This is a genomic window from Paenibacillus dendrobii (assembly GCF_009807035.1).
GTDB lineage: Bacteria > Bacillota > Bacilli > Paenibacillales > Paenibacillaceae > Paenibacillus_AQ > Paenibacillus_AQ dendrobii.
Genome location: NZ_WUBI01000002.1, coordinates 172685 through 281083, shown reverse-complemented (window position 1 = coordinate 281083; position 108399 = coordinate 172685). Strand labels below are relative to the sequence as shown.

Annotated in this window: 183 protein-coding genes (3 of these 183 cut by a window edge); 155 read left to right on the top strand and 28 right to left on the bottom strand. The window is 34.8% G+C overall.

Annotation, left to right across the window (positions count from 1 at the left end; all coding sequences use genetic code 11):
• The 17 genes from GRF59_RS15250 to GRF59_RS15170 all read right to left on the bottom strand — a co-directional run.
• Window positions 1–72, bottom strand: partial view of a hypothetical protein gene (locus GRF59_RS15250; protein ID WP_160498576.1) — the beginning only. It extends 642 nt beyond the left edge of the window; 72 of the gene's 714 nt are visible here — the first part of the coding sequence; the start codon lies at window positions 70–72; its stop codon lies beyond the left edge, outside the window.
• A 3-nt stretch (window positions 73–75) separates the two neighbouring features.
• Entirely contained in the window at window positions 76–543 is a 468-nt protein-coding gene (locus GRF59_RS15245; RefSeq protein ID WP_160498575.1) for a hypothetical protein, read from the bottom strand.
• Between the two features lie 13 nt (window positions 544–556).
• The gene (locus tag GRF59_RS15240; protein WP_160498574.1) at window positions 557–1747 is read right to left on the bottom strand and encodes an Ig-like domain-containing protein; all 1191 of its coding nucleotides are present in this window, start codon (window positions 1745–1747) and stop codon (window positions 557–559) included.
• Window positions 1744–2160, bottom strand: a complete 417-nt coding sequence (locus GRF59_RS15235) for a hypothetical protein (protein ID WP_160498573.1) — start codon at window positions 2158–2160, stop codon at window positions 1744–1746. The genes GRF59_RS15240 and GRF59_RS15235 overlap by 4 nt, the downstream gene beginning before the upstream one ends.
• Window positions 2161–2174: 14 nt before the next feature.
• Window positions 2175–2693, bottom strand: coding sequence for a hypothetical protein (locus tag GRF59_RS15230; RefSeq protein WP_160498572.1), 519 nt, complete (start codon window positions 2691–2693; stop codon window positions 2175–2177).
• Between the two features lie 62 nt (window positions 2694–2755).
• A complete protein-coding gene (locus GRF59_RS15225; RefSeq protein ID WP_160498571.1) occupies window positions 2756–3739 on the bottom strand; it encodes a hypothetical protein in 984 nt (327 codons plus the stop codon).
• A gap of 36 nt (window positions 3740–3775) precedes the next feature.
• Window positions 3776–4246 (bottom strand): hypothetical protein, encoded by a 471-nt coding sequence (locus GRF59_RS15220; protein ID WP_160498570.1) that lies wholly within the window; start codon window positions 4244–4246, stop codon window positions 3776–3778.
• Window positions 4247–4331: 85 nt separating this feature from the next.
• Window positions 4332–5942, bottom strand: a complete 1611-nt coding sequence (locus GRF59_RS15215; RefSeq protein WP_160498569.1) for a hypothetical protein — start codon at window positions 5940–5942, stop codon at window positions 4332–4334.
• 14 nt (window positions 5943–5956) lie between these two features.
• The gene (locus tag GRF59_RS15210; RefSeq protein ID WP_160498568.1) at window positions 5957–7432 is read right to left on the bottom strand and encodes a hypothetical protein; all 1476 of its coding nucleotides are present in this window, start codon (window positions 7430–7432) and stop codon (window positions 5957–5959) included.
• Between the two features lie 12 nt (window positions 7433–7444).
• On the bottom strand, window positions 7445–9208 hold the full coding sequence (locus GRF59_RS15205) for a hypothetical protein (RefSeq protein ID WP_160498567.1): 1764 nt from the start codon (window positions 9206–9208) through the stop codon (window positions 7445–7447).
• Window positions 9186–10085, bottom strand: a complete 900-nt coding sequence (locus tag GRF59_RS15200) for a hypothetical protein (RefSeq protein WP_160498566.1) — start codon at window positions 10083–10085, stop codon at window positions 9186–9188. Before GRF59_RS15200 ends, GRF59_RS15205 begins: the two co-directional genes overlap by 23 nt.
• Window positions 10086–10241: 156 nt before the next feature.
• A complete protein-coding gene (locus GRF59_RS15195) occupies window positions 10242–10592 on the bottom strand; it encodes a hypothetical protein (protein WP_160498565.1) in 351 nt (116 codons plus the stop codon).
• A 12-nt stretch (window positions 10593–10604) separates the two neighbouring features.
• Entirely contained in the window at window positions 10605–11813 is a 1209-nt protein-coding gene (locus tag GRF59_RS15190) for a metallophosphoesterase family protein (protein WP_160498564.1), read from the bottom strand.
• Window positions 11814–11817: 4 nt separating this feature from the next.
• Window positions 11818–12000, bottom strand: a complete 183-nt coding sequence (locus GRF59_RS15185; RefSeq protein ID WP_160498563.1) for a YonK family protein — start codon at window positions 11998–12000, stop codon at window positions 11818–11820.
• 110 nt (window positions 12001–12110) lie between these two features.
• Window positions 12111–12434 carry an HU family DNA-binding protein gene (locus tag GRF59_RS15180; protein WP_160498562.1) on the bottom strand — a complete coding sequence of 108 codons (324 nt, stop codon included), beginning with the start codon at window positions 12432–12434 and terminating at the stop codon, window positions 12111–12113.
• A 128-nt stretch (window positions 12435–12562) separates the two neighbouring features.
• On the bottom strand, window positions 12563–15133 hold the full coding sequence (locus GRF59_RS15175; protein ID WP_237391848.1) for an RNA dependent RNA polymerase: 2571 nt from the start codon (window positions 15131–15133) through the stop codon (window positions 12563–12565).
• Between the two features lie 36 nt (window positions 15134–15169).
• Entirely contained in the window at window positions 15170–15400 is a 231-nt protein-coding gene (locus GRF59_RS15170) for a hypothetical protein (protein WP_160498561.1), read from the bottom strand.
• Between the two features lie 208 nt (window positions 15401–15608).
• Between GRF59_RS15170 and GRF59_RS15165 the strand changes: the two genes are divergently transcribed.
• The 34 genes from GRF59_RS15165 to GRF59_RS15005 all read left to right on the top strand — a co-directional run bounded on the left by GRF59_RS15165 (window position 15609) and on the right by GRF59_RS15005 (window position 35854).
• Window positions 15609–16649 carry a tyrosine-type recombinase/integrase gene (locus GRF59_RS15165; protein ID WP_160498560.1) on the top strand — a complete coding sequence of 347 codons (1041 nt, stop codon included), beginning with the start codon at window positions 15609–15611 and terminating at the stop codon, window positions 16647–16649.
• Window positions 16646–18904, top strand: coding sequence for an ATP-dependent DNA helicase (locus tag GRF59_RS15160; protein ID WP_160498559.1), 2259 nt, complete (start codon window positions 16646–16648; stop codon window positions 18902–18904). The genes GRF59_RS15165 and GRF59_RS15160 overlap by 4 nt, the downstream gene beginning before the upstream one ends.
• Window positions 18897–19514: a hypothetical protein gene (locus GRF59_RS15155; protein WP_160498558.1), complete on the top strand. Its 618-nt coding sequence runs from the start codon at window positions 18897–18899 to the stop codon at window positions 19512–19514. Before GRF59_RS15160 ends, GRF59_RS15155 begins: the two co-directional genes overlap by 8 nt.
• A 1653-nt stretch (window positions 19515–21167) precedes the next feature.
• Window positions 21168–22223 carry a hypothetical protein gene (locus GRF59_RS15150; RefSeq protein ID WP_160498557.1) on the top strand — a complete coding sequence of 352 codons (1056 nt, stop codon included), beginning with the start codon at window positions 21168–21170 and terminating at the stop codon, window positions 22221–22223.
• A gap of 356 nt (window positions 22224–22579) precedes the next feature.
• Window positions 22580–22861 carry a DUF4258 domain-containing protein gene (locus GRF59_RS15145; RefSeq protein ID WP_160498556.1) on the top strand — a complete coding sequence of 94 codons (282 nt, stop codon included), beginning with the start codon at window positions 22580–22582 and terminating at the stop codon, window positions 22859–22861.
• A 37-nt stretch (window positions 22862–22898) separates the two neighbouring features.
• Window positions 22899–23330 carry a helix-turn-helix domain-containing protein gene (locus GRF59_RS15140; protein WP_160498555.1) on the top strand — a complete coding sequence of 144 codons (432 nt, stop codon included), beginning with the start codon at window positions 22899–22901 and terminating at the stop codon, window positions 23328–23330.
• Between the two features lie 271 nt (window positions 23331–23601).
• Window positions 23602–24126, top strand: coding sequence for a hypothetical protein (locus tag GRF59_RS15135; RefSeq protein WP_160498554.1), 525 nt, complete (start codon window positions 23602–23604; stop codon window positions 24124–24126).
• A 526-nt stretch (window positions 24127–24652) separates the two neighbouring features.
• Window positions 24653–24910, top strand: coding sequence for a hypothetical protein (locus tag GRF59_RS15130; protein WP_160498553.1), 258 nt, complete (start codon window positions 24653–24655; stop codon window positions 24908–24910).
• Between the two features lie 165 nt (window positions 24911–25075).
• Entirely contained in the window at window positions 25076–25543 is a 468-nt protein-coding gene (locus GRF59_RS15125; protein WP_160498552.1) for a hypothetical protein, read from the top strand.
• Window positions 25544–25663: 120 nt separating this feature from the next.
• Window positions 25664–26143: a hypothetical protein gene (locus tag GRF59_RS15120; RefSeq protein WP_160498551.1), complete on the top strand. Its 480-nt coding sequence runs from the start codon at window positions 25664–25666 to the stop codon at window positions 26141–26143.
• A 61-nt stretch (window positions 26144–26204) separates the two neighbouring features.
• Window positions 26205–26516 carry a hypothetical protein gene (locus tag GRF59_RS15115; protein ID WP_160498550.1) on the top strand — a complete coding sequence of 104 codons (312 nt, stop codon included), beginning with the start codon at window positions 26205–26207 and terminating at the stop codon, window positions 26514–26516.
• Window positions 26517–26728: 212 nt separating this feature from the next.
• The gene (locus GRF59_RS15110; protein ID WP_160498549.1) at window positions 26729–26959 is read left to right on the top strand and encodes a hypothetical protein; all 231 of its coding nucleotides are present in this window, start codon (window positions 26729–26731) and stop codon (window positions 26957–26959) included.
• A 58-nt stretch (window positions 26960–27017) separates the two neighbouring features.
• Entirely contained in the window at window positions 27018–27164 is a 147-nt protein-coding gene (locus tag GRF59_RS15105) for a hypothetical protein (protein WP_160498548.1), read from the top strand.
• Between the two features lie 24 nt (window positions 27165–27188).
• Window positions 27189–27410, top strand: coding sequence for a hypothetical protein (locus GRF59_RS15100; protein ID WP_160498547.1), 222 nt, complete (start codon window positions 27189–27191; stop codon window positions 27408–27410).
• Window positions 27411–27770: 360 nt separating this feature from the next.
• Window positions 27771–28271, top strand: a complete 501-nt coding sequence (locus GRF59_RS15095) for a hypothetical protein (RefSeq protein ID WP_160498546.1) — start codon at window positions 27771–27773, stop codon at window positions 28269–28271.
• Between the two features lie 88 nt (window positions 28272–28359).
• On the top strand, window positions 28360–28599 hold the full coding sequence (locus tag GRF59_RS15090; protein ID WP_160498545.1) for a hypothetical protein: 240 nt from the start codon (window positions 28360–28362) through the stop codon (window positions 28597–28599).
• Between the two features lie 403 nt (window positions 28600–29002).
• Window positions 29003–29284, top strand: coding sequence for a hypothetical protein (locus tag GRF59_RS15085; RefSeq protein WP_160498544.1), 282 nt, complete (start codon window positions 29003–29005; stop codon window positions 29282–29284).
• A gap of 28 nt (window positions 29285–29312) precedes the next feature.
• Complete coding sequence (locus GRF59_RS15080; RefSeq protein WP_160498543.1) at window positions 29313–29591, top strand: hypothetical protein; 279 nt, start codon at window positions 29313–29315, stop codon at window positions 29589–29591.
• Window positions 29592–29623: 32 nt separating this feature from the next.
• Entirely contained in the window at window positions 29624–29926 is a 303-nt protein-coding gene (locus GRF59_RS15075; RefSeq protein WP_160498542.1) for a hypothetical protein, read from the top strand.
• A gap of 60 nt (window positions 29927–29986) precedes the next feature.
• On the top strand, window positions 29987–30172 hold the full coding sequence (locus GRF59_RS15070; RefSeq protein ID WP_160498541.1) for a hypothetical protein: 186 nt from the start codon (window positions 29987–29989) through the stop codon (window positions 30170–30172).
• A gap of 136 nt (window positions 30173–30308) precedes the next feature.
• A complete protein-coding gene (locus tag GRF59_RS15065; protein WP_160498540.1) occupies window positions 30309–30803 on the top strand; it encodes a hypothetical protein in 495 nt (164 codons plus the stop codon).
• A 100-nt stretch (window positions 30804–30903) separates the two neighbouring features.
• Window positions 30904–31089, top strand: a complete 186-nt coding sequence (locus tag GRF59_RS15060) for a hypothetical protein (protein WP_160498539.1) — start codon at window positions 30904–30906, stop codon at window positions 31087–31089.
• Window positions 31090–31302: 213 nt separating this feature from the next.
• Window positions 31303–31704, top strand: coding sequence for a hypothetical protein (locus GRF59_RS15055; RefSeq protein WP_160498538.1), 402 nt, complete (start codon window positions 31303–31305; stop codon window positions 31702–31704).
• Between the two features lie 160 nt (window positions 31705–31864).
• Window positions 31865–32119 carry a hypothetical protein gene (locus GRF59_RS15050; protein ID WP_341480075.1) on the top strand — a complete coding sequence of 85 codons (255 nt, stop codon included), beginning with the start codon at window positions 31865–31867 and terminating at the stop codon, window positions 32117–32119.
• Window positions 32120–32324: 205 nt separating this feature from the next.
• Window positions 32325–32960 carry an AP2 domain-containing protein gene (locus GRF59_RS15045; RefSeq protein ID WP_237391847.1) on the top strand — a complete coding sequence of 212 codons (636 nt, stop codon included), beginning with the start codon at window positions 32325–32327 and terminating at the stop codon, window positions 32958–32960.
• A 93-nt stretch (window positions 32961–33053) separates the two neighbouring features.
• Window positions 33054–33221 (top strand): hypothetical protein, encoded by a 168-nt coding sequence (locus GRF59_RS15040; protein ID WP_160498537.1) that lies wholly within the window; start codon window positions 33054–33056, stop codon window positions 33219–33221.
• A 37-nt stretch (window positions 33222–33258) separates the two neighbouring features.
• On the top strand, window positions 33259–33504 hold the full coding sequence (locus GRF59_RS15035; protein ID WP_160498536.1) for a hypothetical protein: 246 nt from the start codon (window positions 33259–33261) through the stop codon (window positions 33502–33504).
• Window positions 33505–33605: 101 nt separating this feature from the next.
• The gene (locus tag GRF59_RS15030) at window positions 33606–33845 is read left to right on the top strand and encodes a hypothetical protein (RefSeq protein WP_160498535.1); all 240 of its coding nucleotides are present in this window, start codon (window positions 33606–33608) and stop codon (window positions 33843–33845) included.
• A 59-nt stretch (window positions 33846–33904) separates the two neighbouring features.
• Window positions 33905–34273 (top strand): hypothetical protein, encoded by a 369-nt coding sequence (locus GRF59_RS15025; RefSeq protein ID WP_160498534.1) that lies wholly within the window; start codon window positions 33905–33907, stop codon window positions 34271–34273.
• A 32-nt stretch (window positions 34274–34305) separates the two neighbouring features.
• A complete protein-coding gene (locus GRF59_RS15020; RefSeq protein ID WP_160498533.1) occupies window positions 34306–34539 on the top strand; it encodes a hypothetical protein in 234 nt (77 codons plus the stop codon).
• A 45-nt stretch (window positions 34540–34584) separates the two neighbouring features.
• Window positions 34585–34800: a hypothetical protein gene (locus tag GRF59_RS15015; protein WP_160498532.1), complete on the top strand. Its 216-nt coding sequence runs from the start codon at window positions 34585–34587 to the stop codon at window positions 34798–34800.
• Between the two features lie 134 nt (window positions 34801–34934).
• Window positions 34935–35138 (top strand): hypothetical protein, encoded by a 204-nt coding sequence (locus GRF59_RS29440; protein WP_202128698.1) that lies wholly within the window; start codon window positions 34935–34937, stop codon window positions 35136–35138.
• A 61-nt stretch (window positions 35139–35199) separates the two neighbouring features.
• Window positions 35200–35496 carry a hypothetical protein gene (locus GRF59_RS15010; RefSeq protein WP_341480103.1) on the top strand — a complete coding sequence of 99 codons (297 nt, stop codon included), beginning with the start codon at window positions 35200–35202 and terminating at the stop codon, window positions 35494–35496.
• Between the two features lie 73 nt (window positions 35497–35569).
• Entirely contained in the window at window positions 35570–35854 is a 285-nt protein-coding gene (locus GRF59_RS15005) for a hypothetical protein (protein WP_160498530.1), read from the top strand.
• A 54-nt stretch (window positions 35855–35908) separates the two neighbouring features.
• Here the strand turns inward: GRF59_RS15005 and GRF59_RS15000 are convergent, their stop codons facing one another.
• Window positions 35909–36406: a PH domain-containing protein gene (locus tag GRF59_RS15000; protein ID WP_160498529.1), complete on the bottom strand. Its 498-nt coding sequence runs from the start codon at window positions 36404–36406 to the stop codon at window positions 35909–35911.
• Window positions 36407–36540: 134 nt separating this feature from the next.
• Between GRF59_RS15000 and GRF59_RS14995 the strand changes: the two genes are divergently transcribed.
• From GRF59_RS14995 to GRF59_RS14930, 14 genes are all read left to right on the top strand, one after another.
• On the top strand, window positions 36541–36684 hold the full coding sequence (locus GRF59_RS14995) for a hypothetical protein (RefSeq protein ID WP_160498528.1): 144 nt from the start codon (window positions 36541–36543) through the stop codon (window positions 36682–36684).
• 31 nt (window positions 36685–36715) lie between these two features.
• Window positions 36716–36904, top strand: a complete 189-nt coding sequence (locus GRF59_RS14990) for a hypothetical protein (RefSeq protein ID WP_160498527.1) — start codon at window positions 36716–36718, stop codon at window positions 36902–36904.
• Between the two features lie 433 nt (window positions 36905–37337).
• Window positions 37338–37688 (top strand): LytTR family transcriptional regulator DNA-binding domain-containing protein, encoded by a 351-nt coding sequence (locus GRF59_RS14985; RefSeq protein WP_160498526.1) that lies wholly within the window; start codon window positions 37338–37340, stop codon window positions 37686–37688.
• 84 nt (window positions 37689–37772) lie between these two features.
• A complete protein-coding gene (locus tag GRF59_RS14980; protein WP_160498525.1) occupies window positions 37773–38024 on the top strand; it encodes a YolD-like family protein in 252 nt (83 codons plus the stop codon).
• A gap of 73 nt (window positions 38025–38097) precedes the next feature.
• Window positions 38098–39090, top strand: coding sequence for a WG repeat-containing protein (locus GRF59_RS14975; RefSeq protein WP_160498524.1), 993 nt, complete (start codon window positions 38098–38100; stop codon window positions 39088–39090).
• A gap of 22 nt (window positions 39091–39112) precedes the next feature.
• The gene (locus GRF59_RS14970; protein ID WP_160498523.1) at window positions 39113–39412 is read left to right on the top strand and encodes a hypothetical protein; all 300 of its coding nucleotides are present in this window, start codon (window positions 39113–39115) and stop codon (window positions 39410–39412) included.
• Between the two features lie 52 nt (window positions 39413–39464).
• Window positions 39465–39674 (top strand): hypothetical protein, encoded by a 210-nt coding sequence (locus GRF59_RS14965; protein ID WP_160498522.1) that lies wholly within the window; start codon window positions 39465–39467, stop codon window positions 39672–39674.
• 19 nt (window positions 39675–39693) lie between these two features.
• Window positions 39694–40053: a hypothetical protein gene (locus GRF59_RS14960; RefSeq protein WP_160498521.1), complete on the top strand. Its 360-nt coding sequence runs from the start codon at window positions 39694–39696 to the stop codon at window positions 40051–40053.
• A gap of 42 nt (window positions 40054–40095) precedes the next feature.
• A complete protein-coding gene (locus GRF59_RS14955) occupies window positions 40096–40296 on the top strand; it encodes a hypothetical protein (RefSeq protein WP_160498520.1) in 201 nt (66 codons plus the stop codon).
• Between the two features lie 20 nt (window positions 40297–40316).
• A complete protein-coding gene (locus tag GRF59_RS14950; RefSeq protein WP_160498519.1) occupies window positions 40317–40835 on the top strand; it encodes a DUF262 domain-containing protein in 519 nt (172 codons plus the stop codon).
• Between the two features lie 46 nt (window positions 40836–40881).
• Window positions 40882–41316: a hypothetical protein gene (locus GRF59_RS14945; protein WP_160498518.1), complete on the top strand. Its 435-nt coding sequence runs from the start codon at window positions 40882–40884 to the stop codon at window positions 41314–41316.
• Window positions 41317–41359: 43 nt separating this feature from the next.
• On the top strand, window positions 41360–41626 hold the full coding sequence (locus GRF59_RS14940; RefSeq protein WP_160498517.1) for a hypothetical protein: 267 nt from the start codon (window positions 41360–41362) through the stop codon (window positions 41624–41626).
• A gap of 35 nt (window positions 41627–41661) precedes the next feature.
• The gene (locus GRF59_RS14935) at window positions 41662–42021 is read left to right on the top strand and encodes a cyclic-phosphate processing receiver domain-containing protein (protein ID WP_160499098.1); all 360 of its coding nucleotides are present in this window, start codon (window positions 41662–41664) and stop codon (window positions 42019–42021) included.
• A gap of 68 nt (window positions 42022–42089) precedes the next feature.
• Complete coding sequence (locus GRF59_RS14930) at window positions 42090–42248, top strand: hypothetical protein (protein WP_160498516.1); 159 nt, start codon at window positions 42090–42092, stop codon at window positions 42246–42248.
• Between the two features lie 148 nt (window positions 42249–42396).
• On the opposite strand, the gene GRF59_RS14925 is transcribed toward GRF59_RS14930, so the two are convergent.
• Window positions 42397–42903: a hypothetical protein gene (locus GRF59_RS14925; protein WP_160498515.1), complete on the bottom strand. Its 507-nt coding sequence runs from the start codon at window positions 42901–42903 to the stop codon at window positions 42397–42399.
• A 247-nt stretch (window positions 42904–43150) separates the two neighbouring features.
• On the opposite strand from GRF59_RS14925, the gene GRF59_RS14920 reads away from it, so the two are divergent.
• Window positions 43151–43546 (top strand): type II toxin-antitoxin system PemK/MazF family toxin, encoded by a 396-nt coding sequence (locus GRF59_RS14920; RefSeq protein WP_160498514.1) that lies wholly within the window; start codon window positions 43151–43153, stop codon window positions 43544–43546.
• A 97-nt stretch (window positions 43547–43643) separates the two neighbouring features.
• Here the strand turns inward: GRF59_RS14920 and GRF59_RS14915 are convergent, their stop codons facing one another.
• On the bottom strand, window positions 43644–43850 hold the full coding sequence (locus GRF59_RS14915) for a helix-turn-helix domain-containing protein (RefSeq protein WP_160498513.1): 207 nt from the start codon (window positions 43848–43850) through the stop codon (window positions 43644–43646).
• Window positions 43851–44392: 542 nt separating this feature from the next.
• Between GRF59_RS14915 and GRF59_RS14910 the strand changes: the two genes are divergently transcribed.
• The 40 genes from GRF59_RS14910 (at window position 44393) to GRF59_RS14725 (ending at window position 64849) form a co-directional block, all read left to right on the top strand.
• On the top strand, window positions 44393–44857 hold the full coding sequence (locus GRF59_RS14910; protein ID WP_160499097.1) for a hypothetical protein: 465 nt from the start codon (window positions 44393–44395) through the stop codon (window positions 44855–44857).
• A gap of 100 nt (window positions 44858–44957) precedes the next feature.
• Window positions 44958–46256 carry a DNA sulfur modification protein DndB gene (locus GRF59_RS14905; protein WP_160498512.1) on the top strand — a complete coding sequence of 433 codons (1299 nt, stop codon included), beginning with the start codon at window positions 44958–44960 and terminating at the stop codon, window positions 46254–46256.
• 35 nt (window positions 46257–46291) lie between these two features.
• Window positions 46292–47293, top strand: coding sequence for a tyrosine-type recombinase/integrase (locus GRF59_RS14900; RefSeq protein ID WP_160498511.1), 1002 nt, complete (start codon window positions 46292–46294; stop codon window positions 47291–47293).
• Between the two features lie 108 nt (window positions 47294–47401).
• The gene (locus GRF59_RS14895; RefSeq protein ID WP_160498510.1) at window positions 47402–48052 is read left to right on the top strand and encodes a hypothetical protein; all 651 of its coding nucleotides are present in this window, start codon (window positions 47402–47404) and stop codon (window positions 48050–48052) included.
• The gene (locus GRF59_RS14890; RefSeq protein ID WP_160498509.1) at window positions 48045–48599 is read left to right on the top strand and encodes an accessory gene regulator ArgB-like protein; all 555 of its coding nucleotides are present in this window, start codon (window positions 48045–48047) and stop codon (window positions 48597–48599) included. The genes GRF59_RS14895 and GRF59_RS14890 overlap by 8 nt, the downstream gene beginning before the upstream one ends.
• A complete protein-coding gene (locus GRF59_RS14885; protein WP_160498508.1) occupies window positions 48583–48708 on the top strand; it encodes a cyclic lactone autoinducer peptide in 126 nt (41 codons plus the stop codon). The genes GRF59_RS14890 and GRF59_RS14885 overlap by 17 nt, the downstream gene beginning before the upstream one ends.
• A 77-nt stretch (window positions 48709–48785) precedes the next feature.
• Window positions 48786–49157, top strand: a complete 372-nt coding sequence (locus GRF59_RS14880; protein WP_160498507.1) for a LytTR family transcriptional regulator DNA-binding domain-containing protein — start codon at window positions 48786–48788, stop codon at window positions 49155–49157.
• 303 nt (window positions 49158–49460) lie between these two features.
• On the top strand, window positions 49461–49841 hold the full coding sequence (locus tag GRF59_RS14875; RefSeq protein WP_160498506.1) for a hypothetical protein: 381 nt from the start codon (window positions 49461–49463) through the stop codon (window positions 49839–49841).
• A 219-nt stretch (window positions 49842–50060) separates the two neighbouring features.
• The gene (locus GRF59_RS14870) at window positions 50061–50963 is read left to right on the top strand and encodes a hypothetical protein (protein ID WP_160498505.1); all 903 of its coding nucleotides are present in this window, start codon (window positions 50061–50063) and stop codon (window positions 50961–50963) included.
• A 115-nt stretch (window positions 50964–51078) separates the two neighbouring features.
• On the top strand, window positions 51079–52020 hold the full coding sequence (locus GRF59_RS14865; protein WP_160498504.1) for a hypothetical protein: 942 nt from the start codon (window positions 51079–51081) through the stop codon (window positions 52018–52020).
• 82 nt (window positions 52021–52102) lie between these two features.
• Window positions 52103–53101, top strand: coding sequence for an ATP-binding protein (locus GRF59_RS14860; protein ID WP_160498503.1), 999 nt, complete (start codon window positions 52103–52105; stop codon window positions 53099–53101).
• A 106-nt stretch (window positions 53102–53207) separates the two neighbouring features.
• Complete coding sequence (locus GRF59_RS14855) at window positions 53208–53735, top strand: 3D domain-containing protein (protein ID WP_160498502.1); 528 nt, start codon at window positions 53208–53210, stop codon at window positions 53733–53735.
• The gene (locus GRF59_RS14850) at window positions 53732–54256 is read left to right on the top strand and encodes an AAA family ATPase (RefSeq protein WP_160498501.1); all 525 of its coding nucleotides are present in this window, start codon (window positions 53732–53734) and stop codon (window positions 54254–54256) included. The genes GRF59_RS14855 and GRF59_RS14850 overlap by 4 nt, the downstream gene beginning before the upstream one ends.
• Before the next feature lie 15 nt (window positions 54257–54271).
• Window positions 54272–54412, top strand: coding sequence for a hypothetical protein (locus GRF59_RS29435; RefSeq protein ID WP_202128759.1), 141 nt, complete (start codon window positions 54272–54274; stop codon window positions 54410–54412).
• Complete coding sequence (locus GRF59_RS14845; protein ID WP_160498500.1) at window positions 54412–54585, top strand: hypothetical protein; 174 nt, start codon at window positions 54412–54414, stop codon at window positions 54583–54585. The genes GRF59_RS29435 and GRF59_RS14845 overlap by 1 nt, the downstream gene beginning before the upstream one ends.
• Before the next feature lie 196 nt (window positions 54586–54781).
• Window positions 54782–55093, top strand: coding sequence for a hypothetical protein (locus GRF59_RS14840; protein WP_160498499.1), 312 nt, complete (start codon window positions 54782–54784; stop codon window positions 55091–55093).
• Between the two features lie 31 nt (window positions 55094–55124).
• Window positions 55125–55322, top strand: coding sequence for a hypothetical protein (locus tag GRF59_RS14835; protein WP_160498498.1), 198 nt, complete (start codon window positions 55125–55127; stop codon window positions 55320–55322).
• Window positions 55312–55611, top strand: a complete 300-nt coding sequence (locus GRF59_RS14830; protein ID WP_160498497.1) for a hypothetical protein — start codon at window positions 55312–55314, stop codon at window positions 55609–55611. The genes GRF59_RS14835 and GRF59_RS14830 overlap by 11 nt, the downstream gene beginning before the upstream one ends.
• Before the next feature lie 49 nt (window positions 55612–55660).
• Window positions 55661–56194 carry a hypothetical protein gene (locus GRF59_RS14825; protein ID WP_160498496.1) on the top strand — a complete coding sequence of 178 codons (534 nt, stop codon included), beginning with the start codon at window positions 55661–55663 and terminating at the stop codon, window positions 56192–56194.
• A gap of 3 nt (window positions 56195–56197) precedes the next feature.
• The gene (locus GRF59_RS14820) at window positions 56198–56374 is read left to right on the top strand and encodes a hypothetical protein (RefSeq protein WP_160498495.1); all 177 of its coding nucleotides are present in this window, start codon (window positions 56198–56200) and stop codon (window positions 56372–56374) included.
• Window positions 56375–56419: 45 nt separating this feature from the next.
• A complete protein-coding gene (locus GRF59_RS14815) occupies window positions 56420–56581 on the top strand; it encodes a hypothetical protein (protein WP_160498494.1) in 162 nt (53 codons plus the stop codon).
• 13 nt (window positions 56582–56594) lie between these two features.
• Window positions 56595–56831 carry a hypothetical protein gene (locus GRF59_RS14810; RefSeq protein ID WP_160498493.1) on the top strand — a complete coding sequence of 79 codons (237 nt, stop codon included), beginning with the start codon at window positions 56595–56597 and terminating at the stop codon, window positions 56829–56831.
• Between the two features lie 174 nt (window positions 56832–57005).
• Window positions 57006–57170, top strand: coding sequence for a hypothetical protein (locus GRF59_RS14805; RefSeq protein ID WP_160498492.1), 165 nt, complete (start codon window positions 57006–57008; stop codon window positions 57168–57170).
• A gap of 30 nt (window positions 57171–57200) precedes the next feature.
• Complete coding sequence (locus tag GRF59_RS14800) at window positions 57201–57389, top strand: hypothetical protein (RefSeq protein ID WP_160498491.1); 189 nt, start codon at window positions 57201–57203, stop codon at window positions 57387–57389.
• 168 nt (window positions 57390–57557) lie between these two features.
• Complete coding sequence (locus tag GRF59_RS14795) at window positions 57558–57824, top strand: hypothetical protein (RefSeq protein ID WP_160498490.1); 267 nt, start codon at window positions 57558–57560, stop codon at window positions 57822–57824.
• A 287-nt stretch (window positions 57825–58111) separates the two neighbouring features.
• Window positions 58112–58435 (top strand): hypothetical protein, encoded by a 324-nt coding sequence (locus GRF59_RS14790; RefSeq protein WP_237391845.1) that lies wholly within the window; start codon window positions 58112–58114, stop codon window positions 58433–58435.
• Window positions 58436–58483: 48 nt separating this feature from the next.
• Window positions 58484–58678 carry a hypothetical protein gene (locus GRF59_RS14785; RefSeq protein ID WP_160498489.1) on the top strand — a complete coding sequence of 65 codons (195 nt, stop codon included), beginning with the start codon at window positions 58484–58486 and terminating at the stop codon, window positions 58676–58678.
• A gap of 11 nt (window positions 58679–58689) precedes the next feature.
• Window positions 58690–58926 (top strand): hypothetical protein, encoded by a 237-nt coding sequence (locus GRF59_RS14780; RefSeq protein WP_160498488.1) that lies wholly within the window; start codon window positions 58690–58692, stop codon window positions 58924–58926.
• Between the two features lie 35 nt (window positions 58927–58961).
• Window positions 58962–59168, top strand: a complete 207-nt coding sequence (locus GRF59_RS14775; protein ID WP_160498487.1) for a hypothetical protein — start codon at window positions 58962–58964, stop codon at window positions 59166–59168.
• 38 nt (window positions 59169–59206) lie between these two features.
• Complete coding sequence (locus GRF59_RS14770) at window positions 59207–59713, top strand: hypothetical protein (RefSeq protein ID WP_160498486.1); 507 nt, start codon at window positions 59207–59209, stop codon at window positions 59711–59713.
• A 44-nt stretch (window positions 59714–59757) separates the two neighbouring features.
• The gene (locus GRF59_RS14765; protein ID WP_160498485.1) at window positions 59758–60660 is read left to right on the top strand and encodes a hypothetical protein; all 903 of its coding nucleotides are present in this window, start codon (window positions 59758–59760) and stop codon (window positions 60658–60660) included.
• Window positions 60650–60913, top strand: a complete 264-nt coding sequence (locus GRF59_RS14760) for a hypothetical protein (protein WP_160498484.1) — start codon at window positions 60650–60652, stop codon at window positions 60911–60913. The genes GRF59_RS14765 and GRF59_RS14760 overlap by 11 nt, the downstream gene beginning before the upstream one ends.
• The gene (locus GRF59_RS14755; RefSeq protein WP_160498483.1) at window positions 60892–61509 is read left to right on the top strand and encodes a hypothetical protein; all 618 of its coding nucleotides are present in this window, start codon (window positions 60892–60894) and stop codon (window positions 61507–61509) included. Before GRF59_RS14760 ends, GRF59_RS14755 begins: the two co-directional genes overlap by 22 nt.
• A 36-nt stretch (window positions 61510–61545) precedes the next feature.
• Entirely contained in the window at window positions 61546–62214 is a 669-nt protein-coding gene (locus GRF59_RS14750; protein WP_160498482.1) for a hypothetical protein, read from the top strand.
• A gap of 353 nt (window positions 62215–62567) precedes the next feature.
• Window positions 62568–62711, top strand: a complete 144-nt coding sequence (locus GRF59_RS29430; protein WP_202128697.1) for a hypothetical protein — start codon at window positions 62568–62570, stop codon at window positions 62709–62711.
• Window positions 62712–62754: 43 nt separating this feature from the next.
• Window positions 62755–63432 (top strand): SLOG family protein, encoded by a 678-nt coding sequence (locus GRF59_RS14745; RefSeq protein ID WP_160498481.1) that lies wholly within the window; start codon window positions 62755–62757, stop codon window positions 63430–63432.
• A 33-nt stretch (window positions 63433–63465) separates the two neighbouring features.
• The gene (locus GRF59_RS14740; RefSeq protein WP_237391844.1) at window positions 63466–63744 is read left to right on the top strand and encodes a hypothetical protein; all 279 of its coding nucleotides are present in this window, start codon (window positions 63466–63468) and stop codon (window positions 63742–63744) included.
• Window positions 63745–63792: 48 nt separating this feature from the next.
• Window positions 63793–64137 (top strand): hypothetical protein, encoded by a 345-nt coding sequence (locus GRF59_RS14735; protein ID WP_237391843.1) that lies wholly within the window; start codon window positions 63793–63795, stop codon window positions 64135–64137.
• Window positions 64138–64150: 13 nt separating this feature from the next.
• Window positions 64151–64597, top strand: coding sequence for a macro domain-containing protein (locus GRF59_RS14730; protein WP_160498478.1), 447 nt, complete (start codon window positions 64151–64153; stop codon window positions 64595–64597).
• A 39-nt stretch (window positions 64598–64636) separates the two neighbouring features.
• Window positions 64637–64849 carry a hypothetical protein gene (locus GRF59_RS14725; RefSeq protein WP_160498477.1) on the top strand — a complete coding sequence of 71 codons (213 nt, stop codon included), beginning with the start codon at window positions 64637–64639 and terminating at the stop codon, window positions 64847–64849.
• 56 nt (window positions 64850–64905) lie between these two features.
• On the opposite strand, the gene GRF59_RS14720 is transcribed toward GRF59_RS14725, so the two are convergent.
• Together GRF59_RS14720 and GRF59_RS14715 are read right to left on the bottom strand one after the other, a co-directional pair.
• The gene (locus GRF59_RS14720; protein WP_237391842.1) at window positions 64906–65589 is read right to left on the bottom strand and encodes a hypothetical protein; all 684 of its coding nucleotides are present in this window, start codon (window positions 65587–65589) and stop codon (window positions 64906–64908) included.
• 107 nt (window positions 65590–65696) lie between these two features.
• Window positions 65697–66185, bottom strand: coding sequence for a stalk domain-containing protein (locus tag GRF59_RS14715; protein WP_160498475.1), 489 nt, complete (start codon window positions 66183–66185; stop codon window positions 65697–65699).
• 158 nt (window positions 66186–66343) lie between these two features.
• Between GRF59_RS14715 and GRF59_RS14710 the strand changes: the two genes are divergently transcribed.
• From GRF59_RS14710 to GRF59_RS14700, 3 genes are read left to right on the top strand one after another with little or no spacing between them, the layout of a single operon-like run.
• Complete coding sequence (locus GRF59_RS14710) at window positions 66344–67588, top strand: DNA polymerase IV (protein WP_160498474.1); 1245 nt, start codon at window positions 66344–66346, stop codon at window positions 67586–67588.
• A complete protein-coding gene (locus tag GRF59_RS14705) occupies window positions 67585–67920 on the top strand; it encodes a YolD-like family protein (RefSeq protein ID WP_160498473.1) in 336 nt (111 codons plus the stop codon). The genes GRF59_RS14710 and GRF59_RS14705 overlap by 4 nt, the downstream gene beginning before the upstream one ends.
• A 13-nt stretch (window positions 67921–67933) precedes the next feature.
• Entirely contained in the window at window positions 67934–68305 is a 372-nt protein-coding gene (locus tag GRF59_RS14700) for a YhjD family protein (RefSeq protein WP_160498472.1), read from the top strand.
• A 5-nt stretch (window positions 68306–68310) separates the two neighbouring features.
• On the opposite strand, the gene GRF59_RS14695 is transcribed toward GRF59_RS14700, so the two are convergent.
• From GRF59_RS14695 to GRF59_RS14670, 6 genes are all read right to left on the bottom strand, one after another.
• The gene (locus GRF59_RS14695) at window positions 68311–70695 is read right to left on the bottom strand and encodes a type IV secretory system conjugative DNA transfer family protein (protein WP_160498471.1); all 2385 of its coding nucleotides are present in this window, start codon (window positions 70693–70695) and stop codon (window positions 68311–68313) included.
• Window positions 70685–70987: a hypothetical protein gene (locus tag GRF59_RS14690; protein ID WP_160498470.1), complete on the bottom strand. Its 303-nt coding sequence runs from the start codon at window positions 70985–70987 to the stop codon at window positions 70685–70687. Before GRF59_RS14690 ends, GRF59_RS14695 begins: the two co-directional genes overlap by 11 nt.
• Window positions 70988–71005: 18 nt before the next feature.
• The gene (locus GRF59_RS14685) at window positions 71006–71407 is read right to left on the bottom strand and encodes a hypothetical protein (protein WP_160498469.1); all 402 of its coding nucleotides are present in this window, start codon (window positions 71405–71407) and stop codon (window positions 71006–71008) included.
• A 165-nt stretch (window positions 71408–71572) separates the two neighbouring features.
• A complete protein-coding gene (locus GRF59_RS14680; RefSeq protein ID WP_160498468.1) occupies window positions 71573–71740 on the bottom strand; it encodes a hypothetical protein in 168 nt (55 codons plus the stop codon).
• 15 nt (window positions 71741–71755) lie between these two features.
• Window positions 71756–72838, bottom strand: coding sequence for an FtsZ/tubulin family protein (locus GRF59_RS14675; RefSeq protein WP_160498467.1), 1083 nt, complete (start codon window positions 72836–72838; stop codon window positions 71756–71758).
• Window positions 72838–73122 carry a hypothetical protein gene (locus tag GRF59_RS14670; RefSeq protein ID WP_160498466.1) on the bottom strand — a complete coding sequence of 95 codons (285 nt, stop codon included), beginning with the start codon at window positions 73120–73122 and terminating at the stop codon, window positions 72838–72840. Before GRF59_RS14670 ends, GRF59_RS14675 begins: the two co-directional genes overlap by 1 nt.
• Before the next feature lie 597 nt (window positions 73123–73719).
• Between GRF59_RS14670 and GRF59_RS14665 the strand changes: the two genes are divergently transcribed.
• Window positions 73720–73953 (top strand): hypothetical protein, encoded by a 234-nt coding sequence (locus GRF59_RS14665; RefSeq protein WP_160498465.1) that lies wholly within the window; start codon window positions 73720–73722, stop codon window positions 73951–73953.
• Between the two features lie 43 nt (window positions 73954–73996).
• A complete protein-coding gene (locus GRF59_RS14660) occupies window positions 73997–74563 on the top strand; it encodes a hypothetical protein (RefSeq protein ID WP_160498464.1) in 567 nt (188 codons plus the stop codon).
• Between the two features lie 32 nt (window positions 74564–74595).
• The gene (locus GRF59_RS14655; protein WP_160498463.1) at window positions 74596–75018 is read left to right on the top strand and encodes a hypothetical protein; all 423 of its coding nucleotides are present in this window, start codon (window positions 74596–74598) and stop codon (window positions 75016–75018) included.
• 109 nt (window positions 75019–75127) lie between these two features.
• A complete protein-coding gene (locus GRF59_RS29425; protein WP_202128696.1) occupies window positions 75128–75292 on the top strand; it encodes a YggL 50S ribosome-binding family protein in 165 nt (54 codons plus the stop codon).
• A 52-nt stretch (window positions 75293–75344) separates the two neighbouring features.
• A complete protein-coding gene (locus GRF59_RS14650; protein ID WP_160498462.1) occupies window positions 75345–75605 on the top strand; it encodes a hypothetical protein in 261 nt (86 codons plus the stop codon).
• 65 nt (window positions 75606–75670) lie between these two features.
• Window positions 75671–76228 carry a hypothetical protein gene (locus GRF59_RS14645; protein WP_160498461.1) on the top strand — a complete coding sequence of 186 codons (558 nt, stop codon included), beginning with the start codon at window positions 75671–75673 and terminating at the stop codon, window positions 76226–76228.
• Between the two features lie 182 nt (window positions 76229–76410).
• Window positions 76411–76617 (top strand): hypothetical protein, encoded by a 207-nt coding sequence (locus tag GRF59_RS14640; RefSeq protein ID WP_237391841.1) that lies wholly within the window; start codon window positions 76411–76413, stop codon window positions 76615–76617.
• Window positions 76618–77050: 433 nt separating this feature from the next.
• A complete protein-coding gene (locus GRF59_RS14630; RefSeq protein ID WP_160498458.1) occupies window positions 77051–77386 on the top strand; it encodes a hypothetical protein in 336 nt (111 codons plus the stop codon).
• A gap of 27 nt (window positions 77387–77413) precedes the next feature.
• Window positions 77414–78343: a DUF4046 domain-containing protein gene (locus tag GRF59_RS14625; RefSeq protein ID WP_160498457.1), complete on the top strand. Its 930-nt coding sequence runs from the start codon at window positions 77414–77416 to the stop codon at window positions 78341–78343.
• 51 nt (window positions 78344–78394) lie between these two features.
• A complete protein-coding gene (locus GRF59_RS14620; RefSeq protein ID WP_160498456.1) occupies window positions 78395–78937 on the top strand; it encodes a hypothetical protein in 543 nt (180 codons plus the stop codon).
• A 43-nt stretch (window positions 78938–78980) separates the two neighbouring features.
• Window positions 78981–79748 carry a CPBP family intramembrane glutamic endopeptidase gene (locus tag GRF59_RS30300; protein WP_423802958.1) on the top strand — a complete coding sequence of 256 codons (768 nt, stop codon included), beginning with the start codon at window positions 78981–78983 and terminating at the stop codon, window positions 79746–79748.
• A 72-nt stretch (window positions 79749–79820) separates the two neighbouring features.
• The gene (locus GRF59_RS14610) at window positions 79821–80114 is read left to right on the top strand and encodes a hypothetical protein (RefSeq protein ID WP_160498454.1); all 294 of its coding nucleotides are present in this window, start codon (window positions 79821–79823) and stop codon (window positions 80112–80114) included.
• A gap of 36 nt (window positions 80115–80150) precedes the next feature.
• Complete coding sequence (locus tag GRF59_RS14605; protein WP_160498453.1) at window positions 80151–80426, top strand: hypothetical protein; 276 nt, start codon at window positions 80151–80153, stop codon at window positions 80424–80426.
• Between the two features lie 505 nt (window positions 80427–80931).
• A complete protein-coding gene (locus GRF59_RS14600; protein ID WP_237391840.1) occupies window positions 80932–81744 on the top strand; it encodes an ATP-dependent DNA ligase in 813 nt (270 codons plus the stop codon).
• A 118-nt stretch (window positions 81745–81862) separates the two neighbouring features.
• Window positions 81863–82330, top strand: coding sequence for a hypothetical protein (locus tag GRF59_RS14595; protein ID WP_237391839.1), 468 nt, complete (start codon window positions 81863–81865; stop codon window positions 82328–82330).
• 10 nt (window positions 82331–82340) lie between these two features.
• Complete coding sequence (locus GRF59_RS14590; protein ID WP_160498451.1) at window positions 82341–83840, top strand: replicative DNA helicase; 1500 nt, start codon at window positions 82341–82343, stop codon at window positions 83838–83840.
• Window positions 83841–83855: 15 nt separating this feature from the next.
• A complete protein-coding gene (locus tag GRF59_RS14585) occupies window positions 83856–84923 on the top strand; it encodes a DNA primase (protein ID WP_160498450.1) in 1068 nt (355 codons plus the stop codon).
• Window positions 84924–85027: 104 nt separating this feature from the next.
• The gene (locus tag GRF59_RS14580) at window positions 85028–85270 is read left to right on the top strand and encodes a hypothetical protein (protein WP_160498449.1); all 243 of its coding nucleotides are present in this window, start codon (window positions 85028–85030) and stop codon (window positions 85268–85270) included.
• A 114-nt stretch (window positions 85271–85384) separates the two neighbouring features.
• The gene (locus GRF59_RS29420) at window positions 85385–85534 is read left to right on the top strand and encodes a hypothetical protein (protein ID WP_202128695.1); all 150 of its coding nucleotides are present in this window, start codon (window positions 85385–85387) and stop codon (window positions 85532–85534) included.
• A 316-nt stretch (window positions 85535–85850) separates the two neighbouring features.
• Window positions 85851–86738 (top strand): RNA ligase family protein, encoded by an 888-nt coding sequence (locus GRF59_RS14575; RefSeq protein ID WP_237391838.1) that lies wholly within the window; start codon window positions 85851–85853, stop codon window positions 86736–86738.
• Window positions 86739–86815: 77 nt separating this feature from the next.
• Window positions 86816–87037, top strand: a complete 222-nt coding sequence (locus tag GRF59_RS14570) for a hypothetical protein (RefSeq protein WP_160498448.1) — start codon at window positions 86816–86818, stop codon at window positions 87035–87037.
• Window positions 87038–87084: 47 nt separating this feature from the next.
• On the top strand, window positions 87085–87225 hold the full coding sequence (locus GRF59_RS14565) for a hypothetical protein (RefSeq protein ID WP_160498447.1): 141 nt from the start codon (window positions 87085–87087) through the stop codon (window positions 87223–87225).
• A gap of 76 nt (window positions 87226–87301) precedes the next feature.
• Window positions 87302–88888, top strand: coding sequence for a single-stranded-DNA-specific exonuclease RecJ (locus tag GRF59_RS14560; RefSeq protein ID WP_160498446.1), 1587 nt, complete (start codon window positions 87302–87304; stop codon window positions 88886–88888).
• 397 nt (window positions 88889–89285) lie between these two features.
• Window positions 89286–90014: a DNA-methyltransferase gene (locus GRF59_RS14555; RefSeq protein WP_202128694.1), complete on the top strand. Its 729-nt coding sequence runs from the start codon at window positions 89286–89288 to the stop codon at window positions 90012–90014.
• A 116-nt stretch (window positions 90015–90130) separates the two neighbouring features.
• Window positions 90131–91336 carry a prenyltransferase/squalene oxidase repeat-containing protein gene (locus tag GRF59_RS14550; RefSeq protein WP_237391837.1) on the top strand — a complete coding sequence of 402 codons (1206 nt, stop codon included), beginning with the start codon at window positions 90131–90133 and terminating at the stop codon, window positions 91334–91336.
• A 98-nt stretch (window positions 91337–91434) separates the two neighbouring features.
• Window positions 91435–92193, top strand: a complete 759-nt coding sequence (locus GRF59_RS14545) for a DNA-methyltransferase (protein ID WP_237391836.1) — start codon at window positions 91435–91437, stop codon at window positions 92191–92193.
• A 341-nt stretch (window positions 92194–92534) separates the two neighbouring features.
• Window positions 92535–92708, top strand: a complete 174-nt coding sequence (locus GRF59_RS14540; protein WP_160498444.1) for a hypothetical protein — start codon at window positions 92535–92537, stop codon at window positions 92706–92708.
• A 36-nt stretch (window positions 92709–92744) separates the two neighbouring features.
• Window positions 92745–92927, top strand: coding sequence for a hypothetical protein (locus GRF59_RS14535; RefSeq protein WP_160498443.1), 183 nt, complete (start codon window positions 92745–92747; stop codon window positions 92925–92927).
• Window positions 92928–92957: 30 nt separating this feature from the next.
• Window positions 92958–93362 carry a hypothetical protein gene (locus GRF59_RS14530; protein WP_160498442.1) on the top strand — a complete coding sequence of 135 codons (405 nt, stop codon included), beginning with the start codon at window positions 92958–92960 and terminating at the stop codon, window positions 93360–93362.
• A gap of 42 nt (window positions 93363–93404) precedes the next feature.
• Entirely contained in the window at window positions 93405–93782 is a 378-nt protein-coding gene (locus GRF59_RS14525; RefSeq protein WP_160498441.1) for a hypothetical protein, read from the top strand.
• Window positions 93783–93814: 32 nt separating this feature from the next.
• The gene (locus tag GRF59_RS14520) at window positions 93815–94051 is read left to right on the top strand and encodes a hypothetical protein (RefSeq protein WP_160498440.1); all 237 of its coding nucleotides are present in this window, start codon (window positions 93815–93817) and stop codon (window positions 94049–94051) included.
• The gene (locus GRF59_RS14515) at window positions 94048–94491 is read left to right on the top strand and encodes a hypothetical protein (protein ID WP_237391835.1); all 444 of its coding nucleotides are present in this window, start codon (window positions 94048–94050) and stop codon (window positions 94489–94491) included. The genes GRF59_RS14520 and GRF59_RS14515 overlap by 4 nt, the downstream gene beginning before the upstream one ends.
• Window positions 94492–94863 (top strand): hypothetical protein, encoded by a 372-nt coding sequence (locus GRF59_RS29415; protein ID WP_202128693.1) that lies wholly within the window; start codon window positions 94492–94494, stop codon window positions 94861–94863.
• Window positions 94864–94900: 37 nt separating this feature from the next.
• Complete coding sequence (locus GRF59_RS14510) at window positions 94901–95095, top strand: hypothetical protein (protein WP_160498439.1); 195 nt, start codon at window positions 94901–94903, stop codon at window positions 95093–95095.
• Window positions 95096–95141: 46 nt separating this feature from the next.
• Window positions 95142–95504, top strand: coding sequence for an Acb2/Tad1 domain-containing protein (locus tag GRF59_RS29785; RefSeq protein ID WP_237391834.1), 363 nt, complete (start codon window positions 95142–95144; stop codon window positions 95502–95504).
• Between the two features lie 48 nt (window positions 95505–95552).
• On the top strand, window positions 95553–95759 hold the full coding sequence (locus GRF59_RS14500; protein WP_160498438.1) for a hypothetical protein: 207 nt from the start codon (window positions 95553–95555) through the stop codon (window positions 95757–95759).
• The gene (locus GRF59_RS14495) at window positions 95759–95992 is read left to right on the top strand and encodes a hypothetical protein (RefSeq protein ID WP_160498437.1); all 234 of its coding nucleotides are present in this window, start codon (window positions 95759–95761) and stop codon (window positions 95990–95992) included. The genes GRF59_RS14500 and GRF59_RS14495 overlap by 1 nt, the downstream gene beginning before the upstream one ends.
• A gap of 82 nt (window positions 95993–96074) precedes the next feature.
• Window positions 96075–96305 (top strand): hypothetical protein, encoded by a 231-nt coding sequence (locus GRF59_RS14490; RefSeq protein WP_237391833.1) that lies wholly within the window; start codon window positions 96075–96077, stop codon window positions 96303–96305.
• A gap of 79 nt (window positions 96306–96384) precedes the next feature.
• Window positions 96385–98646, top strand: a complete 2262-nt coding sequence (locus GRF59_RS14485; RefSeq protein ID WP_237391832.1) for a ribonucleoside-diphosphate reductase subunit alpha — start codon at window positions 96385–96387, stop codon at window positions 98644–98646.
• A 22-nt stretch (window positions 98647–98668) separates the two neighbouring features.
• Entirely contained in the window at window positions 98669–99766 is a 1098-nt protein-coding gene (locus GRF59_RS14480) for a ribonucleotide-diphosphate reductase subunit beta (protein ID WP_160498434.1), read from the top strand.
• Complete coding sequence (locus GRF59_RS14475) at window positions 99756–100163, top strand: flavodoxin family protein (RefSeq protein ID WP_160498433.1); 408 nt, start codon at window positions 99756–99758, stop codon at window positions 100161–100163. Before GRF59_RS14480 ends, GRF59_RS14475 begins: the two co-directional genes overlap by 11 nt.
• Window positions 100164–100502: 339 nt before the next feature.
• Window positions 100503–100922 (top strand): dUTP diphosphatase, encoded by a 420-nt coding sequence (locus tag GRF59_RS14470; RefSeq protein ID WP_341480102.1) that lies wholly within the window; start codon window positions 100503–100505, stop codon window positions 100920–100922.
• Window positions 100923–100992: 70 nt separating this feature from the next.
• Complete coding sequence (thyX, locus tag GRF59_RS14465) at window positions 100993–101700, top strand: FAD-dependent thymidylate synthase (protein ID WP_160498432.1); 708 nt, start codon at window positions 100993–100995, stop codon at window positions 101698–101700.
• Window positions 101701–101802: 102 nt separating this feature from the next.
• A complete protein-coding gene (locus tag GRF59_RS30295; protein WP_423802957.1) occupies window positions 101803–102303 on the top strand; it encodes a CPBP family intramembrane glutamic endopeptidase in 501 nt (166 codons plus the stop codon).
• Between the two features lie 83 nt (window positions 102304–102386).
• Window positions 102387–102545 (top strand): hypothetical protein, encoded by a 159-nt coding sequence (locus GRF59_RS29780; protein ID WP_237391831.1) that lies wholly within the window; start codon window positions 102387–102389, stop codon window positions 102543–102545.
• A 166-nt stretch (window positions 102546–102711) separates the two neighbouring features.
• Window positions 102712–102999, top strand: a complete 288-nt coding sequence (locus tag GRF59_RS14455) for a hypothetical protein (RefSeq protein WP_160498430.1) — start codon at window positions 102712–102714, stop codon at window positions 102997–102999.
• 38 nt (window positions 103000–103037) lie between these two features.
• On the top strand, window positions 103038–103418 hold the full coding sequence (locus GRF59_RS14450) for a hypothetical protein (RefSeq protein WP_160498429.1): 381 nt from the start codon (window positions 103038–103040) through the stop codon (window positions 103416–103418).
• A gap of 81 nt (window positions 103419–103499) precedes the next feature.
• Window positions 103500–103790 (top strand): hypothetical protein, encoded by a 291-nt coding sequence (locus GRF59_RS14445; protein WP_160498428.1) that lies wholly within the window; start codon window positions 103500–103502, stop codon window positions 103788–103790.
• Window positions 103791–103877: 87 nt separating this feature from the next.
• Entirely contained in the window at window positions 103878–104045 is a 168-nt protein-coding gene (locus GRF59_RS14440; protein ID WP_160498427.1) for a hypothetical protein, read from the top strand.
• Between the two features lie 52 nt (window positions 104046–104097).
• Window positions 104098–104292 carry a hypothetical protein gene (locus tag GRF59_RS14435; protein ID WP_160498426.1) on the top strand — a complete coding sequence of 65 codons (195 nt, stop codon included), beginning with the start codon at window positions 104098–104100 and terminating at the stop codon, window positions 104290–104292.
• 71 nt (window positions 104293–104363) lie between these two features.
• Window positions 104364–104720: a hypothetical protein gene (locus GRF59_RS14430; RefSeq protein ID WP_160498425.1), complete on the top strand. Its 357-nt coding sequence runs from the start codon at window positions 104364–104366 to the stop codon at window positions 104718–104720.
• Window positions 104721–104753: 33 nt separating this feature from the next.
• Window positions 104754–104960 carry a hypothetical protein gene (locus tag GRF59_RS14425; protein ID WP_160498424.1) on the top strand — a complete coding sequence of 69 codons (207 nt, stop codon included), beginning with the start codon at window positions 104754–104756 and terminating at the stop codon, window positions 104958–104960.
• The gene (locus tag GRF59_RS14420) at window positions 104947–105360 is read left to right on the top strand and encodes a YopX family protein (protein ID WP_160498423.1); all 414 of its coding nucleotides are present in this window, start codon (window positions 104947–104949) and stop codon (window positions 105358–105360) included. Before GRF59_RS14425 ends, GRF59_RS14420 begins: the two co-directional genes overlap by 14 nt.
• Complete coding sequence (locus GRF59_RS14415) at window positions 105353–105709, top strand: hypothetical protein (protein ID WP_160498422.1); 357 nt, start codon at window positions 105353–105355, stop codon at window positions 105707–105709. Before GRF59_RS14420 ends, GRF59_RS14415 begins: the two co-directional genes overlap by 8 nt.
• Window positions 105699–106133: a hypothetical protein gene (locus GRF59_RS14410; protein ID WP_160498421.1), complete on the top strand. Its 435-nt coding sequence runs from the start codon at window positions 105699–105701 to the stop codon at window positions 106131–106133. Before GRF59_RS14415 ends, GRF59_RS14410 begins: the two co-directional genes overlap by 11 nt.
• A complete protein-coding gene (locus GRF59_RS14405) occupies window positions 106130–106309 on the top strand; it encodes a hypothetical protein (RefSeq protein ID WP_160498420.1) in 180 nt (59 codons plus the stop codon). The genes GRF59_RS14410 and GRF59_RS14405 overlap by 4 nt, the downstream gene beginning before the upstream one ends.
• A complete protein-coding gene (locus tag GRF59_RS14400) occupies window positions 106306–106494 on the top strand; it encodes a hypothetical protein (protein WP_160498419.1) in 189 nt (62 codons plus the stop codon). The genes GRF59_RS14405 and GRF59_RS14400 overlap by 4 nt, the downstream gene beginning before the upstream one ends.
• Window positions 106491–106709, top strand: a complete 219-nt coding sequence (locus tag GRF59_RS14395) for a hypothetical protein (protein WP_160498418.1) — start codon at window positions 106491–106493, stop codon at window positions 106707–106709. The genes GRF59_RS14400 and GRF59_RS14395 overlap by 4 nt, the downstream gene beginning before the upstream one ends.
• Window positions 106710–106732: 23 nt before the next feature.
• A complete protein-coding gene (locus GRF59_RS14390) occupies window positions 106733–107005 on the top strand; it encodes a hypothetical protein (protein ID WP_160498417.1) in 273 nt (90 codons plus the stop codon).
• 47 nt (window positions 107006–107052) lie between these two features.
• Entirely contained in the window at window positions 107053–107682 is a 630-nt protein-coding gene (locus GRF59_RS14385; protein ID WP_160498416.1) for a hypothetical protein, read from the top strand.
• A gap of 185 nt (window positions 107683–107867) precedes the next feature.
• Window positions 107868–108029, top strand: a complete 162-nt coding sequence (locus GRF59_RS29775; RefSeq protein WP_237391830.1) for a hypothetical protein — start codon at window positions 107868–107870, stop codon at window positions 108027–108029.
• A gap of 135 nt (window positions 108030–108164) precedes the next feature.
• On the top strand, window positions 108165–108399 hold the 5' portion of the coding sequence (locus tag GRF59_RS14380; RefSeq protein WP_160498415.1) for an aminoacyl-tRNA hydrolase. It continues 29 nt past the right edge of the window; only the first 235 of its 264 coding nucleotides appear in the window; it begins with the start codon at window positions 108165–108167; its stop codon lies beyond the right edge, outside the window.
• On the top strand, window positions 108365–108399 hold the 5' portion of the coding sequence (locus tag GRF59_RS30290; RefSeq protein WP_160499088.1) for a peptidyl-tRNA hydrolase. It continues 100 nt past the right edge of the window; the window shows 35 of its 135 coding nt (coding positions 1–35); the start codon lies at window positions 108365–108367; the stop codon falls past the right edge of the window. The genes GRF59_RS14380 and GRF59_RS30290 overlap by 64 nt, the downstream gene beginning before the upstream one ends.

Genomic DNA, 108399 nt, shown 5'->3' with positions numbered 1-108399 from the left:
TATGATACCTGCGCCTGATAAATAGATAGGGGAATTGGATAGTAATTTAAGTTTCAGATCTTCATGATTCATTTCTTAATCGACCAATTTATAAGAGGTGTAATAACCAGTATAGCTATCATTTACATACATCTCATCCATCTTATAAAACCTCGTCTTACCAATCCCGATTCCGCGCTTTTCGTTCATCAACCTATCTATTTCGTTTAAAATGAAATCATTTCTTAGAAATCCATATTCGGTTCTTAGCAAATCCTTATGGATAATTACGTAGAAATAAACGTATCCTCGCCTAAAGACATTGTTAATGTATCCATAATTTCTAAGGGCCATAGTCACATAGGACATTCTGTCCTTGCTTAATTCAGGAACGGTACTAAACGGATAGATGTTCTTGTACAGTAACTCACTAGTATCCTCAATGTCGGATTGATCCAAAAAATCGCTATTGCGATAGTAAAGTGCCTTACATAAGTCGGGTGAGTCGATAAGTCTCAACATAATGGTTTCTTTGTCTTTACTTAGATTTTCAAGTCTGCTCATCACACTCACCTCCTTAGATAGCAGATTTTATTTGGATTTGTTTTGTCATAGTTACAGATCCATCAGCATTGGATACATGTAACAAAATATAACCGATGGAATCACCACGAATAATACACGAGTTGTTTGATTGAGTTGTGATAGTAGCCAGAGAAGTTGGTTTGTTATTTACATCAGTTAAACTGAAAACTCCATCCATCTGCACAGCTAGTTCGTTATCATAGAATTCACAACTGTAAGCCTTAGTCTTGGACTTTGTAATTGAAACATCGCCATTAATGACAACAGAATAATTGTGTGTTTGAAGTGGAACAACCACAACATCTAAAGTTGTACTTATGTCTTTATAGGAAACATTAATAGTCGCATTACCTTCGGATATAGCGGAAATAAGGCCGTAATCATCAATAGTGCAAATGTTAAAATCAGATGAGGTAAAGGAGAGTAGAGGGGAAGACATAAGTTTATTGTTGTTTGTGACTGACACCGACAATTGAAAAGAGTCATCTGGTTTTAATGAAATGCTTGTTTGATTAAGATTGATGACATAGTTTGGTTTGACATAGTCAGCAATTCTGAGCTCTACATTATCTTTAGAAGGATCGATATTATCAGCATCAAGAACCAGATAAATTAGGTTATCATCGAGCTTGTCTATTGAACTAATTCTCCATGCACGGTCATCAAATATAAATCTTTTACCTTTCTTGAACTCATAGGTATTTTCGTTATTTTGTATGGTCAATTGTCTTCTCTCGTTGTCGAGTGTAACTATCTTACCATTGTCGACTCCGAAGTTACCTAATGCAGTTGTTGTGTAAGTAAAGAAGGTTTCATTAACTTCGCCATTTGATTCTTGCCATTTTATAGTAGATAAGCATTTTCGCAATATCCCACTCTTGTAGATTTCACTATTTTCATCAAAATGAATAACAATCCACTTATCGTTTTTCCAATCGATCGTTATACCTAGTTCGATTAGTGAGCTGAAAGGAGTGATGAATTTTTTCGTATCTGTTGCGTTACTATTATCAGTAATTTGAAGATCGTATTTCTCATTCGAAATAATATCAGCTACTTGATAATAGACTGGCGAATCCTTAAAAATTGAAGATAGATTTAGATTGCTACTATGAACCCTAATGTCTCTAACATTCACTCCATACATTTTATCGCGGACTTTATACTTATCTTTGTAACTCATTTCAAGTTACCAAGGTTGCCGTTGTTGTATGTATAATCCAAGATCAATTTATCTGCTTCTTTACGCTTTATCTCTCTAATGTCTGATAATTGCTTAAGATGCGCTGCTTGAGAAGTCATAGAGAAATCCTTAGATGACATGAATTGTTTAAGATTCTCAATTGAAATGATTAGAGGATTTAAGTATTCAACAACCATTAAAGTCCCTAAAATTAAAATATCTTCATCGTTCAATGCTTCATCAAATGACTCTGAGTCACGCTTAGATAAATCTTGTCTACACTTTTTGAAACGGGGGATGCTGTTTAGCAAATAACGATATTTTAAATTATCATCAGAATCTTTCTCCAAAAAAATCGAGTCTGAAATCTGACTTAGAAATACATCGTAAATATCTTCAAATTGAGTTCCCACTAGCAACACCCCAATTAGTTATTAGGGTCTAGTTTTTGACCTAAACCTTCTTCAATCGCTTTAATAATATGTACATCTCTCAGTTCTCCGAGTACATATTTGTCCCTAGCGAAACCGAAAATTAATGACTTAGTGTTTGTGTTGGCTTCTTTAATTACTTGCTTGATTTGTTCTGGTGATTGTTCAAGAATATGATCAATATCATCTAGATCAACTACATTTTTCTGAAATCTAGCAAGATTCAAGTAGTCAATTGCTTCCTGATCCATAACTTTAAGCCAACCCTTTTCAAGAAAAGCTCGTTGAGAAGAAAGCATAGTTCTGAGTTCACTTAATTCCATAACGTCCTCATCGCCAAAGTCGGTAAATTTCCATACTTGACCGGAACGAGGAGATTTATAAATCAAACCACCTTTAACATTACTGGAAACAGGTACCAAAACATTCTCGTCTAACTTTTGACGTGTTTTTTTCTGTTCTTGAGATTGTTCTTTATTTTCTGATTTATTTATACTCATAGATTGCTTTGCCAATATATTTACTCCCTTCAAAGGTTAATTATTTTAGGAGGGGAGAGCCCTCCTAAAATTGAAAATTAAGCGAGGATATATACTCCGTATTTTGCAGCCGTCTCTACGCCTACGCCATATTTCTTACGCAGTTCATATTCCTTGGAATCATCTTTATTACCGATTGCCTCATCAATCAATGCTACGCCTTCCATAACAAATTTCACGATTTTCTCATTGCCATTTGGAAGAACAAGTAGGAAGTTATTATCAATTGCGAATTCATCAGTGCCAACTTTATGAGCTTGTGGCATAATACCGAATGTAATACCGTCAACCTCTTTAAAGTATCCATCAGCGTTACGAGAATTTTTCATATCTTCAGAAACGTATGCAGGGACTGCTTTTTGTACTGCAAGACGAGTACCAATTACCATTGGGTTCATCCCTGTTTGGGCACGAACATGCTCTACGAGTGTATTAAATTCATCTACATCCCAGGAGCCGGTGTGTTTGTATGGGGCCGTCAAACCGTTGTAAGCCGCTTTGACGGCATTGAAGATTTGTTCAGTAATTTTTGCCTTGAACGAAGTTTCAACTCTGTTCACAAGCTTAACCCAATCAACACGACCAGCAAGGAATCGTTCTAGCTCCTCGTAGATTGCTACTCCATACCAATCGGTATCAATTTGGTAAGGTTGTCCTTCAGCAATACGTTGGCGGCGAAGGTTATTAGTACCACCTGCAATTTTAGCAACTTCAAACAGTTCATCAGATTCAGGTGTAAAGGACAATTTATCGCCAAAAGCAGTCGAACGATAATCAACGAATTGATCGAATTGATCTTTGATACCTTCCTCTACACGAGCGTCAACAACTTCTTCGATAATCTCAAAGATTTCGTTTTTATTTCTACGGAACTTCTTAGCGTCAAACTTTCCATCTGCGGAACCAGTAAGTTTATTCAAAGCTTCACGAAGTTTTTCGTTTGCTTCTTCCTTCGAGTAAGTAGCTACAGAACCTTTTGCAAGGTCAATTGCCAAATCAATAATTGCATTTTGGTTTTCCATTATAATATTATTCCTCCTATATGTATGTTTATGTTATTAGGCTTGTACAACACGGAATGTGGTTGCTGGTTGACCGTAGACTTTACCTTTACCGATAACTACCGCAGCGAAGCGAGTTCCACCAGTAAGATCATTTGCATGGGCAAGTTTAGTTTTACCATTCACAGGAATAAGGAATTTATCAACTACACTAGTGCCATCAATCACATCATCAGTTACTGTTACATTATCACCAACAGTGAAATGATCTGCACGAGCTGGTTTACCTGCCTTATTAACGAAATCAAGAATCCCTTTTCCTGCCTCGTAAACAATTTCAGGAGAGGAGATGATTACAATTTCCTGAGTAACTACATCAGTGGGAGCTACACCATTTACCAGTTCACGCTCTCCTACTACTGGAGAACCCAGAGTAACAACTTGACCATTTTGAGTATCCGCAGCAAGAACTACACTTTCAATATTACCTGCTACAACAGACTGCATTTTATCTTTGCGAATCGCCATAATTTATAAAATCCTCCTTGTTTTTAAAAGAAAATAAAAAACACACCATTTTGGTGTATTTAATAATTGAGTAACGTTTTAAGATTTAGTCTTCAAACAGAACATCATAAGACTTCCCAGACTTTTTGACTTTTTCATTCTTTATTTCAATGTCGATAACTGGTTTAGTCTCGATGCTAAAATTAAGTTTTGCTTTTTTCTTACCAACTAGTGTGAAGAGTTTTTCTTCAATTTGTTCAAGTGTGAACTGTTCCTTTGATTCTTTAACAGGCTTCATCTCTTCTTCGGACAATTCATTTGCGAAAGAAGAGAAAAGGGCATTTTCAACATCCTCGCGTTCCTTTTGGAGTTTTGTGGAATACTCCGAAGAGACTTTAGAGAATTCTTCTTGCAATTGCTTATAGGTCTGGTTCAAAGATTCAATCTCTTGGTCTTTATCAGATAATTGCGATTCGAACCTATTCTTTGTTCTTTCTTCAGAGTGAGACTTAATTTGATTAGCAAAATTCTTAATAGACTCACTGAATAGGGTAGGGGATTCAGTAGATAGATCCATTGGAACATAATTAACTTTGAATCGCTGCATGGATGCTTGATCAATAGATACCTTATCACCTGTTACGGAGTAGGAGAAACCAACGGTATACCATTTTTCATAATCATAAGCAATTACATGGGATTTTTCGGTATCAATATCTACAAGAGCATACTTAGGATACTCGAATCCCCAATATTCATCGACAATGCTGCCGAAATTAGAAATTTCACGACTAACTTCTTCAAACAATTGAGAACCAGTAAGTGTAAAAGTATTAGGCGTTTTATTTTCAGATGGAGATCCTTCATCTGCAACTGTAAATTCAGTCTTTACCTTGTCTTCAAGTTCCTCAAGAGAGAAGTCTTCGTGGTTAATTCCTTTCGCTTGCAAGTCCTCCAATGTCAAACTGTAAGGCTCCAGCATTTTTAGAATTTCTTCCACTTTATTTCCTCCTTGCGAATCATTTATTTTAACCTCAGAAGAGGATGATTCATTTAACGAAAATTTGAGCTCTTTTAACATTCTTTGAAAATCATCTTTAAACTTATCTTTATCTAGTTGATATGCAACAATCGAAGCTGATTCAAAACATGGCTCAACGTGCCCACTGGGATCGGATTCCTTGTCGATGCCTAAAATACACAAAGCGGAGAAGAGGAATTTTTCTACTTCATACGTCTTTTGTCCATTAATATTTGAATAATTTCCTTTTTGGATTTCAATCTCCATTGATTGATTGAACTGCTGCCCGATCAACATTTGTGCTTCTGGGTAGCGACCAGTCCATAAAAACGCATTATCTACAACCAGATATTCATTAATGGAACCATCTTTTTCTTCGACTTCTTCCCAATATATGTTTGCACTTTCAGGAACTAATCCATAAGGAACGGTAGTATTGATCCATTTGGGCTTATCTCCTGACACATCGATTGCACCACCATGCCCACCAAAGTTTTCTGTTTCTTGCTCAAACTCGCCAACAATAGGGATATTAAACATAGATGGCAATGCCTCTTCAATTGATTTGCGAGATAAGTATGAATTATTTCTGTTGAGACCTGCATACAATACGCGGATCTTACATTTAGAAAAGAGAGGATTGATTTTTTCTACATCAGAGATATGAACATCAAAACGCAACATTTTTTCATACATATAATTTCACCTCCTTACCCTGCAGAGTTGCTTTCTAAATCTTTTGTTTGCAACCCTTTATCTGTAAGATCGGTCTCATTCTTTGTTGGAGCACCATTTTTCTTATTTGGATCTCCCGAGGTCGTATGGCTTGATTGCAACGGTACGAGTTTTAAAGGTAATTCTAATACTTCATTCTCAAGATATGTATTCAAATACATTGAACTTGGTTGAGACCCCATAACGGCAATAATCTCATTTTTGACAGGCATACCAAACTGAGCCGCCTTTAGTCTACTATCCAAATATGCATCCTTATTATGTCTGGTTGTTTCAAGAATTCTAACCCTAAACTTATATGCACCTGTTTGAGTTGCCTTTAGATGTTCATTTATCCATCTCTCAATATCCTTGATTAAAATGGAGGAATCGGACTCATCTGCTATGATTGAGGATTTTAATGCTGCGCTTGAGTTTGAATTTGAACTGAAAAGCAACTCGGAAACTCCAGCCTCATTCCAATATTGACTCGTTGCTTGTCCAACTTTGTTTTTATCAATAGAATCGCGATCAAAATTTATCGCCTGTATGTCCATCGGGGAGGTCATCAAACCAACTTGCGGAGGAAGGTTCTCTTCGATATTGTCATGAAAGACTTGTGCAAAGTCTTTATCAATTAAGAATGAGTTTATTTGAGCATCCTTGTCCGTTCTCATAGGTATCTTCTGAAATAGGAGTTTATAGTTGCCGATTTCCTCATTATTTTTATTTAATGCCTTGAAATCTGCTATATCAAGAAGGCCTTCAAACAATGAAACAAAGGGAGGGATAGAATAGATGTCAGAATTAGCTTTTAAACAAATCGCAAATGGAGATTCTATTCTCACTATTTTATCCTTATTACCTTTTTTGTTTTGTAAATCATTATAAATACGCTGGAACTCATCTGGATAAGATTCTATCTTATTGGTTGAGTTAATTGTTGAGAAATCAAACGAATATCCCAACAAGCCTGTGGTAGCATCTATAAATGACAAGCGGCAATAATCAGGATTCAATTCTTGTATATAAAAACCATCTTTAGATACTCTTGCATAGCCAAAAAATACTCCGTCTCGATAAGTAATCAACCTAGCTTTGGTAAATTCATTTTTGATGTTCATACGTTCTACGTAATCAACATTCTTGATATATAAATTTTTATACTTTGCTGGGTCTATCTTTTCTGGATTAGATCCAAACCCCTCAATGACGTAATCAAGATTATAGAGAGTTGCGTAGTAGTTGATTAATCTTCGATATTGTGATGAGGTATAATAGAGCTGCTTGCTGATTTCTCTGAGTTTTTTTTGATTTTCACTATTCGATTTATCTTTTAAGTATTTTTTTATATCCTCTTTGCTGAATGTACCCACTACTCGACTTGAGGCGTTTTCTGTATTTAGATTAATAAGTGCGATTTCCTTGAATGTTGCTAACATTTGTTGTCTTTCAGTAATCTCTTGGGACAATTTATCACCTCCTTAATGCTTTGAATAGATGTTAGGCTTACGCATTAAGAAAAAGTCATGAGGGTTAAGATTCACTTTTTCTCTTGTTTTATCCATAAAGGCTTTTATGTACCATAATCCCATACTTAAAGAACTATATCTATCCTTATCAACCCTTTTAGTTAATTGTTCTACAGTGAACTTACCACCGGGAAGTTGCTTGATTTTTAAGTTTGCTACTTCCTCAAGTAAAAGATCTGTCTGGGTGTGAGGATATATTTTTCGAACATGTTCCTTGTCATTTATATCGTAGTTATTATTAGTATTTTTAACTAATAGCTGCAGTTTCCCACTCTCCACCATATCTATGAAGTTAACAATTATGTCGTGGTTAATTCCTTGGGAGGTAAGAGCATATAATATTTTTTCTGATTCGCTTGACTCAGGATCATCATCGGTGTTAATTGTATTCCAACATCCCAAATTATCACCCGTAATTGGATCTACTGTATCTTTCAGGAGTTCATCCTTTAATCCAACGCCAACACCATTGGTATCTACCACTACTATTTTCGCATCGTATAATAATTTCAATCTTTTTACTTCAATAGCCTGGGCGCTAAAATTAAGACCATTTGGTAGGTTTATTAAGTTTACCAAATAAATTTTCAGAATTTTTCCATCTTTACTTCTTTTGATTTTTAATATCGAAATTGAAGTTTGGTTATTGTTTTGAGAAGATGATCTCGCCACGTCAACAGAAATTACATATTCTGATTTTCCATCACTTTTGAATTCAGGAGAGGACAATGTTCTTAAGTCGATGACCTTATTAATATTTACTATTGCTCCATCAGAGGCACCAACCCATTTACTCTCGTAATTCATAGCAAAGAAGGTAGGAGAGAGCTTGCTTTTTTTATCTAGTAGTGCTGATTTAGGTTCACCTCTACCATAATTAACTGCGAGCTGCCAATCTGAACCAATCACCATTTTACCCTTCAATTCTGCCATTTCATCGAGCATTCTTAAATTTCTTTCGAATTCATCTGAACCTCTAAAACCCGAAGTTGTGAAAAAATTGATTTGACCATTCAATTCCTCAGGATTGATTACTGCTTCTCTCCCGATGGTTCTTCTGGGTACATTGGGTATTGGTTCAAGACAGTCTTCAAATAGTGCATTATTGAGAAGTGCTGATTCTTCGATTTGCAGTCTCTTCCGTCGCTGCCCCTTGCTGCTTTGTGCATTAGCAAGAACATCAATTCTTCCTCCAGAAATAAAATTGACTTCTGCACTATCTTTTGAGAAAGAAGGATTGCCCGCAACTTCATTCTTTAATAATGGGTAAAACCTTATTAACTCTCGCCACTTATCTTCGAAAATACTGCTTGCATTTTGTAGAGTTTGAGCAGTCATAGAGATCTCAATGTCTGGATAAAAAATAGCAGCATGAACCATGCCCATTACTTCAATAAGCGTTTTTCCATATCCTCGTGGAAAAACTCCATAAGTAGAAAGAAATCTTGCTATTGATCGTAAGAACACTCTCTGATCTAAATCAAGTCTTATTCCTCCAGTTTCTGGAGTAATTAAGTCATACCATAGATCTGGATTCCATCTACACCAACTAACAAAATCTTTATATTTACTCAAGTTTCTTGTGAAATTATCAATCTGATTTTCAGTTTTCATTTCAACTGTGTTATTAAAATCGGGATTCCTTACATCTAATCGATTTTTTGTATGTTTAGCGCTATTAGATTGAAAGTTATTATAAGATGTCATCATCTTCACCTTCAGTCAATCTATCATATTCCTTTTTTCTCTGTTCGTAGAATGAATAAATTTCTTTATAGTCTGCAACTGGAAGACCCTTGAGATCACGAACGTAATTTACATAGCACCAAATAGTGAAATCTACGGAATCCTGAGGTCTTTCCTTGAAATAGGGAAGTATCTCAATGACATCGATGGCCTGTTCAACATTTCGCGTTAGTTGCGAGAAGCTATCTAAGCCATCTGAAAGATCAGCTTTGGAAAGTTGTGAGGGATTTATTTTAGCAGCCGTAGCAGCTTCCTTTGCCAGCTTTCCCCAGGCCTCGGCTTCCTTATAGAGACCCTTCGTTGTAGCTAACTCCTCTTTTACTCGATAGCGTACATAGATCTGCAAAGCTTCTGTATGCATAGCTGTTCTTTCAGGATAATTGACTTTAAGTTGTTTGTACTTTTTCTCAAATAAGACAACTTCCTCTGTGGGATAATCTCCCCATTTATCAATCAATTCTTTCAGTGTTTCCTCATTGGTTGTGAAATTTGGGGGTGTAGAGACAATGCACTCAGGTACTTGGTTAACGTATTGTTCACTATCTGAGAATGTTTTACCTTTGTAATTAGGTAAAGACGACAACTGAGGTATATACTTACCCCAATCTCTTTCGCTTCGTTCAAATGTTTCTTCAATAAAAGGTTTATTCATAAGTGCAAGAACTAGCTTAATTCTGTCTAAATAACCAGGTGAATCTTTTAATCCTATATAATCTACAATACAGTTTTTGCATACCGCTAGCTTATCTGATGAGAAGAGGGGATTGGTATTAACATAATAATTATTCAATGCTTTAGCCTTGTCACACTTAAGGCAAACGACCCTTTCAGGCTGTTTAAGTTTCATGATTTCACCTTCCTATAAACTCCCGAATAAAAAAAGTGAAAGGGCAGGAGGGAGTGGCCCGTTTTAGATATCTGCAAAGATAAATCCCTTTCAAAAATACAAACAACAAAAAAGACGATCATTAAAATCGTCTGACGAATTCTTTGTATTTTACTTTTAACCTTCATCTCCATCAATGAACTCTATTTCATAACCAGCCATTGACAGTAGATCGATTTGCAGCATTTCAACGTCATCCTGGAGTTTGTCCAAGCGTTCGGAAATTGCGCCGTGATACGCGGCGTGATTCCAAATTGACGAGAGAGCTTCTTTGAGCTGAACTTTATTTTTAACTTTGATAACCTGATCAACATAGTTGTCTAAAATAAGTTCAATATTTGGTTTATAACTTGGAATGATAACTACGTTTGTATTTGAAGGTAAATCTTCGTCAGATAAAAACGCAGAAGGGAGGTCGTTATCGGGTTCATTTTCTGGCTCGCCCTGAAGATACTCTGCCTCTGTCAATATTAATGCCTCCTATACATTTACATCTAAGCGGATATTGTATGTAGCTAATCGGCCTTCTTCGTTATCGAAGATAATTAGTTTTTGAGCTGGTTTACTTGTTTTTCTTATTTCTTTTGCATAGGCATCCACACCAGACAAACTTGAGTTTACAACAATTTCAATGCCATGCACTTCATTCTCTTCATGATGATGAATATGACCCATAAAGCAAAAATCTGGAATGCGTTTTGTCATCAAGGTAAGATTCTCAACAACATTTCCGACTCTATCCCTATGACCATGCACAGCAAATATAGTTTTACCACAAATTTCGGTTGTAATTATTTCGTCATCGTATGTATTTTGAATAAATTCGATATTAGATAAGTGCGATAGCCTTGCTTTTAGGAACCAAGGTACAATGTCAGCGAAACTCTCTTTTGCAATTTCATCGTTTTTGTTTGGAGTTACACGATCATGATTCCCACGACAGTTATAAAACTTGACCGATTCAAATTCATTGGAAAGAGTATGTAATACTTGCGCCATGGATTCAGACACTTCCATTGTCTGAGTTATTACATCTTCAACGCTATTAATCCGAGTTGTGGTGTGAATCCAACCGTTAATTAGGTCTCCCAATGAAAACACGTGAATAGTTTTTACGTTATGACGTTTAGCATCTTCAATTGTCCTATTTACAACTTTATTAACTCTTTTGTAAAACTCATTGTTATCAAACTTATTCCAGTAACTGTTTGCAAATAATCCTTTATGCCAGTCAGATAGAAGGAGTGCTGCTTCTTTATTTGAATCGTATGTATTCTTGGGTTTATTAGTTACTAACAGAGGATAATTCTCAGATAGTCTGTGGGCAGCCTCTACGACAATACCCCTAATTCCATCGATCTTACCTTGTTCATTAATTAATTTATTGTATTCTCTACGCTGGTCACGAAATTGAACAGTTTTCTTTTGAATTTCTATCTCTTTATCTGTCAATTTCTTATATACTTCATCTTCGAATAGAGTGGAGGAGGCATAATCATAACCCCTTTTAAATGATGAGAAGTCTTTTCTCCACTTCGATTCAGAAAAAGATTCTCCAGATTCTTCGTTCATGAGAATAGTTATTTCATCCCAGGTTACGCCATATGTATCCTTGTTTGAACCAAGACGATACAAATATGATTCAATACTCTCATCAGTATTCTTTTTTGTTTGCGGAGTATTGTTCATTTAATCACTCCTTTGGTTGCACTGGATTCTCTTCAACCAGCTGAAATGACAAATTCTTACCGTCAAAACGTTTTAATGCTTCCTTAATATCATAAATAAATACGCCTTCTTTTGTTTCTTCAGTCAGCTCCATAGTTTCGTATTCGAAAACACCTTTATATGATTCCGTTGTTTTACTTTTAGCCATATTAGATTCTCCCTTTCAGTATTCGATGTTTATTAATGGGGAAGAGGTATAGTCTAAATCGACTACACCACTTAAAAGGAATTGATTTTTCTATGTATATCTTAATGAAATTATAGTTTTACTGAGTCTTTGAGTGCTTTTGCTGGCTTGAAGGTAGGCTTTCTAGATGCGGCAATTGCAACAGCGGCTTGCTGTTTAGCGGTAACTTCATCTACGCCTTGTTCTTTAAGTTCTTTGAATAGTTTTGGATTCATTCCATTTCGAGCTTTCGTTTCACGTGATTCAAACTTACCGAATCCAGCAATATTAACATCCTCGCCATTTTTGAGTGCTTCTGCAATCTGATTAAATACATCAATCACTACATTTTCTACGTCTTTCTTTGCGTAATCGGTATTGTCTGCAACATTATTAATCAAATCTTGCTTATTCATGTAATATTTCTCCCTTAGAATTTATATTTATATGTTTTTTAATAGAGGATTTTTACCCCTATCATATGGAGACCTTTTAGATCTTCAAAAAATCCTTATTAAATATAGGTATTTTACGTATATTCATTTTAAAAGTGTGCAACTTTTGGGCAAAAACGACCTAAAAATAGGTCTTTTTGAGAAGAATACAAGACATTTAGCAGTCTCGAAGCGATCTTGTCTTTTTTGTTTTTTGAAATTTTAACGAGTAGAGAATGCATTGTTGACTCATTAATTTGAATCTTATCAATATAGAATCTATAGTACTTTATTACATCGTCAATCTTCCTGTCGCGTTCTTCTTCAGATAAATTGCTTGAATATGTATTATTTATTTTAGTTACCATTGTTTCTACGTAGCTTAATATCTTATTTTCTTGTCGTCTGTTGCTTTTTTTAATCTCCCCGGGTAATAGTAAATCTATTAACTGAACTTCTTCAATAGGACTTGCATAATTTAACTGAGCCATTTCTTCGAATAGGAAATCCATTGGACAATTATACATTGTCGTCTGAATGTCATTTGATTGACTGACGTATTTCCAAAATAGAGGCTTCTTATTGAGCAGTTCTTTTGTCTTAGATATTCGATCAATCTCTTTATTGATATCAATATCAAACATTTTTTTAGCAAGATCGATACATATACCTGATAGGACAGTAACAACGTCAATCTTTTTTAAGAGTTCCATGATTTCCTCTTCAGACTTCCCTTTATTCAACATATCCCAATAACGAGACATGCAGAGCTGTCCAACATTAACCGTACGCCCAATGTATCTTTGACTATTTGATAACTCATTATCGATAATAGCCATATCTCCATTGTTAACCTTATACTTTTTTTTGCTACTCGACACCTTGTTGATGCATACATTGTATTTCCCAAATACATGCTTTGTTAACTTAAGCAAGCAATCGTCCTTAATGAGAAGTACAGTATCACTATCGTAGTCACTGCCTGATAGAATGTCTTGTAAGGGGAACTTAATTGCATTCACACAGACAATATTGTCTGTAAGATTCAAATATTCGTCTATAAATTTACTTTTAACATTCTTGACCAACAAAACATTATTCGGACTAGTATGCGGATTTCTAAATCCGCTTAGTTCAGTTTCTTCAAAAAGCGTTGTGTGAACTTCGTTTTCGTTTAAATCTACGCATTGCGGTTCACTCGTATCTAACTTTCCAATAGCGTGATACAAAAACTCGATGGGATTGCCCAACATGACACAGTAGTCGCCATTAAGCCTTACTTTGCCGTTTTTAATATGGGTGACATAAGATGAGATGGTCTTCTTTCTAAAGTTCTTGAACAGTTTTGTTTTAACAATATCTTGATTGGTGCTATATAAATCCACAAACATCTTATTGGTATTCATGTCATTTTTGGTTTGTTCTAGGTATGAAATGAAAAATCCATCTTCGTTTTTAAGTCTATTTATGTATTCTTTTTCGAGAAACGTAAAATTCTTAATGTCTTCTCTTGTCATTGGTAGTGAATTAATCATTTGGTAACTAGTCTGCTGTAATACTCTTCCCATATCGTCATATCCGCGCTTAGATTTCTTTTCACTCTTACAAACGCCGAACAAACATTTATCTTTAATTACGATCTTTTTCCAGTACTCCCACATGTTCTTTTCAGATCCCTTGAGGCGGCTGAATTTTAGCGCTTTAAGGCTGCTCGGAGTAGTAATAAAATGAACATCTTTAGCAAAAATCTTCTCTGAATGCATACTTTCTAGTTCCCAATCGTCATAATTGGTTCCAAGTGGACAATGATTCCTTAAGAAGCGTTGTATATTACAGCTAAAGGCAGCACTCTTAAACATGTGATTACGTAACAGCATCATTGACTTTCCTTCTGGAAAGTAAGATGACTCCAACAGAGATTCGCCATCAAATAAACTGTTTGATATTAGCGATTCTTCAAGAAAGCTATCAAGATATCCATCTGAACCTGTTCTAACTACATTAGAAATTCTGTTGAAAGTACTTTTAACGTCGCTAATAATCAGAATGTTGTTTGGATCTACATGTATAGTATCCTCTAGAGATGAACCAACCAGACTTTCATAGGCGAGTAAGGAGGGGAAGTCGATATCAATATTATCATCCCGGAAATCTATGCCCATTCTACTCCATTTGATCATCGGTTCATAAAGCTTTTCTTTGATAAATAGACACTGACCAATTCTTGATTTAGCACTAGAACGTTTATAAACAACATATTTTACTCCGTTTAAGACGAAACCATCACTATAAAGCTTCTTTCTGAGGTCTGACTGAGAAACACCGATCCATTTTGGTTGATCTAGCTCTAATAATATTGATTGAACAAAATCGTTTAATTTTTCTCGGTACTCGGGCTTATCTTTCAGGTTTTCTATTTTAGACTCAATTTTTTTGATTGTCTGCTTACCTGAGTCAACTTTTTGCTTAAACTTCACGTTAATAATATCAGTTGATAATAGCTTTCCATTAGTTTTTTTTGCTGTAGTCTTCAATCCTAAGCTAATTACTTTATTTAACTCTAGACTAGATGGAACCATTCCTATGTATTTTAAATCTAAATCTCTACCCCTGAACATATGGTTGTATATGTCACTACCTTCAATGGAGGGTATGTATACGGGCTTGTGAAGTTCAGTCAATAATAAGTCCTCCTTAATTGTTTAATATTATTATAATTACTTAATAAGAGCAGACACAAATTCCGGATCTGATTTATAAGGTTCACGGTAATATTTCTTTTGTGCTTCTTGTTTTAACCATGTAGCTTCATTATCAATTACTTCTTCTATGTATTTGATACAATCTTTGGTTCCTTGCTTCATTTCTGGTGAAACATCTCTATCATCATAGTAGTCTTTGTCTCCATCGTAGTACATGTCCTGCATTTCTTTAAAGTGTTTTGTCATTAATTATTTATAAATCCTCTCTAATTTTGAATTCAGAGAGTAACATTCAAAAGGTACATTGCCATCTGTATTCCAGAGAATGTTTATCTCTGTGAATCAAATATATCAACAAATAAACTGTGTGTCAATCGATATTAATATTTTTATTTTATTGACTTTGTTTTCATTATAATGATAAAATGTAATTAATCGAAGGGAGGTTGCAAAGATGAATGCAGCTAAAAACAATATAGTAGGATTACATACAGGAACAGTATATGAAGACATAAGAACTTTTGTTTCCAAATTTGAAAGTAAGAACACTCAGAGCAACTATGAAAGAAGCATTAGATCTTTCTTCATGTGGTTTGCTCAGAAATCAATTGAGATGCTTCAGAAAGATGATTTGCATGTTCGAAATGCAGATGTAGTAAAATACCAGGTCTACTTAAGAAATCATGAAGCAGATTATACAAACACGACTATTAATAATATGATGGCTGCTATCCAAAGTTTGTATGAGTTCCTTGAAATAAATGAGTATGAAGTTAATTCTAAGTACTTGAAAGTCGATGTTCTCCCAGACGATTCTGAATCTGCGGGCAGTCTATTTTTTAATGAAGCAGAGCTTATGGCTAACCTGGTTAAGAAACAAACCAAGGGTCAGGAAAAATCATCTCTCATTAGGCTTGCTTACACCACAAGTTTTCGTAAGTCTTCACTCTTGAAACTTGGGTGGACAGATATCAAGAAGAATCCAGAAGCAGATCATTATTTAGTAACTACTATAGGTAAAGGAGGTAAGAAACATACTGTTCCCATATCCTCTGAATTGTATTCTGAATTACTGTTAATAAAAGAACAAAAGTATTATGAGAAATACAGCGATAATAAGATATTCCACTTAAGCAAGACAACGATACAAAGTATGATGGATTCACTTAAGAATGAAATGGGCATATCGGAAGAAAGAAACATTGTATTTCACAGTTTCCGAAACGTTGCTGCAAGCTATGGGTCTCTTGAAGAAGTGAAGGAACATTTGAATCATAGCGACATCAACACTACAAATAAATACTACAGACATAAGTTGAAGGATTACTCACAGAGCATTAGTCTAAGAATGGACGATAGGCTTGATGATGATGTGTTTGAATTGCTCAGTAAAGAAGAACTGATCCAACTCATCAAGCAGCAATCTGTAGGAACCATTATTCAAATGAAGAAAGAAGCGTTAGAAATGATTAGTCAAAAGGAGATGATTGGTTGAGCTTTATTGAACTAAAATTAACGCCTGTACGAATGATGTTTCCAAAAAAGGAAGCAGACAATAAGAACGACTTTCGGATATACGCATGTATTACGAATAGCAGCGAGGTTGAGAAGAATGAGTACGGAAATGTTTCAATAAAAGGCGTTATGCAACGTTTGGAGTTAGATACTGAGTATACAGCACAAATTGTTCTTGATAAAATTGATCCGAAATTTGGAGCAAGTTATAACATCATATCCATATATCAAGATGTACCGGAAACGTTAGATGGACAAAAAGAATTCCTGGCTACAATGATGACGGAAATACAGTTGGCTGAAGTATACCGAACTTATCCTGACGAGGATATTATAGAGCTGATAATGAAGGATAAGTTCGATTATAAAAAAGTAAAACACTTTGGAGAAAAAACATTGATAAAGATTAAAAATCGTATTGAAGAAAACATTGAGTTCAAAGATATTCTTAGTAAATATGCTAGGTTCGGAATTACATATGAGATTATCACAAAGTTGAAAACATTGCTTGGGTCTATCCAATTAGCAACGCAGAAACTCGATGAGTGTCCATACATACTTACCAAGCTAAACGGTTTTGGATTTAAACGCGCAGATAAGATAGCACGAGCAATGGGTGTGCAGTTTAATGATGAAAATAGAATTGAGTATGGAATCAGATATACACTCGAAGATAACGAACAGCAGGGTCATACCTTTATGTATCGTGATGAGTTGTTAAGATCTTCATCGGAAAAGTTAGAGGTTGAAGAATGCTTGGTTGAACAGATTCTTGAAAAAACAGGGGAATTGAAGTTTATTGATGATAAAGTATCACTCATTAAAGCGTATAATGCAGAAAAATACATAGCAAAACGATTGAAGATGATGTTAAGCGAGAGCAATGGTGAGGAGTTAAACTTTAATCCTGATGAGTTTATTAAACAAATTGAAAATAAATATAAGGATATTTTAGTTAATGGTCTAACGCATCAACAGAAAGACTTTTTTAGGATGATTAGACATTCAAAGGCGGGATTGCTTGCAGGATATGCTGGAACGGGAAAAAGCCAATTACAAAAATTCCTTATTGAATTATTAAGCCAGTTGAAATTAACTTATACACTTTTATCCCCTTCTGCACAGGCTGCCAAAGTAACAAAGCAATACACAGGATTTGACGCTCAAACAATACATCGGAAGATTGGCTATGGTGCTGGCAAGGATGAAGAAATGATGTATGAGATTAATGAGGATTTTGTAATAATCGATGAATCGGGTATGACTGACATTTACATCCTTTCCTCACTTTTAGCAAAGATTAAGAACCCTAAAGCGAGAATTCTCTTTGTAGGCGATGACTTTCAGTTCTTGTCAATCCAAGCTGGAAACGTTTTGCATGATTCAATTGAAAGTGGAGTTATACCTATGACTAAGTTAGATATTGTTTTTAGACAAGAAGAGGGTGGACTTCTGGATGTTGCTACAAAGATCCGAAAGGGAGAGTACTTCCTTAAAGACGATTTTGAAGGTAAGAAATTGTTTGGGAAGGATTTGCTGATTCATTGTCTATATCAAGCTGATATGGAGAATGGTTATAAGCATTATTACAATTACCTTCTTAATGAGTATGAGCCCGAAGAAATAATGGTGTTGACTCCAACTAAGAAGAATAAACTTGGTACAGTTCAAATAAATAAATATATTCAATCTATTGTAAATGCTAAGTCAGAAGATAAACTTGAATATGAATACGGTAAGGATAATGAAAATGTGATCCGAGTAGGAGATTATATCCTTAATACAACAAACATGTACAGAGTTAAAAACCTAGAAGAAACTATAGTGGATATTGTAAATGGTGATTCAGGAAAAGTAATTGACCTAAAGTTTGAAGACGCTAAAACAGATTCAGATGAATTGCTGGAACGTGATAAGAAGGGGATAATCATTGAGTTTGATACTGGAGCATTTAGAATTGACTATAAAGATGTATTTCAATTGTTAGCTGCCTGGTGTAGAACTGGACATAAAGCGCAGGGCGATAGTGCACCTGCAGTATTAAGTATTGTTGATCGATCTCATAAGTTCCAGGTATCAGCAAACATGCTTTATACAATGCTTACAAGAGCCAAGAAAAAGGGGATACTAATTACTCAAGCTGAGACAATTAATTTTGCAATCCGCAAAGTGGAGAGTAAACGCAGAAATACGCATCTTTGTGAATTACTAAGACTGGATAGTTTCAATGAGTAATACAGCTTTCATTCAAGTCCCAAACTATATTGTAAGAGATCCGAATATTAACCCACTGGACTTCTGCGTTCTAGCCAGTTTAAAGTATGCTCATTTCTTTTCTGGTAGTAAAAAGGATTTGTTCGAGGTAGACTTCAATGAGGTAAAACGGGTAATAGGAATACATGACAATAGAACCTTAAAGAAATCACTAACAAATCTATATGAGCAGGAATACATAATGGACGAAGTAGTTATACATAGAAAGCAGATGAGCGTTGTACGATTGAATAAAATATTATTCACAAAACCATTTACACAGCTCCCAACCAAACTGTTCACCAGGATAAACAACATAGGTTGCGTTGGGTTTAGGCTGCTATACTATTACGAAAGCTTTATTATTAGAGCTAACACAATAAATCAGTTTTGCTATGCATCTCAAGAGACAATTCAACGTGATACTGGAGTGTCGGTTAGATCAATTATTGAATACAATAAGCGATTAAAGAATGCAAAGTTGTTGAATATTACAGAGCACAAGGTTAGATCTGAATATGATGAAGATGGAATGATGAATTGGAACAGATACAATAACCATTATGATGTGAGACTAGAGAATCTTCTTTAGTCTCTTTTTTCTGTGAATATTACCCCTTGATATGACGCCATTTTTTGCTAAGTGCAAAAATTACCACTAGAGGTGCAAAATTTACTAGTTTGAAGTGCAGAAATTACTAGTTTGAAGTGCAATTTATGCTGCATATTTTGCACCTATATAAAGAGTATATATAGACTATAGAAATATAGACAATTAGAACCAGTATTTAAAGGGGGGCGAAAAACATTTTCCCCCTGTTTGGCAATGATCGCTTGCGCTTGGGTATTATATTTGAATTTGATTATATTTAAATTGTTAAAGGTTGAGTGATTATTATAGTTCTTGAATTAGCTAATAAATTAATCATGAATTTGAAATATAAATGTTCAGGTGAGGTGTTTGTACTTGTTTGGGGAGGTATGTTCTGATTCTATTGATTACTCTTTAGAATTTGAGCTTAAAATCGATGTTAGAGGTTTGACTATATAGAATTTAAACTTGAAGTATGGTGGAGGGAGATTCTTTGATTATTGTTGGAGGATCTTGCTAGTGCCTCATCTTGCTTATTCGCTATTAATTAAATCAATGAAATTGAAATTAATTACACAGGCAAGGTGTTTGTATTGGTGGAGGTAGTTATATGCTGAATTCATGATTAATTAATAAGAGATTAGAGCGTAGAATTGAAGTTGGGGTGTATCCTACGCTCATACATTTTATCGGGTTTGTTGCTACTTCGAGTTTAAAGGTATTTCCTCAATTAGTTCTGGATTTATATTCCTAACATTGCCGACAGACTTAGATACTGGATAAGAAATCATTATATCTGCAGGAAAAGGAACTAATAACTCTTGAAACACCCATCTTTCAATAAATCAAGTATCCCTACTCTAACAATTACCCGAAATGTTATCGCAAATTGAAAATGTGACGATTGACCATTTTATCGTGAGGAGAGAAAAGTGTAGATTTTATAAGGGAATAAGATGAAGAACAGGTCGAAAAGGGCTATATCGTTAACTCGACATCGTAAAACCCTATATAGAATAAGGGGGAAATGGTGATTTTGATGTTTAAAATGGGCAAAGAGAGGATAAGACGTAAAAAAGTAAGGTGAAAAAGTGTATATAAACAAAGGGGAAAATGGGGGTAATACGATTACGAATACGATGTCAAATTTGATGAAAATGACGTAAAACAGTGAGAAGGGAAAATTATGAATGGGTGTGGAAATGGATGTGCTGCCGAATTTTTTTGCATATCTGCCAGTTTTTGGGCTTTTAACTATCCCCCCATACCCTTCCTAGATGGTATATAAGATATATTGTGTACCATCTAGAGATAGGACAATCATTGCATGAGGTGATTTGAAAATGAGATGAAAATTTTCGAAAAATGTGGCCAAACTCAATTTTAAATTAGAAGCCTCATGCCTGGGGGTGCAGTTTTATCGAGCCTTAACATAAAATGGGCAAATTTTGTCTTATCTATGAGTGTACTATCTAACTAGTACACTCTATCTTGTTATATCTATCATTCTTTACACGATCATCTCTTATGTGTCCTATTTAACGGTTCTCATACACCAATAACATTCATCATTTTGGGGGGGAATGAATTATCGATACATCTAAATTAAAAAAAGGTCGACTATTTAAGAACTACAAGGAGTTATGCTTATTCTTGAATGAACCCATTAAGAATGGAACATCAAAAAGGAAGCAGCTCGAAGACTGGACAATGTATTTTGAATATACTAGGCTTGGCAATAAATATAATATTGAAAAGGTTTATAAGAAACCAAGACACAAACTTAGTAGATATGGATACATAAGTGACATAGAGGAGTTATTGCTTGATCTAATTATACAGGAAAGGAATGGGCAAGCCTTTCTTCCTAAGAGTTCATTATTTTTATTATTAAATATGGTTCATGATAATTATAATTTTGGACGTAAACATGTTCCAAAGTTAAGCTTGTTCACCGACATAAGCGAGAAAGAAATATATGAGTTCTATGATCTATCTAGGGATTCATTAACCAGGAGCTTAGAGAATGCACTAAACAGGCTTAAAGAGAAGTCTTTAGTAATGTGGTCTTATGCTATGACTGTGTGTATAATTGATGCTAATGTTGCTATAAATGATTCAGGAAAGATCAAGGCAGTTAAAGATTCATATAAGAAAGATAAGTATGGTAATAGGGTATATAGCTTTGGAATAAGTTCTAGTGTGAGAATGACCCATAGGGAAGCAACTAAGAATGAGGTTCAAATAATACTAGCAGCTGAACGCGATGTAATGGACGAATTAGAATGTCATGATAAACAAGAGGTTGTAAAAAAGGGATTGTGGGACACATTTAAAAGTAGAGTACAAGCTATTACTTTTGACAATCACAATATTTATTTTTACTATAATTCTTATAAGATTATTTTTAATGAAGAACATGCTTTAAACGCATTACAAGACATTCAGGACATTGATAATTTCACACTTACTGACGAAGAGAAAATGAGCAGATTTTTAAATGTAAACAATAATATTAAATCAAAGCTGCTGGAAAATGGGAAAACAAGGCACAATAGAGCTATAAAAAGCAAAGAGAATTATTATAGATCTGTGCTCACATACATAAAAAACAATAAGAAGTTAGTTAACACATTAATTGATCAAAATGCCACAAACATAAGGTCTGATATTGAAAAAATCCATTTAAATAAAGGAGAAAATACTTAAACATGATTAAAAAGTTGGCTATAACAGGCTTATTATATAAGTATATTAATAAGGTTGTTTTGTCCAACTTTTTATTGAAAATATAAGTATTCACAAGGATTTTTTCTTAATTATCGATTGAGTATTAATCTTAGTGCTTCGCACATTAAAGGCACGTCACAAAAATCCGCTGAAGCGTCTGTTTTGCTCCGTACAGCCTTACGGCTGTCGATATCAGATCACCTTTAACCGTCAAAAATAATTGGCGGTTTATTTGTATTTATAACAAAATAAACATACAAATACAGTATAAATATATTGACTAATCTCAAAGTTAAGCGTATAATTGACTTATAGATAAGTGAGGTGATATCATAATGAGTGACCAAGAAATCATATCTCTAATCAAGTCACTAGCTAAACAAGGTAAGTACTTCCTCAGACTTCATGCAAGGCAACGAATGACAGACCGCAATATTACGACTGCTGACATCGAGGACATACTAATCAATGTCAACCGCATCCTAAGAGTAGACACAGACAATCCTGACGGCATCACATCATACAAGGTTGAGGGTGGAATACATAGCCATAGACTGGCAATCAAGTTTGATGAAGAAAATGCAATCATAATCATAACGGTAATGGATAAGCGGTGAGAAATCACCGCAAGTCCATCTAAAAGGAGAATGTTACATGGGTACTTTAATGTCAAAATGTGTAGAGTGTGGCTCAAAAGATTTAACTGATATTCTTCATACAATGGAACACCAGGAATATGGTAAGACGTTTGTTATCGAACATATTCCAGCTATCCAGTGTAATCAATGCAAAGAAATTTACCTCAGTCCAAAAGCAAGTAAATACATTGATAAGCAACTAGCCATATTTAGAAACGAAGGTTTCGAGAATGCAGCGAAGGAAGTAGTTAAAAGCAAGGGAATTACTCAGGAAGAGTTAGGAGCAGCTTTAGGAGTTACTAAGCAAAGAGCTAATCAGATTCTTTCTGATGGCAATTTGGATGCTCAAACAATGATTAGGGTTTCAAATGTTGTGAATGAACCTGTAGAGGTGTTATTTAAGTTTAGACGTATCACAGAGAAGGAAAGCAAATACTATATAGTCTAACCGCTCATATGTAGCGGTTTTATTTTTGACATTCAATTCGAAAAGTAAAGAAATGACTTGACTTTATTAATAAAATCATTATAATTATAAATATAAGGTTAATCATTTAAAGAGGAGTTGTTATCAAGTGAGTCAATCTAAATTAGCAGTTTTAAAAAGTCAGTGGCAACGTAAGCAAGCATTAAAAGGTCAAACTGTATATGGGTCCTTAATCCTTCGCTAATAAAATAAATATAACTATATAAATTGTACTATAAGGAGATGTATTATAATGAACTTCAATCAACTTTCCCAAATGGAACAACTGGATTATCTTTCCGATCTTCTGGCCAACGAAATCTTTAACTTTGGTACTCACCCATACAACGAATTATTACCTGGTCAGCAACTGACAGTTAAACAGGGCTTTCATGAATCACTGAAAGATGAAAACATCCAAGTAACAGACTTTCTTATTCAAGCAGTCGAGAATGAGTTTACTGCATCTCCAATGACTTCATTCCTTCTTGAGTACGTAGCGCTCAATGACACTAATCACGAACGCACAGACGAAACGAAAGCTATAAATGCAGCATTGAAAATTGTGAAATTGTCCAATCAAAAATTTATAGTTCCAGGTGGCTATATCATTCCAAAAGGTTATACACTGTATCACCCTACATTCGGTTACTTTGGCTTCAAAGGGGATGGTAAACCTTATACACCAGCAGGAGGCAAAAAGGCTTTACAATCGATCCTGACCGAAGGCGGGCTGCTTGATTTCACTGACTCAGTCTGGTGGATGGAAAAGATTTAAATTAAACTAATGGAGGTGAAACCAATGAAACAAATCAAAGCGGGTTAAAATAAAAGTAAAACAAACGCTTGACTTTAAACAATAAAATAAATATAATAAAAATATAAAGTCAATACATAGGAGGCGATTGTATGAATAGAACGGGAAAAAGGAAGGCTTTAAAATCTTACAATGAAGAAGTAAAACACAAAAGGCAGTTTTAAAGGATAACGAAGTACAGAAGTTATTCAATCAGGAAAGAGAGGAAGAAGTCCGAAAGCTAATTTCTAAACGCTATCCTGAAGGAAATTACATAAACGTAAATAATAGAGGCTTGGAACTTATTAAAGAGATGACAAAAGGAATATCACAATGGAGAGACATCGATCCAATTGAGGCATATAGCAATCTAATAGTGTTTAATGAAATGTTAACGTTAGCAGCTAAGGTTTAATACTTGAATTAAATCAGATTGAAATCCTCATTTCATTATTACTGATGTTGCATATTAGTGGTATGATATGACTAAAAAATGGAGGTAATTACAATGAAAAATGATTTTGAAACTAATATTGAATTAGAGGTTAAATTAAAAGGTACTCCAGTAGAATTATATAGATTTATGATCGATATTAGCTTTGCGATACAAGAAATCCAAAACACCGAAGAAATTGCAAATAAAGAAGACCGAATCACTGGACTGAATACCTTTAAAGAACAGATCAAAAATTTAATTGAATCAAAGGGAATTGACCTTAATGAATTAGCAAGTTATAACTATCTGTTACTAAAACAGAATGTATAATAAACCGTCTAGGCGGTTCCCGACATATCGGGATTGAGCCTTAAGCCTAGAGCGTTAACCGCTGACATTGAGCGGTTAGGTGGCAAGACAAATATACAATGGTACAATTAGTAACATTGTATATTTGAACACTAAGTAAAATCTTTAATAAAAGGAGAGAATATTTTGATTCAAACATTACTCTCGAAAGATGATAATTCCATTCCAATGTTAGAAAGAAAGACTAAATTTCTCGCAAAGAAGATATGTAGTCTTGAATATAAAGGAAAAATATTCATTCCTAATAAAATGAAATATAGATATAGTTATGTGATTTTTGAAGAGGATACAATTTTTATAAATTTGAATAAGGTTTTACTTCATCCAAATCTAGAATTCTGCTTAGACGAGATATTAATTTATAATCTTGCTAAATACTATAACTATATAAATGGTTTATTGTTCAATGATGACTGTAACGATTTAAAATATTTATTGGAGGATATGAGAAATTGTGGATTTTATTCGAATAAGACATTCTTTATAAAAAACAACGTAGCTTATTATAAAGATCAAGGTAATTTAATATATTGGGAGCCGACAATAGAGCAAATTGAGCTAAATATTGAATTTGATTATCAATATTTTACTTGAATTTCGCTTTAAAAAAAGAAAACAAAGGCTTGACATTTTATTATAAAGTAAATATAATAATAATATAACTAAATCGTTAAAAGAAATACTCATTTTATCCGATTATGGAGGGTTGACAAAGTGAACAAACTTGAGGCAGCCGTTAAAAAGGTTGAAAGATATGAATCGAAAATCTTAGTACAAGTTGAAACTCTAAAAAATTTAGGAGCTGACCCTTTAGAGTGCTGGGCAACATTTCCTGCAGGTTCTGAAGAAAGAAAAGCAGCAGTTGAAATTGGCATACTGCAGCGTGATCTGAACAGAGCGAAACAAGATTTACTCAAACGTCAAAATATAGAAGCAAAAAAAGAAAATAAAAATACAAGTAAAGCAATTGAGGAATCTGCTGGACTTAAAAAGTGGATGCAATCAAAAACAGGAACGTGGCATAAAATTGGATTTGAAATCGAGAATAATAGATATCCATCTTGTCAAAGTTACAATCTTGATAGACCTAATTTGCTTCAAGGTGATCCATTAGATTTACCACCTGATGGTGCACATGTTTGCAAGAAATGTCAAAGTAAGAACTCGGGTAAGTTGTGGACACATATAAAATAGTATGTGTCCTTCTAAAACAGTAAGTGAAAGAGTGATTTCATAGAACACGGAGGAATAAGAAATGAAAAATAAAAAGATTATTGTGGATTTTAAAGATGTATTATCAGAATTAGAGCAGAAAAAAATCAAACTCTGCTTTATAGAAAAAAAAGGTCTACTTATCGAAGATGAGCATAAAGAATTTTATCAAATGGAGACATACAGACATTCTTCGTGCCTTGATAAACTCATTGAAGAAGGAGTTTCGGTTGAATTTAATAGAGTAGAGAATTTTGAAAGTGAAAATATAAAAGATTGGGGAAAAGAAGCTTGGGGTGTTTCAGAAGTTAAAGCTTTTATTACAAGAAATAATCTGCAAATGATCGACAATTGATAAAATTCTTGTTTCAACTAAACTGGAGGGGACAAAAGATGAAAAACATAACGGAGAAAGGTTTCATTTTTCATATCGCTGGGACAAAAATGGAAACAATAGGATTTCACAATAATACTATTTATGTATATTGCCACAGGAAGGAAAAAATCTATCCACTTAGATATAACATTTAATAAAGTAATTATACAAATTATAAGGAAGTGATACCGATGAAGAGCATTGAAAAACTGGTCAACTCAATCAGCGAGAAATTGAATACATATGGTTATGGTCACGAAGTAGCAGGAGACAGTACAACATTTGTAATTGCACCTACAGCAACAATACTTACAGAAAAATGCACAATTGAAGTATATAAAAATCAAATTAAAGTTAATGAAAAGTCTGTCTTGGACCTGGAAGAAATGATTGATAGAGTAATTGAGGTTGAAGGGATCTAGAGTAAAAAGTATCTAAGTAACGCTTGTTTCACCAACAAATTAGAGGGGGAATGAAAAAATGAAAACAAGAGAAGAGCTAATTAAGTATTATGAAAAACAATTGGAAAAGGTAGTTAGTGCTTATGGAAATGATTCTCGAAAAGAAGAATACATTAACCACGCAAAAGAAAATTTAGAAGCGGTCAGAAACGGTAGAGAATGGTAGTTATTAATTATAGGAGAAATAAAAATGAAATTATTTAAGATTTATGAAGGAACAATAAAAGCAATGCAAAATACACCTTGTAAAATTGCCATATTTACGGGCGAAGGAAACATAAAGGTATTCCAAAAAGCCTTTTATAAAAATAAATTAAATAGGCCGAATTGGGTAAGAAACATTATTTTAGAGAGAAACAATATAAATTCGATTGAAAGCATAATTCGTTCTTCTGGTTATAGCAGTAAATAAAATAAATGTAATAAGGTGTGGTTAACTTGGAGATAAAAACTGTTGAGCATTTAAGAACTCATCTAAAAGTATTAAAGATGAGACTCATGAAAGAAGGTTGTAGTGAATTGCAACTTTATCCTATGTTTGTAGTGCATTATGAGAAGAATAAAGAGCGATATCAGTTGTCGAAAGAAATTGTATTTGATAGTGCTTGTGAAATTCTAATAGAGAATTCCAACAGTGATACATAAGGTTTATAAAACACGATGAAATGCTTATTTTAAGTAAAAACAATAAAATAAATATAAACATATTATTGTGTAAATGCATAACCCGTGTTATAATTAGTTATAAGTTAAAACACGGAGGCGGTCAAAAATGGAAACAGGAATCATTTCTAATTGTACGAGATGTGGTCAAGGTATCAAGAACATTTTCGAGTATCAAGGTAAGCCATATGGTAGCGAATGTGTGCAGATTGTGTCAGGCATCAAAGTTTGGGAAATGGGAAACAAAAGAAATGTTGACGAATACATAAAGTTTAAGGCAGACAGACACGCACAAATTGAGGCAAGAGAAACAGAAGAACAGAAAACGCGCGAGTACTATTATGAGAAAAACGGATGGCTTATCGATTATCTGATGGATAAAGACAATAAGCGATATTATCCACCAAGTGGTATCGAAATAAGAATACAGGAAAAGGGATTTTGCTACAGCATAGCACAAGAGTTATTCATGAAAGAAATCGAAGACCTAACTGATAGACAATTTCAAATTGTAGCAGACATGTGGTCTAAAGAGTTTGGAGGTAGATCGGGAAGTAAGAAATATGATAAGGCATGGGATGAATTTTGTGATAAGTGCGGATTAGAATAGGGGATATAATTCTCCTATTCGTCTTTACTACAACTTTAAGAGATGGTATCCTGAAAATCGATTCATATTAAAAAGGAGTGGAAGTTTGATGAGTGAAATTACTGAAGAATATATAAATGAATTTAATCAAACGCTTAAAAACATGGGATCAATAATTAAGCTAAGACGAAACGGATTTAAAGTTGATATAGGCATAACTGATAATGCGTTTGTTAGCAGTTTCGTTCTTAATCCCTCAAATGAATTTTATAGTAAATTGGAGGCTTTCCTTAAAACAAAAGGAATTCATCAGGTAACATATAATAATACTGGATCATGTTTTTGGTAGAGTTTATGAGACCACAACAATGCATAGAGAGAGCGATATAAAATGTACATACGTTAATTATCAGGTAAGCGCAGGAAACCTCCAGTATATTGCTTCCTGCGCTTTTACCTGATGAGATCATGGATGCAATAGACCAGCAAATTGCATCCATTGAGGAGTTTATCTATTTAAATTTTTTACTCGATTTATATGTGAACGATATGAATTCTCTGTATGAAAGGTTACTTTCACATGATAAAGAACAGCAACGCTTTATAGATTAGGTGGAGGAAATCACATGAGAATTATGAAGCATCTAACGTTTGAAAATGCAATCTTGTATTCACTGTGCATCGGTTTATGGGGGCTTATCATTATTAAAACGGTTATTTAATAAAAATACATAATATAAGGAGTTAACTAAATGAATCGAGATCAATTGGAAAGCATTGAAAAAGAGATCCACTTTACAGGATATGCAAGAAATAAAGTGAAGGCAATGGGAAATGAGATTGCAGATATCACAAGTAAAATTGAGATGCTCTCCGGTCTGGTGGGAGAAGAACTATTAAAAGATGAATTGTACCGTAACTTTGTTCTACGACAAAGAAAAGAGATTAAAGATATTGTTGCACAGATTTATTCATATTTGCATTTAGTAGATGTTGAAGGAAATTATGACCAGGTATTTAAGGAATCTAAGTGAAACAACGATTTTATAAGGAGTGGTAAAGATGGAATGGGCAACTGAGAAACTTGATATAAAAAATTGTTCGCTGGAGTATTTAAGCAATAACAACTATAAAGCTCAGGCAGAAATAGTAGGGAAAGAAAATATATTTAATGAAAATCATAAGTTTTTTGGAGATTTTGATTTATCGGTAACGGTGTTTAATCAATTTGGTGCTCAAATTGATTCGTTGGAGTTGAAGGGTTTGAATGGATCATACCAACAAGCAAAAAATAATTTAGCGCGATTTAAACGTAAAATCGAGGAAATGTACTTCCAATAAAAACAGTATTTTATAAGAGGTGAGAAAGAGAAATGATCACAAGAAAAGATATTGAGAAATTGCAATCCATTGTTAATCAAAAGGCATGTATTGCAGGAACAACAAACAATAATCGAACTAGAGCTGAGTTTGATGAAGCTATTGAGAATCTTATAGCAGCAGAGAAAGCGTACAGCGAACAAAGAAAAATCAAGGAAGTCGAATATACAATTAGTGTCAGGCCAATTGGTACATATAACGGGAAGGTAACTGTTTGGGAGGATGCAACCAATAAAGAAATTGAAAAGGCCATTTTTGATGATTGTGAGTACTGCATGATTTTTGATCAAAATTAGTTGGAGTTATTAATTAGGAAGCTGTTAAAAGCAGAATTTTACAAAAAGGAGATATGGACAATGGAGAAATTATCTAAATGTAGACTTGTATTATTTGGTATCGCTTGTTTTGTTTTTGGAGTATTAGATACACAGTGTGTATTTCAAGAAGGATGGCACAATAGTTTTCCGTTTTTATTATTTACATTAACATTTTTAGTACTTACACACACAGTCTGTCAGGTAATAGAAGATAAAGTTGGATAAAACAGTTATTTCATGAAAAATAAGAAGAGTTGTGAAATGAATTAGATGTAATTAGTTCCAAATACCCTATTGCTTTTGAACTATTTTCCATTATAATCTACAAGATAAAAGGTATTTAAGACTAGGAGGTTTTCTTTTGAAAAAGTTAATAATTCTTATCAGCACTATGTTGCTCTTTAATGTTCTAATGGGGTGTAGCAAAACTGACCCGGTAACAGAAGAATTACTGTCTTATATTAACGAACAAATGGTTCCTCTGTTTACTGAAGAACAGGAGTTAGTTAATACCTATGAAAGTGTAACAGGAGCAAATTTTACGGATGACGAAACAACCTACAACGTTTTGGTGGACAAAGTAATACCTGGTTATAACGAGTTCACTGGAAAAGTTGAAAGTGTTAAAATTGAATCAAAAGAGTTACGAGAAGTACATAATATTTATATAGACGGATTAAATCGTCAGAATTCAGCTTTAACAACAATCGCTTATGCTCTAGAAGAACAGGATATAAAGACTATTACTGAAGCGAATGAGAAGCTTTCAGAGGCAAGGAAGATGATGCGAGAATATCAGGATAAAGTAAAAGAACTAGCTGAAAAATATAAGGTAAAACTAAAAAGTAACTCCTAACTTTATTTTTTTGATAACAATCTCTCGGCTAGTAAACTTTGACTCCGACAAGCGTAAAGATATAACAGGAAAATAATTACATATAGAGGGGCTGGCAATCATGACACTCGAAGTTGATTACATTCTATTTGTTGACAGAGTACAGCACAACAAAAGAGCAAGCATTTACGATGTTCCAAATGGAGAAGAGAGAGAAGTACATGATTATGTAAAAGAACAGATTGTGAGGTTAGAAAAAACCACTCCAAATCATGTGAAAATCATGTACTGGACTGAAACTGAATAATTTATATTGCAAAGACAATCTTATTTTCGGGGTTGTCTTTCTTAATGAAAGATTAATTTTATCAAACTCCAAGCGAGTTAGTTTTGTTGCTTGGAGTTATTTGTGTATGGAAATTATAATATTTTCAAGAAAAGGTTGTGTAGCACAACCTTGTGTGATATAATAAAACCAACAACAAGGAATCACGGAAAAATATATGAAGGAGGAATTAAGATGACAGTCGCAGAAATGTACGCGGAGGCTAAAGAAATCTACGTCGCCAATGAGAATGAATTCTATTTTATCGGACTTCGTTTTGAAAACAAGGAACGCGCGATCGGTGAGGAATGCGAATACAGCCGCCATAACGCTGATCGCGAAGATGAAAGGGAGTTCCCTAAATACGGGACAGAGGAATACGAGGAGATGGAACTTCTTAACGGTACATCCGCCTGGGACATGTCAATCAGCCAGACTTACGAATATTCTTCCTTCGCAGCTGAAAAGGCGCGCGACCAAATTTTTGGTACCGATCATTGTTACATAATCGCCAGTAAGCGCCTGGGACGCCATGACGATCCTGATCACGGAGAGATTGTAATAAAGGACGCTCTCGTGATTGCGCAACTATTTTAAATTAAGAGGGCATCATCGGGATGGTAACACAAAAGGCCCCGTAAAGGGCCTCCTGCTGAAATACTATAAGAATATTTCAATCCACGCACTCGCACGGGGTGCGACACTTACATTTTTAAATTAAATCATATTAAATATGATGTCAAGGAGGAAAAATTTAGTGAAAACTTTTAGCGATCTGAACGAGTTTAACTCGACGGTGATTGATTTTGAAGGGAAAACCTTGAAGACCACACAGGACCCATATATTGATGGAGTTTCCGGCGAACGCCCCCACTACAAAGCAACCGCTGTTGATGCAGAAAATAACGAATATATTCTGGTGTGGGATGTTTATGATGAGTACGAAGAAATCACTGATGAGTCAGAAATGTGTGACTGGTATAATCCAATAGGCGTGACACTGGTAAAGTAACACCGCCCCTTGAATACGTTGGAGCTGAGTGGGTTGCTGAACATATCGGTACCACTCAGCAAAATGTAAGTAAGACAGCTAAGGCGATGTTGAATCCATCTTACCGCGGTAAGGAAAAGCGGTTTTCACGGCCAGATGCTGTAATCAAGGGGCGGACAGGTAATTTAACTCCGCTTTGGTTCGCAAGCCGATTTGAGGTAGGAAAATGATAGATGATCACAAAGACGTTAGTTATGACAGCCGCAAAGGCAAGTATCGTGCTTATATATTTGTAAATAAAAAACGAAAATATTTAGGCTATTTCACTGATGTCGAGGACGCCGTACAAGCGCGAAAAGACGCTGAATTGGAATATGGCAGCCATAGGACCACATCAAGAATGAAAGACTTGTCTGACATGGATTTTGGTGATTTGAAGGTTATCCGACTAAGCGACAAAAGAGGGGCAAACGGAACAAGGCTTTGGGAATGTCGTTGCAAGTGTGGGGAAGTTATATATGTTCTCGGGGCCAGCCTGCGGGCTGGGTATTATAAGAGTTGTGGGTGTAATAGAGAGGAAAAACGTGATATAGGTGCAAGAGAGCATGAAAAAACTGACCGTGTGGATGGGACGAGGAAAACCGCTTTGAAGGCAAAGCTCCATAAAGGCAATAAAAGTGGACACAAGGGTGTACGATGGAATGAATCCCGTCAAAAATGGACGGCACACATTGGATTTAAGGGGAAACAAATATCTCTAGGGTATTTTTCCGAAAAGGAAGATGCTATAAAAGCTCGTAAACGAGCCGAGGAAAAATATTTCGATCCTATTTTGAATAGCGATACAGAATATAAAGGATGATGTTTATTCCTTTATATTTAACAAAATAAATATAGACATAATATAAAATCATATGGTATAATTTAACTAACAAAACAAAGAGGTGATATTGAAATGTATAAAATCGCTGTTGTTGAAAAGGTACTAGGTAAACTAGTAATGAATACATATACTTTTCCGAAATACGAACAAATGATATTGTTTAAACAGATGTGTGAGGAAGACGGTGATTTGGTTATTATTCCTGGAGAAAAAGCCAACATCCAACTTGTAGCAATTTAAGTTGATGAAACTATATTTTAATGAGGAGTGATTTTTTATGATATTGTTCGGTATTCATGTTTTAGAGTCTGATTGGATTGATGTTACCGAAGAAAGTACACAATATAATGAAGTAAAGTTTAAATTTGATTCGTTGACTAAATACTATGGAACTTCTGTTGAAATACTGCACGATTGGAAAATGAAAATCTGGGACGATCAAGGAAGTATCATTGACGAATTTTACCTAATCGAAAATGACGAGTTTAGAGAGGAACTATACACAAAGTTTCCTTTAAAATGATCTTTTACTAAGGAATTGAGAATCTTACTGCTATGAAAACCGTATTGATCCGCTGGATCAAGACTAAATCATAGGATCTTTTCATGAGGAGTTGTTTTTAAATGAAGCCTGAAAATTCAATAGGTAAACTGATTGAAATTATTGATAAAGAATCACCTTATTATGGATTCTGGGGTTTCGTTAGACAATGGAATGGAGAAGTATTTCATGTGTCTGGTGGCTCTATTCCGGAAGAACAAATGCCAATATTTGATCGTAATCAGTTTAAGATTCCGAGAAACTTGGAAGTTTATATTAGAGCTGGAGCGAAAATTGACAAAGATGGGAGAGAGAACAATTAAAAGGAGATAAATGGTGGGGAAAATGCACAGCAGCCACAGACAATCTGACACTTAATAAAGTGTATCAGATTGAGGAAGATACAAATGTAACTGCTCCAATGAGGGCTGTGTACGTAAATGATGACTTTAATAATCGTGTTTACATGTTCGCCGCACGGTTTGAAAAAACAGTTAAACCACAAAGAAGTACTTTAGAGCTGCAAAATGATCCAGAATACATAACAGTTTACACCGAGGAACGATATATTAAGGGAACTGCTGCTAGAATTATCAAAAGAAAAACTCTTCATAACATTGTTGAGAGACAGTGCGAGATTTTTAGAAACGGGCAGTGTGATATGTGTTTTACTGACAAACAAGAACTTGAAGAAGGATGTTTACTTGCATGGAAATTGACCATAGGCAAGGGAAAAGCATTGAAGTATTGATGAAATGATCCTTTCATGGGGAGTGATACATAGTGAGCAGATATGTAATCAAAGTTGGAGATAAATTTATTAAGTGGTGCAGCATCCAGAGTGTAGAAGGAAATGTATGGATTGGAAAAGTCGGTGAATATACTGACAACTTAATTGAATCAATGGTATTTAGTGAAACAGAAAAAGAAGAGGATCTGCTAGCTTGGGAAAAGTTCTATGATTCAAGACATGGTGATAAGTTTGAATATAAGGAAATAGAATTTGTAATTAAATAATCCTTTCATCCATAACCACTGAGAGGAGGTGAGGATATGCTATCGATGAGTGAAATCAACAACAATAAGGTTCAAGTCTCCATTGTAAATATTCAGGGAGATGATTACATTCTCTATTTGCATACTGTTGGTTTGTATAAGTGTATGCTGGAACAGATTGAGAGTCGTGAACGCGCGATATCAAAACAATACGATAATCCAGTTGATGCAGTAACGGATGCATATGAGCAATTATTCTTCCGTGAACAGAGTAAGAACTAATTAAAGTAATAATTAGATAGCCAGCTAGAGTCTTTGGTGATGACTACAAAAGCATAAATTGGTGCGATGACAGGTTCAATTCCTGTAGTTGGCATTAAAATGAATATTTTACGTAGAAATGAGGATTGAATAATATGGATGGAACTTGGGAATTAAAAGATCAAATTCGAAGCAGCTATATTGATATTAACAATATTGCTCCCGATGAAGCACAAATAACTGCCATTATTAACTTGATTCCAGATAGGATAAAAGATCTGGCAGATGAGTGGGGATGGGATGATACAGAAGTAAGGGATTTTATTTATGTCTTAATTAGAGATAGTAAGTTTGAATAAAAAGATTATTTTATGAGGATTTATTAAGTACAGTAGACAAAATACCGCAAAACAGGAGGTGGTGATTTTGAATGACATTCTGTATGCGAAAGCAAACTTTACAGAATTTAGTCTAAGAACCCATGAGGAACAATTAGAAGATGACTACATGGCAGAGCATGTTGAAGAAGCGTTTGAATTGCTTTGCCCTAAATGCAATGAAAACCTTACAAAACAAGAGTATCAAAACAACAAATTGAGTCAAACTCAGGATGGAAGAAAAGTTAAATGTTTAGGCATTCGATATAGATCAAGGTCAATGACAGGCGATCAAATTGTTATTTATAGCATGGAGCATAAGAGATGTTCGCTTAAATAGTAAAGTGTCGCAGAACGAAGATGCTATGATAATTGAAGTTTAAATATGAATATTTTATGAGGAGATTAGTTCAATGGAAAATATCAAACTGGGTGGCCGAATCATTGCAAGTAATGCTGATGGTGCTGAAGCAAGTTTAATCATTCCTGTTGGTAAATATAATATCATGGTTGTTTCTGATGACAATTGTGGTGAAGGAAAGGGGAAGATTGTAAGGGGTTTTTTATTTGTATACAGTGATTTACCAAGTAACAATGTGAATGAAAAAGTCTTTGGTTATCAGAATGTTACAGCAGACACAGAAACATTGTTCGAGGCGATGCAGTTTTGCCAAAGACAATTGAGAAAGTCTGTATAAAAGGATTCTTTTATAAAGAAAGGTGAGATCAATAAGACCTCACCCAAAATATTATTAAGTATAACTATTTATTGAATTGAAAAACTCAACTGATCTTGGTTTGTTCTGGACAAGAATCTCTACTGCTTTCTCGCTTGTTTGAATTACAACATATGATAAATTAAGTTTGTTTTTAATATCTACATTTGTAATCTTATTATAATTAATGGAAGTGAGTTGTTCGGAAGTAACTCCAACATAACAGGCTATAAATCGTTTGTTTGTCACAGCATAAACTACGTTTTTAAAGCCATCTTTTCCATAACCTGAGTGAATAATTTCTTCATCAGTCATAAGCACAGTCTTAATTTTCTCAATTCCCCTAATAGCTTCTGGAGCAAATTCAGATGTTCCGTTTCTTACATCATTTAGAGCTCCGGAGAAACTCCTGGTTTGGTCTTTTGATTGATTATTAGAATAATCGTTGATTTTTTCTTGACCTTTTGACCTCATTTTAATGAGTATCAGTGCACAAACTATGAATAATACAACAATAATTAATATGGCTTTCATCAAATGTCTACCCCAGTCTTATTAATTTTGATAAATAAACTATATAGCATAATTGGTTATATTGGAAGATTTTATTGGGACTTTAGGCAGGGTTATAGGATGAAAGAAGTAATTTATAAGGAGTTGAAAAGACAATGAAATTAATAGAGTTAAAGGAGATACTTGAAGAATTAATTTCTCATGGTCATGAAAATAAAGATGCTACATATACCAATGAAGGAATAAACTTCATTCTTGAAGGTTACTCGATTGAGGATGATAAGGTTAGATTCTGGTAACACAATAAGTATTTCATGAGGAGTTGAAAAAATGAGAATTTATTATGCTGAAACTAAAGCTTTAGGGGATACCAAGTATCATATCGTTACAGCTAACAACGAAATACATGCGAAAAAACTGATAGATGATTTCTGGTTTAATGATAAAGAAACTGAGATAATTGATATTGTAGAAGTTAGTTACCATGGTGTCCAAATGACGAAACATGAATCTGCATAAAATAAGTCTTTCAAATAAAATAAAATAAAAATATTAATTGGAGGTATTTATAATGGATACATATGATATTGTGGTAAATAATCAAGTGGTAGAAAGCATTGCACAACTGGGACGCTGCAAGGAGACTATGAGCTTTATTATCATGGATAGAGTGTACAAGCTCACTAGCGAGTTTAAAGCTTATGTAGAGGTTTACAGCCGTAGAACTGGGAGCGTATATAGATATGTATAGAGGGGGTAAAGTTGAGAAAGGCAAATTGTTTGTTCGCACATCGGGACACAACTGGATTGAATTGAAATTATTAATAAAATAAATATACAAATATAAATTTATGTGATACAATGCTTATATAACTGATAGATAAACAATGTACTGTTCTGAAGTAACTTTGTATTGTAAAATTATACAATAATAACCTTTGAGGTGACATCGATGACAACAAATGAATTGGTCGGATATAATCATGATACAGGATCGATTGAAGATTTCAAACTTGAAGATGTGAGTCATGTTTCAATAAAAATAATTAAGGGTCAAAAAGTACCCGTATATACAACCACAAACGGAGCCAGATATAGTCAGGTTGCTACGTTTCAAGATTTGGCAGAGTATTATTCCGCTGAAAAAGGGTTTCTACAGGCCGATAGAGATCTTATGATTAATCTTGAACAAGTGAAATATGTTGATGAGGCTAACGGAATGGTTATTTTTAAAGATGGCGAACAGCTCAATGTTGCTCGTTCAAAGATAAAAGAAATCACAGAAAGATTGAATAATAATTAAATTTTCTTGGCGATCAAACAGAAACGTTTAGGTCGCCATTTCAACTCTTGCGTACTGAATTCGACAGCTAGGAGGGCATTAATGATGGCAAAATCTAAGGTAGCAAAGAGACCAACAAGAGATGAGTTTGTACTTGAGGAGTTAGGAAATCAACTCACCGAAGCCTACCAAGAGGAATCAGAAATTGTATTAACCGTGTGGGGTTGGGAAGAGTCTGTTAGGGGGCAAATCGATCAAATGGACTCTCGGACGGGAAAGGTGCATATCAAGAAAGATGGTGTTATCACTAAGGTGCCATTTATGGACATAATGGAAGTTAACTATCCAAGGGACTAGAGTGTGTGAAAGGTTTATTTCATGGGGTTAGCGAAATCTAAATACATAGCAATCTTGATATGGAGGAATTAATGTGAAGTATAAATCTGGTTTTTCAAATGGTTTGGCATTGATTCAAGATGAAAAAAAATACGGATACATTAATAAATATGGAGAAGTCGCAATTGAGTCAAAGTTTGCTTACGCTGAAGACTTCTCTGAGGGATACGCCCCATTCCAAAATACCTCTAAAAAATGGGGGTTTATTAACGTAGATGGGGATATTATTATTGACTGCAAATTTGATAAAGGGATATATGCTTCATGGGGATTCTCCGAAGGGTTAGTTAATGTAGTTATTGACGGAAAAGCGGGTTTTATAGATGATTGTGGTGAATTTATAATTGAGCCTAAATATGAAGCCGCCAGTCCTTTTAGAAATGGATATTCGATTGTGAAGAAAAATGATAGATATGGAATGATAAACAAAAAAGGTGAATGGGTTGTGTTGCCGAGTTTTAATTCTTTAAGCCATCCTCAAGACGGATTGATTAGATTTGAACAAGACTATAAGGTTGGATTCATAAATATAAACAGTTCCGTTGTTATTAAAAATCAGTATCATCCTGTGTCGAGTGGTTTTAATAATGGTATAGCAGTGGTGTATGATTTCGATCAATCAAAATATTATGCAATCAATAGCAATGGAGAAAGAGTTTTCAAAGAGGATTATAGTAGTTTGGGATATGCCGGAGAAGGTTTGTATTCTTATTGCCCTTTGAATAATACGAGATCACAAGATAGAAGAGTTATTGGGTTGATGGATAAGTATGAGCATTCTATAGTAAAAGATATTGCAAGCGAGAATTTTTGGTTTAGTGAAGGGCTTGCCACAGTTAAAAACGGTAAGAAGAGGTATTTAGAATCGTTTGGTGTTCTTGACAAGTCTGGTAATTGGATTGTTGAGCCACAGTATGAAGACATTGATTCATTCAAAGAAGGTTTAGCCTTGGTTAGATTTTCAAGTAAAAAAGATGACACTGGATTTATTGATCATGCAGGAAACATTGTTCTAAAAGCTATTTAAAAAACTACGAGGTGTTAAGGTCATGAAGAAAGATAAGATCGTAAAGGGCTATAAGTGGAACGGTAACGAATGGATTGAAAAAAGAGATACTGAGGAAAAACTAAATAGGTATGGATTTTGCTTGAATAGATTGGTTTGGTTGAGAGAACAGATAATTTTAAATAAAGCACAGCGTGAAAATGGAGTACAGCCAGACAACACGGACGATGAAGTTAAGAAACTTGAGACTGAATTAGAAAGAATCAATAAGGCGCCTATTTCTCATCTAGAGGCACAACGGCAGTTAGATAATTATTTTAAACAAGCAGGAAAAGATTTCTAATAAATAATTCATGGTCAAATAACTATTTTATGTGAAGGAGAGCATACTAAATATGAAATTATTTTATGCTTATCATGAAAAACACATCGACGTTTGGGGTATTTATGTTGTTGAAAATACAGATGAGTTAATGCAGGTTCTTGCAACCGAAGTAGAGAAAGATAAGGACTATATAAGAAATAACTTTATTTATAGTGAACTGTCACATTTCACAAACAATGTTACTGGGAAAAAATATAAAGTTGTACTAGAAGAATTATGAGTAAATAGGAGATGAAATCATGTGGAAAGAGTATAGGGATCGAGAGACAGTAGGATATGTAAAAATGATAAATGAGGATTACTCAAAATATCAGGAGAACGCTGAAGTAATACTCTTAGACACCTTCAAAGAAGGAGAAAAGCTGCTATCAAGAAAAGTTATTCGCTTTACTGAATATTTTGGCTCAGATCCAGAAGAAGGAATGAGTGAACTGAAAGAGGATTTCAAACAACACTATGGTAAAGAACCTGAAAGCCTTTTAGATATCGCATATTATTGCGCTGATGGTTGGTCTAGATGGAGTACTGATGAACGTATTGATAATCCAAGCGAAGAAGTGATTCATGGATACTTCAAGAAACATAGGATCGATTCTTGATCAAATGACTGTTTTACCTATATTTAAGGAGGCTATTATTATATGGAGTTAATTGAACAGTATAAAAGATCACTTGAACGAAAAGAAAATCTTTTGAAACCCTACCACAATAAAAAGAAGGGAACAGAAGATTTATCAGTTAATGAAAGCATTACGATGTTGATTTTAGAAGCTGAGATCCGTTTAATTAAAGAGTTTCTTGAGGATTTAGATTACTTTATCATCGATAAACAAGATGGATAGTCGTTTTAGGGGGTTAAAACATGAAGTTCCAGGGCATTAAACCATACATACAGTGCAATAACTATTCTGTTGATGTAGCTCTAAGGTATCTTGAAAGCACTATAGGTGATTATATTGAAGAGATGGGATTAGAGTTAGAACCGGATTTTCAGAGAGGGCAGGTCTGGACTGAGCAACAACAAGAGCTTTATATCGAGCATTTGTTGCGTGAAGGTGTCTCAGGATTAGATATATACTTCAATCACACTAAATGGCAGAACACTGTGGGAAATGGTGATGGGTGGTTCGTGTGTGTCGATGGACTGCAACGCCTTACAGCATGCTTGAAATTCATTAGAAACCAAATTAAAGCATTTGGACATTTCTACAATGAATTTCAAGACAAGATCCCAATGATGATTCGTTTGAGTTTTCATGTTAACAACCTTCAGACTCGTAAAGAGGTACTTGAATGGTACTTACAGATGAATAGTGGTGGCACTGTTCACAGTCAAGAGGAACTGGCTCGTGTTGCTGGATTGCTTGCTGCGGAGTCTTAATCAAATGGCTATTTCACTTGAATCCTAAAATAAGGAGTGGTATAGAGTGACTAGAGGTTGGTATGGGTTATATCTTGGTGATAGAGTGAAATATGATTATGTTGGACAACAAATAGAAGGAACAATCGTTGAGCTATCTACCTCAGACAAAAATGGTGGAATAATTATTGACGACAAAGGCGAAAAGCATAAAGTTGTATGTGAATACTGCAAAAGAATACAACCTACTGATAATTTGTTTACATTTCGTCCTTTAAATGATGTTCAATATACGGTATTAATTTACTCCATTGATAATGTGTTAGATGTATACACTTTTCTAGGGAATGAAATTGATGAGAAAGTGAAACGGATCATAAAATATACAGGAGACGAAATCAGCAGATTGGAGATTTACGTTAGAGAAACGTCGTCTAATTTAAATGCATTGTATCAAGTATTAGAGCAATCTGATGTAATGTGGTATTTCAATGAGCAGTAAAAGACATAAAAGGCATGTTTCATCATTAGAGAGGGGGTTAGAAATGAGAATTGTAGACACTGACTGGTCTAAATTAGATGACTCGGTTAAAACAATTTTGGAGCGAGTTGACATTAACAAAAAAAGCTCCGATATTCCAATTGGTTCGCTAGTTGATATCCCATATTATAGAGGTGAAATGACCGAGGAGATGGCAGACGAAATTATCCATTATCAGTACTCCAGCGAAAATAAAGGATACTATGCTGCATCTTTGGAAAAAGGCATATTGAAGATTGCATTTTTAAAACAGGCCATCAATGACATTTAAGATGAAATGCAAGTTTTATGGGAAAGGAAGAACAAATGGATCAGAAAATAAACCTATATGTAGACGATCTACGTGATTGCCCAGAGGGTTTTGTAGTAGCGCGAACCTATCATGAGGCAATAAGTATCCTTGAGTCACAAAGGGTACATATACTGACCTTAGATCATGACTTGGGTGAGGATGAGAACGGACATGAGCTTCAAAATGGATATGATTTAGTTAAATATTTTTGCGAATACGGATTACAAGTCGATAAGATATATTTGCATACAGATAATCCAGTTGGACGTAAGAACATGTATGAAACGCTTTTAGCTGCACAACGCAGAGGGTTTATTAGTGAGGAAATAGAAATATTTTATTACCCAATTACTGCGAATAAGTATTCAGGTTAGAATGACTTACTTTTGAGAAGATTGGTGTTATTATATAATTACTACTATGAAATGGAAGGGGCATTCCCATGTTCTATAAACTTACAATTGTAGTTACTGACGATCCACAACTCGAAGTTCTTAATGTAAAATTGAGTATAGATGACAAGAATAAGGCTTTAGAACTTTTATCTTTGTTCGCAGAGCAGGGGTATAAAGTATTATTTGAAGAAACTGACGAAGACTGAATAAAATGTAGATTTTACTTAAACAAAGGAGAAATGTTTATTTGAATTGTAAAAAGTGCGGAAAGCACCTGGAAGATGTATTGGAACAAGTTAATCATATCTTATATGAGTGTAGACCCATATCTAATATAAAATTAAAAGAACCTGCCTAAATGGCAGGTTTTTCTTTGTTTGTGAGACCAAGTTTTTCTGCTCGTTTAATTATCTCTAGAAGATTTTTCATATCTTCATTAACTTCAACTGAAGGTTTAGATGCTAGCTGTTGTTCAAGTTCACTATTGCGATTTTGTAAATTCAATATTGTCATTCGCATCTCATCAAACTGCTCTTTAAATGCCTGTAGAGACCTAATTATGTTGTCAAAAGGAGTATCAGGCTGGTCATATGTAGAAAGCGTTCCAGACACCTTGCCGTGCATATGTGAAGGCTTTTGGGTATGAGATCTCTTTTTCAATTTGGCTTCTTTAATTTCATTTTCAAACTGATTTCTCAAGTTAGAATTCCACCTAAACCCACAAGCAGCTGCAGTTCTATTAGTTTTCTCCGCAACCATCTCAAAGGCTTGTAGTTGCGTATTACCATTTGAAATACAGTTTAATACCGTAGTAGTTAGACAGATATCGTCCTCTATTGTCCATCCGTCTTGTCTTGTCATATTAATAACCTCCAATAAATTGTGCTATTAACATGTTTATCCAAATTGTCAATACCTTATGCATTAAATATTCGTAGCTTGTGAAAAGTGCTTGACAAGAACAAATGTTCCTTATTGTAAGGCGAGGGCTTTTTAGGTATAATTATAAACATAAAGATAATAATAATAAAGAAATGAACATAGAATGATATTAGATGGAGAATCAATTACTTAGTGTCACATAAAATTGAATAGGAGTGTTAATAAAATGGCAGTAGCAATGAATAACACAGTACATAATGAAGAAGTAAAGCAATTTGAAATCTGGTTGGCTGATTTGGGAGAGATTCCTGAGAAATCATCTGTACAAGGAGGTGTGCGGCCAGTACTTATTATTTCAAATGATAAAAACAATAGATATTCTCCATTGGTAATGGTTTCTCCTATAACAAGCAGTTCCACAAAAGCAAGGATACCTACTCATGTTACCGTTAATGCCTCAGATGCAGGATTTAAGAAGGACAGCGTTATTTTGTTTGAACAGCACTTTACGATCGATAAAAAAAGCAAATTGATGTATAAACTATTTGAAATGCCACATAAGTACGAAAATCAATTGTTGAGAGCTTTGGAAATTAGTACAACTCGGATGTTTAGTAGATAGACGACAAGTAGAGGTGAATATAAATAAATCGGAGGTATGTTTATGAAGATTTATTTATTGTAAGCTCCAGTCTAATTAGATCTGGAGCTTTTATTATTTACTTCTTTAGAATGAGTAAGTCGGAGACATCGATTTCTAACTCATCACAAATTAACGCTATATTTTTTAGTGGCAGATGCTTTGAACTATTGTTGCACATTTCAGAAATTGTAGGATGACGAATACCAGTTCTTTTAGCCAGCTCTCTGGCACTAATATTCTTCTTATCTAATATGTATTGAAGATTGATAAATAAGTATGACATGTATTTCCCCCATATGAATACTAAAAACGGTTGACAATGTAAATAAATAAGTTTATATTGAATTTGTTACGAAAAACGTAACAAAAAGTAAACATGACAAAATAGCTCCCCTAAATTAAAGGCGGGAGCTTATTCCAGTTTATTCTAACAGATAATATTATAAATTGAAATATTTATACAGCGAGGTAAAGTCACAATGAATAATAAAAGATACTTATTGCAAAAATTAATTGAAAAAGACGAGAAAACTAAACTCGAAGTATGGATAAACACCTCTGTATCAAGTAACCAATTAGGTCCATTGATGAATTTTTTATCAATTGGTCATCGAATATTTGATACTGTCACAAATCGAGAGATTAAACGCAGAGAAGTTTGATTAGTTGAAATTGGCATTTCATCAAAGTTGATCCTGTTTAAATACGAAACATGAGGTATGATCTTTGTAGGATATACAAAGGTCTATTTTTTATTGTAAATTTATTTAAAGGAGATGAAATGTGGAGACTACTAATCGCATCGAGGATGATAAATTATTTATTATGACTTATACATTAAATAGCGGAATCAAAGGAACAGTTCCTCTGTCTAATAATCAAATATCTCGCTGGATAGAATGTTTTAAAATTAACATAAGGTTTGTCACTTCGATTGGAAATGAATTTTTTGGATTGAATCCAAGTTTAGTTGCAGATTTTAAAGTACATAACGAAAAAAGTGGGCAGCAAAATCAAAAAGAGACGAGCAAGAAGTTGGAGCACCTTGAGACATTGTCCGAAGCATATAAATCGAACGAAATCGCAATAAAAGTAGATTGTAAATGTGGAACTACATACACAACTACCTCTCAACACTATGTGACAAAATGGTACTGTTCTAAATGTAATGAAATAGTATTTTTAGATAAAAATAAAGGAAAGGTGCCTACAGACAAAGGAGAGGCGCTTTATTTAACTAATAAGTATTTTATTGATCGTAAAATATTGAATAATAATAACTTAAAATAAGATCAACACACTTCAAGCTGGATTTTTTTGGTCCTATGTGTATTAAGAATTATAAATATGTTATACTTATTAGTAGTACATAGTGGAGAGGTGTGAGCATTTGAAACGAGACAGAGAGGAACTTGAAGCTCAACTCAGAGATGTTATTGATGAGAATAAACATAGTACGAAATTCGCCGCGAAGATAAATAATTCTCTCGATCAGCAAGGAATTAATCTTGGTTTTTTTAATGATGTTGCGAGAGGAAATAATTCATTATCTGACATTGATTTAAACTTACTTATCGTGCTTTCTGATGCAGTCTATAAAGTAACTGAGGACAAAAGAATAATTACACAAGAATATGTTTCTGAAACGGAACTAGAAAAATCTAAAGAAAAAGTAAGAGATAATTCTGTGCGAAAGTCACTTAATTTACCACTAGATTTAGAGGAAGTAGTGAGTATAGATCATCAAACATTTTTAACTAAAGTAAGTATAAAATTACTTGTAGAGATGTTTCATGCTAAGCTTATCGTATATGATTATGAAACTCAACGTAGTGCTAAATATAAGATGGGGAAGAATGGCGTTGTACCAGTTCCTGACGTAAACAAGAAAAGCGTTGATGATATAGCAAAGAACATGCTAGAACAATCTTATTTACCTGATATGATTACAATAAATGTCTACTCTAATGAAGTTGAACCGCTCAGCTATGACGAAAAGAATAAATTGCTAACGATAAATGATGGAGCAACAGTTTCTATTCTTGATGGATTTCATCGTCTCCAGGGCGCTGTAAAAGCACTTGCAATTAACCCTGACTTAGATCTTGAACTGCTTCTATCTATAAGGTCATATGATACTGATATCGCAAAGAAGTACTTTGGACAGATAAATACAATTAATGTTGTTAAAAAGCAGAGATTGCGTGAACTTAAATCAGAAAATTGGTCAGATGCTGTAGTAAGAGATTTACAACAAAAATCAGAATTGAAAGGTAACAAAATTGCTTCAGCTGCTAATATTAGTGAAATTGCTGGACAATTGACTACTTTTGATATAATGGCGTATGGAATTGAAAAAGTTTTCTCACCAAATAATTTTTTAGAATATAAAGAAGTAGCTAATTATTTAACTGAATTCTTTAATTATTTAACTGGTAACTTCAATGATGAGTTTATTAATAATCCAAAACCGCATCGAAAATCTTATATTAACCATCCTTTAATGTTTTTAGGTTATATTCAAATAGCGAAGAACTTTAAAGACACTAGCACAGATACGTCAGAGATAAAAAATCTAAAGAAGCTAGTTGATTTTAACGATAGCAAATTGATTGAGCTTTTAAATAACAAAAGTGGAATTAATTCAAATCGAGTTAGAAATCAAGTAATTAATTACTTTAGAAATTAGTTTTTATTAGATTTAACTAGATGGGGTGAGTGGATTTGTCTAATGTAGTTTACAATGATTATCTCTATAACGAAGAACAAAAAACAAGGTTCTTAAAAGGACTTAATGAAAACACGTATACAACATACCTACGTGTACTCAAAAGAGCCAGCAAGCTTGAAGAAAGACTAGGTAAGGATTTGTATAACTTTAGTTTGTTTGAAATAGAAGATCTATTGAGTTATCTTGCTCCTAAAACATTGCAATCTGCCAATGGCAGTGGATCAATTATTCAAAACTACATTAGATGGGCTATAAGCCAGGATCTCAGAGATGATAATTTAAATCCTCTAGATATCATGGGAAGTTCGGGTTTTTATTTGAAATTTGTAGATAAGACTAATAAATTATTGATTACTAATGAAGAACTAAAAGATATAATTGGTGATTTAGAGAATTGGCAAGATTCAGTTATCCCTTTAGCTTTATTTGAGGGAATATTCGGAAGAGAGTATAGCGAATTATTAAACTTAACAATTAATGATTTGAATATTGACGAGAGTACAGCTACGCTTAAGAATGAATTGAAAAATGGTGAAATAGAGAAAAGAACTATTAAAATATCTGAACATCTGATGGCATTATTAATAAGAGCTGCAGAGCAAAAAGACTATAGTCAAGACAATGGACATAGTACCGCTAAAAGTCCTGTAGTGGAGTTAGCTGATAGCCCATATATTATTAGATCCGTTAAGCGTAGGGCTACAGCAAACGAGAAAGCAGATAAGCATCTGGTATTGAGAAGATTAAAGAATATTGGTGTATGGAAAGGGCTAAAACATCTCAGCGCAATCAATATTAGAAATTCTGGAATGTTATATATGGCAAAAGAATTATATGAATCCAAAGGCTCACTCGGAAGAGATGAGATAATAACCATTTGTGAGTACTATAATATTGGAAAACAAACACATGCGGATGAGTTTTATGCATATAGTAGGTACACGAAGGATTTTCTCAATGAAGAAACAATAAAAAAAGTTTACGAGATAGAATAAGTGCATAACTTATTCTATCTTTTTTTGTTTTATATATTGACAGTAAAAATAGCCCATGATATATTATAAACAAGTTATTAATATATTTACTTTAAAGGTGGGTAAACAATGAATGCGCTAGTATACATACTCTTTTCGATGATCGATGGAATGGCAATTTTCTTCTTTGCTTTTGGCTTCTTTAGAATAAAGATAGTTGATTATTGGAAAGAAATTATAATAACGAATATAGTAATATCAATTGGAACATACTTTTATTCAGAAAACATTATATTATCCAATCTCTCACCTCTATTAAACCTAATAATATTTATGGCGGCCTTACTGTTCTTTTTTAGGATTTCGCTGTTTTCTTCCTTTAGAATTGCTGGATTAGGATTTTTAGCACAAACATTAATATTGGGTTTAGTTATTTCAGTTTCATGTCTAGCGTTAAATATTAATCTTAATGAACTCAAAAGTAATGATTACATAAAATATCCTGTACAAGTGATTGGTGATATTGGGACGATTGCATTAAGTTTATTTCTGAGAAAGAAAAGAATCTGGATGACTAATCTACCCTATTCCTATTCATTTAAATTTAAGCCAAGTCGACCCAATATGCTGATATTTATTGCAACGATACTGGGAATTTTCGTAATTAGTAAAGCTTCATCGATAGATAACATTTACACTGGATTGTTGTTTTGGTTAATTTGTTTAATTAATCTATTGTTTATGGAAGTCAAAAAAGAAATGAGGGGCGAAATTGATTAATGATATAAGCGACAAACTGAGTGTTTATCTAAAAAAGAGATATCCAAATGAATTGCCATCAGTGTCTATAGTTAGATATTCAATTAAGTTTCTAATATCTAATATTACACCGATATTAGTTTTAATTGTTAGTTCAATGTTATTGCGAATATTTCCAGAAGTAATGATTGCATTATTAGGGTTTAGCATACTTAGAATGTTTTCTGGCGGATATCATATTAAATCAGCTGAAGTCTGCATAGTTGTTTCAGTTGTTCTAGTGTATACAATCGTAATGGTGAGCCCGTTAATACAAAACATCAAAACAATTATAGATATTGCAAGTCTTGTTCTTGTAGTGATATTTGCTCCTTCAAATATTAAGAAGCAAACTAGAATAAAAGAAGAGAATTTTATATATCTAAAGATAGTTTCATTAATGATTATTGCAGGAAATTTCATTGTACACAGCAACATCTTAACACTGGCCTTTTTTCTTCAGTCGCTTTCCCTAATTAGAATTGTATATTCTGAAAAGGAGGTGATGAGAAATGCAAAAGATGAATAAACTGGCACTGATGTTTGGAACAATTCTTTCCGCTATTGCGGTAACTGTTACAAGTACCGCAAGTTGGACAATTCTGGGCACCGAAGAAGTGCCAGAAGAACTTAAATAAAACAAAATAATATGTACTTGCGTCTTTTAACCAAAAGAAAATAGACGCAAGTAAATGTTAAATTGGGGGCAACAAAAGTGAGCAAGGAAATCAGAGTAGTGAAAAGAGAAGGAAAAAAGGTTTCAGAAGAAGCAATTTGGCTCAGTGTCAACGATATTGTTGGAGGTTACTCTGAAGGTAAACCAGGAAAATCTATTTTTGTTTTTCAGACCTTAGATGGTGAATACATAGATGCAAATGGAGTCGAACATACTCTTAAACTGTTTGAAAAGATAGACGGGTTTGTTAGAACCGATAGAGGTGCAATGGCGAATTTGAATAAGGTTAAAGCTATAGATGAGAAAAATATGTATCTCTATATAGATGAGATGAAAAGCCGTTTTATTACAATAGCTGCATCAAGACTGGAGCAAGTGAAGAAGTGTATTCTTTTGTTACGACAAAAGTAGTATCACTTCACCCAATTAAAATAAATATAGAGATATAAATAATAAATAAAAGTAATTGATTATACCTTTTGGCAATAGTATAATCATAACAGAACAAATGTTCCTAATAAGTTGTGATTCGACATTTGGCGACAAAAAATGACTGAGATTACCAGCTTACCTATGATGTCAACAATTATTCATCAGTTATGTAATTTGATTGCCTAATTCTAGCTGTGATTTATAATTATATTAAGATTTATTATCTCAAACAAGAAGGTGAGGTCTATCACCAGAAACATAACTTCAAAAGGAGAATGCTCTATGCTAGAAGAAATCATGATAACTTTAGGTATCGGCGGCGAGGCAATTAATCTGTTGAAAACTATATCTTTTCTGTGCGTAACACTCCAAGAGCAAGATGAGTTTATAAATGATTGCAGAGAAAGGGATGTTCAATATATAAATCGGTACTTAATTAAACTTAGAAAGAAAAAGATTTTAGAAGAAGGATATCAATCAGCAAGGGAATTTGAGACAGCGTTTCATTTAAACAAAATGGTAGCCCTGGAAAGGCTTCTGCAAGAGCCTATAAGCGATTTTAATCTGAAAAACCTAAGATGCGAAGATCCGCAGCACATTTATAATATACATAAGAAGCGGGGGCAATTTATTAGATTTAATGAATTAGCTTTGTACGCATAAATCATATGCCGGGCGAGAGTTCGGCTCCTATATTAATAATAAAATAAAAATAAAAATATCATTGACATAATAAATGATTGGGATTATATTGATTTCAGACACCTAGTAGACACTTTAAAATAATAATTTCATCAAGAAAGAGGGAGATTGAATAATGGTTAGAGCTTCACCAAATGATATGTATGAAGCAGGAATAATACATAGAGGCAGGAATACTAAATGAATTTGCAGCCTACATACGGATATTTTGAATTGATTGGTAAGGTTACTGGGCTAACAAACAGTAAGGCATTCGATGAAGGCAATAAGAATGATTTTGAGTGGAATCGAATGCAATTTGGTGTAAAGACCAGTGAGAATTCATTTGTCTATGTGGAGTTAATGGGCAATAAGGCAGGCACAATTAAGATGTACAAAAATAACTCATTTGATGGGCTAGAAGATATAGATAGATATGAACTAGTAAAATGGGATGACATATATAAGCAAAAATATAGTAGTTTGAGACTTCCAAATTGTGTTAAAACAAATGTTAAAAAAGATGACGGAGAAGAAGATGTTAGACTAACATCGTATGACGCAATATATAATTTTAAAGAGCATCTAACAGATGGAGAAACAGTTCTGATTAAAGGGTTGCTGCAGTTTAACTATTACAATCAAGTCGTTCAAGAGAGATTTATAATCAAAGAGATTTATTCGGTAGCTGACAAGCTGTTCGAAATTAATGATCCTCAAGCCTTTTTCAATCAGGAAGTTGTATTCATTGGAGTCGAGGATTCAATAATAAACACTAAAATTATAGTGGGAAGCAATAATGGGCCAGAAATTATTGATTATAGTTTCAGAACTAATAATATAGATGTGATATCAAATTTAAGGAAACTGAAAAAAGGATCTACTATTAGGCTTTATGGGAACATTAGAAATTATGTGCCAATAACAATAGTCAATGGATTAAAGGTTGTTACTAGTTCAGCGATTAAGGAACTAGAGGTAACAGGTGGCATAAACAAAACTATTAAAAATGGTAGATACAAACCAGAAGATTTGGTTTCTCAAATTGTCAATGGCTCACCATTTGAGGATGACGTACAGGCCGTAACAGATTATGGATTTTGAAAGGATGTGAGAGCATAGGTACTTATTTAATGCGAAGTCCACCTTGTAAACTATAATTAAATTAAAGTCTAGTTTAAAACAAAAAATACATATAATAAGGGAGATAATAAATTTAATGACTATTGAAAAAACACTTCGTGAAGGTATCAATGTTGCATTTATTGAAGGAACTGTTAAAGATGTTCGAATTGAAGAGAAAGAAATCAATGGAAAAGATGCAATCAGTGGAGAAATCGACATCCAAGTAGCTCCAGAGTTTGTTTATACGGTAAATGTGTTTTCATATAAGATGAACCAAAAGGGTGAAATTAGTGGACTTTATAAAAGCTACTGCACCGTTCGGGATGAATATAAAACAATTGACAGAGACGGCATTGAAGCTGCCGATAAGGTTCGTATTGATCATGGTAAGAATGGCAAAAACGAATATGTTGGACAAGACGGAGAATTTAAGTCGTACCCTCAGCTATCAACAACATTTATTAACCGAGTAAAAGAAAATGATGTATTTGAACCTAAAGCTAAATTCACTCTTGAAATGGTTGTTGCTGGTACATCCGAAGAAAAGCGCGGAGGAGAAGAAACCGGAAGGTTGATTCTAAGAGGATATGTTCCAGGTTATCAAGAAGGAAAAGATGACACTAAGAAGATATTCCCATTTGAGGTAATTGTAGCAGAACCACACTCCATTCAATATGTTGAAAATACATACGAAAAAGGCCAAACAGTAAAGGTCTTTGGTGACATTGTCAATCAAACCATTATTTCTAAAAAAACAATTGAAGTTGGATTCGGTGAACCACAGGAGCAAATTGATCGAAAATCTGTACGCGAATATATTGTAACAGGTGGCACTCCACCAATGGATGAAGATGATAAAAATGCTTTCGATACGACTCTAATTAAACAGGCTCTTAAGAAGCGTGAAGAGGCCATTGAGAAGAAAAAAGCGGAAAAGAAATCCAAAGAAAATCAACAACAATCTAGCAATGGCGGTTTCGGTGGAGGAGATCCGTTTACAGATAGCGGTGACCCGTTCGACCCATTTGCAAATTAATTAGAAAATTAAAGTGAAAAAGGGTGGTAGATGATATCTGCCACCATAACTAAAACAATTATAGGGAGAGATATATTTACATATGATATTTGACATTTTTAATCCGCAGGTTTCGGTTGTTTCTTATGGACTTGAAGGAAAGACAATTACTATTTACGGAAGTAATAACTTAGGAAAAACAAAACAAGCAACACGGATGAAAAAACCATTCTACTTAGGTTTTGAAAAAGGTATCAAAGCAATCGCTGGAGTTAATTTCTTGCCAGTTAATAACTGGGCAGATTTCAAAAAAATCAATAAGCAGCTCACAAGTAAAGCAAATTTAGAAAGAGCAAAAGAGATGTATCAAACAATCATCTTCGATGAGGTTGAAGCATCTGCTCGTTATTGTTCTAGATATGTGTGTGATAAATTCGAAGTTGAAACTATTGCTGAAGGTCGCGGTGGATATGGTCTTTGGAAAGAGTATGAGATGGAATACTGGGAAGAAATCGATAAACTGCTCAATGCGGGATATACTGTCGTATTTATTGCCCATGAAACATTTGATGAAAAGCGTGGAAAGATTGTTCCTAAAGGGGATAAACGTGCCATTGCACCTGTTATTGACAATAGTGAGATCGTTGTATATCTTCGCTCCAATGGCATTGATGAAAAAGGCAATGTAATTAAGTCGAGTGGATATATGGCTGAAACAAAAGACTTCTTCGCTCGTAGCAAGCTTGATTATATTAATCCATATCTTCAGGAGTTCACTGCTGAAAACCTTGAGAATGCTGTTATTGAAGCCATTAAAAAGCAAGAGGAAGCAGAGGGGATTAAGGCAGTATCTTATGAAGAGCAAAAAGAGACACTTGAATCTGAAAGTTTGGATTTCGATGAATTGAAAAAAGGTATTCTTAAAGCTGGGCAAACTTTGTATGGTCTTAATAAATCAGAAGAAGTTAATGAAATTATTGAGAAAAATCTTGGAAAAGGCAAGAAGGTTACTGATTTTGCTAAATCGCACGTTCAGATTATGTCAGTAGTGTTGGGCGAATTGAATGATATCCTCAAAGCAGTAGAGAAAACCGAAGCATAATACATAGTTTTAATGAAAGACAGAGTTTATCAAGAAGTATAGTAAATAGCCTCACTTGTAAGAGTGGGGCTTAAATTTAATTATCTAATCAACCAGGAGCGTGATTATGGGAAGTTTTATTCTCTTCTTGCTACTAACACTATCAGCAAATAAGACTGAATTAGAGAGTGTTATGAAGGCACAGGAGGCAGCAAACACTATACATAAGCAAAGTGTTCAAGTTGAGACGTTGGAGAAGTCAGAAATAGTGGTTAAGCAAGAACAGAAGGAAGAAGAGGTACAGAAGAACGTAAATAATTCCAGCAAATCTGAAACGGAATGGAAAACTTACATTGTTACCGCTTATGATAACGGATACAAGTCCACGCAAAAACGTCCAGGTGATAAGGATTACGGCATTACCAAAAGCGGAGAAAAGACCATTGAAGGACGCACAGTAAGCGCCGATCCGAGAGTTTTACCGTTGGGAACGGTTATTTACATAGAGAATGTTGGAGAGCGTGTAGTTACTGATACTGGGGGAGCAATTAAGGGCGCGCGGCTTGATTTGTATTTCGATAGTCATAAAAGGGCAATTCAATTTGGAAAACAAAAATTGAAAGTTAAAATAATTAAAATGGGTGTGAAGAAATGAAGAAAGTCTATTGTTTAATGGCTTACTCTGGAGCCGGTAAGACAGAGGTAGCCAAAGCACTTGAGCAAAAAGGATACAATGTGCTGCAATCCTATACAACAAGAAGTCCTCGAAGTGAAAATGAATGGGGTCACACTTTTTGCAGTTATGAAGAGTACGAGAAATTTAAAGAGAATGATGATATAGCAGCTTATACATATTTTGATGGAAATCATTATTTTAGTACGAAGAAGCAGTTAAATGAGACAGATATATATGTAATTGATCCTGACGGAATTACATATCTCAAGGAAAATGTTAAAGATATTGAGTTCGTAACTATTTATCTCAAGGTAGATAAGAAAGCCCGAATGAAGAGAATGTTCGTACGTGGAGATGATGTCGATCAGATGCTTTCGCGGATTAATGGAGATGGCCTTAAATTCCGGAAGAAGAGATTTGATTACCAAGTCATTAACTATGAGTTCGATAAAGCAGTAAACATTATCGAGTACATTATGAAAGTTGAAAATTCCAATTAAGGAGTGAGTAAATTGATGTCAGTAAACTTTGAGCGGTTCGCTGAGTTGTTCAGATACCTTGAAGATGGAGACTGCAGCTATAGTGAGTTGCAGGAACTGAGGGATAAGTTAGAGGATATCAAAGAAGTCGTTGAAAATGAGATGGAGAAATTTTAATGAAGCGTTTGAAAACCATCAAATACATATCCGAGACATCCATTGAAGACTTAGTTAGTGATGTATTGGAGAATAATCGAGACGTGAACCATGTGATACAGGCAGCACTAGAGGCAAGGAAGGAATTTGGTTTAAAGGTTCAGGAGTTTATAGACAAATTAGCGGGAAGTTGATATTTATGTTTCCAGAATTGTTATTTCTTAATAACACAGATAGGCACTTGATAATAAGCAAACTAGTAATTAATCACAAACTTCGCTTGAACGATTTGAGGTTGCTAAGTGATGTAGAACTTGTGGAACTATATCAGAGTAAAATAAAAACTAAGTAAAACCTGTATTTCATCGAGAAAGGAGTTATAGATAAGTTTTGGCTGAAATGGCTGAGTATTATTTAAATAAAGAATTAGAACGAATGGATTTTCGCTATAACAAGTCCAAGGTCAATGAATTGGTATGGGTAACTGCTGAAGGGAAAAGGCTTGTCATTTCCGATATGCGTGATTTGCATCTTTTAAACTGTATTCACTTGTGTGAAAGAAGAGAGGGGCACAAGGGAGAAAATTTTTTGAACAATGCTCCTACATATAAAGCTATGGTGTTTGAATTAATCGGAAGAAAGATGTTGAAATATGAATATTTAGACTTGTCTGTTCAGGATAGGCTACAGGTTAAGTTTTGATGAAACTAGGATTTTAAGAGGAGATGTTATTTTGGATTTAGATGTAAATGAGTTGAAGCTTATTCTTCTTTTACTGGATAGAGAACAGGTATCATTTGGACTATCTGATGAAGAATCAGAGCTAATGAATAAATTGGAAAAGAGATATAAAGAATTGGGCGGCTATGTAAAAGAAGATACATCAGAGGACAACTTTGCTCCGTGGGAGGATAAAAGTTTTGTTCGATGAAATAACAATTAAGAAAAATAAAGATGATACATACGCTTTAATAATGAGAGGCTATAAAGATACAAATACAGAGGGCACTTTTGATATAAGAATCAAGAGGTTAAAAGATTTTCCGATAGAGATAGATAAAAAATCAGATTGCTCTTATCGCAACCATCACATTCCAAGATCAATCACAACTGATTATATTATGAAGGTCGAAGCTCGTATGCTCCCAGATGAAAAAGGAAGAATTATTGAAATTCATAAGAGAAATAAAGTTAGAAGAATCCGTAATCGAAACTTTTGACTGAAATAGTGATTAAAATTGATACTTCATTAAGAAAAGGAGCGTGTAAATGAACGAAGATATTCAATTTTTGAAGGAACTGCAGCAGGAACTAAACACCCAAGAACATGATTTTCAGGCTGCACCGCGCTTCTGGGTGATTATGGATTATAGAAAAATCCCTGGACACGAAGATTACGATTGTGGAGAGTATGAATATTTCCATAACGATGGAGATCATGTGGTATTTAAGAGTTTTAATGATCTGAAAGAGTTTATTGAAGAATATTACGAAGAAGAAATTGATGATGAAGTAAGATGGTATTTGAGTGAAGACGACTTTGATTTCCTTTGGCAATACATCATAGACAACATGAACGATAATGGATACTTTGGTTCAGTCTTTGTTAAAGAAGAAGAATTTATTGTCCCTAACACTATGTTTCTAACAAAAGAAGAAGCAAAAACACACTTAAGATTTAATCACTATCACTATACAAGTAAGGCACATACATATGCAATGACGGCCTGGAGAGCACCAAAAGTTGAACGATTGTTAAATATATTGAGTCAGTTTGATTTTGACTTGATGAAAGGAGAATGATGTTTGAACGAGTTGATGGCATATGTCCGCATGATCAAGGAAGTGTTGGATAGGGATTACGGCAAAGAAGTAGTTTTCTATGATAATGGGGAATGGTATTCAAGAGATCATTCTAGGAAAATTTCACTAGAAGAATTAAAGGCGTATCTTTTAGAAAGAACAGACAGAGATGAATATTAAGTTTAACTTTTAACTAAATCAGCATTTCGTTTGAAGAGGTGGTTTATGAAATCTAATGATTACGAAGAAATAGTGGAGATTTTTATTAGAGAACATTTTACAAGGAATGATGCAGAGCAGTTAGCAAAATCGGTTTTAGCGTTTGTTAATGCAGCGGAACTTGATGATGGGCAAATGAGTAGTTGTAGTTGCTCTAGAGAAGGTTAGAGGAGGTAAATAAATGCAGATACTATCACCCTATCCGCAAAGAGGCGATTTAATAGCATTAGAAGATTTACAGCAATTCTCAATAGTTATCAAGGATGGCGAAGGAGTTAGATATTTAAATTCCACAGATGATTTGTTTTCTTCTGATACATATTTCGTTAATCAAGTATTTCCCATAGATACAAACGAGACAATCATTAAAAAGGGCAAGTATGTAAGGTTGAATAAAGTTGGAATGGTGTTTGTTTGAGGAGGGTTGATTATCTTGGATATTTATAGAGAGTTGTTGCTCCTCATAGGTTACAATCACCAAGAGTTGCTCCTGTTAAGCGACGAGGAATGCAAAAGCGAATGGGAAGATGTGTGTTCGAGGTCACCAATTATTTAAATTAAAATCCAGTATCAAGAAATGAGGATGATTAAAATGGAAACATCTCCTATTTTGCTTGGACTATCTAATTATTATGGCGAAGTAATTGCTTTAGAATCTGAAGGGAAGTATTACATGCAACTTGATGATTGGAATGTGGCCAGCCGTATTGAAATTAGTGAAGAATTCTTTAAAGCAATCCAGAATGAATTTAAGTAAAATGAAACTTTCATCTTAAAGGAGAAGAAGATGAGCATTGATGCAGCAAAAAGTTATATTCAACAACAACTAGAACATTATGACAATTTCCTACCACAATTAGTGAATGAGCGAGATAGTTTGGAATATAAGCTGTCGTTAATCCAAAATCGCATTGACATTTATAAAGAAAAGGTAAATGACCTTAAGGTAATATTGTCTCTGTTAAAAGAGGTGTGAAGGTAGTTTATGACTAAGAAAAGCATGAGTATGAACTAGTGGAAGTCAAACAAGTTGACTGGTTTACTCATGAAAAGGTTTGTAAAATTTGTGGTCACGTAAATAATCGATTGCGAATTGACTTAGATACCAATTAGGTGATGAAATTAAGATTTAGGGAGGATTTGTATGGCATTAGCTGAGGAAAGAGAAACACTTATTAGATCAGATGACGATTGTAAGACTTGGACAGTGTACACAATGCAGCCTACAATCATTACAAAATTGCGCAAAGTAGGAGCAGAGCCATACAAAGTGGGAGCTGAGGGAGGTCATTATTATAAAGACCTAAAGTTTAACCAGGTGTCTTTCCGCTCTGGTAAGGAACGCGAGATGACTGAAGAGCAACGTCAAGCAGCAAGCGAACGAGCTAAGAAAAACCTACATAGAAAATAAAAATACATATGTATCAATAAAATGAGAATTTCTTAGAGAAAGGAGGGAGCGGAATAGCAAAGACTGAGTTAACTCAAAAGATTGAGAAGGCTTTATATGAATACACTAATAAGCAGGGAACATTTGGTTGTTTTGAAGTAACAATAGGCTGGTTTGGAGCAGAAAGAGTTGACTATATTACTTATGACACAAAAGGGACTTGGCGCTGCTACGAAATTAAAGTGTCCAAATCGGATTTCTACAGCTCGGCTAAAAAGACTTTTGTAGGACATTTTAATTACTTTGTGATGCCAAAGGAGTTATACGAACAAGTAAAAGATGATATCCCCTCTCACATCGGAGTTATTCTGGATGGCAATTATTCAGCAAAGAAGGCAAAGAGACAAGGGTTAGGTGTTGAAGAGAAAACACTTAAAGATTCTCTTATTCGGTCATTATCTAGAGAAGCAGACAAACTTTATAAAAGCGCAGATCCTGAATATCTAAATGGAATTAAAAGAAGACTGAAGAAGACTGAGGAAGAAAGGGATAGGTGGCATAGAGAACACACGAAACTAATGAGCATCGATTATGCCAAATACGGCAGAAGGTGGTATGAGGAAGAGGAATAAGATTTTTGATAAATTCGTGATTTTATTCGAAAGTGAGGTGGTTATAGATTGTACGAAAATATTGTAATCAAATTTACGCTTAAGGAAATTGGTGAAATCGTTCAGAAGAAGATTTGTGAAGAGAATGGATATGGTGTGCATCGGAAACTAAGACCAACGTTCAACGAGAGTAATGGTGAATTGGAATTTGTGGCCGATTTTTACAGAGAGAAGAAGCATGACGAAGAGAAGATGAAATTGTAATTTCATAGGGAGTGAGTAATTTGCCAATTAGATACACAAGCAGAGGCTTTCCAGTTTTCACGGAATTTCATAGTAAATATAATGGTGATGTTTGTATAGTGGAAAGTAGTTTTGCTACAGAGCATTGCGTGTGGATTCAATTTGATGAGCATGCCAATGAACCTATTAGACGAGAGGCGTTACATGTAAATAAAGAAGAAGCAAGAAAGATAGTTGAAGCTTTACAAGAGTTTATCAAGAGCGAATGAAATAGAAATTTTAATTAGAAAGGGGAGTGTTGGAAATGATTAAATATAACATTAATACAGACAAGGAATTCCTCGAAAGGTTTGCTGAAGCATCTAATCAGATCCGACTTCTAGGTGGATTATTTCAAAATCTAGGAGTACAAGCAACAGCAGAAGAAGTTGCTGAGTGGGAGTCGAATGCCGACAACACTCTTGAAGAGATTAAACACTTACTTGATGAGGCAAGCCAAAGGATATGGTGATGAAAGAGGACTTTCATTAAGAAATGAGGAGGAGAAGAGTGAATCTAAGTAAAATTAAACCTAAGCTCAAAGGCGAATCTGATAAATATAGTTGGAACCTTTATAGGTTTTTAAACAAAATTGCTAAGGATAAATATATTAATAACCAATTGAGAATATATTGGAATCATCATAGCAGATGGGACGGAGAACACCTTCCTTTTACCAAAGATGTTTCAAACCTTATGCAATTAATCATCAGCCCTTACGGAGATAAATTCACGGGATACTTTATGAATACTGTTCTTCAAAAAGGAAATTGTGAATTTATCTCTTTATGTCCTTGGAAAGAAGAAGACTTACTAGACGTTACAGATTGGTTTTTTGATACATATGAGAAGATTGGTCGTTGCATTTTCGACCCCGAACATAATGGTTGGATGCTAGGGACAGACAGTAGATATACATACGTGAATAACACAAGAAAATGTAATTGGTGTGGACAATGGCACCAAAAGCAAATAGTTAAGAAAACTAGAATTGAACGTAAAGTCGAGTGGGTCTAAATCTGCATGAGATGTAAATTTTATTAAGAAAGAGAGATGTTAATTTGAATAGAGGAAAAGCACCGGCAAGCGAAAGTCTAAAATTGATTGCCATAAAAACTAAATCTAAAGTCTATGTTTCTGATAATATCAATAATGATTCATATTTTTATTCTAGAATTAAAGATCTAATTTTTGATGGATCAAAACCTGAAAATACATATAAGAGTGACTGGTTTGAGGTTCCTTGTGTGCCAACAACGATTCAAAGAAGTCTTCCAGCAGAACAAATCAATGTACGGTACGAACTTAAGGAAGTACACTACAATACGGGTTTGCCAAAGGTACTACAGTATTCTGATTTTGATGAGGATACTGGTCAATATGAGTCTGTATATGGGTTATATGAACGGAAATTCGATTTGACTGAACCAGGATTGGAAAATGTTGAATTTGAACTAAATGTAATTGCTGAGTTAGAAGATTTTGAAATCGTAAGAAGCGACTTTCAGTTGCAGCACTCAATCCTAGATCATATTACAACTCATCCTATTCTTCTCTCAACAAAACCTTGCAAATTATCCCGACAAGAGAGCTTTAATATCGTAAGAAAATATATAAAAGCTAATATAGATAGTAAGTATGCATCTGTTACAAGTGATTATGATTTTTGTCTTTCTGTTTCTAAGAAGATTGAACATGCTCCAGAATCATATCGAGTAGACGTTGGAAAGCGAAAACCGAAATACGAAACAAGATATAGCCGTTCTCGAACTGTTAAGGTTTATGAAACTGCCCCCAAATCATACCAGACATATCCGGTAATTGAGCCATTTGAAGGAAAGAATGAAGATGATTTAAAAGATATTATCCAAAAATTCTTGGATGAATTAATGATTGTAATCAATAAACCATTAGTTGAATGCGAACACTGTAAAGGATATGGAGTGATTTTAGATGAAGTTTAAAAAGAGTTATTTGAAAAATGAATTGGATTTGCCGTACAGTGCTATGGTCGATGAAATTACAGATACTTCAAGATGGAGCATTCATCATAAGATTGTATTTGAGCATGAAGGTAAATTCTATCAAACACATTATTCTGAAGGAGCTACTGAAATGCAAGATGAATCACCATGGGATGGGCAAACCGAAGTTGACTGTGTAGAGGTTGAGTTAAAGGATGTAGTGGTGAAAAAATGGGTTCCAAAAAAGATTTAGCAAATATAAGATTCTATAAGTTGGTTGCAATTCGACCAACTGAAGAAAGAGATAGTTCCAGAAATATAATGTGGTTATGTAAATGTGATTGCGGGAACGAAAAACTTGTCTCATCGAATGCATTGTTAAAAGAGAACACCGTATCGTGTGGATGCTATAAAAAAATTGTGAATATTACACATGGATTATCTGATAATAAGCTTTATAGCGTATGGTGTGATATAAAGTCAAAGTGTCTTAATAGTAAAAATAAAAATTATAAATATTACGGCGGGAAAGGAGTTAAGATATGCTCAACCTGGCTTGAGGATTTTATGATTTTTTATAATTGGGCAACTGAAAATGGCTATAGTGATGGTCTCACTATTGATAGAATTGATGTTAATGGTGACTATAAGCCTAGCAATTGCAGATGGGTCGATATGAAAACACAAGGCAACAACAGAACTACATGTACATATATCACACTTAACGATAAAACACAAACAATACAACAGTGGGCAGAAAGGTTCCAAGTATCTCGCTATCAAATCATTAATAATTTTGATGAAGTCGTACTGAAAAGTGGGTTCCAAAGTAATCTTAGTGAAACATAACTTTTATCCAAATACATATTAGAGGAGATTGAATAAATGAACGCTTATAATTTTCAAAATGAAATTGAGAACATTATTGATGAGCAAGACGATACATATCAGTTACATCAAGATCCAACCTGGAAAATTACCACTCTTGAGTTGGCTGTCTGGGCAGATGAGAAGATCCACGAAAAAGAAGTTAAAGCTGCAGAGGTTGAGAAAGTAGCGAATAGTAACATTGAGGTATTAAAGGCTAAGATTGAGAAGTTGGAACAATGGAAGCAGGAAGCAACTAAAAAAGATAAAGATGATATTACATTCTTCAAAGAACATTTGCACTTATGGCACAAGAAAACACTTGAACAAGAGAAGTCAGAGAACGAAGAGCTGAAGGCAAAAAATAAGAAAGAAAAGAAATTAAGCAAGACAATTAAATTACCGTATAGAAACTTGACCAGTAAAGTGCAATCCCCAGTAATTTTGATCAATGGCAAAGAACCGGCAAAGGCCAAAGACGATGAATTATTTGTCCAATATGTTAAAGAAAACAATCCAGATTGTATTAAAACGACAGAGGAAGTTAAGTGGTCTGAGTATAAAGATTTACTTAGAACGACAGAAGCCAATGGTAAGCTTATTTATGTAGATGACGCTGGTGCACCAATCGAATTCATTCAATTAACAGAGCGTGGTGAAAAATACGATTGGAAACTAAATGAGTAGTTTTATAAAATAAATATATACATATAAATATGTTGGTGGTATAATGACTTCAATGGAGTTATTTACCACCATTATTAATAAGGAGGGTTGAATACTGGAGAAACTTGATTACACCAAAGCAGAAAAAGAAGCACTGATTGATGCAATGCTGACGTTGATTAAGAACAACCTAATGAAATGCGATATTAGCAACATAAGCATCAATAAAGAACGGAAAGATAAAAAATTCAAAAGACTTAACGGAGAGTTGCTTACTCAAAAAGAAACAGGAGAATATACATATTGAATTAATTTTAAGTTTAAGGAAGAGTTCCTTTAAAAGAGTTTTTTGATTAAGAAAGGAGTTAAAGCAATTGGATGATCGAAATGGAATAATTGAGCTTTATGAGAAAGACGGAGATTTCTACGATCATGATAATCAAGATTTGTTAGTCGCATCGTTCTATGATAAAGAATGCGCAGATAAAGTCGCACAATTACTAAATGGACAAAAGTAAGGATAAAAGGGTTGTTTCATTTAGAAGGGGGAATTGAAGATTAATGGTGGACTTCGCCAAACTCAATACGCCAGAAGGAAGAGAAGATTTAAAGCGAAGAATAGAAGAACGGCACAAACAAGAACAACTAAAAGAAAAGCTTGAACGTAAGACGGTTTGCTTCACGGGTCATCGACCCAATAAACTCGGCAATTGCTACAGTCTATCAGATGTTCAGTCTAAATACATACATAGCAAACTTGAGCCTGTATTGATTGACTTGATTGAAGATGAAGGAATTGAGCGATTCATTTCAGGTGGCGCTATTGGTTTTGATCAAATAGCATTCTGGACTGTGCGAAGACTTAAAAAGACATATTACCCAAACATTAAAAATATCGTTGCCGTACCGTTCAAGAATCAGGCTTCTAAATGGAATGATCGTGAAACTCAGATATGGTACAAGAAGATGCTCGATATGGCTGATGAAGTTGTATATGTGGACGAGTTAGCAGATTATAAAGTGGATGGTGTTATTGTAGGTGAATACCATGTAGCTAAGATGCAGAAGCGCAATGAATATATGGTCGATCAAAGTCTGACAATTGTTGCTGCGTGGGATGGAACGAAGGGTGGCACGGGTAATTGTGTTCGTTATGCAAGACAGTCAGGTAAGAGACTGTATACGTTGAAACCACAGTACGATTATGAATTAGATGTATTGTTTGGAGTGTTGGGATGAAAGGTCTATTTTATTGAAACTAGAGAGGTGACGATGATGTTCTATATTGTAATACGGGAATTAGACTCTTTTGATGTAATTGAATCGAATTTTTATACTGAAGAGCTAAAGGACACCTTGAATTATTTTTATGGGGGAAATAAACAAACTACTTACGTTATAAAAGGTGAGCATATCTATTGTAATTCACTTTATACTGCAAAACTCCCAGATTTACTAAAAGAATGGTCGGAGGATGTTGTATATATATCAGAGGATAGACAAGAAGAGTATAATAAACATCTTGAAAAATTAAAAATCTTGATTCAGTAAAAGGCACGTTTCATAAAGAAATAGAAAGGGTGGATTATGATAAAACCAATGTCAGAAAAGCAAAGAAAGGCAATTGAAGGTGTCGAAGTGGCGCTAGGCATTAAGTATAGTGGAGAGCCGACTGCTCAAGGAGCGTTTCTATTTCTTCGAGATCACATCGAGGACGCTCAAAAAGAAGTGAATAGAATAATCAATGAAGAGCGTAGTGACTATGATCTATGTAGAAATGCTTCGTCTCCAATTTTGCTGAGTAATTCAACTCTTGATCAAATGGAATTTTACCGTTTCGATAATGCTGAACATCAACTTGGTGATGAAAATGATACATACGCAGAGACACCCACGATAGATTCCCTTCATATGGATGCTGTTTATTGGTCGAGATTACTATAGAGGAGATGAAAAAATGATTAAGATAATTAAAGGTAATTTACTTGATGCATCTGAAGATATCATAGGACATCAAGTAAATTGCCAAGGTGTTATGGGATCTGGTGTAGCCAAATTACTAAGAGACAAATATTCAAATCTATATCCATCCTATAAGCAGTTTTGCAATAACTACGATCCACACGATTTATTAGGTAAGTGTCACATTGTTAAAACTGGAGATAAATATATTTCCAACTTATTTGGTCAGTTGAACTATGGGAGACGGAAGCTTAGATATACAGATTATGAGGCACTTAAGGAATCTCTAACTACACTGAAAAATGAAGCTCAAAAGCGTGGTCTGAGTGTTGCATTACCATTTAATATCGGCTGCGGTTTAGCAAATGGGGATTGGGATGTAGTGAAAGGGATCATAGAAGAGACTTTCTGTGATTATAGGGTAACACTTTATAAATTGTGATGAAATGCGTGTTTGATGAAAAAGGGAGAGTGTTTAACCGTGATCGAGAAATTAGTTTACGATGGAGATACAAAAGATATTAATGAAAATGATTCATTACAGAAAATTCTGCTCCAGATTGATGATGAAGATTATTTTTATCATGTTGGTATCGATTTGGCTAAGAGAGGATATTCTGATTATTCTGCAATTACTAAATTTAAGAAAAATGATGACAATACATACGTTTACTATGGTACTGAATTAGTATGAAATACATATTTGATTTTCTGAATAAAAAAAAGGCTACAATTACTGTAGCCTTGTAGTTAATTTTTAGATACAGCAACGGTTGTTAATACGCTCTCTGTAATACTCTTTAAAAGTTTCAAACAAGAATTGATAATAAAGGTTGATGAATTTTCTAAAAATATTAATTCATGATAGGGACTGAGTCTTATCGTTCTATCATCAGACTCCTCCATTAAACTCAGAAGATTATAAAGTCTCTCTTGTTCAATAGGATGAACTTGCCCGACACTATGTGTCACTCTATTTCTGATATCAATTAAAAATCTTACTTCGTTCCATGAATCTAATTCAGAAATTAGCCCAATAGAAAGTTTATCGCAGAATATTTTTAGTGTTTTTTCGATAGAACTTCCCTTTTCTTCCTTGTTCTTTTTGGTAAAGTCTTCAGGATCTAAGATCGAATAATTTATTAGTTCTTGTTTGATTTTTTTAAGTACGTTTTCTAATTCAGAAATTGCAGATATTAATATAGAAGAACGTAGTAAGTTAGGATAATCAACGTGAAATTGAGTTAGGCGTTCTCTGTTATAATACCAGAAATCATCTTGTTCATCTTCACTGTATTTATTAGATAGTTCTTTTAAACGTTCCAGATATTTCGTGGATTTGGACTTGATTAATTCTTCCATTTCCTCTGCATAATCGTTTAACATTTCGAACTGAACAACAGAATTAGAATGGATTATTCGTATCATTAACATTGACTAATTAACTCCTTAAAAAAATGATATGTGAGAATAGATAAAAGGAATCTTTCATAAGAAACCAAATAAGAGACCACATATTTATGAGGTCTCTTATTAATTCGTTAAAACATCGATGTTATTGCACCAGATGATTTATCTACGTAATACCATCCATAAGTTGCAGTGTGACCTTCGCCAGACTTAACATCATCAATAACTACTTCATAAACATGGACTACATAAGAGTTGCCTTCAAGATGATCGACTTCAACATGAAGCTTAGGTGAACTAACTCCATATTTTTTCTTAACCAAACTAATTGCTTGAGATTCGGTTATTGTCATTTTGGGTTGCTTTCCAATATATAGGTCACCGTTAACCAACCCAATTTCTTTGCCTATTGCATTGCTAACTGATCGTGCTGGTACATAAGTCGTTCCATTATAAATTATTGCGTCAGCTGAAGTCTTTTTTGTTCCATCAACATAAATACCTAATTTCTGAATGGCAACTTTAATATTTGTGGTTCCATTTGCTGCAAATGCTGTTGCTCCTGTTAACATTGTCCCAATTGCCAAACCAAGCACTAATCCCTTTAATTTGTCCTTCATTTCTAAACTCCTTTTTATGTAATACGGATCAATTCGACAAGCTTATACATATACCCTCCTGTGAAGTAATAAAATACCTCTTGCATAAAGAACGTCTGTTCGGTATATAATATATACAAACGGATGTTCTTATTTTTGTTGAGGGGATGAATGATGGCATGTTGAAGAAACCAAGAACTGTTATGTTAATTGACATGCAAAGTTTCTATGCCAGTGTTGAAAAGGCAAAAGTGCCAAAATATAAAAATGAACCTCTGGTTGTTGCTGGAGATCCATCGAGAAGATCGGGTATTATTTTAGCTGCTTGTCCTATTGCAAAATCGTTCGGTGTGGAAACGGGAGAAGTATTATGGCAAGCTCTTCAGAAGTGTCCAGAAGCAGTTGTAGTCCAGCCACACATGCAAGAATACATTGAGGTATCTTCCCATATAACACAGATTGTTGAGTCATTTACAGACCTTGTAGAGTGCTACAGCATTGACGAAATGTTTGCAGACTTGACCAATTCAATGCATTTGTTTGCCGATAATGCGGTTGATATGGCTAAACAAATTCAACAGAAGATTTATAATGAAACAGGCATTTATGCGAGAGCAGGTATTGGAGAAAACAAGATATTGAGTAAGCTCTGCTGCGACATGATTGCGAAAAAAATTGATGGTGGAGTTTATTACCTCCGAAAAGATGAATTAAGTAATTTCATATGGAAACAGCCAATCCGTAAGATGTGGGGCATTGGCTCCAGGATGGAGAAGCATCTTTATAAAATGGGGATTATAACAATAGGTGACTTAGCAAATACTCCATTATCCAAACTAAGAAAGAAATGGGGAGTAAATGGTGAAGTTATATGGCGGGTTGCGAATGGCCTTGATGACTCTCCAGTAACATTAACTACACACAATCAACAACGTGAAATAGGAAACGGTATGACGCTTCCTCGTGACTATTCAGAAGCTAGGGATATAGAAGTTGTATTATTAGACATTAGTACGGAGGTTTGTCGTAGAGCTAGGCAAAAGGGGTATCACGGTTCTGTTGTATCTGTTGGTATATCGGGAGCTGACTTTGACATAAGAACAGGGTTTCACCGTCAAATGAAATTGCCAGATCCAACAAATATTACACAAGAAGTATTTGCGATAGCTAAGCGGCTCTTTTATCAGAATTGGAACGGACTACCTGTAAGGCGAGTAGGTGTATCACTATCTGATTTAAGTGATTCAAACACTTATCAGATATCTATTTTCGAGAACAGTAAGGAGCACTTACGGGCAGTCGACAGGGTTATGGACGAGATAAAAGATCGTTTCGGAGAAATATCCATTTTAAGAGCTAGTTCACTAACGAGTGCGGGGCAGGCGATGGATAGAGCAGCTAAAATAGGAGGTCATTACAGATGAGTAAAAAGCTGCAGGGGAACGGCATATGGGAGTCGAGTCGTATGATGTTACCTCAACATAGGGAGCGGATCATTGAGAATCAAAAGCTTCACAAAAAGAAAACTAAACCGATAATTCATGAAGATGAGTGGGAACTAATTTTTCAAAACATAAACCTTTCTTTGAGCGAACATGAAAGTATATCGGTGATTATTTTTGGAGAGTACGAGTATTCCGAAGTGAATGGAGTTGTAACAAGTGTAAGTCAAATCCAGAGGAAGTTTAAGGTTGAGAGTGATTGTGGGTTTGAATGGGTGGATTTCAACGAGATTATTTCAGTGAAAGTTCAATGAACGAGGTTAAAGGATGAGACAAACTGAGGAAGACTTGAAAATCGTAAAGAGGTATTTAGAATTGCCCTATCTTCTTGACGTATTGGAATTAGACAAGAAAAAGATGAAGGAAAGCAGTTTGAAAATGTCTCGTGTTTATAGTATTAAATTAGAAGAAATTCAGGATCTAGTAACGAAAGATATTTATGAGGTAAAAAACGAAATGCGAATCAAAGGTATTAAAATTATAGAACAAACAAAACATGATGATCGATTAATTGCAGATTATTCGTGTAGGAATTATAAGCACCAAATCACATTATTATGGAGCAAAGTGAAATTTGACACTGAGGTATCATTAGCAAATTATTTAGGGATTGTAATTGATAAACTTTTTGATAAATAAACCGCCTACTCACAAGACGGTTTATTTTTGTTTCTTATTCTTGATTCGACTTTTCCAGGAAGCTTAGTAATAAATCTTGAATATCCTCGGTCACATTTAACGTAGTTTATGGAATGATACCTTTTCAGATTCTTCAGATCCTCATCTGTAAAAGGGTAGAGTTCGCTTCTCAACTCATCAAAATTCTTTTTATCACAACCAGCCAATAACATGTATGATGTGTTTGCGCTGCGAAGTTCATCTCTCATGTGCTTCAATTGGTTTATGTAATGACAACTAATAATTGGTTTCATGATGAACTTTGCTATTTGAGATAGCTTTGACGTTACGAAGCGTTCAGTGTTCTCGACCTGGTACAGTTCATCAATGATGAGGTTAACTTTTGTACGTTTACTCTTATCTCGAATACGGTCAGCGCGAACCTGAAGCGAAAGCCAGATTTTCGTAATCCAGTACGTAGTGCAAATATCTTTTTCACTGTCAGTCGTAAACATGGACTGTGGCATCTTAATAACAATCAATTGGTTTTTCTGCATCTCTAAACTTAAATCAATATTATCCTTTGTGTCTTTTTTAAGCATTAACTCCATGTAGGTGTTCCTTTTTAAGATGTTTAAACGGTCAATGATTCCTGTGATCAAGTGAGTTTTTGTACCAACAATCAAAGCTTCTTTATCTGTTTCATCTAGTTCATGTAAGCTATCAATATATTCTTCAAGATTGTTTATCTGATTTCTGGGCACTTTATTCAAGAATTTCATTCTCGCATTATGATTCTGCAGAACAGCAAACACATCTTTAATACTACCCGTACTAATAAAAACGATGAGGCTAGCGCTTTCTAAATATCTTTCCATTTTGGGACTTAACTGACTATCGCTTGCATTAATGGAATTGATGAGGGTAAGCGTATTAGCAGTTTGACGTTTGGCATTCTCATACTGTTTGAATACATCATTACTTTGACCGACTTCATTAAATCCTAACCCTTGCATTGTTTCAAAGTCATCGCAACGTATTTCAAGAACCTTTTCTTTTGGGAATAACTTTGAAACGCTATCGCTCAGCTCACAGTTTTCAATGAAGTCAAAGATAATGACACATTCATCTGCCTCTATTGCATCTATTGATAAATTAGCAATTAGATTAGATTTACCTGCTCTTGTGGGGCCAATAAGTAGGAGAAGTAAATTTCTAAATTCGGTGTCATTACTTAAAAAAGCTTTTTGCTTTGATCCTTTGTAAACATTTTCTCCTATGCACATTGTTCCGGTGCGAAGATCCTCTGGTACTTCAGTTTCAAACGTCTCCACTTTCTCAATAAAATTATATTGCTCTAAAATATCTCTCCCAGCAAGGGAAAGAAAGTTCTGAGCTTCGCCATCGCCAACCATTATTTTCTCGGCTTTGATATTATAATCAGTGAATTTAAATTTTTTCCGGTATGGCTTGTAAATAAGTTCATTATCTTCGCTAATCGTATCAAAACTCTGCGCTAAGCTTTTGACTGTATTTCGCTGTCTAAGCGGATCTGAACTGCTTCCCATAACCACAATCTGTGTGGATAAGATGGAAGCAGTTCCTTTCCTGAGTGTACTGTCACTAACTTTCGCTTTATCTGTGCCTGAAAGTGAATTAATAAGACTTGATAAAAACCCACTTTCATCAGATTTTTTGTTTGCTGTGCCAGCTGCAGATATGGCATCAGATAAGGTATTTATTAATGAATCAATGATCGAGATACCCCATTTAAACATGTATCTCCATCCAGTCTTATCACGATCAACAGGTTTACCAGATTTTAATTTTTCAATTGTGGACTTATGTTTATATCTCCAACCATGTTGAGAAGAAGGAATGAAATTATAGAATACACCAAGTTTATCGCCTTCCTTAAGCATTTCGATAGCGTTTAGATTGGAGTGAAGGAGGTCGTTATTGCGTCTATCGGTGGCAAGACTCATTCCATCTTCGTTTTTATAGAGGATCTGGAACTTGGTTGATTCCTCATTGAAGGAAGGGAGTTCTGTTACTTCTTCAACCGTCAGCTGAGTCCATACATCATTTATTTTCTCCTTGATGTACATGATTTGATGGCTTGGAACAATGAAGTAAAACTCAATTTTCTTCTGTTCCATATAGATGAAGTAACTTACTTTTGAATTCGTATGGATTGTAATTTTAGTTGGTATGATGAAATCTTTACCTAAAAACTTGATCATCATCTCTTCTTTTTTGTCGATGTTCTCAATGACGTTTTTATATAGGCCAGATATGGCACGAGCAAGTTTGTGAGTTGAGTTGTTACGGATAGAATTGTTTGGCTTTAATTTTAAAAAGACGTATTCTGGTTTTGTGATCTCAATATATTCGCTTAATTTAAGAGCCATAAGCCATTCCTCCCATTAGAAGGAACTTAATCAGTACATTGGCTAGATATAATATTCCCGCCCATTTCTTGCCTTTATCCCATCCAACAACCCAGAAGAGAATACATAGTCCGCAGCCTACTAAAGCTACTGAATAACTGAAATCTATAAATACATTTCTAATAGAATCTAAGACTCCAAGTAATATATCTGTGGTTTTTTCTTCTGCCCAACTTCTAATTCCATTCGTTATTGGGTTTCCATTTGATGGGGGTATATTGGGGAAGGGAATGCTGTTAATTCTGATTATCATGTTATCATCCCTTTATAATTAGATGCTTTTAAACACAGAATCAATTTGATCAAGGCTCCACGGGAGAGCAAGAAGGATGATGTATATAATGAGGTATTGTAAGAAGGATTTTTTGGCATGGTCAAAGTCTCCCTTTATGGTGTTCTGAATTGTATCCCATCCTCCCTTGATCACGATCACCCATTTACCCAGGTTAACGAGTTTGTGATATATCTTTAGACCTCCAGCATCGATTCCTGTTCCTGAAGCGTAGAGAGTGGGATCAATTATACCTGATGCAAAGATGATGATTGTTACTCCAACAACTCTATACACAACCTTGTGACGTTTGAGATGTGATATTAGGACGTCTTTTAACTTTGAAGCTTCACAGCTGTAGTTTAAAAACTGGCTAAATGACATAGATTCAATTCTAGCCAACGTAACCAACTCCCAAGAATTTTATTAGAACAAGCATGAACAGGCATAAATTTTGAATGCGCCACATAAAATTAGGAGCAAAGCGTTCCTAATTTACATAGCCATAGTCTACCCATAAGGAGAAAAGGGAAGGGACATCTAATGACAACCCTCCCTGGACTATCTTTACACAGCCAACTCATTGGTAGTTGTAATCTCCTTGATCTCCCGATAGAACGTTTCCTCGTTGCTCATGAGAGCCACAAATACATTCCATCCTTCCTCAGTTAAGAAGATATGAACCCCTTCTTTTTGGACACCAACCAAAGTATTCAGCATTTCATTTTTAAACATTCCATTCATCTCCTCTTAGTGTTTGTATTTGCTTAAAATATCCAACACAGACTTCCTATCTGTGTTTTTTTGTTGTTGATTGAGCGAAGAAACTTTTGATTGAAAGCTTGAATCTAGGCCTGATGTTACCAATTGTTCTTGTCTTGTATTTATTGATTTTTCAATATCATACAAACGCTTTAAAGACCATGGAAGACCAGTGATGATAGAGACAATTTTCCCGGTATGCTCATGGTAATTTCCATCAAACAATTCCAGTGGCATCGGAGTGAATATTAAATCATGTCGTATATATTCCATCAGAGATTCTTGGCCGTCAAATATAATTGCAGCTTTAGAAATGTGATTTGATTCAATAGGAGTGAACACTGAGTTTGACCATGAGTGACGTACCTTCTCGGCAACACTTTCAGGAGTGAGTGTGAGACTTTGATTTAGGGCAGCGATGCAGACTTCACTAATTAGCCCAATACCAGGATTATTAAGTATGGTAAGCAGATCCTCTTTATCAAAGTTTCCATTTTTTGAATGCTTATCAGTATAAGAAGAAATTGTATCTAAGAGAGAGATTGCTGATTTATTGGTGATTTCGAGAAGCATATTCTTACCAATTGATGGATGGACGTTTCTGGTTTGCTGATTATCAATAGGGAATGTGGCTATGCTTAACTGTGATAACTCTTCAAATGCCTTTAGTGTATTGATTTGAGCTGAAACAGATTCTGCAACTTCGGGGATTATAGGTAATGCTATGAATGTGGAGTCTGGCATAGTGTTGAGGGCAACTTCTAACAGAATGGGGCTTATACCACTTCCTGAACCACCGGATAGCGAGAAGGTAAATGCAATGACTTGCGCGTTAGCAAAATTATCTTTAATGAAGCTTAATGCGTCTTCCCATTGTGCTTGAAATAGTTGTATTGCTTCATCTCTCTTTTTACCAACTCCTTCTGAGCCAAGTAAACGTAGTTTGTGACTAACATTTACTGAATCCAAATCCTTCTGAGAGTAATTAATTGCTCCAGATAGATATCCTTGCTTCTGAGCTTCCTCAGCAATATTAGATCCTGCCTGACCTAGCCCAATTACCGCAAACACTAGGCACCAACCCTTTCAAGTGATTTAGTTACAGCAGCAATACCATATTCGGTAAGATACAGTAAGTTCTGTTTTTTTACATTAATTGTTTCAACGAATTTATTAGCACATAGACGATTGATTGTTCTTCGATAAGTAGCTTCGGTAAAGGCGACTGTTTTCTGCAAATCTGCGTTGCTTACAGCTTTAAATCCAGCTGTCGCTTCTGCTTCTTGTAAAGCTCCTAAAATAAATACGTCATCAATGGTTAGGCTGCTTAGAACATATTCGAAGTAATTCTCCAAGATGATTACACCTCCTCATCAATATTCAAGCATCTTGCACTGTCTGGGATGATTTTGAAAGACGTTGTTTGATGGTTGATGATATAGCATATTGCGACACGCTTGCCCAATATAACCCATAAAATTGAAAATCCATGTATTAATTTTCGAAGATTTGTCCATCCTAGTCAGTAAAGGGGTGGATGGAATGGGAGTATTTGAATTTAAGAGAAGAACTAGGTTTGGCAAATGGATAGATCGTAATCGTATTAGCCAGGAATGGCTGATTAAGAATATAGGATTGAATCGAAAGACGGTATACTCTCTATGTAATGACACTGAACATAATCCCCAGGACAATACACAGCTTAAGATCATAAGTAAATTGAGAAGAGAAGGTTATGACGTATCGTTGAGTGATTTTTGGTAACACAAATTGACTGACCTCCATATACAGGAAGTCAGTCAATTTCGTATAATTGGCAGAAAGCCCTTGACATAATAAAGTAAATATAATAATATTGATTCAAGGGATTATCCGGAAGGTGAATACATAATTAATGTCGAATAATAACAGATGAGTCGCTGTTAAATGAAATCATATGAGGTGGGGAAGAGATGACAAAATATCGCACTCCAAAAGACTGGGATAAGAATAAGCGTACAGTTTTAGGGGTTATTTATGAATGTCCTAACTGTTCAAATCAAAATGCAAAACCTCTCTTCAATTCAAATAATCAGCCCTATTGTTCAAGTTGCTTAGTAAATTATAATAAGGTTTTTATCATGAAGAAAAGAGAAGTGATTGATTTTTTGAACAGAAATACACTAAGGAAACCATTTAGAGGATAAGTAAATCTGATGAAATAATACTTTTATAAGAAAGGGATAAATAATGAGCCTAATAACCGTAGTTGCTTGCAACCAATTTATTTCTGTAATGTCTGACGGAAGAATTGTAGACCGGTTTAATAATATTGAAGATGAAAATTTCAATAAAATAAAATCCTATGAGGACAATTTATTCTTTTCTGCATGGGGAAGCAAAGCGATATTCGATGATGTTGCCATGACCTTGGATCAAAAATATAAAACACTCAATAAATCAGATTATGTGGATGAAGCAAGTAAAATAATTCTGAGAACAGCCAATAAGATTATATATCAAAACCATCCATTTATATTGCTATGGGGAGGTAGAAGCAAAGGGATTCTTAAGATTTGTCAGCTAAGAACACCCAAAAAGCAACTTGAATCTCTCGAACTAATCAGTAACGATTGTATCTCTGCAATAGGATCAAATAAACCTTACGCTTTTAAATACATCGAATCAGAGTTATCTGATATGTATATTCCCAACTTGGACAAAGTTATTGAAGCGCAAAAGAATACTATTGAGCATGTTGCTACTATGGATGATACAGTAAACAATGTAATTTTCTCGAAAGTATTTATTTCTTAATCAAACAATTCTTTTATGAGGAGAGATCGTAGATGGCTAAATTTTTGGAGATTGAAGAACTAATTGGGGAAACTAAGGTTAAAAGTTTAATTGGTGTTGGAACAATTAACTATGTATTCAATTTTGAGGGTAAGGGAGTAGTTAATACATCTAAAAAATTCACAGTAATTACGAACAGTTATAAAGATGTATGTAAACTATTGATTCCTTTTCAATTCAATAAAACTGAATTAAATGGTACCTCAATAAGTGTACCTGGAGTGGATACTAAGGACAAGGGGATTGAAGCTATAATTAATTTAAACAGAGTAGCTTCGTTGTATGGAACTTGGCAAGGGGAGATTGACTTTGAAGATGGAACGACCGTAGAATCATACTTTTCACCCTATGGTTCCATTGAAAGTTTGAAATTGGAACAAGGTAGCTATATATTACGCAACAAAGGTGAAGAGTAATAGAAGGAACAATTCTATGGGGAGTTCATTTTTTGTTTACAAAATTCCCCATGGAATTTTAAACAAAGTTACATGAAATGAGTCTTTTATTCTGAGGGGAGAGAACATAATGAAAAAAGGCATTGAGATTAGTGGAGCAATTTTTGCTACTGAGGGAGACGTTAATCATGACGAGTTTCTCGATAAGTTTATTGAATTTGTAGAGGCTAATGGATGGGAGTTTGGAGGAGGCAGCAAACAAGTTGATGAAGATGGAAACGATATAAGAGGCTAACTGAATTGCAGATGTATTGTGAGGAGTATTTAGATGAAAGCGGGGAAGATACATGAAAACAAAAGTTCCAATAGAAATTAGGGATGCACTAAGAAAAGCAGCCAAGTATAGAAAGATGGCATCAAAACATGAAGATATTATTGAAAACTGGTTCAATGAGTTAGGTGTTGTTGAAGATGATGATTTTCGTGATACTTATGTTGACAATGTTCAGCAGCCTCCATATGAACCGGAAATCGCAATTAAGATTTTTGAAAGTTTGATTTACTCAAAAGGGATATCAAGTAAGATGCACAAAAGTAATTTTCTTTAAATAGTAGTGGTACATAAAATTAGCCTTTTATGCAGAGCGAGGTGATTATAATAGTAAAATATGCAGTGAGAGTGCTCGATGGAAAATACATAAAAAGAGGCTCAATCGGAGGCACTGTCATAAAATGTGCCCTAAGCGAAGCTATATTATTTGATTCAATTGATGAAGCGCTGAGTTGTTATTTTGACACGAGTGAAAGATATGGATGGATTAGCTGGGATAAAAGATCAGAAAACCTTAAAATTGTAAGAGTAAACGCCAATGACGATTTTTTTAGAACTAGAAGAATGAAAGATAGAGTAGATATTTTAATCAACCAGGTATATAGAATTGATTACAAATTAAGCAATAACGAGAACTACAGTACGACTGAAACAATTAGGATTAATAAGGTTATGAGTCATAAGGATATAATTCTAAAAGATGCAAAGGAGGATCGTTACAATAATATTGAATTGGTTAGACAATTAGCACAAACAGATCTAAAAAGAATGAAAGGATCACGACAGCTAGAGGATTTTATTGGTACGATACACGAGGGTGATATTGAACGCTTAAGCCTGGAGAAAGCTGGACAATTTGTGATAACGAATGTCGAGTTGATCGAGAATATTATAATCTGAGCTGATGATGGGGGGATAAATATTGAAGTTGCGGGATTGCAATGGGAGAGTAATTGGACTAGGGGTTACTGCAAGGCCGATAATGGGAACCTGGGCACATAAAGAAGGATTAGTTACTGAATTAGACGAGAATGTAGGCAATGTTACTCTAGAGTTTGAAGACGGGCAAATAGGAATTTATTTTGCAGAGCGAATTACAGTATGTTAAAACATCTGGAAGGTTGGCAATAATAATGGCAGGTAAAACAATTTACTTCACAGAAAAAGAGTTAGAGATGCTTAGAATCCACTTTGATTACGGCAATATTAACTTCGAAAGAGACGATAAAGATGAAGAAGAAGAGCTATATCAAATTGCTGAGAACATAAGAGAAAAAGTGTGGAAATAAAACGAATCTTTTATAAAGAAACAAGGTGGCGAAAGAAATGAGATTTCAATGTGAAGAGTGTTTTGATAATGAGTATGTTGATATTGTTGGTAGTGGGGAAGATGAGAAAGGCGAGTTTAATGATTATGAATGTGCAGAGTGTCATCATATAAACCGGATATATGATACAGAATGAAATGTGAGTTTGATTTAGAAAGGAGTGCAATATGGATTTATTCAGATCATCGGTAAAAGAAGAGGGAAGTTGTAATTTTTACAAAAGGGGGAAGTTAACTGAGGATCAAAAAAGACTTCAGTTTCCCTATGACGAGGTAATAGTCTTAGTTGGAACACAGGCTAAAGTTAACTTTTGCGATGAATGTTTTTTGCAATTAAAAAACAGCATAACCCTATAAAATATGACTTTCATTATTATGTTAGGAGAGGGATACATATGGATAAAATTATTTTTAATATCATAAAGAAATATCATGAAATTGAAAACGAACTATATTTTAAACTTGAAAAAGAATTAGGTGTTAACAAGGCCGATGAATTGCTAGGTAAATTTGTTGATTATAGAGAGCAACAATTAAAAATCGGAAAATACTTAGATGAAAATAAGAATCTAAATAAGGATGGATTTTTAAATAATAAAATAGAGGAACTTGAACGATACACCAGAGTTCATGTGATATATGAATACGATAATGGATTATCGTTGTGTGAAACTACGGCTGGTTTTCTTAAACTGGTTCCCAACGACTTAATAAGTTATGATACAGAGTAAATAGTGAGATATAAGGAGATACTTCATATGTTTTCTATAGTTGATGTCTACAAACAATTATTGCTGGGGGAATTGAAGAGGTTCCCTCCTTATACATGGGATTTAGAGAAAGAAGCAATTGATAATTTCAAAAAATGCTTTCGCTATCTAATCGTTGAGCATCTAGAACTGAGTAGAGAAAGTCTTCTAAATATACTTACGACTAGTTTTATCTGCAAATACAAATTAACAACTCCCTTAGAAAGATATTTATCCTCCAATGCTTATTATGCAGTTTCTATAACATTTCCGGAGTGGAATGTATATCCGTGGGAGTTGAAGGTTGTTCCATCCGGTTATTGGGAAAGTATCGGCAATATCGTAGATGGGGCCAGAACATATTGTACTATCAATAAAATAACTAGAACTGACTTGTTAAAAGGAGCAAAGGAAATAGGGTTAGAAAGGTTTACACTTGCTTACAGAAGACTGAATAAAGATAAAAACCAAACAGATTATTATTATGATTTTTTAAGAACAATATATCCAGAATACAATTTTAGAATATGGGAATTCAAAAGGGTCACTATAGACAATTGGACTGATCAAGATATACGTGATGGAGTAATTTGGTTTTTCGAAACTGTCCTCAAATGGAAGAAAAGTGAAATAATAAATAAAATCAATAGAGATGTGTTTGATAACTCGGGCTTTGCTTACATTTTTAAAAAGAAGTTTAATCGGGACTGCGCCTCTTTACTAGAATTTGTTTATGATGAGAAATTTGAGGAACTTAATAACCTCTCATCAATGAGGGCACACACAAGGAAACTCTCCCCTAAGGAAGTACGAGAAATTAGAGGATACTATAAGGATAACAAAAGTAAGGGAGCAATAGAGTTTCTAGCAGGTAAATATCAGGTATCATCTGATAACATAGTTAAAATTTGTAGGAGGGAAACATGGTCTAATATCTAGATATAATTGATACATGATGAAACAAATATTTTATAAGCTATGAGGTGTCTAATGGTGCAAGAAATGGTGTTTAATCAGCAATTCTCTATAGTTAATGAAGAGGGGAATGAAATTAAATTTGACTATTTTTTATTCAAAGAAACTCCAGTAATTAATTATAGTAAGCGAGGACACTCATTCTGTACGAATTTTGAAAATCAGGGTTATACATCAAAGGATAGACCGGATTTTGCTACTAAAGGATTAGTATTCTTATGTACTTCAAACAATTTGGTTTTGGACTGGTGTTCGCTTTATCATGAACTTGGTCATGTTATTAATAATCACCCATTTACCTCTGAGGGACGATTAGATAGAGTTAAGATAGGCCTAGTGAGTCCTTATGAGATGGAAGCGGATAAAAATGTTCTTGGAAATATGGGACGCAAAAACACAGAGTGCTGGCTTAATTCATTAGAGTCCAGATTAACGAAAGAGATAATACTTAGAGAAGATGCAAGGCAACAGGGATGGTTAAATAAAGATGGCGAGAAACTTCTTAATCATTTAAAACTAAGTAGAGAAGAAATCCTGCTTAGGATTGAATATCTGTGATTACATGAAACGTTCATCTTATCTTTACTGATTGGAGAAAAAAATGAATCTTATTACCGATATTTTCTTGAACCGCAAGAATTTAATAGTCAATCTTCTAATATTTTTGTCACTACCCATATATATAATCATTAGAGAACGGTTTATAGATTTCTCAAACGTGTATTATTGTATCTTTTTTACATGTCTTTATTTCTCTGTATTATTCCAGAAGGCTCATATTTATATTGGAAAGACAACAGCAAAACAAAAGTTATTTAACTATGTAATCATTCCTTTTTCTGTTCCTGTGCTATTTAATGTAATTGTTAACTTCGTTACCAGTTACATTATAAAAGATCAGAACCCTCAAGAACTGCCATCAGCAATAAATTCTAATGAGTTGTTTTTGGATTTAATTTCTGATTTTTTAGCCGGAAGTGAAGAGATCTGGAGGTTTGCTGCAATTAATGTTATTTGTCTAATGCTTTCAAGTCTAGCCTTAAAGAGAAATGTTATCTTGACTATAGCAGTTATTCTAAGCTCGTTCTTGTTTGGATGGCTACATACTTTTAACTATACTGTGGGCTGGTTTGATTATAATATCACTATAACTTTAATGATATTAGGACTATGTTTTGGATTGTTATTCATTATTACAAAAAATATATGGACAGTTATCATAACACATATTATGTTCGATGTAAGCACTTCTTTGAGTTTGTATAATATGAATTTAATACTTATTTGGAGATTAGCATCTCTATTGATTTTGGGAATAATCGGTTTCTATTATTTAGAAAAAACAGTCAAACGGTTATTTAAGAGGTAACATGGAGAACTGACGGCTCCAAAGAAATCTTAAATAATATCGAGAGAACTAAACGAAATTTTTTTATAAGATATGGAGGCAGTAGAGGTGTATCAAAAGCCAAATTGTGAATGTGGTTCTGACCTAGTTTTTACCCAGGAATATTTTTATCGTGAACAATTTAAAATCAGCAACGAAGGACACAGGGTTGAAAAGAGACTTAGAAAAACTGTCGAGGATAAATACATTCTCGAAGAGTATCTAAGATGTCCAGATTGCACAACTCGATATGAATTTGATTATGATAATCAAGGCAGGATCGTGCTTGTTGGCGAAATCATCGGGCATTTAAATGGTTCAGATAATGTTAACACAGTTAAGACTTAATGAAATCTTTCTTTTATGAAGAATTGGAGGTATACGATGAAAATCAATAAAAAGTACAAGTATTGGGAATTTTATTATGACGAAGAAATGAGCGACATTACATATCCAACTCCTGAAGACCGTCAATGTATTGGCTCAATCTGGTCTGATGAATGGAGTGGATTAGAGCTTTTTGAAATGACAGACGAACAACTCAAGGAACATCTTCTAGGTGACATAAAATACTATCATGAAGATGTAGATAAACGAAAGATTAAATCTGCCATCAAAGAGCTTCGTGAGATCCACGATGGATTAAAAGCGTCAAAATAAACTAAATAAAAGTTTACTTTGATCAAGAAAGGGGTTGTGGAGTTGAATAACGATATGATTGATCAGTGCGTTAAAAAGCTATTTGGAGACGATGTTGTTAAAAAAGCCTACAGTGATAACTTAACTGAATACATAGAAAACCATGACCTAGTCGATGAGGTTGAAATAAATCTCTCAAAACTCATAGTGCGAAGCCGTACCAAGAAATGAATATTTATATTTCAATCAAAAAGAAGAAATTGATAGATCGGATTACTGGAAAAATGGTTCTCTGTTAGAAGTTAAGATTTCATTTGATGATTTTTGTATCAAAGAAAAGGAAAAAGTACTTGCAAAAAAATGCGTAGTGCTACGCGAAGTGCCAAGAGATGAATACATAAAGTGGACGTAAATCAGATGAAAGTTCAGTTTCATCAAGAAAGCATACATAACTTACCTCTAAACAGCAGTACCTACCTTTGATAAACTTGTCTTAAGGTAGGTGAAGAAGATGTTTATATCCCCAATGTTGCTGGAACACGCTGCAGATAACAAGCCATTTGATAATGACAGCTACATAACCGAATTGAAATTGGATGGCATTAGGTTGATCGTTAGCAATATGGATAGGGTTAGATTGTATACACGTCATAATAACGAGATAACGGCCAACTTTCCTGAGCTGGTCGATAATATAGATACTCCAAAAGGAACTATACTTGATGGAGAATTGATTGTTACTGGGGATGATGGTAAGCCTGACTTTCAGGCGATGATGGAACGATTCAAGTCAAAAAAGAGCAAGCATAAAGTTACATTCTGTGCATTCGACATCATAAAATATGAACATAAAGATATGAATATATTACCATTGATTGAGCGTAAGGAAGCCTTGGAATCCTCCTTTTCAGATAATCAGTTTTATACAAAGACTAAATACATTTATGGCAATGGAATCAACTACTTTGACTTAGTTAAGGAGCAGAAGTTAGAAGGAGTAGTCCTAAAACAAGCAAGTTCAAAGTATGAAATCGGCAAGAGATCTTCTGTGTGGCAAAAGGTTGTAGCGTATGAAATGGACGAGCTTTATATAGCAGGATACAGAAAGGATGAGTTTGGCTGGTTGCTTTCAAATGGAGAACGAATTGTAGGCGTAATGGAATTGGGAGTTGGGCCAACCGAACGCAAAGCAGGATACAAGATATTTCAACAACTAAAAGCAGGTGAGACGAAGGATACTGTATATCTCCAACCACTTATTAAGTGTGTTGTTAAACATAGAGGATACACAAAGAACAATCTCTTGAGATTGCCCGTATTTGATAAATTCGTTGTTTAAGGAGGTGATTTAGCTGACAAGACCAAGACCAGTAAAATGTCCAGTATGTGAGCAATACGGCGACAAAGAAATTATGGTTTATGAAGACAAGAGGTTTTATCACAAAGAAACATGTCACTTGGAGCATCTAAAAGCAAAAGCTGCAACTCAAAAAGAGAATGAAGAGTGGGACGACCTATATCAGTACATTATTAAACTGCATGATTTAGTCGTATTACCAAAGGGGAACATAACTCGATTAAAAGATCTTAGATCTGGGTTTGTCATGAAGAATGGTAAGAAGGTTAAACAATGGCGAACTGGCCCAGATTTCAATTTGATGCTTGATGCCTATAAATTGTCCGAAGACAGTATCAGATGGTGTATTAAGAATAAACTTGATGGTAGCAATGATGTTAAAGCAGTTAACTACGGGATCAGTATTATGATCGACAAACTTAATGAAGCAAATGAAAGAAAAAAGAACAGACAAAGACAGTTGGAACAGATACAATTAGAAAGTAAAAATACTAAAGGGATTACAAATTATGAAGTGATTTATAAGCCTAAATCTGAAAATGATAATGATATTTCCGAGTTTCTTTAGGGGGAATTAAATGACTGAGTGGAAAGAAAAATTAAGCAGAGAAGTTGTTGCGGCAGAGGGTTATCTGACAGGATTGTTTTGGAGAAATCCAGATAACTATAACTTTTATCCTGAAGAAAAGATCAACTATAAATCTTTTTTGAATCCTGTTTATGGTTTTTATTTCTCGCTGGGAAGAAAATTGAGCGAAAAAGGCATCAAGGTTTTTGATGATATTTCCGTATCCCAGGTAGTCAATGAAACTAATACAGGGAACGCATATGGCAAATATGGCGGATATCAAACAATGAATGAATTGTCGTCTGAGGTCAAGGATAAAGACGAAAATCTGGATGCTTATTATAGCGAAATTAAAAAGTACAATCTTATAGTTGGACTTATTGGATACCTAGGAGAGCGAGTCATAACTAATGAAGGTAAGTACAACTACAAGAAGATGTCTAAAGAACAGTTACATACATATTGGAATGATAAAATACTTCAATTGGGGATTGATGGTGATAACAAATATGATGAGCATTATCTCTTAGAAGGCTTAGATGACGAGATAAACGATTGGGATGAGAATCCAACAGTAGGTTTGCCATTTTATGAAAGCAAGCGAATGACCAAGATAACAACTGGTTGGGATTATGGTCACGTTTATATGTATGGAGGATTCGGTGGATCAGGTAAAACAAGCTTTACTGTTAATAAGGTAATAATGTCTTGTATTGCAAACAAAGAAAAATTGCTGGTTATTGCAAATGAACAATCAATCGGTGAGTTCAAAAAGATGTTAATGATTACTGCAATGGGTGTGGGAACAAAAGAATATGTGGATAGACAGAAGTTAAATGAGGGTGGCTTCTCCGATCAAGATAAAGCTAAACTACATAAAGCAAAACAATGGATATATGATCTATGCGAAGGTAATGAGAAACTAATTACTTTTGTATTTATGGAAAACTACATTATGGAAGACGTTAAAAAGCTAGTAAAACACTACGCTGCTCGTGGAATCAAAAGAATGATTATTGATACAGGAAAACCGTCTGAAGGTGATGCCAGCATGGCAAGATGGGAACGATTTGTTGAAGACATGAAAGAAGTCTACAAGCTTGCACGTCCCAATGGAGGCGGTCTCAACCTAGCTGTATGGGTAAACGTTCAGCTTGCCGATACGGCTCTAAAAATGAGGTTTCTGAATGAGTATGCGCTAGGCGATGGTAAAAAGATTAAGAATGAGGCATCAGTATTAATCTTGGGTAGATTTATGTGGGATGATGAGTATGAAGGCGGGAAGCACGAATTACTTGTTAACCAGTGGGATGACTTTACTGGTGATTACATTGACAAACCAATGAAACGAGAGAAAGGGCATCAGTACTATTTGCTATTTTACAGTAAGAACAGGAGAGGAGCTGACAATAAAACGGGACAAAAAGTACTTGTATTAAAGCCTTACTTTGGGATCAACACTTGGTATGAAGTCGGGTTCACTACCGTCTACGATGATCATAATTACTAAAATGGAGGAGGTCATTTGTCCGACTCACTAAAGCAACTTAAAGAACGCATTTATAATGAAGGAACAATTGGATTATTACTTGAAGAATTAGGCTGCACAGATATTAAGATAAAGTCTGGTCGTAGTACTGATGATTTGGTTACAGCAAGACTTCCAGGATCGAGCAATTCAAGAGGAGCACAAATTTACTTAAACCCGTCTCTTCATACTGAACTTGTCGGAGAGGGAATAAGTGGAGATATTTACAGTCTAGTTGGGTTCATTATTTACGACTGCAGGAATTTTGATGATGTGAAAACGAAGCTGTATCAACTAAAAACATTTATTTGTAATGCTTTGGGGTATGAAAATGTTGGAAATCTTGCTGACGATAAGCCTAAAACCGATTGGAACTGGTGGCTAAGAGACATACAAAAACAGCGACCTAGGGAATATGAAATTACAGAAAATCCTGTTTTGTCACAGGAGATACTAAATGAATTTGTGCCTTATGGTTGGCTTGAATGGCACAACGAAGGCATTGATATTTTAACTCAAAAAGAGTTTGGGATAGGATATCACATCCTTACAGATCGAGTAACGATTCCAATACATAATGCTAAAGGTGAATTAATCGGAATAAAAGGAAGATATACTGGCTCAAACATAGAAACAAAAAATCATAAAAAGTATAATTACATATTCTCTTGCAGCAAGGCTATTGAACTATTTAATTTGCATAGAGCGATTCCCTATATTCGAGAAACTAAAACTGTTTATATTCTTGAAGGTGCAAAATCATGTATGAAGCTGTGGGCCTGGGGTATTAAGAACTCTGTGTCGATAGAAGGGGACAAACTATCTCCAGTACAGGTAAAAATACTTAAAGAACTGGGAATAGAGATTGAGTATATATTCGCTTGGGATAAGGGTAAAGATGAGGGCTTTGTGAAGAATCAAATTAGGCAGATGAAGGGGAGACGGGTTTATTATCTGTACGACACAAATGATCTGCTTGAGGATAAGCAATCCCCGGTTGACAAGGGAATATATGTGTGGGAAGACTTATTGGATAAGGATAAACACGCCTTCAAACCTGAATAAATTCTAGTTTTTATCAGAACATGAAATTAATAGAAACAATCTATTGACAGAATTTAATAAAATAAATATAATGATAATATGAAACAAGAAAGGATTGATGACACTTGTCTAATCCGCAGCACATTGAAAATCTTATAGAAACTGAAAAGGAGAGTGAGGCTAAGTATATAAGAGTTGATAGGGTACTGTTCAATTCTGGGGTAACCGAAGGAAGAGTATACGAGCTGCACCACAATTATAACGTAGATCGAGATGTGTTCACAAATGGCGAAGCTTTTGTTATTGACGATGTTGGGAGAAATAATTATTCAATTTTTATGCTTTGTAAAACAACGCTTTTAAAATAAAAATAGTAATACATAATATTATAATAGAGGTCATATTCACAGTAGTCTGGACGTTACAAGTGGCCTCTAATCGTAATGAAAGTTGGATTTTATCAAAAAAGGAGAGATTAAAGTATGAAAGCAGATAATGAGTTTTTGACTGCCTTGATGAATAGACTCGCAAAGATTGCAGACAACACCAATGACGTAGACACTCAGAACGAACTGAATGAATTTATTGATGCTATTAGACAATCACTGGATTTGAGTCTAAATAAAATTTGAATTTCATTAGAAAGGATTTGATATGGTTGGCTTCAGTTAACTTCTCTGATCTTAAAATTAAATTGACCAAGGATGAAGTCGCAGACGAAATAATCAAACTTTTAACCAGTAAGATAGGATGGGAATCAAGTCCACTAGTGTTAAACGACTGTGATATTTATCATGATTCTGTTTGGAAAAGAAACCCCGTATCATTGTCGAAACAAGTTACTGATGATCCTGAAATGGTTAAACTATTCCACGCAGCAGAAAAGATTGCGAGATTATAAAAGAAGAGTTTCAGAAAAATAAAAATAAATAGGGAGGAATACATAAAATGAATGAAATGAATAAGTATATGGATATTGTTAGATTGGGACATAAAACGACCGTTGGAGTACTAAATGAAGGCGATCATATTGTTATCCAAGAGAAACTGGATGGTGCAAATGCTTCATTTAAGCGTGAAGGCAATGACATTATTGCTTTCTCAAGAAACACACAACTTTCATCAGAGAATAATCTTAGAGGATTTTATGAATGGACACAAACACTAGACGCTACTAATCTACTTGAAGGTGTGATTTATTTTGGTGAATGGCTAGTAAAACACAAACTTGATTATGGTAACAACATGAATCAGTTTTATCTGTTCGATATCTATAACGAGTATAGTCAGGATTATGAGAAATTTTCAATCGTAAAATTTGAGAGTGTAAGACTTAATCTTAATCTTATTCCAGTTTTTTATGAGGGTGAATATAAATCATTTGAACACTTGGAATCTTTCATTGGTAAGACAGAGCTTGGGGTGAATGAGGGTGAAGGTATCGTTGTAAAGAATATTAACTATCAAGATAGATATGGAAAACAACTTTTTGTGAAACTAGTATCCGATTCATTTAGAGAAGTACAAAAACAGAAAGCTCCGAAAGATCCCAACTATACATCTGAGGAACAAGCAGCCGTAAAATCTGTTCTTACAAAAGCTAGGGTTGAAAAAATGATTTATAAACTTGTTGATGAAAATGTGCTTGATGAGAGATTTGGCATTGAGGATATGGGTACAATTCTTAAGCAACTTGGGAATCGACTCTACGATGATATTGTAAAAGAAGAATATGAAGCCATTAAAAACTATGAAGAAAAAGAAGTTCGCCGTGTAATTGGCAAATCGCTTCCTCCAATTGTTAAGTCAGTCATTCAAGAAAAAGAGGCGGCTTAAAAATATTATAAACAAAGGGTTTTTTGCAGGAAAATGTTGATAAAAACATACTTTTATCAAGAAGGGGAGAGGGTTATGTGTTAACCAATGACCAGATTGCAACTAAGATAACAAACTTAATGTGGGGAAATTACGAGATAGAATCAGCAGGTTTTGCAGTTCAATTATTTATGGAGCACTTGTTGTTAGAAGATAAACAAGAGTCATGGACGCGAGATGAAATGTATCAGTTAATTAAGGAAAAACTTCGTGAATTGGATAAAGTTAAAGGCACTATCTTTGAGAATGCAACAGTTTAATCTTTATGAAATTGCTCTTTCATTTAAATATCGAGGAGATGATAGATATGAAGCGAAACGTAAATATCAGAATCATTGACAAGCAAACAGGAAGAGAAAACACCAATCTTACATACAAGTTTATGAAAGCAATCAACAACTATGAGAATATTAAACTACCTGAAAAATTCAAAATAAGAGCAGGATGAAAATCAGAAAAAGGAGGTATAACACATCGCCTGGAAAAAGAAAATACCCAAAATTCCGTTTGAAGAATACGATAATTTGTATTTAAAGCTTGCCAAGATAAATGGCATCGAAAATATTGATGCCTTCTTAAATCCACTTAGTAATGTAGTTCATAGTCCATATTTATTGAAGAATATCGATCAACTGGTTGAGAAAATTATTAGAGCTATAAAGAATGGCGAAAAAATCATCATTTTTGTTGACGTGGATTATGATGGGATTTCCTCAGCTGTAATTCTCTATAAATATCTTAGACACTTTACTGATAACATTGAACTGCGGTACGTTGAACGCTCCGAAGGGCACGGAACCAGATTTGTGATTGATCAAATACCATTGGATACTGATTTATACATAGCTGTAGATAGTAGTAGTAACGATGTCGACGAGATGAAGTATCTAGCTGAGAATGGAATTGAATGCTTAGTAATTGATCATCACGCAATCACGAATGATAATCCTTATGCAATTATAGTAAATCCTCAACAGAAAGATTGTAAGTATCCAAATAAAAGCTCTTGTGGAGCATTGCTTGTATATAAAGTATGTCAGGTGCTCGATGATTACATGAATACATATTACTCGAATAAATACATGGATATGGCTGGATTCGCACTAGCTGCAGACGTAATGTCAATGATGGAACCTGAGAACCGATACTTTGTTAAAAATTCATTGAAGAACATCAGACATGCTGGACTTAGAGCATTGTTCGAAGCAATGAATTCCGACATCAACAACTTAACCGCAAATGATTTTCTGTTTGGAGTGTCGCCGGCAGTAACAGCTGCTACAAGGTTAGATAATATCAAACTTGGCATTGATTTCTTGATGTGTGATACCCATTGTCCTGAAATTAAAGGGTTTGTGAAAGAGCTAATCAAAGCCAATGAGTACCGTAAAGAAGTTCAGGCTGAAGCATTGACAAGACATAAACCCTTTGTAAATCCTCTTGATAAAGTAGTAATCATTTTTGATCCAACGCTGGGGAAAGGGATGAATGGATTGGTGGCACAAGAGCTATCCAAGACTTTCAATAAGCCAGCTATTGTATTAGGACTTGGCGATGAAGAAGATACTTATGCAGGAAGTTTTAGAGGTTTAGATGAGTTCTCAATGTTGGATTTGCTTGGTGAATGTAAAAGTGTAATCCATACTGGAGGTCATCCAGGAGCGGGCGGTCTATCATTATTCAAAACAGATATTGATGTCTTAAGACAGGAACTGAACGACAAACTCAAATCATTTGAAGCGGATGATTCGCTATTATATGATCTGGAATTTGATATTGGAGAAATCAACGAGAAATTTATCGATTATCTTAATGAGTTTTACCGGATTACTGGCAATGGATTTAAGCAAGGAAAGTTTCTTATCAAAGGGTTATTCGTCTCAGACAAAAAACTAATGGGTAAATCAGAGAATACAGTTAAAATCGATTGTGGAGACCTACGGCTGATGAAATTTAAGACAGATAAAGAATATTACGATAACGTTCCTGTGTTTGCTGAGATTGAGGCTGTTGGATCTTTAAATATTAATGTATGGAAGCAGTATAAGCCTAAATTCAAAGTGGTAAAGACAAATCAACTTTTCATTGATGACTATATGGTACCTAACTAAATAAACATACATTGGAGGATTATAAATGAATAAACATCATCTGAATTTAAAACGTAAGAAAGGCAGAGTGGAAACTCGTTCCACCGAACGGTAACAATATGAGAATCAAATTCAGCGAACATGCTCTACAAAGGTGCTCTGAGAGTAATATAGATTGGCACTGCCTATATCGCGAAATCAAAGATCTCCCAGTTAAAGGGAAGGTAAGATGGGTCACTAAATATGGAGTGCTCATCCTAGAGCAAGTAAACAATAAATTGATTATTGTGAAGACGTTTATCGCCCGATACAAATATAAAGGACAGCAGTTCCATAAAGGATGTAAAACTTTCTAATACATAGTCTTAATGAAATGAGTTTTTATCGAGAATATATTAAACACTAGGGGATTGATAATTTGACTAAAAAACTATTGGGCAACATCGAACTAAATCGTATCTATCAGCACGATACCATCATGGCAATGAAGAAAATTCCTGCTGCAAGCATCGATCTTACTGTAACTGATCCACCGTATCTTATGAATTATCGTAGCAACAGACGAGTGAAACAGGAAAAGTTCGATTATATTGAAAACGACAAAAACGCAAATGACATGATTTCAGATTATGTAGAGCAATTATATAGAATTCATAAAGATAACACTGCTGTATATATGTTCTGTAGCTGGCATCATATTGATTTCTTTAAACAGGAGTTTGAAAAGTATTTTCAACTGAAGAATATCATTGTCTGGAATAAAAATAATCATGGATCAGGTGATTTGAAGGGTTCCTACGCACCAAAACATGAATTCATCTTGTATGGACACAAAGGAAGATCATTGTTCCGCGATAAGCGAATTCCCGATGTTATTGATTGTGCTAAGATTTCGAGTACCAAACTACAACATCCAACAGAGAAGCCTGTTCCGCTAATTGAAATATTCATCCGCAATAATAGTGATGTTGGTGATCTGGTATTTGATGGGTTTATGGGTTCAGGAACAACTGCTGTAGCCGCAAAGAAACAAGGTAGAGATTACTTAGGGTTTGAAATCGTACCACAATACATAGAAGTGTCCAATATTAGATTAGAAAGCACATACAATGAAGAGGATGATTTTAAAATTCTAAACACAATCTAGGGGTGTTACCTTTCAGATAGAGGGAAATTATAGTATATGATCGAATTATGATTATATAACTCTGTTTGCAAAGGTGTGAAGAAATGTCAGTAAGGATGCTCCATTGTGGTAGTTCAATGGATAATTTAATATTGTGTATTAAGTATGAGGTTGCCGGATTTAAGAAGAATTTTAAATTTCAAATAAACGATCAAATTTATTTTGTGATCCGATTGGAAAAGGTTACTTATTGTGTCGCGCGCGCTAAAATAGCAGATACTACCGACAGGAAGCCATGGGATAATTCCGAAATTTATAAATACGCCTTTAGTTTAAAACTGATGGAATTCTGTATGCCCTTTGACCTGAGTGTATTAGCACAGGACTTTAGAAAATGGACTATTAGTTATCTTAGAGATCCGAATTCAATAAAAGAGCCAGAGACAATTGCCTTGCTTGAGGCAGAGTTTTTAAAGCATCGTCAAAATAACTTTAGCTTCTTTGGCGATGATCAAGAACAAATGAAACCCGAGAACTCTAAGAGGCTAGAACAGGAAACCCAAATAACCTTCGCTAATCAAGCCGATATGAATATAGTGGGAACTATGTCAGTTGAAGAATTCGTCGGGGAGAAGGATCGTAATGAAATTAGGGGATTCGAGTCAATTGTTACAGAATGGTTTTATGACTTATTTGAGGACTACAAGCGTGATAACACCATACTTATCAGTAAAAACAGTCTATTCAAGACTTCGAATAAAGACAACACTAACAACAAAATTAAGGGGACCAGTTCGAAGCCTGATGCAGTCATGGTGAGATTTACTGAAGGAATGAAGCAGCCAATTCAAATCAGTCTAATTGAATATGAATGTTATGGAAACATAACTTCGAAAAGTAAATTCAATAAACTCACAGAGCATATTATTCCACAATTAACTCGTTTTGCCTCTGCGTTTAGTGTAATCACTGACAATCTTATTAGAAGTGAGAACATTAAAGAATTTTCAAAGAAGATTGAAGACTATATTAAAGTAAACGAACGCGATAAAATATTCGAGTGGGTTAAAAAAATGGTTCCTGATGTGCAAGGGGGGTACGAAGGACAGGAGTTTCACGATGCTCTATTAAAAGCATTTAATAATAATGTCCAAATAATTTTAATTATTGATGAATTGACACAAGAGCAAAGAGATACAATAGGAAACATGTTAAAGTCTTTTAAACTTGATAATGGAAATTATATTAATTTTGTCGGATATGTTGTAAAGCTTCAAAAAGTTATTCATTTAAAAGAGGGAAATATATCAGTCTCGGATTATGCGCTATCTATAGAGAAATGATAGATAATATTTAGAAGTGATAGTATTATGAACTATTGCTTCTAAATAGGTTTTTTAAAATAAAAATAATAAATATACGTTATGAAAGTGATGATCATTTGAAAAAAGAACTCCTTCGTGACATTGAGCTAAATCGTATTTATCACATGGATTGCTTAGAAGGAATGAATCTGATTCCAAACAAATCAATTGACATGGTGCTATGTGATTTGCCCTACGGAACAACTCAAAATAAATGGGATACCGTTATCGATCTAGAGAAGTTATGGGAGCAATACAGCAGGATCATCAAAGATAATGGAGCAATTGTCTTAACAGCTCAGACTCCCTTTGATAAGGTTTTGGGATGCAGCAATCTAACAATGTTGAGATACGAGTGGATTTGGGAAAAAACATTGGCAACTGGTCACTTAAATGCCAAGAAAATGCCTATGAAATCTCATGAGAATATTTTAGTCTTCTACAAGAATTTACCAGTCTATAATCCTCAGAAAACAGATGGACATAAGCCTATGAATTCTTACACAAAAAGACATGATGGAACGAATTATGGGCAGACAAAGGCGGGAGTTAGTGGAGGGGGAAGCACGGAGCGATATCCAAGAAGTGTTCAAGTGTTTGCGACAGATAAACAAAAAGAAGCTTATCATCCCACACAGAAACCAGTTGCTTTATTCGAGTATTTAATCAAAACATATACAAATGAAGGAAATACTGTTCTTGATAATTGTATAGGTTCAGGAACAACTGCAGTAGCGGCACTCAAGAACAATCGTAGATTTATTGGATTTGAAACAGATTCAAAATACATAGAAGTAGCAAGGAAAAGAATCAACTCTTTAGAAAGCTTCAAATAATTAAATTTTAATAAAAAAGGAGAATAAAAAATGGACAAAACGGTGTTTTTGCATGTGTATGGTGGAGATTACTCAGCTATGGTATTTGATCAAAGCTATAAAGCACAAGAGATGTATGTATGAGGATATGTTCAAAAAGGGGAGAAATACATCGAGTTATTGATGAAGAAGATTACATTGAGATTAGAATTAAAGAATTCAATAAAGTCGATGAGGAGTTCCTGAGCTGGGTTAAAAATACGCTTTGTGATTATGATGACCTCAAAAAAGAAGATATTTTCGAGGTCAGTCCAATTTAGAATGAAAGAACTGTTTCATCAAGAAATGAGGAGATTTTTAGCATGAAAGAAAAATTGATGAACTTACTTGAGCAGCTAGAATTTTGTGTTTACGATGGCCCCAACTATGATCGCTATAGTTGTCCAAGTTGCTATATGCCAGAATCAAACGGACACTCAGAAGATTGTCTATTAGCAAGTTGTTTGGTTGAGTTAAAACAACGCACAGAGTTCTGATAAATTACAAGTTTTATTAAGAAAGGAGAGATGGAAATGTTGCTATCTCAAAAAGAAGTCAATGAGAAATTGCAGAAGCTGCGCGAACAAAGAGCACAGATTAATGAAATGATTGACTATTATGAGCATATGAAGCAACAAGCAATCTCTGAGCATTATAAGGGCGTATATACGTTGGATAGTGAAAAATCACATAAGCGACCAATTGTAAGATATTAAATTAAATATACAATAAAAAGGAGAATTTGAATGACAGTTATTTTTGCTTCAATGGGTATCATTATGCTTCTAATCAATCTTAATGGTTATAAATCTATCTTTAGGAATCAGAAACAAAAACAAGCGGATTTGAACGAAAATATGAATGTGATTGATAGATCAGGTGTAGGAATGGGAGGAGTAAGAGTTGCTTTACTGATTATTGGTCTAATTCCTTTATCATTCTACTTTTTTGCTGCGAAAGTGTTTATCTCAGACAGTTTGTTGCTTGCATATGCAGTCCTTCAGTTTCTACTTAGTTTCATAAACATAGTTAGAGGATGGATTTATACATACGACAGGAAAGTACATAAGACCGAAAAGTTAACCATAATGCTTCATCCAGTCAATACAGTATTTATTATGTATTTTCTGTATACAATCTTTAATCAGTAACTTTATGAAAGATATATTTTAAAGAGAAAAGAAGGATAGTCTATGGCACAAAGACCGTATCAACTAGTTTGGGAAGAGGATTGGAAACATTGTGTAACTGAAGGGGGGGCATTAAATCTTGACCAAATCCAACGTGAGTTAGCAGACTATTCGTTTTTGTTAAGCCAAGTTCCAAAGGTATATGAAGAGGTAGCAGGGTTAAGTAAGACGCATTATTTTGCGAGAAGTGTTATTGATAAATATGAAGAACGAGTCGAAGAAAGGTTTCTTGATTATGTAAATGATTTCATCGAAAGTATCGTGCCAGATTATGAACTTCACAAGGACAGCGATTCAACTTTTGACAATTGGTATGCAGATGGGATTAAGTTTGCGATTGATGAACTGAAGAAATATGCGGGAATTAAAGAGAATTCATAAAAGTGAGATTTTATTAAGAAAGGAGCTATGTCATGTTCAATGTAGATATTGAACTTAAAAATGGGAGTATATTGTGTGATTGCTCAATTTTCAAAGAAGTTGTAGAGGAAAATCGAATTGAAATGAAATACATAGATAACGAAGATGAGGCAAGAAGTCAATTTTCAAAAATGCCTTGGGGAAATGAACATAGGTATGTGTATTTTCAAAATGAAAGCATGAATGGGAAGGTCAATGTTATGCAAGTTAGGTATTACAACTTCAAATGAAAGGCGTATTTGATCAAGAAAGGAGTAGTGAAATGAATCTATACAAAATCATGTTTGAGCATTATTCACAAAAAGATAGTAAAGTTGGCACAATTACTCATCTTGTCGCAAGGTCAGATGAGGAAGTATATGAGTGGTTAAAAAACGAACCAAGGCTTTCTGATGGCTCTGTTATCTACAACTCATATAAGTATAGCGAAGAAGATGATGAAACTTTTGAGATATATGATGCTGATTATAATGTCATTGGAACTGAATCTTTTAAGGAAAGAATGATTCGATTACATGGTGAGATGTTCGATGAGGATAAGGAGTTAAATGATCTGTACTATGGTTTGACACTGTATGGATGGCAGAAAGTAAAAGAAGATATCTTACCAGAAGCAGTTGATACTATGAAGAGTAATGGAATTATAATTTCAGAAGTAGGAGGCCTTTGAGTGGGGAATAAGTATCTATTTAAGTTCGGTTGGGACTGTGGTCGCCAAGGTGATGTTGAAGGATTGTTTGTTGCTACAGAAAAAGAAGTGGAGTATGCAATTGGTAGAAAAGCATATTTCGGTGAGATTTTAGGCAAGCATAGTGAGGTTTATGGGGACATCGAGGAAGGAGATATTGCAAAGGTAGATATTGATCCAGTAGCAGTTGAAGAGGTGGCGAAGCATTTAGGGTCAACGTGGTCTGGATATAACCCACTTCATTACCTTAGGTATGACTGTAAAGAGTGCGGAGACAGTCTTCCAGGAGAAGAAATGCATTCGATTGTAGAAGACAATATGGTTTGCGATTATTGCCATAGAAAAGAAGATTAATATAAAAGCCGCATTTTATGTGGAGAGGAGTGTCACAATGGGTCTTAAGGACACAATGCAATACATAGAAGAAAATAAAAAAGAGTATATTAAAAAGAAGAAAATGTTTGTTTGTGATCAATGTTTAAAAGAAAGAGACATTGATTTAAAAGCGCCATATACTTCTGAAGATGAAGATTTGGTTTTCTGCCAATTGTGTATCAAGGAATATCATGAAACTGGTAAATGGTAATGGTTGATGAAAGTCAAATTTTATGAAGATTGGAGAAATAAATTAAATGTTGAAATGCATTGATTATTACTCGGGGAACCAAATTGGGGAAGTAGAGGATTGGGTCGCTCAGGCAATCGAAAATGAATACGACATTGTACACAACGATTACGTCTATAGTTTAAAGTATGTAGTTAACAATGTTGCCTTCTTTGTTAAAAACCAATACGACTATACAATTGAAAACAACTTTTCTTATCATCCTCCAAAAGAAGGACAACCGGAGAAGTATGAATTGATTAGAATGAAAGCTAAAGAACTTGCTTACCTCCTAGAAGATCAAGTACCAAAGAGCCGAGAAAAGTCCCTGGCATTGACAAACCTCGAACAAGTTGTGTTCTGGGCAAATGCAGGTATTGCTCGTAACTAATGAACATGAAATGCACATTTTAAGAGGTATTAAGGAGGAAGAAAGATAATGGAGAGTAAAGTTAAAGAATTGGTTAGTGAACTTGATCGGTTGCAAGATACTTATTACGTAGAGTATGAAGAGGCACTTTATTATAGAAATAAATATCATGAAAAGCAAAGCAAGTATGAAAAAACGCAAAATAAGATTGAGGGAAAATTAAAAGAGTTGTATAATGTTGATCCCAATTATGAATATGAGGTTGACGTTTACTGATGGGAAACAATATTAAACTGTTGTGTATTCACAATGTCGTTTTAAATGATGGAACATTGGCATTTAGTGAAGGCAAAGAATATAGAGGCTACAAAACAAGTTTGCGTGATATGTACACATTCAAGAGAGTGATTCGCGCTAAGAGTAATCAAGGCGATAGACATATCATTAAAGAAATTGATTCTGATAGGCTTGATATCTTTTATGGTAAGCACTTCATTGAGATTCAATGAAATGTACCTTTCATCATCCCAATAGTTGTTGGCTTATCGTTATAAAGTAAATATAATAAAAAATTCGGTTGAATGGAAGGTGATGAATATCAGAACTGTCTACGAGTTGACTGATGTGTTGACCGAATGTTTTGAAAGAGATGTTGGAACTGAATTGGAAGAGATGCTGCATGACGACAAGTTCGTTACAAGTAAATTAAAAAAGCACCTTGGAACAAAGGTATTCAAAGAATACGATACCTTGAGTGAAGAGGTATGGAGAGAAGCTTGGATGGATTTTGGGTTGAAGATATGGAAGAAACAGAATACATAAAATACGTGAAAAGGTTGTTGATAGATTGACACTTGTACTAAAAGACAGAAAGTCATACATTCAGAAGACTGAATTTAACTTGGAAAGATTTGATCGTTTCTTTAATGAGATTGTTCAAGATAGTGGGAAAAAGTATCCAGCGGATGAACTAAAAACAATTAAAGTCAAAGTAGTTGATGAAGCTACATGTCGGGATGAGATTTATGCAGACAGATTATTTGATCTAATTATTCGTGAAGCAAACGAATTGATTAGTGCAGATTCACCACAATATACATATTTATCAGCATCGACATTACGGAGAAAGCTTTATAAGCAAGCTTCAAAAGAGCGTGGATTTAATTACAAATCAGGTTATGGTGACTATCCAACCTTTGTCAGAATGATGGTCGAGAAAGGGCTATATTCTACCGACCTTATTGAACAGTACAGTGAGAATGAATTGCAGCAAATCGGCAAAATGATTGATGTTAACAAAGATAAGCTTTTTAGTTATGCGGGACTCTTTCTGTTAAATAGTATCTACCTTGTTAAAGGTTATGATGGCGAAGTGCTAGAACTTCCACAAGAACGTTTCCTTACAGCGGTTATTTATCTCTTGAAAGACGAGAAAAAATCACATCGTATGGGGCTGATTAAAGAAGCGTATTGGGCAGTAAGCAATCATTATATCGGGCTTGCAACTCCAACACTCAAATCATCAGGGTTGCCGCATGGTTCCCTTTCATCTTGTCACGAGATTACCTGGAATGATGATTTATATAATATTTATGACGTACAACAACAAACCGCACGTTTTAGTCAGAATGGAGCCGGGATTGGGATTGCAGCTCATTACCTTAGAGCGCGAGGAAGTTGGATTAGAGGCATTAAAAATCGAGCAACAGGCATCACTCACCCTTCACGTTCAATGAGTGTACTTGCTGAGTACGTGAATCAATTAGGTACGAGGGTTGCTGGTATTGCTATTTACTTGCCTGTGTATCATCTAGACATCTTTGACTTCCTAGAATTACGTCTCAAGACAGGCTCACAAGAAAAACGTGCACATTCAATTAAGACAGCAGTTTGCCTACCAGATGAGTTTATGAGACGGCTTCAAAACAAACAAACCTGGACCATTGTAGATCCATATGAAGTCAAAAAGAAACTCGGTATTGATATAAATAGACTTTATGACAGAAGGAAACTTCAAGAAAATGAAGAGCCAAATGAAGACGATCATGCTTTTACTTATTACTACCGAATTATCGAGAAAGCAGATCTTGAACTGAAACGAACTGTTAATGCTTCTGAAATTCACAAAGCAATGTTCATGTCTCGCAAAACAGGCGGCACTCCGTACATGTATTTTAGTGATACAGCAGCTCGGATGAATCCAAATAGTCATATTGGAATGCCACTTGGATCAAATTTATGTTCTGAAATTATCATGAACCAATCTTATGATGAGTTAATCACTGAGGAAATTGACCACGAAACAGGGCTTATTACCACAAGAATCAAAAGTGGAGATCTGGTAACATGCAATTTGTCTTCTTTGGTGCTGCATAATGTATTCACTCAAGATGTCGAGCTACAACGAGTAATTGATATTCAAGTGCGCCTACTGGATAACGTAATCAGTCTGAATCGTACAGTAGTACCACAAGCCACATTTACAAATCATAAGTATCGTGCCATTGGCCTAGGATCTCTTGGGCTTGCAACACTGCTTGCCGAAAAACAAGTTAAATGGGATTCTTTTCAAGCTTATGGTTATGTAGATAAACTATTTGAACAAATCGCTAAAGCAACAATTATTGCGTCCCATAAACTTGGTCTTGAAAAGGGTTCATACAAAGTATTCGAAGGCTCTGAATGGAGCACAGGAGAGTACTTTGAAAAACGGAACTATAATTCAGATGAATGGCTAGAGATTAAGGAAATGTCTAAGAAAGCAATGAGAAACGGTTATCTGATGGCTATTGCTCCTACATCAAGTAATAGTATCATTATGAACGGTTCTCCGAGTACAGATCCATTGTATGAGGTAATTTATCGTGAAGTTAAATCTGGACTAAACATGATTATTACGCCATCAAACTACAACGATAAAACGAAGGAATATTACAAATCAGGTTTTGAGATGGATGAAATGTGGTCGATCAATGTTGTGGCTGCAGCGATGAAGCACATTGACCAAGCAGTGTCGCACAACATGCACGTACTTAAATCGATCAATGGGTCAGAGACGGTGAGACTTGATTTGGGCGCTTGGAATAAGGGATTGAAGACAATTTATTATACATATACCGAAGAATATGAACGAACAGACAACTGCACAATGTGCGAAGCCTAGAAAAAGAGAGAGGAAAGAATAAATGAATACCATACTACCATTTAAGATTTTTGAGGCAGAAAATAGCAATCTCCCCACTAGCATTTTTGGTGGGGGATCAAGTGGGATTAGAGACTGGGATAACCTTAAGTATCCAACAATGTTGGACATTAATAAAAATTTGTCAGCAGAGTTCTGGAATGAAGATGAAGTTAAACTTGGTAAAGATATTGAACAGTACAATTCTAAGCTAACTGAAGCTGAGAAATATGTATTTAATACAATCACGGGAATGTTGAATCAACTTGATTCACATGCTACCGATTTTAATATGTTTTTGTCTTATATGGTTACTGATCCAAGCATTCGCTCTAATATCGCACTAATTAATTATTTTGAAAATCTTCATAATCGCTCATATCAGTATCTGACGTCTACTATGCTTAATGATCAACAAAAGAGGGAGGCATTCGAAGAAGTAAAACGAATCCCGGTCTTACTGGAACGCAATAAACTAGTTCTGGATAAAATTCAAACCTTCCTCGATACTGTGGTTGATTATGTAGTAAACAAAAAGCAGATTGATAATAACTTCCTGCAAGCGTCTTTTGAGGGGCTCCTTGCTTATCAGAATCTTGAAGGTCTCTTCTTTACTGGTGGATTTGTTTATTTTCACTCTCTCGCAAGAGATCAAAAAATGATGGGCTCCAATAACCTCATTTGTATGATTAAAACTGATGAAGTACAACACTCAGAGTTCTACGGCACTCTCATTCGTTCAATTATGGGTGAAAATCCTCAACTAAACACAACTGAAAACCAACAATATGCTGTTTACTTTATTAAGGATTGCGTGGAAAAAGAAAAGGCTTGGGCTAAGTACATTTTCAAAGACATCGAAACACTAAGTATGAAAGAATACATGAATTACATTGAATATTTAGCTAATTTGATTGCTCGTAATGCAGGTATTCAGGAACCATATCCAGAGAACCAAGAAATTAAATCGAGATGGATTGTTACTTATGGCAGCAAAAAACGTGACAAAAACGACAGCAAACAAATCGTAACAAGAACAGATTTCCTTCAAACAGATGCAATCAATTATGAGCACTCATCTGGTGAGGATTATGATTACTAAAGCTATATACTATTTTTCGTTGACCGGAAAGACGGCAGCATTGGTAGAAGACATAAATCAACAAGATTTCCCGGTCATTAGACTAAATAATAAAGATCCTAAGCAATTTGAATTTGGGAACGAAGAAGTTATTGTCATTGGTTCTCCTACTTATGGTAGAGGAGTTCCACCGATGTATTTCAAGCAAATAATTAATGAACTCAGGAGTCTCACCGGAAGAAAGATTGGTCTCTTTGGCAGCGGAAATACTATTTATGGAGAAGACTTTTGTGGTGCGATAGACACACTTGAGGAATTACTGAAGCAAAATAACGAGATCATTTTTAAGTATAAATTCGAGGGATACCCGACAGATAAAGTGAAAAATAAGTTCTATGAGATGTTAAAACTAGATTAATAAGGGAGTTAGAAGATACATATGAAACAACCATTTTATGCAGAAATTAATAAGCCCGTCTTTGTCAAAGGTATTAACAAGAAGGGCATTGTGAAAGAGATTGGTATTAATAAGACCAAGGTTACATATTTCAGCAGAGAGAATGATCAACGCATTACTGTCTGGTTTGACAATTCGCAACTTGAAGAGTATAAGCAACCAAAGAAACATTTGGGCTTAAAGCTTAGTCTCAATGAAATGCTGTCTAAGCTACATGAAGCCATTGAAACAACTTCTGAGTCGGGATATAGATTAGGTACGTATTTTAGCCAAGTTGATACAAAACCGAATCCACTTCAAATCAAAGTGAAATACTTTGCTGACATCGAGCCAATTCAAAAAATCAGTAAAGGTGACTGGATTGACCTTCGCTCAGCTACAGATATTGAATTAAAGCAGGGAGAGTATGCACTAATTCCTCTGGGAGTCGGTATGAAGTTACCGGAAGGCTATGAAGCAAATCCAGTTCCAAGAAGCAGCACATATAAAAACTTCGGTATCATTCAGACAAATCACTTTGGAGTGATTGATAACTCATACTCTGGTAACGAAGACCAATGGCATTTCCCCGCCCTTGCAATGAGAGATACTGTTATCAAAAAGAATGACCGAATCTGTCAATTTCGCATTCAAGAAGTTATGCCAGAAGTTGAGATTGTAACGGTTGAAAATCTTGATGCAGTAAGTAGAGGCGGAATCGGAAGCACTGGTAAAGCATAGAAACAAGATGATAGTACAATTCCAAAAGTGAATATATCTTAAAATAGATAAGGGAGATACGTGTAGATAAATGAATAAAATCAACGTTTTGGATCAGGGATACGTAAGACTAGTAGATGTAATGGGATCAGACTTGACTCCCGTTAATGCAGCACGTGTTTCGTTCGATAAGGAATCAACTGAAATGACTGATAAAGATGTTCGTCTACTTAAGTTCCTTGCAAGAGAAGGCCATTCGAGCCCCTTCAGACACGCATTCCTACAGTTTGAAGTTTATGCTCCATTGATGGTAGCCAGACAGTGGCATAAATATAGAATCGGTTCTACCCATCTTGAAGAACAGGATAGTTACGATGCACTTGAAGCCTGGAATGAATCATCTCGCCGGTACATTACCGAAGATCCCACGTTTTATATTCCTGCATTCAATGAATGGAGAGGTAAACCAGAAAACTCAAAACAGGGTAGCGGGGATTATGTTCCTTTTGATGTTGGTAATCCAGCAACTAAACGTTTGATGGAATCAGTAGATAAACAACTAGCCGATTATGAATGGGCATTAGAAAATGGAATTTGTGCCGAACAAGCACGTCTATTCCTACCTGCCTATGGCATGTATGTAAGATGGTACTGGTCTACTTCGCTCCAGGGAGTATGTCACTTCTTATCTCAGCGCCTAAAACACGACGCTCAGAAGGAAATCCAAGATTACGCAAAAGCTGTACTCGAACTAACCAAAGAAAAATTCCCAGCCAGTCTTTCAGAATTAATAAAATAAATATAGACATAACACAATATTTGTGATATATTAAGTACAGGAAATCATTCCTGTACTTTTTTCTTTGATAACTGAATAGGAGAGTGATCGTTAAGAGTGTATATGTTCCTTAGCATTGTACCAACATTGATTTTAATGTTTATTATCAAGTTTCGGCATAAACTATTTAATGATGAGTGGAAAGCACTTAAACAGCGTGTTACATGGGAAATGATATTTTACTCGTTTTGTATTTCATTTATGGGCTATAGCGTATTAATGAGTATTTCTTCTCACTTTCTTGATCCACCATCAGTACATAAAACACAAACACCAATCATGATAGTTTACGCTGTATTGTTTAGTCCAATATTTGAGGAGTTGATATGTAGGAAGCTAATACTAAATCAATTAAATAAACATACGAATAATAATATATCAATAACGATAAGCGCTTTAGTTTTCTCAGTATTGCATTTTGACCTTACTGGCTTTCTTGGATATGTGTTCTTGGGAATCGTTTGGGGCTATTACTACAAGAAATCAAACAGTATATTTGTTCCGATATTAAGCCATTTTCTATTCAATTATTTCATAATTTTAACTCAATCTGTGAAGGGATGATACATATTAAAGTCAACGATCTAATCAAGTACATTGTTTCAATTTGCTGTGATGGAGAAGAAATTAAAGCTACAAATTTTGTTATGGGTGAAACCTATACATATGAGGGTAAGAAGTACGAGTTAAATGAAGATTTCTATAATGAACTCGTTAAATACCAGGATTATTCAAGCAAACCATTTAAGGTAATGAGGTTAGGAAAAAGCAAAATTGTAAATGTAACCGGAAAAAGAGTGCTCTAATGAAGATGTTTAAAAGTCTAATACATATGTTGTTTTGGAGTCGGCTGCTTGAAGAAGTTAGAGAAGGTCATAAAGAGATGTGCTATAACCTCGGAAAATCCGATGGCGTAAAGCAATTGAATAGTCAGTTTTATATTGAGTTTTCTAATAGTAAAGGAGAGATTGAATGAAAGTAAAATCAAGAGTCATTGAGCAGTATAAAGAACTATGTCCTTTTAGTTACGCTAAGTGTGAATCAATAACTGATGTTGAATATAAGATCAAACGTGCAGTACAACTTGGAACACGCACAGCAACAATTGATGGAGAAAAGTACATTCAATACTACTATAACTGTTTCGTAGTCAAAGGTAATAAAGTGATACATATGCGCAAAAACAAGGATAAATACATAGATGTACGTGAATCGGTTAAAGCAACTTATGACAGACTTGAAGGAAAGATATTGGTTTAGAAGGCTTTAAATACAACTAATTTAAAAGGGTGATAACGATGTGTCTTGCTATCGAGTATGGAACAGCTCTATCTGAGACAATCAACAAGATAAAAAAGGATCATGAAAAACTAAAAAAATTGGTGTCTGAATGTGATATTAAGGTGAATCAGATTTATCATGACATTGAAATCAATAATCTTAATGCTGCTAATGGATTTAAGAAATATAAAGAATTACAAAAAGCGCTAAGAGAAAGAAGAGTTGTTAAACACGAGTATGCTTCATTGACCCATCTATTGAGAACGTTCGATGTTAATAAAGTTGAAGGACAAATACATAAAACTATGGAAAATACGAAAAAATCAGAAGATAGTAATCAATTATATCGCTGTGGCTGGAATATTAGCATCGAAGGAATCGTTGGTTTAACAAGTTGATGAAAGCCGTCTTTCATCAAAAAACAGGATTAGAAAACGAGAGTAAAATAGAGAATAAGAGAGATAGGAGAAGAATGACTGATGAAGGAAGTACAATTATTGCAACATCCACAAACAAATGAATGGTATAAGGCAATTGGCAACAGTCTAGGCGGTGCACTAATTCTTGAACTAGCTACAGAAAGTGAAGTCCACATAATGCAAGAAAAAGTAAAGTGGAGACAATGGAACCGAAATATTGATGAATTCAGAGCAGGAGATATTGTATGGGATGGAGATCAAATAGTTCAAATTTCTGACCCATCAATAGATAGTATTGTATCTCGATGTAAGATGGTTTGCCCAGTCGAACGGAGAGTTGATAAGTATTGATAGATAAAAGCAAGGGAGACCTTGTAAACCTGATAGACCTGATAAGAGGCAATGACGCAGTAGACACAAGGCGAAGGAGGGAAAGCGATGAAGAAGCCGTATTACAAGGCGCTTTATTTGAGCAAATCGGAGTATGAGTATCTAAAAAGCTTGGTAGAAGCTCAGGACCCTCACGACATGTTAGGGGAACTCGAACCCGAGATTGCGCATTATGAAGAGTCCAGATTATCAATTACAAGAAAGCTGGAAAGGTAGTTAGTGTGTAATGCAGCAAACCTAATATAGTAAATCTGAAAGGACGATGTAAATGAACCTTCCAAAAGGGTTTGAAGAACGGGAAGATGCGACTGTGTACATGTCTCACCAGGAAATTGTCGTAACAGGAATACCGGCGGACGAGGAAAGCCATAATTGCGATCAGATGGGTTGCTCCAGTGTAGAGCATGTAATTTTCAGATCACCACTTCCCAACAAAATTCCTTATTACTATGAAGAAGACTAATGCACATTACGAACAAAACACACAGGATAGAGGCATAACCCTGCCTCTGTCCTATAAAGGAGCGAATAAAAATGTCCAAAGTAAAATTATCTGAATTGCCGAATGATGCCCTACTCAGTTACGAGGATGCTCACTTTACCGTATCTCCCGGAGAGCTGCGCCAAAGGATTGAAGATGGCGAAGACCTTGTAGAACATACGTGGTATGTAGCCTCTGAACAGCGCTGGAAACCGGATGCAAAGCAAATGCTGAGGGAATACATTGAAATCCAATACGAGGAAATGTACGAGGACTGGGATGATAGGGCATATGACTGCTTGAAGCAAGAGCATTATGACCGGATACAAGCCGTTTTAGACAAAGCCTTTAGCAGCGATCATGCAACAAAATACTGGATGCTTGATGGACCAGAAGTGATTATTGATTAAAGCTTAGCCTATCCATATCAGGAGGGATACAGAATGAGTTGGCGCGATTCAGGAAACTTCCCATGCTGTCATATAGGATGCAATCGTGAAGCAGATTTTGTTATTGGAACAAATTTTGAGGATTACGTGCATATGTGTATCGAACATAAAGACGAATATGTAAACGAAAACGATGAAGTTATACCTGTAATCAGGAAGGTTGAGTCAACCAGGAGGGATACAAGATATGAGAACAATTAAATTTAGAGCGTGGGACATTTTTGAGAAAAAGATGGATTATGAAGTCACTATTGATCCAAATGGCAAGGTGGCTGCGTTTAGTCCGTTAGATGGTAAGTATGTACGTGGTTTCTCGGATGATGAAATGATTTTGATGCAATACACCGGCCTCAAAGACCGTAACGGAAAGGATATCTATGAAGGGGATATCGTGAAAGTAAAAATACAAGGCGGTTACTCAGATCATTATTGCGACAATGAGCACACAAAAACAGTGATCTACAATAACGAAGCCGCTTGCTGGAAACCATTTGATCGGTGCCGCATGTGGAAAGGAGTAGACGGATCAAACCTTACGGCTGTGGAAGTAATTGGTTCGATATACGAAAATCCTTCTCTATTGGAGGTAACCCATGAATAACCAAAACGACCTGATAAGCAAAAACAAACTGCTGGCATGGCTTGAGGAACAATTTAGAGAATACCCAGAGGAAAAAATGGGGGATTATGGTGAAGGGCAGCATTCATTCGATAAAGTTGCTACTGCTGTGGAATATGGAGTGTTCGATCCCGATCCCATCCCCTTACCCACCTTAAAACCAGACGATAGAGTAAGACATCCTGTTCATGGCTTTGGCACAGCAACTACAGGAAAAATTATGTCAGATGGACAAATCACTGTACAGTTTGATAATTATGTGTATTTGACAACGGAATGCGTTAGAGATTTGGAACTCTTAATCAAGGAGGGCCCAGAAGATGTCAGATAAACGGGACTGGCAAGCGGATTTGTTAATCATAAAGACATACAGAAAAAACAGAACGACAAGTATCAACGAACAAACGATTAAAGGAGTTCCGGTAGTAGATGTAATTGAATATTGGCTCCAACAATACGCAGCAGAGAAAGAACGGGCAGACGAATTACAACAGGCACTGGATAATCCTAGACGCAATCTGTTGTTTGAATTGCACAATGAAAGAGCTAAGGCAGCAGCAGAGAAAGACCAAGCCGATTATTGGAGAGAAGCAACAAGACAAGGAAACATTGAGCTTGAGGCGGCAGAGTCCCGGGAACAGAAGCTAAAAGAAGCTATAGAACGCTATATCTCAGAAGACATGTACCGGGATGATGCAGAACCATTCTTTCAACAGGTACTTTCCACCCTTTACCCAAAGGAGGCAACTGAATGACTGAAATAGATTGCTACAACTGCGACGGAGAAGGTTGGTATGTTACAAGTGACTGGTGGGGCCCGGAACAAATTCAATGCGAGGTGTGCAAAGGCAATAAGAAAATAATGGTGGATGATGAATTCGCAAAGCACTTGCAGGCTGAAGCAGTAATGGATAAGGAGGCTGAAGCATGAAATACCGAGTCATAAAAGACATACCAGACGGATGGGAAGGTACTGCACAAGTAGGCGATATCCTTACATTGGGTCGGTGGGAAGGCGATCCTACGCTCTATAAGGGTAAGAATGCTATTTGCGACGCTGACAGTAAATACGCTTTGGAACACTGTGAACTCATCAAGGAGGCTGAAGCAAAGTGACTCGTGAAGGCAATAAAATAAAATGGATTGACGTATTCGGATACGAAAACTTTTTTATGGAAGGCCGAGACGGTGACGTATTCCACCTAATCCCTGAATTAAAAGACGAAGAAGGGGACTCATACGTGCGGATTTTATCTAGTCAGGCAATTGTTGAGATGGCTGATTTGTTGAGACAAGAGGACCCCACCATCAACCTTCCAGGGGAGGGATAAAATGAGGAGAGTGAGAGATTGAGATGAAATATCATATTGTACCAAAACAAGCAAAAGAGGTTACAGAAGAACAATTTTACTCGTTTTTTAATGAGATTGCGCCACGAAAAGATTGGTCGTCTTATCACCATAAGAAAATGGATATTGGTAAGATGATTGATTTCTTAGACGAGGTGACAATTAGTAAAGACATTGTAGATGGGAAGTGGAATATATTCGTTTTTGATAAGAATTATGAAGGGAAAGAATTGGTCGATGCTTTATGGGAAGCAATGAAAGACGAAGCAATAGTATAAAGATAAAATACCTGTTTCATAAAGATAAGCAATGAAAGGAGAAATATATGTTTGCAAGAGTTAGTTTTGATGATAATCAAATTGTCACAAGAGATGAATTGGCTCATATTGAAGATTACCTATGCGATGAGATAACATATTCTGAATTGGTTGAAGATAACGAGGGTAATGTAATGGAGTTTTATAGTTGGAATCATACATATAGCAAAGAGGAAGCAGAAAAGGAAGACAGCACGAAAAAGCTAGTTAGAGAGTCGAATAAGGTGAAACTGGGCTCAGTAAAAGAATATTTGTCTGACGTTGAGTCATTAATTAAAACATTCCCCAAACTCAAATTTAAAGTGAGGGGTATGATTCAGTCATCTCACTCTCAAATGCTAAACATGGTGGAACAAATGAAAGACATTGAGTCCAAATTAACAAATGCTCTAATGAATTTTAATGAGACCATCGAATTCAACCAACGTTGTGATGTGCATATTGGTAATATTGGTCTGCTTAATATTAATCAGCTTGGTTATGCAGTAGATAAATGCACAGAGGAACTGCAGGATATCATCAGCACGGGATGGAGGATTCTAGCTGTTTGTCCTCAGCCAGATCAACGAAGGCCTGACTATGTGCTTGGACGTTACAATCCAGAAGAAAATGGTGTAGTTCGCTGTGAAAGATTTTAAAATTCAGAAAGGAGAATAATGAGATAAATATGAAAAGAATATTGAAGAATATTTGGAAGGTTCACAGGGATCAATATCCTAAAACAAAGAGAGATTGGACAGTATTTGTTATTGTCTATCTGATTATGCTTCTTATTTGTTTAATGGGTTATTTGCAAACTTATCATTGATGAAAACCATATTTCATGAAGAAAGGAGTGACGAATTATCATAAACAGATTTACAGTTACACTAACAATTGGATTGTGGAGCTTGTTTATTGCAGCATCATGCCTAATAACTGGATCGCACCTGTGGATTGGATGGATGATTATCACTTTACTCTCAGCGGCATTGGCATACTATGAATACTTACAACTGAAAGGGACACATCATGATAAACAACTTGAAGGATTGTATAACTATAATTTGCGGTTTGATGATAATGATGCCGATATTTAAAGATAAAATACATAGATGGATAAAAAAGAGGAGTGATTAATTTGAAAAATGAAATTGTTCAATACTTTGTGGTAAACAAAGAGCTGAATATGTCACCAGGTAAAATAGCGGCGCAAGTAGCACATGTTGCAACCAACATCACCCACAATGAAAACGAGGCAGGATTGTGGAGTGAATGGCACGAAAATGAGCTACCCAAAATCATTCTCCGGGGAAGAGAAAAAGACTTAATTAAGAGCTCATCGAGCAGGGATGGTACTACATACGAGATAACGG

Excerpts from the sequence above, each read along its gene's own strand:
- GRF59_RS15245 (WP_160498575.1), bottom strand. The coding sequence starts at position 543 with ATGAGCAGACTTGAAAATCTAAGTAAAGACAAAGAAACCATTATGTTG.
- GRF59_RS15240 (WP_160498574.1), bottom strand. The coding sequence starts at position 1,747 with ATGAGTTACAAAGATAAGTATAAAGTCCGCGATAAAATGTATGGAGTG.
- GRF59_RS15225 (WP_160498571.1), bottom strand. The coding sequence starts at position 3,739 with ATGGAAAACCAAAATGCAATTATTGATTTGGCAATTGACCTTGCAAAA.
- GRF59_RS15220 (WP_160498570.1), bottom strand. The coding sequence starts at position 4,246 with ATGGCGATTCGCAAAGATAAAATGCAGTCTGTTGTAGCAGGTAATATT.
- GRF59_RS15215 (WP_160498569.1), bottom strand. The coding sequence starts at position 5,942 with ATGTATGAAAAAATGTTGCGTTTTGATGTTCATATCTCTGATGTAGAA.
- GRF59_RS15200 (WP_160498566.1), bottom strand. The coding sequence starts at position 10,085 with ATGAAACTTAAACAGCCTGAAAGGGTCGTTTGCCTTAAGTGTGACAAG.
- GRF59_RS15190 (WP_160498564.1), bottom strand. The coding sequence starts at position 11,813 with ATGAACAATACTCCGCAAACAAAAAAGAATACTGATGAGAGTATTGAA.
- GRF59_RS15185 (WP_160498563.1), bottom strand. The coding sequence starts at position 12,000 with ATGGCTAAAAGTAAAACAACGGAATCATATAAAGGTGTTTTCGAATAC.
- GRF59_RS15180 (WP_160498562.1), bottom strand. The coding sequence starts at position 12,434 with ATGAATAAGCAAGATTTGATTAATAATGTTGCAGACAATACCGATTAC.
- GRF59_RS15170 (WP_160498561.1), bottom strand. The coding sequence starts at position 15,400 with ATGACAAAACACTTTAAAGAAATGCAGGACATGTACTACGATGGAGAC.
- GRF59_RS15165 (WP_160498560.1), top strand. The coding sequence starts at position 15,609 with ATGAATGCAGCTAAAAACAATATAGTAGGATTACATACAGGAACAGTA.
- GRF59_RS15155 (WP_160498558.1), top strand. The coding sequence starts at position 18,897 with ATGAGTAATACAGCTTTCATTCAAGTCCCAAACTATATTGTAAGAGAT.
- GRF59_RS15145 (WP_160498556.1), top strand. The coding sequence starts at position 22,580 with ATGAGTGACCAAGAAATCATATCTCTAATCAAGTCACTAGCTAAACAA.
- GRF59_RS15140 (WP_160498555.1), top strand. The coding sequence starts at position 22,899 with ATGGGTACTTTAATGTCAAAATGTGTAGAGTGTGGCTCAAAAGATTTA.
- GRF59_RS15135 (WP_160498554.1), top strand. The coding sequence starts at position 23,602 with ATGAACTTCAATCAACTTTCCCAAATGGAACAACTGGATTATCTTTCC.
- GRF59_RS15130 (WP_160498553.1), top strand. The coding sequence starts at position 24,653 with ATGAAAAATGATTTTGAAACTAATATTGAATTAGAGGTTAAATTAAAA.
- GRF59_RS15115 (WP_160498550.1), top strand. The coding sequence starts at position 26,205 with ATGAAAAATAAAAAGATTATTGTGGATTTTAAAGATGTATTATCAGAA.
- GRF59_RS15110 (WP_160498549.1), top strand. The coding sequence starts at position 26,729 with ATGAAGAGCATTGAAAAACTGGTCAACTCAATCAGCGAGAAATTGAAT.
- GRF59_RS15105 (WP_160498548.1), top strand. The coding sequence starts at position 27,018 with ATGAAAACAAGAGAAGAGCTAATTAAGTATTATGAAAAACAATTGGAA.
- GRF59_RS15100 (WP_160498547.1), top strand. The coding sequence starts at position 27,189 with ATGAAATTATTTAAGATTTATGAAGGAACAATAAAAGCAATGCAAAAT.
- GRF59_RS15095 (WP_160498546.1), top strand. The coding sequence starts at position 27,771 with ATGGAAACAGGAATCATTTCTAATTGTACGAGATGTGGTCAAGGTATC.
- GRF59_RS15090 (WP_160498545.1), top strand. The coding sequence starts at position 28,360 with ATGAGTGAAATTACTGAAGAATATATAAATGAATTTAATCAAACGCTT.
- GRF59_RS15085 (WP_160498544.1), top strand. The coding sequence starts at position 29,003 with ATGAATCGAGATCAATTGGAAAGCATTGAAAAAGAGATCCACTTTACA.
- GRF59_RS15080 (WP_160498543.1), top strand. The coding sequence starts at position 29,313 with ATGGAATGGGCAACTGAGAAACTTGATATAAAAAATTGTTCGCTGGAG.
- GRF59_RS15075 (WP_160498542.1), top strand. The coding sequence starts at position 29,624 with ATGATCACAAGAAAAGATATTGAGAAATTGCAATCCATTGTTAATCAA.
- GRF59_RS15070 (WP_160498541.1), top strand. The coding sequence starts at position 29,987 with ATGGAGAAATTATCTAAATGTAGACTTGTATTATTTGGTATCGCTTGT.
- GRF59_RS15060 (WP_160498539.1), top strand. The coding sequence starts at position 30,904 with ATGACACTCGAAGTTGATTACATTCTATTTGTTGACAGAGTACAGCAC.
- GRF59_RS15055 (WP_160498538.1), top strand. The coding sequence starts at position 31,303 with ATGACAGTCGCAGAAATGTACGCGGAGGCTAAAGAAATCTACGTCGCC.
- GRF59_RS15045 (WP_237391847.1), top strand. The coding sequence starts at position 32,325 with ATGATAGATGATCACAAAGACGTTAGTTATGACAGCCGCAAAGGCAAG.
- GRF59_RS15040 (WP_160498537.1), top strand. The coding sequence starts at position 33,054 with ATGTATAAAATCGCTGTTGTTGAAAAGGTACTAGGTAAACTAGTAATG.
- GRF59_RS15035 (WP_160498536.1), top strand. The coding sequence starts at position 33,259 with ATGATATTGTTCGGTATTCATGTTTTAGAGTCTGATTGGATTGATGTT.
- GRF59_RS15030 (WP_160498535.1), top strand. The coding sequence starts at position 33,606 with ATGAAGCCTGAAAATTCAATAGGTAAACTGATTGAAATTATTGATAAA.
- GRF59_RS15015 (WP_160498532.1), top strand. The coding sequence starts at position 34,585 with ATGAGTGAAATCAACAACAATAAGGTTCAAGTCTCCATTGTAAATATT.
- GRF59_RS29440 (WP_202128698.1), top strand. The coding sequence starts at position 34,935 with ATGGATGGAACTTGGGAATTAAAAGATCAAATTCGAAGCAGCTATATT.
- GRF59_RS15005 (WP_160498530.1), top strand. The coding sequence starts at position 35,570 with ATGGAAAATATCAAACTGGGTGGCCGAATCATTGCAAGTAATGCTGAT.
- GRF59_RS15000 (WP_160498529.1), bottom strand. The coding sequence starts at position 36,406 with ATGAAAGCCATATTAATTATTGTTGTATTATTCATAGTTTGTGCACTG.
- GRF59_RS14995 (WP_160498528.1), top strand. The coding sequence starts at position 36,541 with ATGAAATTAATAGAGTTAAAGGAGATACTTGAAGAATTAATTTCTCAT.
- GRF59_RS14990 (WP_160498527.1), top strand. The coding sequence starts at position 36,716 with ATGAGAATTTATTATGCTGAAACTAAAGCTTTAGGGGATACCAAGTAT.
- GRF59_RS14985 (WP_160498526.1), top strand. The coding sequence starts at position 37,338 with ATGACAACAAATGAATTGGTCGGATATAATCATGATACAGGATCGATT.
- GRF59_RS14980 (WP_160498525.1), top strand. The coding sequence starts at position 37,773 with ATGGCAAAATCTAAGGTAGCAAAGAGACCAACAAGAGATGAGTTTGTA.
- GRF59_RS14970 (WP_160498523.1), top strand. The coding sequence starts at position 39,113 with ATGAAGAAAGATAAGATCGTAAAGGGCTATAAGTGGAACGGTAACGAA.
- GRF59_RS14965 (WP_160498522.1), top strand. The coding sequence starts at position 39,465 with ATGAAATTATTTTATGCTTATCATGAAAAACACATCGACGTTTGGGGT.
- GRF59_RS14960 (WP_160498521.1), top strand. The coding sequence starts at position 39,694 with ATGTGGAAAGAGTATAGGGATCGAGAGACAGTAGGATATGTAAAAATG.
- GRF59_RS14955 (WP_160498520.1), top strand. The coding sequence starts at position 40,096 with ATGGAGTTAATTGAACAGTATAAAAGATCACTTGAACGAAAAGAAAAT.
- GRF59_RS14950 (WP_160498519.1), top strand. The coding sequence starts at position 40,317 with ATGAAGTTCCAGGGCATTAAACCATACATACAGTGCAATAACTATTCT.
- GRF59_RS14940 (WP_160498517.1), top strand. The coding sequence starts at position 41,360 with ATGAGAATTGTAGACACTGACTGGTCTAAATTAGATGACTCGGTTAAA.
- GRF59_RS14935 (WP_160499098.1), top strand. The coding sequence starts at position 41,662 with ATGGATCAGAAAATAAACCTATATGTAGACGATCTACGTGATTGCCCA.
- GRF59_RS14930 (WP_160498516.1), top strand. The coding sequence starts at position 42,090 with ATGTTCTATAAACTTACAATTGTAGTTACTGACGATCCACAACTCGAA.
- GRF59_RS14925 (WP_160498515.1), bottom strand. The coding sequence starts at position 42,903 with ATGACAAGACAAGACGGATGGACAATAGAGGACGATATCTGTCTAACT.
- GRF59_RS14920 (WP_160498514.1), top strand. The coding sequence starts at position 43,151 with ATGGCAGTAGCAATGAATAACACAGTACATAATGAAGAAGTAAAGCAA.
- GRF59_RS14915 (WP_160498513.1), bottom strand. The coding sequence starts at position 43,850 with ATGTCATACTTATTTATCAATCTTCAATACATATTAGATAAGAAGAAT.
- GRF59_RS14910 (WP_160499097.1), top strand. The coding sequence starts at position 44,393 with ATGACTTATACATTAAATAGCGGAATCAAAGGAACAGTTCCTCTGTCT.
- GRF59_RS14895 (WP_160498510.1), top strand. The coding sequence starts at position 47,402 with ATGAATGCGCTAGTATACATACTCTTTTCGATGATCGATGGAATGGCA.
- GRF59_RS14885 (WP_160498508.1), top strand. The coding sequence starts at position 48,583 with ATGCAAAAGATGAATAAACTGGCACTGATGTTTGGAACAATTCTTTCC.
- GRF59_RS14875 (WP_160498506.1), top strand. The coding sequence starts at position 49,461 with ATGCTAGAAGAAATCATGATAACTTTAGGTATCGGCGGCGAGGCAATT.
- GRF59_RS14870 (WP_160498505.1), top strand. The coding sequence starts at position 50,061 with ATGAATTTGCAGCCTACATACGGATATTTTGAATTGATTGGTAAGGTT.
- GRF59_RS14865 (WP_160498504.1), top strand. The coding sequence starts at position 51,079 with ATGACTATTGAAAAAACACTTCGTGAAGGTATCAATGTTGCATTTATT.
- GRF59_RS14860 (WP_160498503.1), top strand. The coding sequence starts at position 52,103 with ATGATATTTGACATTTTTAATCCGCAGGTTTCGGTTGTTTCTTATGGA.
- GRF59_RS14855 (WP_160498502.1), top strand. The coding sequence starts at position 53,208 with ATGGGAAGTTTTATTCTCTTCTTGCTACTAACACTATCAGCAAATAAG.
- GRF59_RS14850 (WP_160498501.1), top strand. The coding sequence starts at position 53,732 with ATGAAGAAAGTCTATTGTTTAATGGCTTACTCTGGAGCCGGTAAGACA.
- GRF59_RS29435 (WP_202128759.1), top strand. The coding sequence starts at position 54,272 with ATGTCAGTAAACTTTGAGCGGTTCGCTGAGTTGTTCAGATACCTTGAA.
- GRF59_RS14845 (WP_160498500.1), top strand. The coding sequence starts at position 54,412 with ATGAAGCGTTTGAAAACCATCAAATACATATCCGAGACATCCATTGAA.
- GRF59_RS14825 (WP_160498496.1), top strand. The coding sequence starts at position 55,661 with ATGAACGAAGATATTCAATTTTTGAAGGAACTGCAGCAGGAACTAAAC.
- GRF59_RS14815 (WP_160498494.1), top strand. The coding sequence starts at position 56,420 with ATGAAATCTAATGATTACGAAGAAATAGTGGAGATTTTTATTAGAGAA.
- GRF59_RS14810 (WP_160498493.1), top strand. The coding sequence starts at position 56,595 with ATGCAGATACTATCACCCTATCCGCAAAGAGGCGATTTAATAGCATTA.
- GRF59_RS14805 (WP_160498492.1), top strand. The coding sequence starts at position 57,006 with ATGGAAACATCTCCTATTTTGCTTGGACTATCTAATTATTATGGCGAA.
- GRF59_RS14800 (WP_160498491.1), top strand. The coding sequence starts at position 57,201 with ATGAGCATTGATGCAGCAAAAAGTTATATTCAACAACAACTAGAACAT.
- GRF59_RS14795 (WP_160498490.1), top strand. The coding sequence starts at position 57,558 with ATGGCATTAGCTGAGGAAAGAGAAACACTTATTAGATCAGATGACGAT.
- GRF59_RS14790 (WP_237391845.1), top strand. The coding sequence starts at position 58,112 with ATGCCAAAGGAGTTATACGAACAAGTAAAAGATGATATCCCCTCTCAC.
- GRF59_RS14775 (WP_160498487.1), top strand. The coding sequence starts at position 58,962 with ATGATTAAATATAACATTAATACAGACAAGGAATTCCTCGAAAGGTTT.
- GRF59_RS14760 (WP_160498484.1), top strand. The coding sequence starts at position 60,650 with ATGAAGTTTAAAAAGAGTTATTTGAAAAATGAATTGGATTTGCCGTAC.
- GRF59_RS14755 (WP_160498483.1), top strand. The coding sequence starts at position 60,892 with ATGGGTTCCAAAAAAGATTTAGCAAATATAAGATTCTATAAGTTGGTT.
- GRF59_RS14750 (WP_160498482.1), top strand. The coding sequence starts at position 61,546 with ATGAACGCTTATAATTTTCAAAATGAAATTGAGAACATTATTGATGAG.
- GRF59_RS14745 (WP_160498481.1), top strand. The coding sequence starts at position 62,755 with ATGGTGGACTTCGCCAAACTCAATACGCCAGAAGGAAGAGAAGATTTA.
- GRF59_RS14740 (WP_237391844.1), top strand. The coding sequence starts at position 63,466 with ATGATGTTCTATATTGTAATACGGGAATTAGACTCTTTTGATGTAATT.
- GRF59_RS14735 (WP_237391843.1), top strand. The coding sequence starts at position 63,793 with ATGTCAGAAAAGCAAAGAAAGGCAATTGAAGGTGTCGAAGTGGCGCTA.
- GRF59_RS14730 (WP_160498478.1), top strand. The coding sequence starts at position 64,151 with ATGATTAAGATAATTAAAGGTAATTTACTTGATGCATCTGAAGATATC.
- GRF59_RS14720 (WP_237391842.1), bottom strand. The coding sequence starts at position 65,589 with ATGTTAATGATACGAATAATCCATTCTAATTCTGTTGTTCAGTTCGAA.
- GRF59_RS14715 (WP_160498475.1), bottom strand. The coding sequence starts at position 66,185 with ATGAAGGACAAATTAAAGGGATTAGTGCTTGGTTTGGCAATTGGGACA.
- GRF59_RS14710 (WP_160498474.1), top strand. The coding sequence starts at position 66,344 with ATGTTGAAGAAACCAAGAACTGTTATGTTAATTGACATGCAAAGTTTC.
- GRF59_RS14705 (WP_160498473.1), top strand. The coding sequence starts at position 67,585 with ATGAGTAAAAAGCTGCAGGGGAACGGCATATGGGAGTCGAGTCGTATG.
- GRF59_RS14700 (WP_160498472.1), top strand. The coding sequence starts at position 67,934 with ATGAGACAAACTGAGGAAGACTTGAAAATCGTAAAGAGGTATTTAGAA.
- GRF59_RS14695 (WP_160498471.1), bottom strand. The coding sequence starts at position 70,695 with ATGGCTCTTAAATTAAGCGAATATATTGAGATCACAAAACCAGAATAC.
- GRF59_RS14690 (WP_160498470.1), bottom strand. The coding sequence starts at position 70,987 with ATGATAATCAGAATTAACAGCATTCCCTTCCCCAATATACCCCCATCA.
- GRF59_RS14680 (WP_160498468.1), bottom strand. The coding sequence starts at position 71,740 with ATGTTTAAAAATGAAATGCTGAATACTTTGGTTGGTGTCCAAAAAGAA.
- GRF59_RS14665 (WP_160498465.1), top strand. The coding sequence starts at position 73,720 with ATGACAAAATATCGCACTCCAAAAGACTGGGATAAGAATAAGCGTACA.
- GRF59_RS14660 (WP_160498464.1), top strand. The coding sequence starts at position 73,997 with ATGAGCCTAATAACCGTAGTTGCTTGCAACCAATTTATTTCTGTAATG.
- GRF59_RS14655 (WP_160498463.1), top strand. The coding sequence starts at position 74,596 with ATGGCTAAATTTTTGGAGATTGAAGAACTAATTGGGGAAACTAAGGTT.
- GRF59_RS29425 (WP_202128696.1), top strand. The coding sequence starts at position 75,128 with ATGAAAAAAGGCATTGAGATTAGTGGAGCAATTTTTGCTACTGAGGGA.
- GRF59_RS14650 (WP_160498462.1), top strand. The coding sequence starts at position 75,345 with ATGAAAACAAAAGTTCCAATAGAAATTAGGGATGCACTAAGAAAAGCA.
- GRF59_RS14630 (WP_160498458.1), top strand. The coding sequence starts at position 77,051 with ATGGATAAAATTATTTTTAATATCATAAAGAAATATCATGAAATTGAA.
- GRF59_RS14625 (WP_160498457.1), top strand. The coding sequence starts at position 77,414 with ATGTTTTCTATAGTTGATGTCTACAAACAATTATTGCTGGGGGAATTG.
- GRF59_RS14620 (WP_160498456.1), top strand. The coding sequence starts at position 78,395 with ATGGTGCAAGAAATGGTGTTTAATCAGCAATTCTCTATAGTTAATGAA.
- GRF59_RS30300 (WP_423802958.1), top strand. The coding sequence starts at position 78,981 with ATGAATCTTATTACCGATATTTTCTTGAACCGCAAGAATTTAATAGTC.
- GRF59_RS14610 (WP_160498454.1), top strand. The coding sequence starts at position 79,821 with ATGGAGGCAGTAGAGGTGTATCAAAAGCCAAATTGTGAATGTGGTTCT.
- GRF59_RS14605 (WP_160498453.1), top strand. The coding sequence starts at position 80,151 with ATGAAAATCAATAAAAAGTACAAGTATTGGGAATTTTATTATGACGAA.
- GRF59_RS14600 (WP_237391840.1), top strand. The coding sequence starts at position 80,932 with ATGTTGCTGGAACACGCTGCAGATAACAAGCCATTTGATAATGACAGC.
- GRF59_RS14590 (WP_160498451.1), top strand. The coding sequence starts at position 82,341 with ATGACTGAGTGGAAAGAAAAATTAAGCAGAGAAGTTGTTGCGGCAGAG.
- GRF59_RS29420 (WP_202128695.1), top strand. The coding sequence starts at position 85,385 with ATGAAAGCAGATAATGAGTTTTTGACTGCCTTGATGAATAGACTCGCA.
- GRF59_RS14575 (WP_237391838.1), top strand. The coding sequence starts at position 85,851 with ATGAATGAAATGAATAAGTATATGGATATTGTTAGATTGGGACATAAA.
- GRF59_RS14565 (WP_160498447.1), top strand. The coding sequence starts at position 87,085 with ATGAAGCGAAACGTAAATATCAGAATCATTGACAAGCAAACAGGAAGA.
- GRF59_RS14550 (WP_237391837.1), top strand. The coding sequence starts at position 90,131 with ATGGATAATTTAATATTGTGTATTAAGTATGAGGTTGCCGGATTTAAG.
- GRF59_RS14540 (WP_160498444.1), top strand. The coding sequence starts at position 92,535 with ATGAAAGAAAAATTGATGAACTTACTTGAGCAGCTAGAATTTTGTGTT.
- GRF59_RS14535 (WP_160498443.1), top strand. The coding sequence starts at position 92,745 with ATGTTGCTATCTCAAAAAGAAGTCAATGAGAAATTGCAGAAGCTGCGC.
- GRF59_RS14530 (WP_160498442.1), top strand. The coding sequence starts at position 92,958 with ATGACAGTTATTTTTGCTTCAATGGGTATCATTATGCTTCTAATCAAT.
- GRF59_RS14525 (WP_160498441.1), top strand. The coding sequence starts at position 93,405 with ATGGCACAAAGACCGTATCAACTAGTTTGGGAAGAGGATTGGAAACAT.
- GRF59_RS14520 (WP_160498440.1), top strand. The coding sequence starts at position 93,815 with ATGTTCAATGTAGATATTGAACTTAAAAATGGGAGTATATTGTGTGAT.
- GRF59_RS14515 (WP_237391835.1), top strand. The coding sequence starts at position 94,048 with ATGAAAGGCGTATTTGATCAAGAAAGGAGTAGTGAAATGAATCTATAC.
- GRF59_RS14510 (WP_160498439.1), top strand. The coding sequence starts at position 94,901 with ATGGGTCTTAAGGACACAATGCAATACATAGAAGAAAATAAAAAAGAG.
- GRF59_RS29785 (WP_237391834.1), top strand. The coding sequence starts at position 95,142 with ATGTTGAAATGCATTGATTATTACTCGGGGAACCAAATTGGGGAAGTA.
- GRF59_RS14500 (WP_160498438.1), top strand. The coding sequence starts at position 95,553 with ATGGAGAGTAAAGTTAAAGAATTGGTTAGTGAACTTGATCGGTTGCAA.
- GRF59_RS14495 (WP_160498437.1), top strand. The coding sequence starts at position 95,759 with ATGGGAAACAATATTAAACTGTTGTGTATTCACAATGTCGTTTTAAAT.
- GRF59_RS14490 (WP_237391833.1), top strand. The coding sequence starts at position 96,075 with ATGAATATCAGAACTGTCTACGAGTTGACTGATGTGTTGACCGAATGT.
- GRF59_RS14480 (WP_160498434.1), top strand. The coding sequence starts at position 98,669 with ATGAATACCATACTACCATTTAAGATTTTTGAGGCAGAAAATAGCAAT.
- GRF59_RS14475 (WP_160498433.1), top strand. The coding sequence starts at position 99,756 with ATGATTACTAAAGCTATATACTATTTTTCGTTGACCGGAAAGACGGCA.
- thyX (WP_160498432.1), top strand. The coding sequence starts at position 100,993 with ATGAATAAAATCAACGTTTTGGATCAGGGATACGTAAGACTAGTAGAT.
- GRF59_RS30295 (WP_423802957.1), top strand. The coding sequence starts at position 101,803 with ATGTTCCTTAGCATTGTACCAACATTGATTTTAATGTTTATTATCAAG.
- GRF59_RS29780 (WP_237391831.1), top strand. The coding sequence starts at position 102,387 with ATGGGTGAAACCTATACATATGAGGGTAAGAAGTACGAGTTAAATGAA.
- GRF59_RS14455 (WP_160498430.1), top strand. The coding sequence starts at position 102,712 with ATGAAAGTAAAATCAAGAGTCATTGAGCAGTATAAAGAACTATGTCCT.
- GRF59_RS14450 (WP_160498429.1), top strand. The coding sequence starts at position 103,038 with ATGTGTCTTGCTATCGAGTATGGAACAGCTCTATCTGAGACAATCAAC.
- GRF59_RS14445 (WP_160498428.1), top strand. The coding sequence starts at position 103,500 with ATGAAGGAAGTACAATTATTGCAACATCCACAAACAAATGAATGGTAT.
- GRF59_RS14440 (WP_160498427.1), top strand. The coding sequence starts at position 103,878 with ATGAAGAAGCCGTATTACAAGGCGCTTTATTTGAGCAAATCGGAGTAT.
- GRF59_RS14435 (WP_160498426.1), top strand. The coding sequence starts at position 104,098 with ATGAACCTTCCAAAAGGGTTTGAAGAACGGGAAGATGCGACTGTGTAC.
- GRF59_RS14430 (WP_160498425.1), top strand. The coding sequence starts at position 104,364 with ATGTCCAAAGTAAAATTATCTGAATTGCCGAATGATGCCCTACTCAGT.
- GRF59_RS14425 (WP_160498424.1), top strand. The coding sequence starts at position 104,754 with ATGAGTTGGCGCGATTCAGGAAACTTCCCATGCTGTCATATAGGATGC.
- GRF59_RS14420 (WP_160498423.1), top strand. The coding sequence starts at position 104,947 with ATGAGAACAATTAAATTTAGAGCGTGGGACATTTTTGAGAAAAAGATG.
- GRF59_RS14415 (WP_160498422.1), top strand. The coding sequence starts at position 105,353 with ATGAATAACCAAAACGACCTGATAAGCAAAAACAAACTGCTGGCATGG.
- GRF59_RS14410 (WP_160498421.1), top strand. The coding sequence starts at position 105,699 with ATGTCAGATAAACGGGACTGGCAAGCGGATTTGTTAATCATAAAGACA.
- GRF59_RS14405 (WP_160498420.1), top strand. The coding sequence starts at position 106,130 with ATGACTGAAATAGATTGCTACAACTGCGACGGAGAAGGTTGGTATGTT.
- GRF59_RS14400 (WP_160498419.1), top strand. The coding sequence starts at position 106,306 with ATGAAATACCGAGTCATAAAAGACATACCAGACGGATGGGAAGGTACT.
- GRF59_RS14390 (WP_160498417.1), top strand. The coding sequence starts at position 106,733 with ATGAAATATCATATTGTACCAAAACAAGCAAAAGAGGTTACAGAAGAA.
- GRF59_RS14385 (WP_160498416.1), top strand. The coding sequence starts at position 107,053 with ATGTTTGCAAGAGTTAGTTTTGATGATAATCAAATTGTCACAAGAGAT.
- GRF59_RS29775 (WP_237391830.1), top strand. The coding sequence starts at position 107,868 with ATGAAGAAAGGAGTGACGAATTATCATAAACAGATTTACAGTTACACT.